Source organism: Nitratireductor alexandrii (genome assembly GCF_004000215.1).
In the GTDB taxonomy this organism is placed as follows: domain Bacteria; phylum Pseudomonadota; class Alphaproteobacteria; order Rhizobiales; family Rhizobiaceae; genus Mangrovimarina; species Mangrovimarina alexandrii.
Genome location: NZ_RBVY01000001.1, coordinates 512,180 through 621,932, shown reverse-complemented (window position 1 = coordinate 621,932; position 109,753 = coordinate 512,180). Strand labels below are relative to the sequence as shown.

The 109,753-nt window shown below is 66.5% G+C and carries 119 protein-coding genes (2 of these 119 cut by a window edge); 51 read left to right on the top strand and 68 right to left on the bottom strand.

What is annotated here, in order from left to right:
• Nucleotides 1–438, top strand: the 3' portion of a protein-coding gene (gene cobB, locus EP380_RS02980) for a Sir2 family NAD+-dependent deacetylase (protein WP_106571247.1). It extends 282 nt beyond the left edge of the window; only the last 438 of its 720 coding nucleotides appear in the window; its start codon lies beyond the left edge, outside the window; its stop codon occupies nt 436–438.
• A gap of 20 nt (nt 439–458) precedes the next feature.
• On the opposite strand, the gene EP380_RS02975 is transcribed toward cobB, so the two are convergent.
• The 11 genes from EP380_RS02975 to aroC form a co-directional block, all read right to left on the bottom strand.
• Complete coding sequence (locus EP380_RS02975) at nt 459–1,709, bottom strand: class I SAM-dependent RNA methyltransferase (protein WP_127596420.1); 1,251 nt, start codon at nt 1,707–1,709, stop codon at nt 459–461.
• Nucleotides 1,706–2,470: a TlyA family RNA methyltransferase gene (locus EP380_RS02970; RefSeq protein ID WP_127596417.1), complete on the bottom strand. Its 765-nt coding sequence runs from the start codon at nt 2,468–2,470 to the stop codon at nt 1,706–1,708. The genes EP380_RS02975 and EP380_RS02970 overlap by 4 nt, the downstream gene beginning before the upstream one ends.
• 59 nt (nt 2,471–2,529) lie before the next feature.
• The gene (locus tag EP380_RS02965) at nt 2,530–2,799 is read right to left on the bottom strand and encodes a hypothetical protein (RefSeq protein ID WP_106571250.1); all 270 of its coding nucleotides are present in this window, start codon (nt 2,797–2,799) and stop codon (nt 2,530–2,532) included.
• A 113-nt stretch (nt 2,800–2,912) separates the two neighbouring features.
• A complete protein-coding gene (dxs, locus tag EP380_RS02960; RefSeq protein WP_106571251.1) occupies nt 2,913–4,832 on the bottom strand; it encodes a 1-deoxy-D-xylulose-5-phosphate synthase in 1,920 nt (639 codons plus the stop codon).
• A gap of 78 nt (nt 4,833–4,910) precedes the next feature.
• Nucleotides 4,911–5,831, bottom strand: coding sequence for a pirin family protein (locus EP380_RS02955; protein WP_127596415.1), 921 nt, complete (start codon nt 5,829–5,831; stop codon nt 4,911–4,913).
• Complete coding sequence (locus EP380_RS02950; protein ID WP_127596412.1) at nt 5,828–6,412, bottom strand: NYN domain-containing protein; 585 nt, start codon at nt 6,410–6,412, stop codon at nt 5,828–5,830. The genes EP380_RS02955 and EP380_RS02950 overlap by 4 nt, the downstream gene beginning before the upstream one ends.
• A 123-nt stretch (nt 6,413–6,535) precedes the next feature.
• On the bottom strand, nt 6,536–6,787 hold the full coding sequence (locus EP380_RS02945; RefSeq protein ID WP_106571252.1) for an exodeoxyribonuclease VII small subunit: 252 nt from the start codon (nt 6,785–6,787) through the stop codon (nt 6,536–6,538).
• 2 nt (nt 6,788–6,789) lie between these two features.
• Complete coding sequence (locus EP380_RS02940; RefSeq protein ID WP_127596409.1) at nt 6,790–7,716, bottom strand: histone deacetylase family protein; 927 nt, start codon at nt 7,714–7,716, stop codon at nt 6,790–6,792.
• 75 nt (nt 7,717–7,791) lie between these two features.
• Nucleotides 7,792–8,772, bottom strand: a complete 981-nt coding sequence (locus tag EP380_RS02935) for a hypothetical protein (RefSeq protein ID WP_106571254.1) — start codon at nt 8,770–8,772, stop codon at nt 7,792–7,794.
• A gap of 95 nt (nt 8,773–8,867) precedes the next feature.
• Nucleotides 8,868–9,971 (bottom strand): 3,4-dihydroxy-2-butanone-4-phosphate synthase, encoded by a 1,104-nt coding sequence (ribB, locus tag EP380_RS02930; RefSeq protein ID WP_106571255.1) that lies wholly within the window; start codon nt 9,969–9,971, stop codon nt 8,868–8,870.
• Between the two features lie 22 nt (nt 9,972–9,993).
• Nucleotides 9,994–11,091: a chorismate synthase gene (aroC, locus tag EP380_RS02925; protein ID WP_127596406.1), complete on the bottom strand. Its 1,098-nt coding sequence runs from the start codon at nt 11,089–11,091 to the stop codon at nt 9,994–9,996.
• A 175-nt stretch (nt 11,092–11,266) separates the two neighbouring features.
• On the opposite strand from aroC, the gene EP380_RS02920 reads away from it, so the two are divergent.
• Nucleotides 11,267–11,524 carry a DUF1344 domain-containing protein gene (locus EP380_RS02920; protein WP_338036286.1) on the top strand — a complete coding sequence of 86 codons (258 nt, stop codon included), beginning with the start codon at nt 11,267–11,269 and terminating at the stop codon, nt 11,522–11,524.
• Between the two features lie 7 nt (nt 11,525–11,531).
• On the opposite strand, the gene EP380_RS02915 is transcribed toward EP380_RS02920, so the two are convergent.
• The 4 genes from EP380_RS02915 to EP380_RS02900 all read right to left on the bottom strand — a co-directional run bounded on the left by EP380_RS02915 (nt 11,532) and on the right by EP380_RS02900 (nt 14,530).
• Nucleotides 11,532–12,119, bottom strand: a complete 588-nt coding sequence (locus EP380_RS02915) for a histidine phosphatase family protein (RefSeq protein WP_127596403.1) — start codon at nt 12,117–12,119, stop codon at nt 11,532–11,534.
• A gap of 45 nt (nt 12,120–12,164) precedes the next feature.
• Nucleotides 12,165–12,977: an enoyl-ACP reductase FabI gene (gene fabI, locus EP380_RS02910; RefSeq protein WP_106571258.1), complete on the bottom strand. Its 813-nt coding sequence runs from the start codon at nt 12,975–12,977 to the stop codon at nt 12,165–12,167.
• 102 nt (nt 12,978–13,079) lie between these two features.
• Nucleotides 13,080–14,003: a DnaJ C-terminal domain-containing protein gene (locus tag EP380_RS02905; protein ID WP_127596400.1), complete on the bottom strand. Its 924-nt coding sequence runs from the start codon at nt 14,001–14,003 to the stop codon at nt 13,080–13,082.
• Nucleotides 14,004–14,125: 122 nt separating this feature from the next.
• Nucleotides 14,126–14,530, bottom strand: a complete 405-nt coding sequence (locus tag EP380_RS02900) for an RT0821/Lpp0805 family surface protein (protein ID WP_106571259.1) — start codon at nt 14,528–14,530, stop codon at nt 14,126–14,128.
• Nucleotides 14,531–14,644: 114 nt separating this feature from the next.
• Between EP380_RS02900 and pdxH the strand changes: the two genes are divergently transcribed.
• On the top strand, nt 14,645–15,262 hold the full coding sequence (gene pdxH, locus EP380_RS02895) for a pyridoxamine 5'-phosphate oxidase (RefSeq protein ID WP_106571260.1): 618 nt from the start codon (nt 14,645–14,647) through the stop codon (nt 15,260–15,262).
• 32 nt (nt 15,263–15,294) lie between these two features.
• Here the strand turns inward: pdxH and EP380_RS02890 are convergent, their stop codons facing one another.
• Together EP380_RS02890 and EP380_RS02885 are read right to left on the bottom strand one after the other, a co-directional pair.
• Nucleotides 15,295–16,050: a crotonase/enoyl-CoA hydratase family protein gene (locus EP380_RS02890; RefSeq protein ID WP_106571427.1), complete on the bottom strand. Its 756-nt coding sequence runs from the start codon at nt 16,048–16,050 to the stop codon at nt 15,295–15,297.
• Nucleotides 16,051–16,060: 10 nt separating this feature from the next.
• Complete coding sequence (locus EP380_RS02885) at nt 16,061–17,833, bottom strand: acyl-CoA dehydrogenase family protein (protein WP_127596397.1); 1,773 nt, start codon at nt 17,831–17,833, stop codon at nt 16,061–16,063.
• A gap of 141 nt (nt 17,834–17,974) precedes the next feature.
• On the opposite strand from EP380_RS02885, the gene EP380_RS02880 reads away from it, so the two are divergent.
• Complete coding sequence (locus EP380_RS02880) at nt 17,975–18,202, top strand: hypothetical protein (RefSeq protein WP_127596395.1); 228 nt, start codon at nt 17,975–17,977, stop codon at nt 18,200–18,202.
• 27 nt (nt 18,203–18,229) lie between these two features.
• Here the strand turns inward: EP380_RS02880 and purD are convergent, their stop codons facing one another.
• Nucleotides 18,230–19,510, bottom strand: a complete 1,281-nt coding sequence (gene purD, locus EP380_RS02875) for a phosphoribosylamine--glycine ligase (protein ID WP_127596392.1) — start codon at nt 19,508–19,510, stop codon at nt 18,230–18,232.
• Between the two features lie 141 nt (nt 19,511–19,651).
• Between purD and ubiA the strand changes: the two genes are divergently transcribed.
• Nucleotides 19,652–20,635 carry a 4-hydroxybenzoate octaprenyltransferase gene (gene ubiA, locus EP380_RS02870; RefSeq protein WP_106571264.1) on the top strand — a complete coding sequence of 328 codons (984 nt, stop codon included), beginning with the start codon at nt 19,652–19,654 and terminating at the stop codon, nt 20,633–20,635.
• A 13-nt stretch (nt 20,636–20,648) separates the two neighbouring features.
• On the opposite strand, the gene EP380_RS02865 is transcribed toward ubiA, so the two are convergent.
• Nucleotides 20,649–21,212 (bottom strand): DUF6101 family protein, encoded by a 564-nt coding sequence (locus EP380_RS02865; RefSeq protein ID WP_106571265.1) that lies wholly within the window; start codon nt 21,210–21,212, stop codon nt 20,649–20,651.
• Nucleotides 21,213–21,926: 714 nt separating this feature from the next.
• Between EP380_RS02865 and EP380_RS23920 the strand changes: the two genes are divergently transcribed.
• Nucleotides 21,927–22,373 (top strand): hypothetical protein, encoded by a 447-nt coding sequence (locus EP380_RS23920; RefSeq protein WP_164749730.1) that lies wholly within the window; start codon nt 21,927–21,929, stop codon nt 22,371–22,373.
• 247 nt (nt 22,374–22,620) lie between these two features.
• On the opposite strand, the gene EP380_RS02855 is transcribed toward EP380_RS23920, so the two are convergent.
• The 5 genes from EP380_RS02855 to EP380_RS02835 form a co-directional block, all read right to left on the bottom strand.
• On the bottom strand, nt 22,621–22,848 hold the full coding sequence (locus EP380_RS02855; RefSeq protein WP_127596389.1) for a hypothetical protein: 228 nt from the start codon (nt 22,846–22,848) through the stop codon (nt 22,621–22,623).
• 157 nt (nt 22,849–23,005) lie between these two features.
• The gene (locus EP380_RS02850; RefSeq protein ID WP_106571267.1) at nt 23,006–24,082 is read right to left on the bottom strand and encodes a SagB/ThcOx family dehydrogenase; all 1,077 of its coding nucleotides are present in this window, start codon (nt 24,080–24,082) and stop codon (nt 23,006–23,008) included.
• A gap of 426 nt (nt 24,083–24,508) precedes the next feature.
• Nucleotides 24,509–25,189, bottom strand: coding sequence for a helix-turn-helix domain-containing protein (locus tag EP380_RS02845; protein WP_127596386.1), 681 nt, complete (start codon nt 25,187–25,189; stop codon nt 24,509–24,511).
• 514 nt (nt 25,190–25,703) lie between these two features.
• Nucleotides 25,704–27,134, bottom strand: coding sequence for an FAD-binding oxidoreductase (locus tag EP380_RS02840; protein ID WP_127596383.1), 1,431 nt, complete (start codon nt 27,132–27,134; stop codon nt 25,704–25,706).
• 94 nt (nt 27,135–27,228) lie between these two features.
• Nucleotides 27,229–28,182, bottom strand: a complete 954-nt coding sequence (locus EP380_RS02835) for an L-threonylcarbamoyladenylate synthase (RefSeq protein WP_127596784.1) — start codon at nt 28,180–28,182, stop codon at nt 27,229–27,231.
• Nucleotides 28,183–28,365: 183 nt separating this feature from the next.
• On the opposite strand from EP380_RS02835, the gene EP380_RS02830 reads away from it, so the two are divergent.
• Entirely contained in the window at nt 28,366–29,010 is a 645-nt protein-coding gene (locus EP380_RS02830; RefSeq protein ID WP_127596380.1) for a hypothetical protein, read from the top strand.
• Between the two features lie 27 nt (nt 29,011–29,037).
• Here EP380_RS02830 and glyS read toward each other — a convergent pair whose 3' ends face one another.
• Nucleotides 29,038–31,215, bottom strand: a complete 2,178-nt coding sequence (gene glyS, locus EP380_RS02825; protein ID WP_127596377.1) for a glycine--tRNA ligase subunit beta — start codon at nt 31,213–31,215, stop codon at nt 29,038–29,040.
• 210 nt (nt 31,216–31,425) lie between these two features.
• Here glyS and EP380_RS02820 point away from each other — a divergent pair, with 210 nt between their 5' ends.
• The gene (locus EP380_RS02820; protein ID WP_106571273.1) at nt 31,426–31,608 is read left to right on the top strand and encodes a hypothetical protein; all 183 of its coding nucleotides are present in this window, start codon (nt 31,426–31,428) and stop codon (nt 31,606–31,608) included.
• Nucleotides 31,609–31,646: 38 nt separating this feature from the next.
• On the opposite strand, the gene EP380_RS02815 is transcribed toward EP380_RS02820, so the two are convergent.
• Entirely contained in the window at nt 31,647–31,919 is a 273-nt protein-coding gene (locus EP380_RS02815; protein ID WP_106571274.1) for a hypothetical protein, read from the bottom strand.
• Nucleotides 31,920–32,023: 104 nt separating this feature from the next.
• Nucleotides 32,024–32,938 (bottom strand): glycine--tRNA ligase subunit alpha, encoded by a 915-nt coding sequence (locus EP380_RS02810; protein WP_106571275.1) that lies wholly within the window; start codon nt 32,936–32,938, stop codon nt 32,024–32,026.
• A 205-nt stretch (nt 32,939–33,143) separates the two neighbouring features.
• Here EP380_RS02810 and EP380_RS02805 point away from each other — a divergent pair, with 205 nt between their 5' ends.
• Together EP380_RS02805 and EP380_RS02800 are read left to right on the top strand one after the other, a co-directional pair.
• A complete protein-coding gene (locus tag EP380_RS02805) occupies nt 33,144–33,458 on the top strand; it encodes a hypothetical protein (RefSeq protein ID WP_106571276.1) in 315 nt (104 codons plus the stop codon).
• Between the two features lie 150 nt (nt 33,459–33,608).
• Nucleotides 33,609–33,914 carry a hypothetical protein gene (locus EP380_RS02800; RefSeq protein WP_106571277.1) on the top strand — a complete coding sequence of 102 codons (306 nt, stop codon included), beginning with the start codon at nt 33,609–33,611 and terminating at the stop codon, nt 33,912–33,914.
• A 69-nt stretch (nt 33,915–33,983) separates the two neighbouring features.
• On the opposite strand, the gene EP380_RS02795 is transcribed toward EP380_RS02800, so the two are convergent.
• Together EP380_RS02795 and EP380_RS02790 are read right to left on the bottom strand one after the other, a co-directional pair.
• Nucleotides 33,984–35,978, bottom strand: coding sequence for a tetratricopeptide repeat protein (locus EP380_RS02795; protein WP_127596374.1), 1,995 nt, complete (start codon nt 35,976–35,978; stop codon nt 33,984–33,986).
• Between the two features lie 159 nt (nt 35,979–36,137).
• Complete coding sequence (locus tag EP380_RS02790) at nt 36,138–37,154, bottom strand: polyprenyl synthetase family protein (protein WP_106571279.1); 1,017 nt, start codon at nt 37,152–37,154, stop codon at nt 36,138–36,140.
• Nucleotides 37,155–37,314: 160 nt separating this feature from the next.
• Between EP380_RS02790 and EP380_RS02785 the strand changes: the two genes are divergently transcribed.
• From EP380_RS02785 to moaB, 6 genes are all read left to right on the top strand, one after another.
• Nucleotides 37,315–37,539, top strand: coding sequence for a putative signal transducing protein (locus EP380_RS02785; RefSeq protein WP_106571280.1), 225 nt, complete (start codon nt 37,315–37,317; stop codon nt 37,537–37,539).
• Nucleotides 37,540–37,543: 4 nt separating this feature from the next.
• Complete coding sequence (locus tag EP380_RS02780; RefSeq protein WP_127596371.1) at nt 37,544–38,317, top strand: tRNA1(Val) (adenine(37)-N6)-methyltransferase; 774 nt, start codon at nt 37,544–37,546, stop codon at nt 38,315–38,317.
• A 75-nt stretch (nt 38,318–38,392) separates the two neighbouring features.
• A complete protein-coding gene (locus EP380_RS02775; protein WP_238719687.1) occupies nt 38,393–39,265 on the top strand; it encodes a S49 family peptidase in 873 nt (290 codons plus the stop codon).
• Between the two features lie 70 nt (nt 39,266–39,335).
• Complete coding sequence (locus tag EP380_RS02770) at nt 39,336–39,521, top strand: hypothetical protein (RefSeq protein ID WP_106571283.1); 186 nt, start codon at nt 39,336–39,338, stop codon at nt 39,519–39,521.
• Between the two features lie 16 nt (nt 39,522–39,537).
• Nucleotides 39,538–40,416: a 4-(cytidine 5'-diphospho)-2-C-methyl-D-erythritol kinase gene (locus EP380_RS02765; protein WP_127596365.1), complete on the top strand. Its 879-nt coding sequence runs from the start codon at nt 39,538–39,540 to the stop codon at nt 40,414–40,416.
• A complete protein-coding gene (gene moaB, locus EP380_RS02760; protein ID WP_106571285.1) occupies nt 40,413–40,973 on the top strand; it encodes a molybdenum cofactor biosynthesis protein B in 561 nt (186 codons plus the stop codon). The genes EP380_RS02765 and moaB overlap by 4 nt, the downstream gene beginning before the upstream one ends.
• A 36-nt stretch (nt 40,974–41,009) precedes the next feature.
• Here moaB and EP380_RS02755 read toward each other — a convergent pair whose 3' ends face one another.
• Nucleotides 41,010–41,531, bottom strand: coding sequence for a glycosyltransferase family protein (locus tag EP380_RS02755; protein ID WP_238719686.1), 522 nt, complete (start codon nt 41,529–41,531; stop codon nt 41,010–41,012).
• Between the two features lie 116 nt (nt 41,532–41,647).
• Here EP380_RS02755 and EP380_RS02750 point away from each other — a divergent pair, with 116 nt between their 5' ends.
• Entirely contained in the window at nt 41,648–42,802 is a 1,155-nt protein-coding gene (locus tag EP380_RS02750) for a PA0069 family radical SAM protein (RefSeq protein ID WP_127596361.1), read from the top strand.
• A gap of 171 nt (nt 42,803–42,973) precedes the next feature.
• A complete protein-coding gene (locus tag EP380_RS02745) occupies nt 42,974–43,645 on the top strand; it encodes a ribonuclease HII (protein ID WP_127596358.1) in 672 nt (223 codons plus the stop codon).
• Nucleotides 43,646–43,977: 332 nt separating this feature from the next.
• Here the strand turns inward: EP380_RS02745 and EP380_RS02740 are convergent, their stop codons facing one another.
• The 9 genes from EP380_RS02740 to EP380_RS02700 all read right to left on the bottom strand — a co-directional run bounded on the left by EP380_RS02740 (nt 43,978) and on the right by EP380_RS02700 (nt 50,968).
• Entirely contained in the window at nt 43,978–44,457 is a 480-nt protein-coding gene (locus tag EP380_RS02740; protein WP_106571290.1) for a F0F1 ATP synthase subunit B, read from the bottom strand.
• Between the two features lie 9 nt (nt 44,458–44,466).
• Entirely contained in the window at nt 44,467–45,045 is a 579-nt protein-coding gene (locus EP380_RS02735) for a F0F1 ATP synthase subunit B (protein ID WP_106571291.1), read from the bottom strand.
• A gap of 69 nt (nt 45,046–45,114) precedes the next feature.
• Nucleotides 45,115–45,339 carry a F0F1 ATP synthase subunit C gene (locus EP380_RS02730; protein WP_106571292.1) on the bottom strand — a complete coding sequence of 75 codons (225 nt, stop codon included), beginning with the start codon at nt 45,337–45,339 and terminating at the stop codon, nt 45,115–45,117.
• A 75-nt stretch (nt 45,340–45,414) separates the two neighbouring features.
• On the bottom strand, nt 45,415–46,164 hold the full coding sequence (locus EP380_RS02725) for a F0F1 ATP synthase subunit A (protein WP_106571293.1): 750 nt from the start codon (nt 46,162–46,164) through the stop codon (nt 45,415–45,417).
• A gap of 39 nt (nt 46,165–46,203) precedes the next feature.
• Nucleotides 46,204–46,551: an AtpZ/AtpI family protein gene (locus tag EP380_RS02720; RefSeq protein ID WP_106571294.1), complete on the bottom strand. Its 348-nt coding sequence runs from the start codon at nt 46,549–46,551 to the stop codon at nt 46,204–46,206.
• A gap of 292 nt (nt 46,552–46,843) precedes the next feature.
• A complete protein-coding gene (locus EP380_RS02715; RefSeq protein ID WP_238719685.1) occupies nt 46,844–48,028 on the bottom strand; it encodes a cell wall hydrolase in 1,185 nt (394 codons plus the stop codon).
• Nucleotides 48,029–48,149: 121 nt separating this feature from the next.
• Entirely contained in the window at nt 48,150–49,583 is a 1,434-nt protein-coding gene (gene der / locus EP380_RS02710) for a ribosome biogenesis GTPase Der (protein WP_127596353.1), read from the bottom strand.
• Between the two features lie 8 nt (nt 49,584–49,591).
• Nucleotides 49,592–50,257: a tetratricopeptide repeat protein gene (locus EP380_RS02705; protein ID WP_127596350.1), complete on the bottom strand. Its 666-nt coding sequence runs from the start codon at nt 50,255–50,257 to the stop codon at nt 49,592–49,594.
• Nucleotides 50,258–50,392: 135 nt separating this feature from the next.
• The gene (locus tag EP380_RS02700; protein ID WP_106571297.1) at nt 50,393–50,968 is read right to left on the bottom strand and encodes an NnrU family protein; all 576 of its coding nucleotides are present in this window, start codon (nt 50,966–50,968) and stop codon (nt 50,393–50,395) included.
• A 164-nt stretch (nt 50,969–51,132) separates the two neighbouring features.
• On the opposite strand from EP380_RS02700, the gene EP380_RS02695 reads away from it, so the two are divergent.
• Entirely contained in the window at nt 51,133–52,122 is a 990-nt protein-coding gene (locus tag EP380_RS02695) for a polysaccharide deacetylase family protein (protein WP_127596347.1), read from the top strand.
• Between the two features lie 31 nt (nt 52,123–52,153).
• Here the strand turns inward: EP380_RS02695 and sbmA are convergent, their stop codons facing one another.
• The 3 genes from sbmA to EP380_RS02680 form a co-directional block, all read right to left on the bottom strand.
• Nucleotides 52,154–53,443 (bottom strand): peptide antibiotic transporter SbmA, encoded by a 1,290-nt coding sequence (sbmA, locus tag EP380_RS02690; RefSeq protein WP_127596344.1) that lies wholly within the window; start codon nt 53,441–53,443, stop codon nt 52,154–52,156.
• A gap of 211 nt (nt 53,444–53,654) precedes the next feature.
• On the bottom strand, nt 53,655–54,824 hold the full coding sequence (locus tag EP380_RS02685) for a YbfB/YjiJ family MFS transporter (RefSeq protein WP_106571299.1): 1,170 nt from the start codon (nt 54,822–54,824) through the stop codon (nt 53,655–53,657).
• 83 nt (nt 54,825–54,907) lie between these two features.
• Complete coding sequence (locus tag EP380_RS02680; RefSeq protein ID WP_106571300.1) at nt 54,908–56,521, bottom strand: BCCT family transporter; 1,614 nt, start codon at nt 56,519–56,521, stop codon at nt 54,908–54,910.
• A 296-nt stretch (nt 56,522–56,817) separates the two neighbouring features.
• Here EP380_RS02680 and EP380_RS02675 point away from each other — a divergent pair, with 296 nt between their 5' ends.
• The 3 genes from EP380_RS02675 to EP380_RS02665 are packed head-to-tail and all read left to right on the top strand — an operon-like array spanning nt 56,818 to nt 58,304.
• Nucleotides 56,818–57,153: an ArsR/SmtB family transcription factor gene (locus EP380_RS02675; protein ID WP_127596341.1), complete on the top strand. Its 336-nt coding sequence runs from the start codon at nt 56,818–56,820 to the stop codon at nt 57,151–57,153.
• The gene (locus EP380_RS02670; protein ID WP_106571302.1) at nt 57,137–57,580 is read left to right on the top strand and encodes an SRPBCC family protein; all 444 of its coding nucleotides are present in this window, start codon (nt 57,137–57,139) and stop codon (nt 57,578–57,580) included. The genes EP380_RS02675 and EP380_RS02670 overlap by 17 nt, the downstream gene beginning before the upstream one ends.
• 28 nt (nt 57,581–57,608) lie before the next feature.
• Nucleotides 57,609–58,304, top strand: coding sequence for a DUF899 domain-containing protein (locus tag EP380_RS02665; protein ID WP_127596338.1), 696 nt, complete (start codon nt 57,609–57,611; stop codon nt 58,302–58,304).
• A 33-nt stretch (nt 58,305–58,337) separates the two neighbouring features.
• Here EP380_RS02665 and EP380_RS23470 read toward each other — a convergent pair whose 3' ends face one another.
• Nucleotides 58,338–58,505 (bottom strand): hypothetical protein, encoded by a 168-nt coding sequence (locus EP380_RS23470; protein WP_164749729.1) that lies wholly within the window; start codon nt 58,503–58,505, stop codon nt 58,338–58,340.
• 92 nt (nt 58,506–58,597) lie between these two features.
• Here EP380_RS23470 and EP380_RS02660 point away from each other — a divergent pair, with 92 nt between their 5' ends.
• A complete protein-coding gene (locus tag EP380_RS02660) occupies nt 58,598–59,557 on the top strand; it encodes a LysR substrate-binding domain-containing protein (protein WP_127596335.1) in 960 nt (319 codons plus the stop codon).
• On the opposite strand, the gene EP380_RS02655 is transcribed toward EP380_RS02660, so the two are convergent.
• Nucleotides 59,530–59,883 carry an ArsC family reductase gene (locus tag EP380_RS02655; RefSeq protein ID WP_127596333.1) on the bottom strand — a complete coding sequence of 118 codons (354 nt, stop codon included), beginning with the start codon at nt 59,881–59,883 and terminating at the stop codon, nt 59,530–59,532. The two genes, EP380_RS02660 and EP380_RS02655, sit on opposite strands and share 28 nt — an antisense overlap.
• A gap of 174 nt (nt 59,884–60,057) precedes the next feature.
• Here EP380_RS02655 and EP380_RS02650 point away from each other — a divergent pair, with 174 nt between their 5' ends.
• Complete coding sequence (locus EP380_RS02650; protein WP_106571306.1) at nt 60,058–61,035, top strand: sugar-binding transcriptional regulator; 978 nt, start codon at nt 60,058–60,060, stop codon at nt 61,033–61,035.
• A gap of 56 nt (nt 61,036–61,091) precedes the next feature.
• Here EP380_RS02650 and EP380_RS02645 read toward each other — a convergent pair whose 3' ends face one another.
• Genes EP380_RS02645 through EP380_RS02635 form a run of 3 tightly spaced genes read right to left on the bottom strand, consistent with a single transcriptional unit; the run spans nt 61,092 to nt 64,764 of the window.
• Nucleotides 61,092–62,138: a substrate-binding domain-containing protein gene (locus EP380_RS02645; protein ID WP_127596330.1), complete on the bottom strand. Its 1,047-nt coding sequence runs from the start codon at nt 62,136–62,138 to the stop codon at nt 61,092–61,094.
• A 32-nt stretch (nt 62,139–62,170) separates the two neighbouring features.
• Nucleotides 62,171–63,229 (bottom strand): ABC transporter permease, encoded by a 1,059-nt coding sequence (locus EP380_RS02640; protein ID WP_238719684.1) that lies wholly within the window; start codon nt 63,227–63,229, stop codon nt 62,171–62,173.
• A 23-nt stretch (nt 63,230–63,252) separates the two neighbouring features.
• Nucleotides 63,253–64,764, bottom strand: a complete 1,512-nt coding sequence (locus EP380_RS02635) for a sugar ABC transporter ATP-binding protein (protein WP_127596328.1) — start codon at nt 64,762–64,764, stop codon at nt 63,253–63,255.
• 292 nt (nt 64,765–65,056) lie between these two features.
• Between EP380_RS02635 and mtnK the strand changes: the two genes are divergently transcribed.
• The gene (gene mtnK, locus EP380_RS02630) at nt 65,057–66,325 is read left to right on the top strand and encodes an S-methyl-5-thioribose kinase (protein WP_127596325.1); all 1,269 of its coding nucleotides are present in this window, start codon (nt 65,057–65,059) and stop codon (nt 66,323–66,325) included.
• Nucleotides 66,322–67,431, top strand: a complete 1,110-nt coding sequence (gene mtnA / locus EP380_RS02625; protein WP_127596322.1) for an S-methyl-5-thioribose-1-phosphate isomerase — start codon at nt 66,322–66,324, stop codon at nt 67,429–67,431. The genes mtnK and mtnA overlap by 4 nt, the downstream gene beginning before the upstream one ends.
• 3 nt (nt 67,432–67,434) lie before the next feature.
• Here mtnA and EP380_RS02620 read toward each other — a convergent pair whose 3' ends face one another.
• Complete coding sequence (locus EP380_RS02620) at nt 67,435–68,160, bottom strand: NAD(P)-dependent oxidoreductase (protein WP_127596319.1); 726 nt, start codon at nt 68,158–68,160, stop codon at nt 67,435–67,437.
• 179 nt (nt 68,161–68,339) lie between these two features.
• On the opposite strand from EP380_RS02620, the gene EP380_RS02615 reads away from it, so the two are divergent.
• Nucleotides 68,340–69,008 carry a TetR/AcrR family transcriptional regulator gene (locus EP380_RS02615; protein WP_127596316.1) on the top strand — a complete coding sequence of 223 codons (669 nt, stop codon included), beginning with the start codon at nt 68,340–68,342 and terminating at the stop codon, nt 69,006–69,008.
• A gap of 103 nt (nt 69,009–69,111) precedes the next feature.
• Here EP380_RS02615 and EP380_RS02610 read toward each other — a convergent pair whose 3' ends face one another.
• Both EP380_RS02610 and EP380_RS02605 read right to left on the bottom strand, forming a co-directional pair.
• Nucleotides 69,112–70,071 carry a tripartite tricarboxylate transporter substrate binding protein gene (locus EP380_RS02610; RefSeq protein ID WP_158264344.1) on the bottom strand — a complete coding sequence of 320 codons (960 nt, stop codon included), beginning with the start codon at nt 70,069–70,071 and terminating at the stop codon, nt 69,112–69,114.
• Nucleotide 70,072: 1 nt separating this feature from the next.
• On the bottom strand, nt 70,073–71,515 hold the full coding sequence (locus EP380_RS02605) for an FAD-dependent oxidoreductase (RefSeq protein ID WP_127596312.1): 1,443 nt from the start codon (nt 71,513–71,515) through the stop codon (nt 70,073–70,075).
• Between the two features lie 389 nt (nt 71,516–71,904).
• Between EP380_RS02605 and EP380_RS02600 the strand changes: the two genes are divergently transcribed.
• From EP380_RS02600 to EP380_RS02590, 3 genes are read left to right on the top strand one after another with little or no spacing between them, the layout of a single operon-like run.
• Nucleotides 71,905–72,675: an SDR family NAD(P)-dependent oxidoreductase gene (locus tag EP380_RS02600; protein ID WP_127596309.1), complete on the top strand. Its 771-nt coding sequence runs from the start codon at nt 71,905–71,907 to the stop codon at nt 72,673–72,675.
• On the top strand, nt 72,668–73,108 hold the full coding sequence (locus EP380_RS02595; RefSeq protein ID WP_106571315.1) for a tripartite tricarboxylate transporter TctB family protein: 441 nt from the start codon (nt 72,668–72,670) through the stop codon (nt 73,106–73,108). The genes EP380_RS02600 and EP380_RS02595 overlap by 8 nt, the downstream gene beginning before the upstream one ends.
• A 3-nt stretch (nt 73,109–73,111) precedes the next feature.
• The gene (locus EP380_RS02590; protein ID WP_106571316.1) at nt 73,112–74,647 is read left to right on the top strand and encodes a tripartite tricarboxylate transporter permease; all 1,536 of its coding nucleotides are present in this window, start codon (nt 73,112–73,114) and stop codon (nt 74,645–74,647) included.
• 190 nt (nt 74,648–74,837) lie between these two features.
• On the opposite strand, the gene EP380_RS02585 is transcribed toward EP380_RS02590, so the two are convergent.
• Together EP380_RS02585 and EP380_RS02580 are read right to left on the bottom strand one after the other, a co-directional pair.
• The gene (locus EP380_RS02585; RefSeq protein ID WP_106571317.1) at nt 74,838–75,785 is read right to left on the bottom strand and encodes an isocitrate lyase/PEP mutase family protein; all 948 of its coding nucleotides are present in this window, start codon (nt 75,783–75,785) and stop codon (nt 74,838–74,840) included.
• Nucleotides 75,782–76,453 carry a GntR family transcriptional regulator gene (locus EP380_RS02580; RefSeq protein WP_106571318.1) on the bottom strand — a complete coding sequence of 224 codons (672 nt, stop codon included), beginning with the start codon at nt 76,451–76,453 and terminating at the stop codon, nt 75,782–75,784. The genes EP380_RS02585 and EP380_RS02580 overlap by 4 nt, the downstream gene beginning before the upstream one ends.
• Before the next feature lie 147 nt (nt 76,454–76,600).
• Here EP380_RS02580 and acnA point away from each other — a divergent pair, with 147 nt between their 5' ends.
• The 5 genes from acnA to EP380_RS02560 are packed head-to-tail and all read left to right on the top strand — an operon-like array spanning nt 76,601 to nt 82,532.
• Entirely contained in the window at nt 76,601–79,318 is a 2,718-nt protein-coding gene (gene acnA / locus EP380_RS02575) for an aconitate hydratase AcnA (RefSeq protein ID WP_164749727.1), read from the top strand.
• On the top strand, nt 79,305–79,709 hold the full coding sequence (locus EP380_RS23710) for a nuclear transport factor 2 family protein (RefSeq protein ID WP_199190457.1): 405 nt from the start codon (nt 79,305–79,307) through the stop codon (nt 79,707–79,709). The genes acnA and EP380_RS23710 overlap by 14 nt, the downstream gene beginning before the upstream one ends.
• A complete protein-coding gene (locus EP380_RS02570; RefSeq protein WP_238719683.1) occupies nt 79,706–81,064 on the top strand; it encodes a dihydroorotase in 1,359 nt (452 codons plus the stop codon). The genes EP380_RS23710 and EP380_RS02570 overlap by 4 nt, the downstream gene beginning before the upstream one ends.
• Before the next feature lie 11 nt (nt 81,065–81,075).
• Nucleotides 81,076–81,798: an isochorismatase family protein gene (locus EP380_RS02565; protein WP_127596295.1), complete on the top strand. Its 723-nt coding sequence runs from the start codon at nt 81,076–81,078 to the stop codon at nt 81,796–81,798.
• 47 nt (nt 81,799–81,845) lie between these two features.
• On the top strand, nt 81,846–82,532 hold the full coding sequence (locus tag EP380_RS02560; protein ID WP_127596292.1) for a dienelactone hydrolase family protein: 687 nt from the start codon (nt 81,846–81,848) through the stop codon (nt 82,530–82,532).
• Here EP380_RS02560 and EP380_RS02555 read toward each other — a convergent pair.
• A complete protein-coding gene (locus EP380_RS02555; RefSeq protein ID WP_127596289.1) occupies nt 82,413–83,639 on the bottom strand; it encodes an NAD-dependent epimerase/dehydratase family protein in 1,227 nt (408 codons plus the stop codon). The two genes, EP380_RS02560 and EP380_RS02555, sit on opposite strands and share 120 nt — an antisense overlap.
• 260 nt (nt 83,640–83,899) lie before the next feature.
• Between EP380_RS02555 and ccoN the strand changes: the two genes are divergently transcribed.
• The 6 genes from ccoN to EP380_RS02525 are packed head-to-tail and all read left to right on the top strand — an operon-like array spanning nt 83,900 to nt 88,416.
• Complete coding sequence (gene ccoN, locus EP380_RS02550) at nt 83,900–85,558, top strand: cytochrome-c oxidase, cbb3-type subunit I (protein ID WP_127596286.1); 1,659 nt, start codon at nt 83,900–83,902, stop codon at nt 85,556–85,558.
• 4 nt (nt 85,559–85,562) lie between these two features.
• Nucleotides 85,563–86,300, top strand: coding sequence for a cytochrome-c oxidase, cbb3-type subunit II (ccoO, locus tag EP380_RS02545; RefSeq protein WP_127596283.1), 738 nt, complete (start codon nt 85,563–85,565; stop codon nt 86,298–86,300).
• Nucleotides 86,297–86,470 (top strand): cbb3-type cytochrome c oxidase subunit 3, encoded by a 174-nt coding sequence (locus EP380_RS02540; RefSeq protein WP_338036285.1) that lies wholly within the window; start codon nt 86,297–86,299, stop codon nt 86,468–86,470. Before ccoO ends, EP380_RS02540 begins: the two co-directional genes overlap by 4 nt.
• Nucleotides 86,461–87,336 (top strand): cytochrome-c oxidase, cbb3-type subunit III, encoded by an 876-nt coding sequence (gene ccoP, locus EP380_RS02535; RefSeq protein WP_127596280.1) that lies wholly within the window; start codon nt 86,461–86,463, stop codon nt 87,334–87,336. Before EP380_RS02540 ends, ccoP begins: the two co-directional genes overlap by 10 nt.
• Nucleotides 87,333–87,548, top strand: a complete 216-nt coding sequence (locus tag EP380_RS02530; RefSeq protein ID WP_127596276.1) for a hypothetical protein — start codon at nt 87,333–87,335, stop codon at nt 87,546–87,548. Before ccoP ends, EP380_RS02530 begins: the two co-directional genes overlap by 4 nt.
• A 34-nt stretch (nt 87,549–87,582) precedes the next feature.
• Complete coding sequence (locus EP380_RS02525; RefSeq protein WP_106571326.1) at nt 87,583–88,416, top strand: DUF2189 domain-containing protein; 834 nt, start codon at nt 87,583–87,585, stop codon at nt 88,414–88,416.
• 98 nt (nt 88,417–88,514) lie between these two features.
• Here EP380_RS02525 and fdxA read toward each other — a convergent pair whose 3' ends face one another.
• From fdxA to EP380_RS02470, 11 genes are all read right to left on the bottom strand, one after another.
• On the bottom strand, nt 88,515–88,853 hold the full coding sequence (fdxA, locus tag EP380_RS02520) for a ferredoxin FdxA (protein WP_127596273.1): 339 nt from the start codon (nt 88,851–88,853) through the stop codon (nt 88,515–88,517).
• Between the two features lie 171 nt (nt 88,854–89,024).
• A complete protein-coding gene (locus tag EP380_RS02515) occupies nt 89,025–89,501 on the bottom strand; it encodes an RrF2 family transcriptional regulator (protein WP_127596269.1) in 477 nt (158 codons plus the stop codon).
• A gap of 249 nt (nt 89,502–89,750) precedes the next feature.
• Entirely contained in the window at nt 89,751–90,584 is an 834-nt protein-coding gene (locus tag EP380_RS02510; protein WP_106571329.1) for a helix-turn-helix domain-containing protein, read from the bottom strand.
• A 141-nt stretch (nt 90,585–90,725) separates the two neighbouring features.
• Nucleotides 90,726–92,243: an amidase gene (locus EP380_RS02505; RefSeq protein WP_127596266.1), complete on the bottom strand. Its 1,518-nt coding sequence runs from the start codon at nt 92,241–92,243 to the stop codon at nt 90,726–90,728.
• 18 nt (nt 92,244–92,261) lie between these two features.
• The gene (locus EP380_RS02500; RefSeq protein WP_106571330.1) at nt 92,262–92,981 is read right to left on the bottom strand and encodes an ATP-binding cassette domain-containing protein; all 720 of its coding nucleotides are present in this window, start codon (nt 92,979–92,981) and stop codon (nt 92,262–92,264) included.
• Nucleotides 92,974–93,696, bottom strand: coding sequence for an ABC transporter ATP-binding protein (locus EP380_RS02495; RefSeq protein ID WP_127596263.1), 723 nt, complete (start codon nt 93,694–93,696; stop codon nt 92,974–92,976). The genes EP380_RS02500 and EP380_RS02495 overlap by 8 nt, the downstream gene beginning before the upstream one ends.
• Entirely contained in the window at nt 93,693–94,694 is a 1,002-nt protein-coding gene (locus EP380_RS02490; protein WP_127596260.1) for a branched-chain amino acid ABC transporter permease, read from the bottom strand. Before EP380_RS02490 ends, EP380_RS02495 begins: the two co-directional genes overlap by 4 nt.
• Nucleotides 94,691–95,557: a branched-chain amino acid ABC transporter permease gene (locus tag EP380_RS02485; protein WP_127596256.1), complete on the bottom strand. Its 867-nt coding sequence runs from the start codon at nt 95,555–95,557 to the stop codon at nt 94,691–94,693. The genes EP380_RS02490 and EP380_RS02485 overlap by 4 nt, the downstream gene beginning before the upstream one ends.
• Nucleotides 95,558–95,762: 205 nt before the next feature.
• Nucleotides 95,763–97,058, bottom strand: coding sequence for an ABC transporter substrate-binding protein (locus EP380_RS02480; RefSeq protein ID WP_238719682.1), 1,296 nt, complete (start codon nt 97,056–97,058; stop codon nt 95,763–95,765).
• 74 nt (nt 97,059–97,132) lie between these two features.
• Nucleotides 97,133–97,414 carry a hypothetical protein gene (locus EP380_RS02475; protein ID WP_238719681.1) on the bottom strand — a complete coding sequence of 94 codons (282 nt, stop codon included), beginning with the start codon at nt 97,412–97,414 and terminating at the stop codon, nt 97,133–97,135.
• 240 nt (nt 97,415–97,654) lie between these two features.
• Nucleotides 97,655–98,128: a hypothetical protein gene (locus EP380_RS02470; RefSeq protein WP_127596252.1), complete on the bottom strand. Its 474-nt coding sequence runs from the start codon at nt 98,126–98,128 to the stop codon at nt 97,655–97,657.
• A gap of 175 nt (nt 98,129–98,303) precedes the next feature.
• Here EP380_RS02470 and EP380_RS02465 point away from each other — a divergent pair, with 175 nt between their 5' ends.
• From EP380_RS02465 to EP380_RS02435, 8 genes are all read left to right on the top strand, one after another.
• Nucleotides 98,304–98,558: a DUF2249 domain-containing protein gene (locus EP380_RS02465; RefSeq protein ID WP_127596249.1), complete on the top strand. Its 255-nt coding sequence runs from the start codon at nt 98,304–98,306 to the stop codon at nt 98,556–98,558.
• Nucleotides 98,559–98,611: 53 nt separating this feature from the next.
• Complete coding sequence (locus tag EP380_RS02460; RefSeq protein ID WP_127596246.1) at nt 98,612–99,970, top strand: hypothetical protein; 1,359 nt, start codon at nt 98,612–98,614, stop codon at nt 99,968–99,970.
• A gap of 16 nt (nt 99,971–99,986) precedes the next feature.
• Entirely contained in the window at nt 99,987–100,532 is a 546-nt protein-coding gene (locus EP380_RS02455) for a DUF2249 domain-containing protein (RefSeq protein ID WP_127596243.1), read from the top strand.
• Nucleotides 100,533–100,559: 27 nt separating this feature from the next.
• The gene (locus EP380_RS02450) at nt 100,560–101,198 is read left to right on the top strand and encodes a NifU N-terminal domain-containing protein (protein ID WP_127596240.1); all 639 of its coding nucleotides are present in this window, start codon (nt 100,560–100,562) and stop codon (nt 101,196–101,198) included.
• A complete protein-coding gene (locus EP380_RS02445; protein ID WP_127596237.1) occupies nt 101,195–101,440 on the top strand; it encodes a hypothetical protein in 246 nt (81 codons plus the stop codon). Before EP380_RS02450 ends, EP380_RS02445 begins: the two co-directional genes overlap by 4 nt.
• Nucleotides 101,437–101,595: a hypothetical protein gene (locus EP380_RS23465; RefSeq protein WP_164749726.1), complete on the top strand. Its 159-nt coding sequence runs from the start codon at nt 101,437–101,439 to the stop codon at nt 101,593–101,595. The genes EP380_RS02445 and EP380_RS23465 overlap by 4 nt, the downstream gene beginning before the upstream one ends.
• Nucleotides 101,596–101,824: 229 nt before the next feature.
• Complete coding sequence (locus EP380_RS02440; RefSeq protein ID WP_127596234.1) at nt 101,825–104,353, top strand: heavy metal translocating P-type ATPase; 2,529 nt, start codon at nt 101,825–101,827, stop codon at nt 104,351–104,353.
• Nucleotides 104,354–104,409: 56 nt separating this feature from the next.
• Nucleotides 104,410–105,402 carry a cation diffusion facilitator family transporter gene (locus tag EP380_RS02435; protein WP_127596231.1) on the top strand — a complete coding sequence of 331 codons (993 nt, stop codon included), beginning with the start codon at nt 104,410–104,412 and terminating at the stop codon, nt 105,400–105,402.
• Here EP380_RS02435 and EP380_RS02430 read toward each other — a convergent pair.
• Together EP380_RS02430 and EP380_RS02425 are read right to left on the bottom strand one after the other, a co-directional pair.
• Nucleotides 105,329–105,814, bottom strand: coding sequence for a nucleoside deaminase (locus tag EP380_RS02430; protein ID WP_127596228.1), 486 nt, complete (start codon nt 105,812–105,814; stop codon nt 105,329–105,331). The two genes, EP380_RS02435 and EP380_RS02430, sit on opposite strands and share 74 nt — an antisense overlap.
• Nucleotides 105,811–106,422, bottom strand: coding sequence for an ankyrin repeat domain-containing protein (locus tag EP380_RS02425; protein ID WP_420845831.1), 612 nt, complete (start codon nt 106,420–106,422; stop codon nt 105,811–105,813). The genes EP380_RS02430 and EP380_RS02425 overlap by 4 nt, the downstream gene beginning before the upstream one ends.
• Nucleotides 106,423–106,743: 321 nt before the next feature.
• Between EP380_RS02425 and EP380_RS02420 the strand changes: the two genes are divergently transcribed.
• A complete protein-coding gene (locus EP380_RS02420) occupies nt 106,744–107,559 on the top strand; it encodes an IclR family transcriptional regulator (RefSeq protein WP_127596222.1) in 816 nt (271 codons plus the stop codon).
• Nucleotides 107,560–107,742: 183 nt separating this feature from the next.
• Nucleotides 107,743–108,543 carry an HpcH/HpaI aldolase family protein gene (locus EP380_RS02415; RefSeq protein WP_164749725.1) on the top strand — a complete coding sequence of 267 codons (801 nt, stop codon included), beginning with the start codon at nt 107,743–107,745 and terminating at the stop codon, nt 108,541–108,543.
• A gap of 113 nt (nt 108,544–108,656) precedes the next feature.
• On the opposite strand, the gene EP380_RS02410 is transcribed toward EP380_RS02415, so the two are convergent.
• Both EP380_RS02410 and EP380_RS02405 read right to left on the bottom strand, forming a co-directional pair.
• Complete coding sequence (locus tag EP380_RS02410; RefSeq protein WP_164749724.1) at nt 108,657–109,505, bottom strand: alpha/beta hydrolase; 849 nt, start codon at nt 109,503–109,505, stop codon at nt 108,657–108,659.
• A gap of 5 nt (nt 109,506–109,510) precedes the next feature.
• A protein-coding gene (locus EP380_RS02405) for an SMP-30/gluconolactonase/LRE family protein (protein WP_127596214.1) crosses the window boundary here: on the bottom strand, nt 109,511–109,753 show its 3' end. 627 nt of this gene lie beyond the right edge of the window; 243 of the gene's 870 nt are visible here — the last part of the coding sequence; its start codon lies beyond the right edge, outside the window — the gene reads right to left on this strand; its stop codon occupies nt 109,511–109,513.

The window sequence follows — 109,753 nt, the reverse complement described above, 5'->3', positions numbered from 1 at the left end:
CAGAATATCGACGACCTGCACGAACGGGCCGGCTCGCGCGCCCTGGTCCACATGCATGGCGAACTGGGCAGCGCGCTGTGCGCCAATTGCGGCCAGCGCCACCGATGGGGCGGGGACCTGTCGCGGACGACGCCCTGCCCGTCCTGCGCCACGGCCGGCTCTCTGCGGCCGGACGTGGTGTGGTTCGGCGAGATGCCCTACTGGATGGACCGGATCGAGACCGCGCTTGCGCGCTGCGACCTGTTTTTGTCGATCGGCACCAGCGGCAATGTCTATCCGGCGGCCGGTTTTGTCGACATCGCCCGCGAGGCCGGCGCGCATACGGTGGAACTCAATCTCGAACCGTCGCAGGGTGCCACGCAGTTCGCCGAAAGCCGGCACGGAAGGGCGACCGAAATCGTGCCCGACTATGTGCGCGGGCTGCTCGCCGGCCGCTGAAAGGCCGTCGCCGTCACGCGTCAGCGCCGCTTCTTCGCCGGTTTTTCCAAGAGCGCCACCGCCTCGACATGGGCCGACCACAAAAACTGGTCGAAAGGCGTCACCTCGACGAGACGGTAGCCGCCATCAACCAGAATGCGCAGATCGCGTGCCAGCGTCGCCGGATTGCACGACACCGCGGCAACACGCGGCACGTCGCTGATCGCGATCTGGCGCGCCTGCGCCTCCGCACCCGCCCGCGGTGGATCGAACACAAGAGCGTCGAACCGGTTCAGCTCCTTGGTCGTCAGCGGCCGGCGAAACAGGTCGCGCTTTTCCGTCGTAATGCGCTTGAGGCCGTCGGCGTGGCGAAAGCCACGGTCGAGGGCGGCGAGCGCGGCCGCGTCGTTCTCCACGGCCAGGATTTCGGCCCGTTCGGCCAGCCTGAGCGCGAAAGTGCCGACACCGCAAAAAAGATCGGCCGCGCGCCGTATTTTGTTGTGGCCCAGATGGGAAACGACGCTCGCCGCGATCACGGTTTCGATTGCGGCAACGGCCTGCAAGAACCCACCCACGGGCGGGCCGACCACGGCGCCACCGATGCTGATCTGCGGCGGGCGCGGCGCGATCAGCACCTCGCCGTCGAGCGCGAGCCGGGAAAACCCCTGGCGGATGGCGAAGTCGGCGGCGGCCCGGCGCGCCTTTTCGCCGGTCTTGCCGGCACCCGAAACCGCGATGTCGAGCCCGCTTTCGGTGTCGCTCACAGCGATGCGAAAGGTCTTGTCGGTGGCGCAGACGAGGGCCGCCAGCTCACGCAGCGCAGCGAAGGACGCGGGAATGCGCGGCACGAGGATCGGGCATTCCTCGATCGAGACGAGCCGGTGGGTGGCGGCGCGATTGTAGCCGAAGAGCAGCGCCTGCGCCGTCCTGCGCGCCGAAAAGACCGCCCGCCGGCGCGCGCCCGGTTCGCAGGCAACCGTCTCGCCGACCTCGACCTCGAGCCCCCTGCTGGCGAGTGCTGCGACCAGCTTGTCGCGCTTCCAGGCGAGATAGGCCGGGGGATCGAGATGCTGCAGCGCGCAGCCGCCGCACTCGCCGAAATGCCGGCATGCCGGTTCCACGCGCGCGGCCGAGGGCTCCACGACCGCGATCAACGTGCCGCGATCCGCCTCGACGGCCACCGTCGCCAATTCGCCCGGCAGCGCAAACGGCACATAGACCGCTCCGGCCTCGGTGTCCGCAACGCCGTCGCCCTGGGCACCGAGCCTGTCGATACGTAGCCTGGTCGTCATCGGTCCTTGATCCCCGCAAGCAGATATTCCCGGTTGCCATCCCCGCCTGCAATCGGCGAGGGCATTGTTCCAAGCCCGCGCCAGCCGGGCCGGCTTTCGAGCCATGCCGCCATGTCCTCAGCGATACGTTCGCCCAGGGCCGGATCGCGCAGGATGCCGCCCTTGCCGATCGCCGCGCGACCGGCCTCGAATTGCGGCTTGACCAGAAGCACGGCGCCGGCGCCGGCGTCGGCCAGGTCGAGTGCGGCCGGCAGCGCCAGTTTCAGCGAAATGAAAGAGACGTCGGATACGACAAGACCCACAGGGAGGTCCGCTACATGCGACGGGGCGAGATCGCGCGCGTTGAGGCCTTCGAGATTGGTGACGCGCGGATCCTCGGCAAGGCCGGCATCCAGTTGGCCATGGCCGACATCGACGGCGAAGACATGGCGCGCCCCGCGCTCGAGCAGCACCTGGGTGAAACCGCCGGTCGACGCGCCGATATCAAGCGCAACCGCACCGGCGGGATCGAGCCCGAACCGGTCGAAGGCGGCGACGAGTTTGAGTGCGGCGCGCGACACATAGGCTCGCGCCGGATCGTCGACCACGAGGCAGGCATCGCCGGCGATCCGGCTGCCCGGTTTGGTCTGCGGCCGGCCGTCGACCAGAACGGTTCCGCGCAAGACGGCATCGCGTGCCCGCGAACGGGACGCGAAAAAGCCCCGTGTCACGAGAAGATCGTCGAGGCGCAATTTGGGCGAACCGGCCTGGTTTTCCGTCATGAGCCTGTTTGACGAAAGCGGGCCGGCCACGCAAGCCGGCCCGCGCCGGCGGGCATGCGTCAGTTGGTATCGCCGGCGAGCGGCGCCACGTCGCGCGCCCGCGCCAGCCCGTCGTGCCAGAAACTGCCGGACGGCGCCGCCGAGGCGACCGTTTTGAGCTCGCCGACAAAGTCCGGCGTGTGGCCGGGCGCGAAGCTGCCGCGTATCTCGCCGATCCGTTCGGCCACGATCCGCGCCGCCGCCGCGTCGATGCTGCGGTCGACTTTCTGATCCGCCATGGCCGGCGCCGTCAGCGCCAGCCCCGCCAGCACGATCGTCAATCTCATCATTATCAAGCTCCCTGTCCCGGGAGCGTGATTAGCAGACGGAGCCTAAAATTCGGCCAAGGGACAGGGTAAGCAGGTTACGAAAAACCAGCGTAAACAGGGCGTTACGATCGGCTTCAGGCGCGGGCCGCACGGGCCTGCGCGCCGAGCGCGGCAAAGACCGTCGCCACGATCCCGGCTCGGTCGAGGCCGGCCCATTCATACATGCGCTCGGGCTTGGCCTGGTCGGTGAATTCGTCGGGCAGAACCAGCGGGCGCACCTTGAGACCGTTTTCCAGCAAGCCTTCATGGGCGAGGAAGTGCAGCACATGACTGCCGAAACCGCCGATCGCGCCTTCCTCGACCGTGACCAGAACCTCGTGCTCGCGGGCAAGGCGGGTGATCAACTCGCGGTCGAGCGGCTTGGCGAAACGGGCATCGGCGACCGTCGTCGATAGGCCGGCGGCATCGAGTTCCTCGGCGGCGGCAAGGCAATCCTGCAAGCGGGTCCCAAGCGACAACAGCGCCACCTTGGTGCCTTCGCGCAGCACCCGTCCCCTGCCGATGGCCAGAACCGAACCGCGCTCGGGCATGTCGACGCCAACGCCGTTGCCGCGCGGATAGCGGAAGGCGAGCGGCCCCTGGTCGTAGTCGACGGCGGTGCGCACCATATGGCGCAACTCGGCCTCGTCGGCGGCCGCCATCACCACGAAGCCGGGCAAGGTGGCGAGATAGGCGACGTCGAACGCGCCGCAATGGGTCGCGCCGTCGGCGCCGACATAACCCGCCCGGTCGATCGGAAAGCGCACCGGCAGGCCCTGGATGGCGATGTCGTGCACGACCTGATCGTAGGCGCGCTGCAGAAAGGTCGAATAGATCGCGGCGAACGGCTTGTAACCCTCGCTGGCAAGCCCGCCGGCGAAGGTGACGGCGTGCTGTTCGGCGATGCCGACGTCGAACATGCGCTCGGGAAACGCCTCGCCGAACAGGTCGAGCCCGGTGCCGCTCGGCATCGCCGCGGTGATGCCGACGACCCGCTCGTCCTCGCGCGCTTCCTGGATCAGGCTCTGAGCGAACACCTTGGTGTAGGACGGCGCATTGGCCGCCGGCTTGGCCTGGGCGCCGGTAATCACGTCGAACTTGTTGACGCCGTGATATTTGTCGCTCGCCGCCTCGGCCGGCGCGTAGCCCTTGCCCTTTTGGGTGACGACATGGATCAGCACCGGGCCGTCGCCGTGGTCGCGCACATTCTTCAGAACCGGGATCAGATGTTCGAGATTGTGCCCGTCGATCGGCCCGATGTGAAAAAAGCCCAGTTCCTCGAACAGTGTGCCGCCGGTGACGTAGCCGCGCGCATGCTCGACCGCGCGGGTGATCGCCTTGTCGGCGGTCTTGCCCAGATAGGAGGTGAGCTTCTTGCCGATATCGCGAATGCCCTGATAGGTGCGGCCGGAGGCCAGACGGGCCAGATAGGCGCTCATCGCGCCCGAGGGCGGGGCGATCGACATGTCGTTGTCGTTGAGGATGACGATCAGCCGGGCGTCGAGCGCGCCGGCATTGTTGAGCGCCTCGTAGGCCATGCCGGCCGACATGGCGCCGTCGCCGATCACCGCGATGACGTTGTTGTCGCCGCCCGACAGGTCGCGCGCGGCCGCCATGCCGAGCCCGGCCGAGATCGAGGTCGAGGAATGCGCGGCGCCGAACGGGTCGTATTCGCTTTCCGCGCGCTTGGTGAAACCGGACAGTCCGCCTTCCTGGCGCAGCGTGCGAATACGGTCGCGACGGCCGGTCAGGATCTTGTGCGGATAGGCCTGGTGGCCGACATCCCAGATCACCCGATCCCTGGGCGTGTCGAACACGTAGTGAATGGCGACCGTCAACTCGACCACGCCCAGCCCCGCGCCGAGATGGCCGCCGGTCTGCGAGACCGCATCGACCAGTTCGGCGCGCAGTTCCTCGGCGAGCTGCGGCAGCTTGCTTTCAGGCAGTTTTTTGAGATCGGCGGGCGTGTAGGCCTGATCCAGAAGGGGCGTTTGCGGAGGCGGGTTCGCGGCCATGGCTTTGTTTTCTTTTAAAGGCTTTACCGGACATAGGCGCTCGGGCCACGAAAGTAAACGTGCTGAAACAACGCGGGCTCATGTGCCAGGCAACGGAATGAACTCCTCCTCGTCGCCCGGCACGATGTCGAAACGGCCGCTGCGCCATTCTTCCTTGGCCTGCTCGATGCGCTCCTTGGAGGAGGAGACGAAGTTCCACCAGATATGGCGCGGCGTGCCGAGCGAGGCGCCGCCGAACAGCATGAAATGCGCGCCCGTTTCCGACGACACCACGATCTCGTCGCCAGGCCGCAGCACAAGCAGCCGGTCGGCGGCAAAGACGTCGCCGGCGATGACCACCTCGCCGTCAAGCACGTAGATCGCACGCTCCTCGACCTCGACGGGAATGCGCACGCGCGCGCCGGCGGCAAGCCGCAGATCGGCGTAGAGCGTGTCGGAGGCCGTGCGCACCGGCGACGACAGGCCGTCGAAGCCGCCGATGATGATACGGCCGGCGAGCCCGTCGGCGTCGATCACCGGCAGATCGGCCTTGGGGGTGTTTTCGAACAGCGGCGCGATCTCCTCGCGATCCTTCGGCAGGGCGAGCCAAGTCTGCAGGCCGGATATGGCGTTGTCGCGGCCGCGGGTTTCCTGCGGCGTGCGCTCGGAATGGACAATGCCGCGGCCGGCCGTCATCAAGTTCACGTCGCCGGGTTCGATCACCATCTCGGTACCGAGCGAATCGCGGTGGCGAATGGAGCCGTCGAACAGATAGGTCACCGTCGCCAGCCCGATATGGGGATGCGGCCTGACGTCGAGCGCCTGGCCGGCGCGCAGGATCGCCGGGCCCATGCGGTCGAAGAAGATGAACGGGCCGACCAGCCGCCGGCGCGCGGTCGGCAGGGCGCGGCGAACCTCGAAGCCGCCGATGTCGCGGGCGTTGGGAACGACCATCAGTTCGACCGCGTCGCAGGCGGACGCGTCGCCGGGTTTGGGGTCCTTTCCGGGGAAAAAGCTCATGAGGCCGGCCACGCCACGCGGCGTTCAAAATCCGAATGCCACAGCAGTTCCGGCGCGACCTTATGATTGGGCATCGTCGCCAAGACAATTTGCAACCCGCTGATACGCGCGTGTTTCATTGCCGGGAGGCAATCCGTGTCGCCGGACAGGAGTATGATCCGATCAACGGATCGCGTCGCAGCGTGGTTCGCGATATCCAGCCCTATTCGCATGTCCACACCTTTCTGCTCGAAGTCCGGACTAAAATCGGCGTCCGTCAATGTTGCGGCCGAAATGGGAATTTTCTTCGGTTTAAAGCCGCGAAACTTCAGCACACCGCGCCGAACCGCGAACAGGTCGCGCGCCGCCAGCTTACGAAGCCAGGCGTCGGAACCGTTGAATTCAAAGTCTTTTCCCGAAACAGGCAGCTTCGCCTTGCCGATATAGGGAGCGCAGTCGTAGTAAAATATCCGCACGAGCCGCTCATCCGGCGCAACGCACGCTTGGGCCACCTTGTCGATATAGTCGGGCTTATAAGCGTGGCCCGCTTGACGGGCCAATACACGCAAGTGGCCGCCATCAATCAAAACCGAGACACGCATAAATAACGAACCCCCGAACGTCGCCGCGCGGGGGTTCTGAATAAATGCCCGCCTACGGGCGTAGCGGATATGATGAAAACGTGGTGCAGTCTCGACAGAAAGTCAAGAGTTCACAATCGCCGCTCAAGCGCCGTCCAGCGGCTCGGTGCCTTCCGGCTTGCCCTCGCGCGACAGGCGGATCTTTTCAACCTTGGCTTCCGCGGCCTTGAGAAGCTGGTCGCAATGGCGCTTCAGCGCCTCGCCGCGCTCGTAGATCGTGATCGACTGTTCCAGCGGAACGTCGCCCTTTTCGAGGTCGTCGACAATCCGTTCGAGGGCCGCCAGCGCGTCCTCGAAGCTCATCGCCTTGATGTCCTCGTTCGGCTTGTCCGCCATCGTCATCCCTTCATCATGCGCCGGATATGGGTCGCGACCGACACGGCCAGTCCCTGAAGGTCGTAACCGCCTTCCAGAAGGCTGACAAGCCGATCGTCGCAGAACCGGCCGGCCCGCTCCATGAGTTCGCCGGTCGCCCAGTCGAAATCGTCTTCGGTCAGGTTGATCTCGGCCAGCGGATCGCGGTGATGGGCGTCGAAACCGGCCGAAATGACGATCAGGTCGGGCGCGAACTCGTCGAGCGATTTGAGAACCCGCGTGCGGAACGCCTCGCGGAAGGCGGCGCTGCCGTCGCCCGGCGAAAGCGGCGCGTTGACGATGGTGCCGGCACCGGTCTCGTGCTTGGCGCCGGTGCCGGGATAAAGCGGCATCTGGTGGGTCGAGCAATAAAGCACCGACGCGTCGTCCCAGAAAATGTCCTGGGTGCCGTTGCCGTGATGGACATCCCAGTCGATCACCGCGACACGCTCGGCGCCGTGCTTGCGCTGGGCATGGCGGGCGGCGATCGCGGCGTTGTTGAACAGGCAAAACCCCATCGCGCGGTCCTTCTCGGCGTGATGGCCGGGGGGACGGGCGGCGACGAAGACGTTGTCGGCGCGACCTTCGAAAACGTCGTCGACGGCGGCGTTGGCCGCGCCGAGCGCGGTCAGCGCGGCCTGCCAGCTCTTGGGGCTGACCGCCGTGTCGGCGTCCACCCGCGCGATCCCCTCTTCGGGAATGGCGGCATGGATCCTGTCCAGATGGGATTGCGGATGGGCATAGAGGATCGTGTCGGGATCGCCCTCGGGCGCCTCGACGCGCTCAAGCCCGGCGAAGACCTCGTGCTCGAGCGCCTTTTCGATGGCACGCAGCCGGTCCGGTCGCTCGGGATGGCCCTCCGGCGTCAGATGTTCGAGATAGATCGGGTGAGTGTAAAACCGCAGCGTCATGATTTGAGCCTAAATCACAACGCCGCGATCGGCCACCGCCAAAGACGGTTTTCCCAGCGGCCGGGCACAGCCATTTCAGGCCTGCCCGCCGTCGGCGGCCGGCGCGCCGCCGAACGCGCCCCTGGCCTTGTCGACGAGTTCGCGGAAATGACGCGACGCACCGGCCAGGCGCTGGTCCCACTCGGGATTGGGAACCTGTCCCTCGATGGTGCGGAAATAGACCGCCATCAGCGCCGCGATCGCGAAAGGCTCGATCAGCGCGGCCTTGAGCGCAAGCGCGAACACGATGGCGAGCACGAACGACCAGCCGGCAAGCTGGCCTGGCATGGCGTAGAGAATGGCGGCGGCCGGCGCCAGCATGACGAGGAAGACGGCGAAGGTCAGCAGCCACATGAACACGGCCAGCCAGACGGCGTTCTTGATCATCGTGGTGGCGTTCTGCGCGTAGAGCACGACGCCGTGGCGGGCGCTGTCGTAGGGATTGCGGCTTTCGACCCGGATATTGTAGCCGAGAATGATCTCGTCGACATAGGTCAGCGACAGGCGGACCACCGTGTTGACGAACCGGGCCAGCCCCTGCAGGCCGGGAATCGGCAGGAACGCCGCGATGCCGCCGATCAGACCGGTGACGACGCGGATCGCACCCTTGACGAGCTGGTCGAGCACGAAAAGCGCGTTCGCCTCGGCGAAACGCTCGGTGACGATCTCGCGGGCATAGGCGACCTGGCCCTTGCCGTCCGGCACCGGCTGGCCATCGATCAGCCGCACCATCACCGCGATATGACCGGCCTTGACGACGTAGAGAATATATTCGCGCAGCCAGTAGAGCACGACCGAAACCAGCGCGAAGCCCACCGCGCCGCCCCAGAACGCGACCGCGGCCGGCCCCTCGGCGCCGCCGAAGATGTGCCCGACGCCGAAGCCGATCCCGGCGCCGGTGCCGGTGGCCGCCACATAGGCGACCGTGATGCCGAAATAGACCAGCAGGCGCACCGCGATGAAAGGCCAGGTTCTGGCGAGGATCGCGAGTGTGCGCCCGATGTCAAAATCCCACATTTTCCGCTCCCGATTCGTTCGATCCGCGCGACGCTACACATTCGCGCAGGCTAATCAAACTATCGCGATACGGAGGACGTGCCGCCGACCGGGGCTCAGCGTTCCAATATGCTGGTGCGCGCGATGCGAATGCCGAACCCTTCGAGCCCGACATAGTGGCGCTCGCGCGAGGCGAGCAGATCGATGGAGGAAATGCCGAGATCGCGCAGGATCTGCGCGCCGAGGCCGATTTCGCGCCACTCGCTCTCGCGCAGGCGCGCCTCGGCATGGTCCTCGCCGGCCTCGCCCGGACGCATACGGGCCTGATGGGCGACGCCCACCGACCCCTCGCGCAGATAGACGACGACGCCGCGCTGCTTCTCGCTCATCATCGCCATGGCGCGCACCAGGCTGTCGCCGGTTCCGAACACGTCGGCAACCACGTCTTCGGAATGGAGCCGCACGGGCACTTCGTCCCCGTCGCGGATATCGCCGAAGACGATCGCCAGATGATGCATCGGCTCCCAAGGCAGCGCATAGACATGGGCCATCGCCCGCCCGGCCGGCGTCTCGACCTCGAAACAGTCGATGCGCTGAACCAGCGTTTCCTGCCTCTGGCGATAGGCGATCAGATCGGCGACCGAAACCTGCCTGAGCCCGTGCCGGTCGGCAAACGCCGAGACTTGCGGACCGCGCATCACCGACCCGTCGTCGTTGACCAGTTCGCAGATGACGCCGACCTGCGGCAGGCCGGCGAGCTTGCACAGATCGACCGCGGCCTCGGTGTGGCCCGAGCGCATCAAAACCCCGCCCTCGCGCGCGACCAGCGGAAAGATGTGGCCGGGCCGGACAAAATCGGCGGCGCCGGAATTGGGGTTGGCCAGATTGCGCACCGTGACCGTGCGGTCGTCGGCGGAAATGCCGGTGGTGGTGCCGTGCTTGTAGTCGACGGAGACCGTGAAGGCGGTGCTGTGCGGAGCGTCGTTGTCGGCGACCATCGGCGCCAGGTTCAACCGGCGCGCCTCGTCGCGGGTCATCGGCGCGCAGACGATGCCTGAGGTGTGGCGCACGATGAAGGCCATCTTTTCGGGCGTGCAATGGGTGGCGGCGACGATCAGGTCGCCTTCGTTCTCGCGCCCGTCATCGTCCATGACGACGACGATCTCGCCGCGTTCGAAGGCGCGCAGGGCCTCGACGGTCTTTTTCTGGTCGTAGGGCATGGGGCTCCGGCTTTCGATGTGCTCAGCCGCCGATCTGGCCGCGGTGGCGAAGATAATGATCGGCGATCACGCAGGCCAGCATCGCCTCGCCGATCGGCACGGCGCGAATGCCGACGCAGGGATCGTGACGCCCCTTGGTGACCACGTCGACGTCGCGGCCTTCAAGGTCCACCGAACGGCGCGGCGTCAGGATGGACGATGTCGGCTTGACGGCGAAGCGCGCCACAACCGGCTCACCGGTGGAAATGCCGCCCAGCACGCCGCCGGCGTTGTTGCTCAAGAAGCGCGGCCGGCCGTCATTGCCCATGCGCATCTCGTCGGCGTTTTCCTCGCCGGTCAGGCCGGCGGCCGCGAAACCGTTGCCGATCTCCACGCCCTTGACCGCGTTGATCGACATCATCGCCGAGGCGATGTCCTGATCGAGCTTGGCATAGACCGGCGCGCCGAGGCCGGCCGGCACGCCCTCGGCGACGATTTCGACCACGGCTCCGACAGAGGAGCCAGCCTTGCGCACGGCGTCGAGATAGTCGCTGAACACCGCCACGGAGGCCGGGTCGGGCGTGAAGAAGGGATTGTCCCGATGATCGACGAAGTCCCAGTCCCAGTTCGCCGGCTCGATGCGCTTTTCGCCCATCGCCACCAGCGCGCCGCGCACGACAAGGCCCGGAACCACCTTGCGGGCGATCGCGCCGGCGGCCACGCGCGCGGCGGTCTCGCGCGCGGACGAACGCCCGCCGCCGCGATGGTCGCGCAGCCCGTATTTGACGAAATAGCCGTAATCGGCATGGCCGGGGCGGAACTGGCGCGCGATCTCGCCATAATCCTTCGAGCGCTGATCGACGTTTTCGATCATCAGCGAGATCGGCGTGCCGGTGGTCGTCAGCGTCTCGCCATCGTCGGACGGCACGAAACCGGACAGCACCTTGACCTGGTCGGGCTCGCGCCGCTGGGTGACGAAACGCGACTTGCCCGGCCGACGACGGTCGAGCTCGCGCTGGATGTCGGCCGGCGTGAACGCGATGCCGGGCGGGCAGCCGTCGATCACGCAGCCGAGCGCGGGTCCGTGGCTTTCACCCCAGGTGGTGACGCGGAAAAGATGTCCAAAAGTGTTGTGCGACATTCACGAGGCCCATCGGCCGCCTGTGCGACCGTCGCTGCCTTCTATTTGCCTTTCCTGGATCGGTCAAACGGTCCGGGACGACGATTTAGTTTTGACACAATCGCGGTGTTTCTGCTCTTGTCTCGCCCATCCAATCACAAGACCCGCGCCGCAAGCGGGAGTCTGGCAAGAGGTCATGAGCATGCGCATCCTCGCATCGGCGCTGGTCGCCCTGTCGCTTTTCTCGGCGAGTCCAAGTCTGGCCGCCAGTGCCGAAGGCACGATCCAGTCGGTGGACCCCGACACCCTCACCATCGTGCTCGACGACGGCAAGACCTACAAGCTTCCCGGCGAAATCGACATGTCGGCGATCAGGGAAGGCATCGACATCGTCATCGCCTATGACGTGGTCAACGGCACCAACCTGATCACCGACATGGAAATCTACGAATAGCGGCGCCCTAAAGCCAATCGAGCTTGCCGTCCGCCAAGCGCAGGATGCGATCCTGCGGCACGGCCATGACGGCCGCGGCGTGGCGGTCGAGACCGCCGGCGATCAGGAAGACGGCGCGTATCACGCCGCCATGTGTCACGCATACGGCCGGGCCTTCGACCTCGGCCATCCAGCCGCGTACCCGCTCGGCGAGATCGGCATAGCTTTCCGCGTCCGGCCCCGGCGGCAGGAAATCCCATTTGGCGCGATCGCGCTGCGCGCCCATGCCGGGCCTGGCCGTTTCGATTTCCTCGATCGTAAACCCCTGCCAGTCGCCGAAATGGACCTCGACCAGGCGCGAATCGGTCCGGTAGTCCGCCGCCGGCAACCCCATTTCGGCGCGCACGATCTCCATCGTCTCGCGCGTGCGCCTGAGTGGGCTGGCGACGAAGTCGAAGCCGGAAGGATCGTCGATCAGGCGCGCGAGCACCTTGCCGTTGCGGCGCGCCTGCGCGCGCCCGGTATCGTTGATGTCGATCTCGACCTGGCCCTGGAAGCGCAGCTCGGCGTTCCAGTCGGTCTGGCCATGGCGCACGAAATAGACGAGCGGAGACATTGCAGGCACGCTTTCGCGATCATTTTCGGCAGGGCGGCGAACCGCTCAGACGGTGGAGATGTCCGGCGCGTCGACCGCCTTCATGCCCACGACATGATAACCCGAATCGACATGGTGGACCTCGCCGGTCACGCCGCGCGACAGATCGGACAGAAAATACAGGCCCGCGTCGCCGACTTCCTCGATGGTGACGGTGCGCTTCAAGGGGGCGTTGTACTCGTTCCATTTGAGGATGTAGCGGAAATCGCCGATGCCGGACGCGGCCAGCGTCTTGATCGGGCCGGCCGACAGCGCGTTGACGCGGATACCGTTGGCGCCCATGTCGACGGCCAGATAACGCACGCTGGCTTCCAGCGCCGCCTTGGCAACGCCCATCACATTATAATGCGGCATCACCTTCTCGGCGCCGTAATAGGTCAGCGTCAGGATCGATCCGCCGGCGCTCATCAGCGGCTCGGCATGCTTGGCGATCGTGGTCAGCGAATAGGCGGAGATGTCGAGAGTGCGGCGGAAATTCTCGCGCGAGGTGTCGATATAGCGGCCGTCGAGCTCGTCCTTGTCGGAAAAGGCGATCGCATGCACCAGGAAGTCGAGCCGGCCCCATTTCTGCCTGAGACCCTCGAACACCGCGGCGATGGTGTCGTCCTCGGTCACGTCGCAATGGCCGGCAACGTGGGCGCCGAGTTCGCTCGCCAGAGGATCGACCCGCTTCTTCAGCGCCTCGCCCTGATAGGTGAGCGCCAGTTCCGCGCCTTGGCCGGCGCAGGACTTGGCGATGCCCCAGGCGATCGAGCGGTTGTTGGCGACTCCCATGATGAGACCGCGTTTTCCCGCCAGCAGCCCGTTTTCACCCGCCATCGCCCTACCTTTCGTGCACCGATCAAGCTCCCGCAAGCCTATCGCACAGGCCGTATCGGTCGACAAGCCGCAACGACCGGCAAGACTTGGATGGGTGCCGCCTCATGCGCGCAAAAGCGCTTCCAGCGCGGCGCGCTTGTCCTCCGGCAGGAGGATGCGCACATGGACGAGGAGATCGCCCTCGCCGCCGGATTTTTGCGGCAAGCCGCGCCCCTTCAGGCGCAACACCTTGTCGGAGCCCGACCAGGGCGGAACCGTCACCGCGATCCTGCCCTTGACGGTCTCGACGGGAACCTTGGCGCCAAGCACGGCGTCGGCGAGGTCGACATAAAGATCGACATGCAGATTGCGGCCCTCGAGGCGATAGCGCGGATGCGGCTTGAAGCGCAGCGTGACAAGCGCGTCGCCGCCATGTTCGCCCTGCCCTTTCAGCCGAATCGTCTGACCGTCCTCGACAAAGCGCGGCAGCTTGATGGCGAGCTTGCGGCCGCCGGGCATCTGGGCGCTGACATGGGCGCCGCCGGCCGCCTCCTCCAGCGTGATGTCGAGCGTGGCGCGCAGATCGGCCGGCCGCGCCTGACCGGCGCCCGCGCCGGCGGCACCACCGGCACCGCGCCGGAAGGCCTGGCCGAACAATTCGCTGATAATGTCCTCGGCATCGCCGAAGCCGCCGGCACCCCCGGGACCGCCAGGGCCGCCGGTACGGAACTCGAAGCGCGCGCCGCCCGGGCCGGCGCCGCCGGCGCGACGGAACCCGGCGAACGGGTCGCCGTGCGCGCCACCCTCGAAGCCGTGAAAGCGCGGCTTGCCCTCGGCGTCGATCTCGCCGCGGTCGAAGGCGCCGCGCTTTTCGGCGTCGCCGACGACCTCATAGGCCTGATTGACCGCAGCGAAACGGTCCTTGGCCTTCGGGTCGTCCGGATTCTGGTCCGGGTGATATTTCTTGGCGAGCTTGCGAAACGCCGACTTGATGTCCTTGGCGCTCGCGGTCTTGGCCACGCCCAATACTTCGTACGGATCGCGCATCGTCATTGCCTGTCGAGGAAGTCAGTTGCTCGAAAACCTATATGCGAATTTCTAGGAAGAAATTCCAGTCCGGACACCGTTTTTCGCATGCAAAACGCGCTGTCGCGGCGCATGCGGCGCGCTCACACCGGTTCGAAACTGCGCGTCCACCAGCCCGCGCCCGGCGTCAGGCAGGTCTCGCCGTCGAACAGAGCGACGCCTTGGAAACTCTCCCGGGAAACCCGGAACCGGCGGCAGCGCACGCCGTCGCGCTCCAACTCGACGATGGTGGCAACCTCGCCGCGCGAGCCGGTTTCGGCATTGGCCCAGGACAATGTTCCCCCGCCCAGCGTTTCGAGATTGGCCGAGGTGACGGCGTTGCGGATCGTGGCCTCGTCGGAGCGGGTTTCGGTGTCGACGACCGCGGCGGGCGCAGGCTGAACCGCGCCGGTGACGAGCGACCTGTCGAGCCCGTCATCGCCGAGCCCGAAGCCGCTGGAGACGCACCCGCCCAATACGGCAAGCAGCGGCAAAAGCACCAGTTTCACGCCTGTGGCGCAACCGATTCCTGGCCGCAAAATTCCCCTGGACGCTTGCACCCGGCGCGACAATCCGCCATCTCCTCACGAGGCCGCAACATCATCTCCCGCGAATGGTCGACTATGAGCGAAACACCGTTAACGAAGGATGACTTCACCACCCGCGACGAGCCGGTCCGCCTGTTCGGCGACTGGCTGGCGGATGCACAAGAAAGCGAGCCCAACGATCCGACCGCCGTCGCGCTCGCCACCGTGGACCAGGACGGACTGCCCGACGTGCGCATGGTGCTGTTGAAGGGGTTCGACCGGGACGGCTTCGTTTTCTACACCAATTTCGAAAGCGCCAAGGGCGTGGAACTGCTCGGCTCGATGAAGGCGGCGATGTGCTTTCACTGGAAGTCGCTGCGCCGCCAGGTGCGCCTGCGCGGGCCGGTGGAGATCGTGTCCGACGCGGAGGCCGACGCCTATTTCGCCAGCCGCCCGCGCGGCAGCCGCATCGGCGCCTGGGCGTCGAAACAGTCGCGCCCGCTGGAAAGCCGCTTCGCGCTGGAAAAGTCGGTCGCCGAATATACCGCCCGCCACGCGGTGGGCACGATACCGAGGCCGCCGCACTGGTCCGGTTTTCGCCTGAAACCGCAGACGATCGAGTTCTGGCACGACCGGCCGTTCCGGCTCCACGACCGGGTGGTGTTCACCGCCGACGGCAAGGGCGGCTGGAATAAGACCCGGCTCTATCCCTGACGGGAGAGGACGGCCGCCGCCGTCCTCCGGCCTCAGCCAGCCTTCTTGCGGTTCATGAAGGCGACGAACGCCGCGCGCGCCTCGTCGGATTTGAGCCGGGCGCGGAAATGGGTCCCCTCCTGCTTGATACGGGCGACAACCTCCTCGCGCGGGCCGCGCATCAGGTCGCGGGCGATTTTCAGCGCCTCGGGCGGTTTGGCCGCGATCTCCTCGGCGGCGGTAAAGGCGACCGCCTCCAGCTCGTCCTCGCCGACCACGGCATAGATCAGCCCGGCCGCCCTGGCGCGCTCGGCCGAAAAGCCTTCGCCGAGCCCGAGCAGGGCAAAGGCCTGCTGGCGGCCGAGCACGGCCGGCGCGAGCAGGCTGGAGCCGGCTTCGGGCACCAGTCCCAGATCGACGAACGGCGTGCGGAACTCGGTGCGCGGCGTGGCGAAGGTCAGGTCGCAATGCAGATTGATCGTCGTGCCGATGCCCACGGCAACGCCGTCGACGGCCGAGACCAGCGGCTTCTGCGACTGGGCGAGCGCGACGAGAAAGTCGTAGACCTCCATGCCGCCGTCGCCGCCCATGGCGACGGCCATGAAGTCCTGCAGGTCGTTGCCGGAGGAAAACGCGCCCGGCACGCCGAGGATGAGATGGACGCGGACGGCCGGATCGGCATCGCCCTCGGTCAGCGCCTTGGCCATGACGGCATACATCGCCCGCGTGATGGCGTTCTTCTTGTCCGGGCGGTTCATCCGGATCGTCTGGACGGCGCCGCGACGTTCGATTTCGACATGTTCGCTCATCGGCCCGTCCTCAATTGAGCGCGGCGGCGGCGAGCGCCAGGCTTTCGGCACCGTCGCAGGCGCGCTCGCGCAGCGCGCCGGTCTCGCCGGCAAGGTTTTCGCAAAAGAAGCGGCACAACGCGACCCGCTCGGCAGACTGCGCCGCCACCGCGCCGCGGCCGAGACAGGCGGCGCCCGCCGCGAGCGCGAACAAGCGCAGATAGGGCGTCGCGCCGGCCAGGGCCTCGTCGGTCCGGCCGTCGGCGAGCGCGGCCTGCATGAAGCGGGTCGCCGCCTCGAGATCGTCGAGCGCGGCGGCGATCTTTTCGGCACTGCGGCCGAATGCGGGCAGGTTGGAGGCACGCACGGCCTCGACGTCTTCGCGCAGTTCGGCGATGTAGCCGAGCACGTGCTCGCCGCCCGACTGCGGCAGCTTGCGCATCACCAGATCGATCGCCTGGATGCCGTTGGTGCCCTCGTAAATCGGCGCGATGCGGGCGTCGCGGTAGAGCGCGGCGGCGCCGGTCTCCTCGACATACCCCATGCCGCCATGCACCTGGACGCCGAGCGAGGCGACGTCGACGCCGACATCGGTGGCAAACGCCTTGGCGATCGGGGTCAAAAGATTGGCACGCTCCTGCCAGTGGCGCGCCGCATCGCCCGATTTGGCCTCGGCCATGTCGGTGGCGTGGGCGCAGCAATAGGCGATCGCCCGTGCGGCCTGGGTAAGCGCCCCCATCGTCAGCAGGTTGCGCTGCACGTCGGGATGCAGGACGATCGGCGCCATGCCGTCGCCGTCATGGCCGGCGGCCTTGCCCTGACGGCGCTCCTGGGCATAGGCGCGCGCCTTTTGATAGGCGGCCTCGGCAACGGCCACGCCCTGCATGCCGACGGCCAAGCGCGCATTGTTCATCATCGTGAACATGCAGGCCAGCCCGCGGTTTTCCTCGCCGATCAGCCAGCCGACGGCGCCGGGCTCGCGATCCTCGGCGAAACCATCGCCATAGATCATCGTGCAGGTGGGCGAGGCGTGAATGCCGAGCTTGTGTTCGATCGAGGCACAAAAGACGTCGTTGCGCGCCCCCGGCACGCCATCGTCGTCGGGCAGGAATTTCGGCACCAGAAACAGCGAGATGCCGCGCGTGCCGGCCGGCGCGTCGGGCAGGCGCGCCAGAACAAGATGCACGATATTGTCGGTAAAATCGTGCTCGCCATAGGTGATGAAGATTTTTTGGCCGAAGATGCGATAGGTGCCGTCATCGGCCCGTTCGGCGCGCGCGCGCAACGCGTTCAGGTCGGAACCGGCCTGCGGCTCGGTCAGGTTCATCGTGCCCATCCATTCGCCGGAGATCAGCTTGGGCAGATAAAGCGCCTTCAACGCGTCGCTGGCGTGTTTTTCCAGCGCGTCGACGGCGCCCATGGTCAGGATCGGGCCGATGCCGAAAGCCATCGAGGCGGAGTTCCACATTTCCAGCGCCGCCACGCCGAGCATGCCGGGCAGACCCTGGCCGCCATGGTCCTGCGGCAGCGACAGCCCATTCCAGCCGCCGTCGACCCAGCGGCGATAGAGATCCTTCCAGCCCTCGGGCATCGTCACCGCCGCATCCTTCAGCACCGCGCCGGTTTCGTCTCCGACCTTGGCAAGCGGGGCGACCTCCTCGCCGGCAAAACGCCCGGCCTCGCCGAGGATCGCATCGACCAGATCGGGCGACAGATCGGGAAAAAGCCCTTCGTCGATGGCAGCGCGCAGACCCGCCACCTCGTTGAGGGCGAAGGCGATATCGTCGACGGGTGCTCGGTACATGGTCTTTCTCCCGGATTGTGAGCGCGGCGATCGTCGCGCCTCTGTTGCTGCGCATCCAAGGGCTAGATTTTTTTGACGTAAACGTCAATTGATCCCACGACATGCATTGCGATTCGGTCGCGAGCGGTCTAACCGGGCGGCATGCTGGAGCGGCCCGAAAAATTCAGATGCGTGGAATGCGGCCTGTCCTTCGGGGCGGCGGGCTTTCACCATCATCACGGCATGGTCGAAGACGGGCCGGCCTATTGGTGCGACCGGGGCGTCCTGTGCTCGCCGGCCTGCTCGCTTGCGCATCACCGCCGCCGCGCGGCCGAGGGCACGCTGCCGGACAAGCCGGCGCCGGACCCGTTCGACGATTTCTCGCACTGAGGTCCGGCGGCGGGTCGGGCGCCGGGTTCAGCCGTCGTGCGTTTCGCGCGCGATCGCCCGCCAGCCGATGTCGCGACGGCAAAACCCGCCCGGCCAGTCGATCCGGTCGACGGCTGCGTAGGCGCGTTCGCGCGCCTCGGCCACGGATGCGCCGAGCGCGGTGACGTTGAGCACCCGCCCGCCGGCGGCGACGAGCCCGCCGTCGACCTGCGCGGTGCCGGCATGGAATATCTCGACGCCCTCCCCCGCCGCCGCCTCCAGGCCGGCAATCGGCGAGCCCTTTTCGGGCGTGCCGGGATAGCCGCGCGCGGCCATCACCACGGTGAGCGCGGCTTCGTCGCGCCAGCGTGCCGACATGGGGGCGAGCTGACCGTCGGCGGCCGCCTTCAGCAGCACCAGCAGGTCGTCCTCGAGCCGCATCAGCAGCACCTGGCATTCGGGATCGCCGAAACGCACATTGTATTCGATCAGCTTGGGACCGTCGCGGGTCAGCATCAGCCCGGCATAAAGCACGCCGGAAAACGGCGTGCCCGCCTCGGCCAGCCCACGCATCGTCGGCTCGATGATCGTGCGCATCGTGGCCTCGACCAGGTCCGGCGTCATCACGGCGGCCGGCGAGTAGGCGCCCATGCCGCCGGTATTGGGACCGGTATCGCCCTCGCCGACGCGCTTGTGGTCCTGTGCGGTGCCGAAGGGCAGCGCGGTGGTGCCGTCGCACAGGCAGAAGAAGCTCGCCTCCTCGCCCTCCAGGAAATCCTCGATCACCAATTCGGCGCCGGCCGCGCCGAAGGCGCCCTCGAAACAGGCGTCGACCGCCTCGAGCGCCTCGGCCAGCGTCATCGCGACCGTCACCCCCTTGCCGGCGGCCAGCCCGTCGGCCTTGATGACGATCGGCGCGCCTTTTTCGCGCAGATAGGCCTTGGCCTTCGGCGCGTTGTTGAACCGACGATAGGCGGCGGTGGGGATGGCGTGACGATCGCACAGATCCTTGGTGAAGCCCTTGGAGCCCTCGAGCTGCGCGGCCGCGGCCGAGGGGCCGAAAACGGCGATACCGGCCGCGCGCAGCGTGTCGGCAAGCCCGGCGACAAGCGGTGCCTCGGGGCCGACGACGACGAGATCGATGCGCCTGTTGCGGCAGAAGGCGGCAACGGCATCGTGATCGTCTATATCGAGCGCCACCAGGTCGGCATGGGCGGCGATGCCGGGATTGCCGGGCGCGGCGTAGAGTTTTTTCAGCAGCGGCGAGGCGGCGAGTTTCCAGGCCAATGCGTGCTCGCGCCCGCCCGAGCCGATCAAAAATACGTTCATCACCTGCCTCGCCGATTCCTTCGCCTCCGCGTTCGGCTATTGGGGTCCGGGCACAAGGTCAAGGGCGACGGCCGGCCGGAACGGCGCGCCGGGCGCTTCGCGCGCTTGACGTTGCCGCCCGCCCCTGCCACTTCAGCCGGCATGGACAAGATACAATCCCTCGCGCAGCAGGGCCGCGTCGCCGACGCGCCGTCCGGCCACTGGGTCTATCGGGTGCTGCCGCGCGCGGTGTGGCCTTTTGCCCAGCTCGCACGCTGGGACCGCCCGATCGGCTGGAAATTGCTGATGTGGCCGTGCTGGTGGTCGGCGGCCCTGGCCGCGGCAGCCTATGCGCGGCCCGGCGACCCGCTCATGAGCCTGCTGCCCAATCCCTGGCATCTCGCGCTTTTTTTGATCGGAGCCGTCGCCATGCGCGGCGCGGGCTGTACCTATAACGACCTGGTCGACCAGAAGATCGACGCCATGGTCGAGCGCACGCGCTCACGGCCGCTGCCATCGGGCAAGGTATCGCGGCGCCAGGCCTGGGCCTTTCTGGTCGCGCAGGCGCTCGTCGGACTGGTCGTGCTTTTGCAGTTCAACACGTTCGCGATCCTGCTCGGCATCGCCTCGCTGGCGATCGTCGCCGCCTATCCGTTCATGAAACGCATCACCGACTGGCCGCAACTCGTCCTCGGCCTCGCCTTTTCCTGGGGCGCGCTGGTGGGCTGGGCGGCGGTGTTCGCCAGCCTCGACACGCCGGCCCTGCTGCTTTACGCGGGGTCGATCCTGTGGGTGATCGGCTACGACACGATCTATGCCCACCAGGACAAGGAGGACGACGCGATCGTCGGCGTGCGTTCCACCGCGCGCCTGTTCGGCGACAACACCAAAACCTGGCTGTCGGGCCTCTACGGCGGCGCGCTGCTGTTGATGGCGGCGGCCTGCGCCTCGGCCGAGGCGCCGCTGCCGGCACTTGCCGGGCTGGTCGCCGCGGCGATCCACATGACGCGTCAGATCCGCGTGCTCGACATCGACGACGGCGCGCAGTGCTTGCGCCTGTTCCATTCCAACGCCGTGGTCGGCTGGCTGATTTTCGCCGGCTTCGTCGGCTCGGGGCTGTGGGCGGCGCTCAAACCGATGGTTTGAACTCGAAGCCGGCCTATTCGCGCGCGACGATCTCGTCGCCCCCGACCACCAGCCGCACTCCGAGATCGCCGGTCTTGCGGCGGGCGAGGAAGCGAGGCCGGCGCACCGCGGATCCCCGACGCTTGCGGCGTTCCTTGGGCGCCGGCATCCGCGCCGAACTCAGCGATTCCTCGAGCGAACGCGCCACACCGTCCGATTCGATCAGCAGCATCGGCAGCCGGTACGCCTCGGCCCAGTTGCGCCAGTCGGCGGCGATGTCGTCGAGGTCGTGAGCGACCAGAAGCGGCACGCACAACATCGGATCGCCATGCAGCAATTCCAGCGTGACGGTGACGTTGCCGTCCTCGTCCTCAATGGCGCGGGCGGCCACGCCCTTGAAGGCGTTGGCCGGCAGCGCGACCGTGACCGGAAGCCGGCTGTGCGCCAAGGTGCGGTGCATCACGGCGCCGCGCTTATCGATCTTGACCGTGACCTCGCCATAATCGTCGCGGGCCGCATAGCTCGCGATCTGGGGAAGCCGGAACGGGTCGAGCCGCATATAGCGCCCGGCCCAAACTGGGTTCGACACCGTGTTCATCACTTACGCCTTCCTGCAACGCCTGAGAGCCGGTTTCCGGTTCTCGCGGGCCGGTTGTCCGGCCTCTTTGTGCTTGCAAGCTAGCGCGGCGACCTTACCGGCGCGCTTAAGAAGTTGGGTTAAATTTTGCTGATCTGGCAAATGGTTATCGGAATCCGACCGATAAACCGGACCGCAACCAAGATGGATGGGAGGTTAAGGCGTTGTAGCGCGCAACTGTAGCGCGCAACTTCGAATGGCACCAACTTATTTTTCCGTCGCTGGCACGTGAACACGTTCAAAGCCGGCTGACCGACACCTTGGTGTGCTGTCGATGGAGATGGGACACTGCCGCGCAAAAAAACCCGCCGGCACATGGCCGACGGGGCTTGGATGCGGATCAGGTCCGCCGCGATTTTGGGATAACGACCAGCCGCCCGCCGGTCTATGGCGGGATCGCGCTATGTCGCCTCACGATCGGTATCCGCGAAGTTAGCCTCTGTCTTTTTTCAATGGGCCCGCATTCCTAGCTTTTTGGTCACTAGCGTTTTTCACGATCACTTCGATCGAGCCAAGTGGTGCTTTACAGCCTGAACATGCGACCGTTTCCCAATCCGCCACCGTGCCGGCTAGAACAAGATCGTTCTTCCGTCCACATTTCGGACAAATGACCCCGACCTCATCCATCGGTCCCTCCCAGCGAGCTATCGTCGCATCGATGATGTTTCGAGATGCTTGACGTCTCGCTGTCAAGCGGCAGATGCGGGACGATACGAAGCCGCAATCGGCAAATCAACTGAGCTACGAAATGATCAGCTCGCGCGCGGGCGTGCCCTTGCCGCCGCCGATCGAATAGCGCAGCTCTACCTCCTCCTGAACGAACCCGGCAAAAATCGCTCGTGTCTCCGGCACGTCGTTGATCGACAGGATGAACCGTCCCTTCAGGCAAGCCAGGCGCGCGGCGATCGCCTCGAACTGCTCGCGGCCGAAAAGCGCGCGGCCGTAATCGCCTTCCGAGCCCCAGTATGGCGGGTCGAGGTAAAACAGCGTCTGCGGCCGGTCGTACCGGTCGATGAAGGCCAGCCAATCAAGTTGCTCGATGACGACGCCGGCAAGCCGCTCATGCAGGGCGACAAGCAGCGGCTCCAGCCGTGTGAGGTTGAAGGCAGCGGCCTGCTGTAACGCGCAAGTTCAGTTGGCAGACTTCCGGGATTGTGTGGGTAAAGGTAAAAAATCGCGCCGGTACGGCGTGTTGCGCGGCGAACGGCGCAAGACGGGGTCCCGCCCGCGGCGGGCACGCAAGTTCATTCGTCGGTGGCGGCACGAAACGCCGGCAAATCCGGCATGCGGAGATCGCCGCCTTGCCGCCGGCAAGGGGCAGGACGTGGACGGGGCAGACGTTACGGCCGGGGTCGGCGGTCCGGCGCGGCTACTCCGCGGCCAGTCGATGCGAAAGGTCGGCGCTCTGCTTGTCGGATTCGGCGAAAATCCGCTCTTCGCGAATGGTGTCGCTGAGCTCGAGATAGGCCATCTCGACGAAATAGGCTGTCAGTTGCAGCCCCGCCGAGGCGGCGATTTCGCGCATTTCACGCAGTTGCCCGTTCAAATAGGCAATCTGCTCCCGACGTGTCACCGATCCCTTGGTGCGAGTGTCCATGATCCTGTCCTGTTGTCTTGGATGGTCCTAAACTCATGGGATACTCTTACGCACGAATACTGATCTTGTTCGGGCAGCGCCTCGGCTTCACCGAGTCACCGCCCGCTTGATACGATTACAAACGACATCCTCGCGCGGAAGCAGCAGCGCGGGGAACTCAATGTGCACTCATCTTGGCGGTGCGCTCGAATTCGGCGCGGTCCGGCCTGGCCAGCGTCAACGCATAGATCGGTGCGACGGCGACCGAATCGAATTTCAGCAACTGCGAAATGCGGGCATGGGACAAAGCCGCCGTCGGACAGGCCGTGAGGCCGTGATGCGTCGCGGCGAGCATGACGTTCTGGCCGATATGCCCGGCTTCGATCAGCACGACCCGATAGGCGTTCGGGTCCTCGTATTTCCACATCGTGCGGCGCAGGTCCGCCGCCAACACGATCAGGCAGGCCATCTCGTCCGCCCATTCCTGGGTGCCCGTCAGTTCGGACAATTTGGGCAGGCAGGCGGCCTCGATCCTGCCCAGGTCGTGGTCGAGCGCCGAATAATGATAGATGCCGGGCGCCAGCCCCTCGACGGAGCGGGCGAAGACATAGGCCTCGTAAGGATTGCGCGCGCCGCCGGACGGCGTCATGGACAAAGGCAGCGAGCCCGTCACGCCCTGCGTATTGCCGGTGATGCCGAGCCCGGCGAACAGGCAGTCGCTGAGTTGCTTCAAGGTGATGGTGTCGGCGCCTGCCTTGCGGACGGTCCGGCGGCGGGCCATCAGTTGAAACAGATCGTTGCCCTCCAGAGCGTCCGGCAGTCGGATCGCCTGGTCTGGCGCATTGCGCAGCCACAGCACCGGCGATGTCGAGCCTGCGGCCTTGTCGACCTGCCGCTGCGCGGCCTCTTCGGCGGTCAGATAGTCAGGGTTTTGCACGCAAAAATGCATCAGGGCGGTCGGAATGCCCCATGACCAGTCGCGCTCGAAGCTTGCTTCGCGGTCGGCCAGTTCCGAGCCTTCCACAACCAGCGCCGACAGGTCGACGAGCTGGCGCGAAAGGTCCTCCGCCTCTTCCTGGCTCAGCCCTTCCACCAGGCCGGCCAACGCGCCCGGCGGCTGCCATTGCGACCAGGTGTTGAGCACGGCGACCAGATCGGGACTGCAGGCAAAAGTCTGGCGCGACAGGAAATTGCAGCCGATCAGGGTGTGATCGTCGTGGGTAAAAACCAGGGTGCGCGATGGCCGAACCAGCATTGTCTCCGTCCCGTCTTCATAGCCGGCGTCGTCGATCCGGAACGGATCGACGACGCCGTTGATATTGCTCAGCGGGAGAAGTGCCAGCCCGGGCCGACGAAAACCTTGGTCGACACAGCCGAAACCACAAGATTCTTCTTCGAAGTCTTCATGATCATTTCCCTCTCATTTGCTCCGCGATTTTGCGGTAACGACAGAACGCTAGCGAGGGAACTCCTAACGAATGGTATATTTTGACTTCTTAACTACGTATAAATAAATAAATTACCTCTAATTAATTTATGTTGCTCTAATTATGATGATATTTACTCTTATAAAGAAGAAAGTTCATCATAAATACAGCAATAAAAAAGCAGGCTCGAAAGCCTGCAACAGCGCCCGGCACCGCGTCGCGGCACCGGCTGATTCTCACATGAGGAAGACGGATCAGGCCGCCCGCAAACCACCGAGCAGATCGACCACCACGGGATCCAGGGACGGATCGGTGATCTTGTAGACGCCGACGGCGGCAATGGCTTCACGGGCTCGGTAGCTGACCGATGCAGGTCGGATGATAGCAGTGCCGGTTTCCGGCCCGGATTCGGTCAACACGATTGTGGTTCCGACCAATGTCGGCTCCGCATAACCCGCCCATCCGGCGGCGATCAGGCTCGGCTCGCCGACATGACGCCGGTTGAAGGCGGTGAAGTAGATCCAGTTCAGGCTGGAGGTCACCAGACCGTAATGGTTGCCCTGCGAGCGCGACCAGGCCCCGCCCGGTCCGCCGCGCCGTCCGGTCACCCGGCGGAACGCCATGACCCGATCGCGCTTGAAGATGAAGGTGGCCGAGCGCATGACGAGATTGGGACGCGAGGGCACGTTGAAATAGGTGAAATAGATCCCCTCGGGCAAAGGCGGCAGGGGCCGGTCCGAGAGCAGATCGAGCATGGCCGCCGGCATGCCGGCGGCCGGAACCCCCCCGGCCTCCGGATTCGGCGGGGTAAAAAGCTGCTTTTCGGAGATGTCGAAATATGCGCACAGCTTGCGCGTGTTTTCCGTGCCCGGCAGCGCCTTGCCGTCCAGATATCTGTCGAACTGGGCGCGACTTATGCCGGTTTCGCGACACACTTTCGCGACCGACCCCGCCCGCCGACAGAGCGCCTTAAGCCGTCCCGAAAAAGCCGCATGTAGCCACATTGCTTGGCTTATCTAGAGTTGTTTTCCAACATCTCCACAGCAAGGCGCGATCGCAACGGTAAAAACTTCAACCCTGACTGCATCGTCCTTACCCCTTTTCGGCCGACCGAACGCCCCGTCACGTACCGCCGGAATGCCCCACCACCGCCGGTACACTTACAAACCCGGGGCGGGCTCTAGCACGAACGTTCCTCCTCGTGATCACCATTATTCAGGATGTCCACCAGGTGGATGACATCGAAAAGAGTTCTTGTCGCCGGTTTTCAATCGCGTCGAACGAGCTTCATCGCCCCTACGGCGGCTACGATCACTAAAATATTACAATAAAAAACAATAAAAAATCACATAAAATTGGAAGAAATCGAAGAAATATCTACGAAAACGAGGCTTAAAATATATGATCGCACATATTTTCGACTGAAACCTGACAGTTTTCTACGAATTTTCAAACCATCTTGCCGGGATTCATGATGCCGGCCGGATCGAAGGCGTCGCGGACGCGGCGCATCAAATCGGTCGCCACCGGCGGCGCCGAGGCCACCAGCTCGTCGCGCTTCATCTGGCCGATGCCGTGCTCGGCGGAAATCGAGCCGTTGAAGGCGCGCACGATCTCATGCACGTGGTCGTTGACCTCGCGGTAGCGCGCCTTGAAGGCCGTGCTCGATGCACCCTGGGGTTGCGAGACATTGTAGTGCAGATTGCCGTCGCCCATATGGCCGAAGGTCACCAGCCGGGCCCCGGGCTCAAGCGCATGCACGGCACGACCGGCCTCCTCGATGAAGTCGGGGATCGCCGCCACCGGCACGGAGATGTCGTGCTTGATCGACACCCCCTCCGCGCGCTGGGCTTCCGACATCGCCTCGCGCAGGCGCCAGAAGGCATCGGCCTGGGCCAGGCTTTCGGCAATGACGGCATCGACGGCCAGGCCCTTGTCGAGACCGGCAGATAAAATGTCCTCGATCAGCGCACGCGCATCGTCGGGCGAGCGCCCCGACGATATCTCGACAAGCACGTACCAGTCATGCGCGTCCCGCAGCGGGCGGACGGTGCCGGGCACGTGGCGCACGGCGAAATCGACGGCGAGCCGCGCGCAAAGCTCGAAGCCGGTCAGCCCGGTGCCGGCCCGTTCGAGCGCATCGGAAAACAAGGCCAGCGCCTGACGCGGCGAAGAAAGACCGACCCATGCCACCTCGCGCCCCTTCGGCCTGGGAAAAAGCTTCAAGACGGCGGCGGTGATGACACCGAGCGTGCCCTCGGCGCCGACGAACAGGTTTTTCAGATCGTACCCGGTATTGTCCTTCCTGAGCTTGCGCAGATCGTCGAACACCTCGCCCGTGGGCAGCACGACCTCCACACCCAGGCACAATTCGCGCGCATTGCCGTAGGCAAGCACCCCGGTGCCGCCCGCGTTGGACGACAGATTGCCGCCGATCTGGCACGAGCCCTGGGAGGCAAGCGACAGCGGGAACAGCCGGTCGGCCGCGTCCGCGGCCTGCTGCGCGGCCTCAAGCACCACGCCCGCCTCGGCAATCATGGTGTTGGAGGCAACGTCGATCTCGCGAATCCGATTGAGACGGGACAGCGACAACACCACCTGGCGCCCGCTCTGGTCCGGCATTTGGCCGCCGACCAGCCCGGTATTGCCGCCCTGCGGCACGATCGGCGTGCCGGTCTCGCTGGCGAGCGCGAGCACCTGCGAGACCTCGTCGACCGAGCCGGGGCGCAGCACGAGCCGGCTGCGGCCGGGAAACAGGCCGCGCGGCTCGGTGAGATAGGGGGACATGTCCTGCGCGGCGCGCAGCGCGTGGCGCTCGCCGACGATCGCGGCAAAGCGCGCGATCAGATGCGGGGGAAGCGGGGCGTCGTCGTCGCTCATCTGTCGGTCCTGTCCGGTCGGGCGGCGGGATCGGGCCGGCCGGCGCGGCCGCGGCGGTGTCGTCCCGGGACGCTATCGGGCGCAGGCCGCCTTGTCACCGGGGGGCGGCCGCGCGCCGCAGCCTGTCATTGATCGCCTCGCCGAGACCGGTCGCGGGAACGGGCTCAGCCGCGATCACCGACGCGCCCGATCGGTCGAGCGCCTGCAAATGGGAAAACAGATTGGCCGCCGCCTCGCGCAGATCGCCGGACGGCGAGAGGTTCAAGACGAGGACGGCCTTGTCGGCGCCCGCGATGCGTTCTGGCCCGAAGGCAAGCAAGACCTCGCCGGGCGCGACCCTGTCTGCATCGAGCCGCAGGCCGGCTCGCGGCGCGTAATGCGACCGCATCATGCCCGGCGCCTCGATGCCGCCGGCGTCACCGCGCAGCAGCGGGACGCCCAGAACCGCTTCGATCTCCTCCGCGGCGATGCCGCCCGGGCGCAACAGGCGCACGCCGTCGGGCTCAACCTTGACGATGGTCGATTCCAACCCGACGGGGGTCGGCCCGCCATCAACGACCAGCGCGATCCTGTCCCCCAGATCGGCCGCGACGGCGGCGGCGGTGGTGGCGCTGATTCGGCCGGATGAATTGGCGCTGGGCGCCGCCAGCGGCCGGCCGGCGGCCGCGATCAATTTTGCCGCAAAACCGCGCGGCATACGCAATCCGACGCTCGCAAGCCCGGCCGTCACCAGCGGATGGATTTGTGCGTCGGGCGCAAGCGGCACGACGAGGGTGAGCGGTCCCGGCCAGAAGGCATCGGCCAGTTTGCGCGACAGGGCGTCGAAGCGACCGATCCGCTCCGCCATCGCCCTGTCGGCGACATGCACGATCAGCGGATTGAAACGCGGCCGGCCCTTGGCCTCGAAGATGCGCGCCACCGCCGCGCCGTTGGTGGCGTCGGCGGCGAGGCCGTAGACGGTCTCGGTCGGCAGCGCTACCGGCTGGCCGGCATGGACCAGGGCGATTGCGCGCTCGAGCGCGGTTTCCTCACTGACGATATCGGCCATCACGCGTCCAGACTGTGCACGCGGCATTGCCTATCCCGCACGCGCGCGCGCGGCAAGTAACCCTGCGTCATCATTTCGTTAATCGGTCGAATGGTACGGTTTCCGCCAACGGGATCGTAGGGCGCACGCCGTAGGGTTTAAGCAGCGTCATAGGGTTCACGCCGCGTAGCTGGCGGGAGAGTGATGAAGGTTCTGGCAACGGCAACGATCGCATTGGTTCTTGCGACGGCGGGGGAGGCATTTGCCTCGTCCTTCGTGACGCTTGAAGCCCTGCCTGCGGGGCCGTCTGCCTCGATCATCGTCATGGGCGAGCCGGCCGTTGGAGACCCGCCAGTGGTGCTTGCCGCGCCGGACGCGACCATCAAGACGGCCGCCTTGTCGGAAACCCGCCCCGGCTCCCCGGCCGAGGCTGCCAGGGCCCTGTTCGGCCATCCGCCCGATGACGGGAGCGAGGCCGGGTCCGACCGCGTCGCCCCGCTGGTGCCGCGCCTCAGCCGCTCGATGATCCTGCTCGGCGAACCGGCACCGCGCGCGGCACGCACAAAACGGGCGACATCGCTTGCCGGGCGCCAGCCGGCCATGCCGATGGTGATCCGCGGCGGGCTCGTCGGCAAGGCGTTTCCGGCCGCCGCCACGAGCGCGCCGGTTCCCGTGGAGATCGTCGCCGAACCGCCGCCCAGTCCCGACATCCCCGTCGCAACCGAACGCCGCACGGTTTCCAGCGACAGGCCGGCGCCGCCCGCTCCCGGTCGCAGGAAAACGCCCGAGCCGCCGGCCCTGCCGCCCGCGCCGCCGCCGCCACCGCCGCCGTCGCGCGCACTGGAATAGGGCGCCGGACGGCCGGAAAGACGCGTTCTAACCGGCGATGCGCGAGAAATCGGCGACCTGGCCGGTCGCGGCAGGAATACGGGCCAGAAGGGCGAGCCGGTTGGCGCGCACGGCCTCGTCGTCGGCATTGACCAGCACTTTTTCGAAAAACGCGTCGACCGGGCCGCGCAGGCCGGCAAGCGCCCGCATGGCGGCCTGATAATCCTGCTCGGCGAGCGCGGCCGCAGCCTCGGCTTCGGCCGCCACCACCGCGTCGAACAACGTCCGTTCCTCGCTTTCGGCAAACAGCGCGGGATCGACGCTGCCGGCAACCGGCGTGCCCTTCTTTTCCTCGGCGGCGAGAATATTGGCGGCGCGCTTGGTACCGGCGAGCAGGTTCTGCCCGTCCTCGCTGTCAAGCAGCGCGCCCAGCGCCTCGACCCGGCGGACGATCAAAAGCAGGTCGTCCGCTTCTGGCGTGATGACCGCGTCGATCAGATCGTGCCGCGCGCCCTTATCGCGCAGATAGACTTTCAGCCGGTCGTGGAAAAAGGCGAGCAGGTCGGCATCGACGCTTCGGTCATCGCCGGACGGCGAACGCGTTTCGTCCCGGCGGATCCGGTTCGCGCTCCCGAAAAGCTCGATGAGGCTCAACCGCACCCCGTTTTCCACCACGATGCGGATCACGCCGAGCGCGGCGCGGCGCAGCGCGTAGGGATCCTTGGAGCCGGTCGGCTTTTCGTCGATCGCCCAGAAGCCGGTCAGCATGTCGAGCTTGTCGGCCAGCGCGACCGCGATCGAGACCGGCTCGGCCGGCACCACGTCGGAGGGGCCGAGCGGGCGGTAATGCGCCTCGATGGCGGCGGCGACCGCCGGCTCCTCGCCCTGGAGCTCGGCATATTTGCGGCCCATGGCGCCCTGCAGTTCGGGAAACTCGCCGACCACCTCGGTCTGCAGGTCGGCCTTGGCGAGCACGGCGGCGCGGCGGGCAAGCCCGGCATCGGCGCCGACCGCCGGCGCCAGTTCCTCCGCCAGCCCGGCAATGCACGCGACGCGCTCTCCCTGCGTGCCGAGTTCGGCGTGAAAGGTGACGCCCAGATGATCGAGCCGGGCCATGCGCTGGTCGAGCGGTTTTTTAAGGTCGAGGCCGAATTTTTGCGCCGAGGTTTCCAGTCCGGCGAGATCGGGCAGGTCGGCCTGGTCGGTCTTCCAGAAATGAACGGCGTCGGACAGGCGCGCGCGCACCACCTTGGCATTGCCGTGCGCGATTTCCGCACCGCCGTCCCTGGCCTCGATATTGGCGACCAGCACGAAGCGGTTGGAGAGGTTTTCGGCCTCGCCCTGCGGGCGGGTGACGAAACATTTCTGGTTGGCGCGGATCGTCAGCCGCACGATTTCCGGCGGGATGTCGAGAAAATCCTGCTCGAACTCGCCCATCAGCACCACCGGCCATTCGACCAGGCCCGACACCTCGTCGAGCAGCCCGTCGTCGGCGACGAGATCGAGCCCGGCGGCGAAGGCGAGATTGGCGGCGTCGGCCTCGATGATCTTCTTGCGGCGCTCGGCATCGAGCACGACCCTGGCCGCCTCCAGAGCCGCGACATAGTCGTCGAAGCGGCGCACGGTGATGGGGTCCGGCGCGTGGAAGCGGTGGCCATAAGTGACGTTGGAGGCGCGGAGCCCGTCGACCTCGAAGTCGACCACTACCGGTTCCTCCGTCTCCGGGCCGAAGGTGCACAGGATCGACTGTAGCGGCCGCACCCAGCGCAGCGCGCCGGGCCTAGCCGAGGCCGGACCCCAGCGCATCGATTTCGGCCAGGGGAAATTGCGGATCACGCCGGGCATCAGCTCGGCCACGATCGCGTCGGCGGCGCGGCCGGGCTTCTCGATCACGGCGACGTAAAAGGTGCCCTTTTTCGGATCGGTCCTGGTTTCGGCCTCGTCGACCGAGGCCAGGCCGGCGGCGCGCAAGAACCCTTCGATCGCCTTTTCTGGCGCGTCGGTGCGCGGGCCCTTGCGTTCCTCGCGCACATCCTTCGAGCGCGCCGTGACACCGCGCACGTCGAGCGCCAGACGGCGCGGCGTCCAGTATTCGCGCGCCGCCTCGTAGGTCAGGCCGGCCTCGACCAGACCGTCGGTGACCAGCTTCTTCAGGTCGCCGGCCGCCTTGCGCTGCATGCGCGCCGGGATTTCCTCGCAACGAAGTTCAAGAAGCAGGTCAGGCATGGGTGCGGCTCGCGGGTGAGGTCCTAAGGCGTGCCGCATAGCAACTCCACCCGGCCCTGTCACCTGCGGCCGTGGCCATGAACCGCGCCTGAACGCGCCGGCCACGCACGGTTCAGTCCGGTCGTGAAAAAATTCTCCTCACAGATGAACCTTTGGCAGCGCCGCGGCGACGAAAGGCAAGACACACCGCGAGCGCGAAGGGACAAACCGATGAAAGCCGCTTCCTCGATCCTCCAGGTCCTCGCGCTGAGCGCCTGTTTCGCGGCCAACATGCAGACCGGCACGGACTTCAAGATGGCGGGGGTGCGCCGCGCCATCCAGACGATCGCGGCAAGCGTCGAGATGCCGGCCGGCGCGCAGGCCGACATCCTGACCGTCGCCGATCAGGGCTGATGCCGGGGTCGGTGCCGGCTGCCGCGCCGGGGGCGCGTTCAGCGAACGGCGATCAAAAGACAGCGCCGGCCGTCGACCTCGCACCCTTCGCGCGCCTCGCGATTGGCCTGAATCTGGCTGGCGCTGCCCCAGACCGCATGGCACTCGCGTCCGTTTTCCGACACCGCGAAGGCCTTGAATTGCGGCTTTTTCGATATGTTCGCAAGCAGCGCCTTGCAGTGATCGCTGGTCACGGGCGTGGCCTCCGGCGTGGCCGCATAGGCGCTCCCGGCAACCACCAGAACCAAACCAGCAAGCAAAAAACGTCGCATAATCACCCCATGGCCGTTCGCGGATCGGAGCGCACCCTTGACCCGGAAGCAGGCGAAAATGAGGGGCGACGCCCGCTGAAGTCAGGCGTGGAGCGAAGCGCTGGTCAGGCCGCCGCGCCGCCGGCCTCGGTGCGCAGAAAAGCCTCGCCGCAGGCCTTGGCCAGATCGCGCACCCGCAAGATATAGCTCTGACGCTCGGTGACGGATATCACGCCGCGCGCGTCGAGGAGATTGAAGACGTGCGAGGCCTTGATGCACTGATCGTAGGCCGGCAGCACGCATCGATGCAGAGCGCCCTCGCCCCGCGGCGCGCCGGCGGCCAAAAGCGCTCCGCACTCCTTCTCCGCGTCGTCGAAATGGCGAAACAGCATGGCGGTGTCGGCATATTCGAAATTGTAACGCGAATATTCCTGCTCGGCCTGCAGGAAGACATCGCCGTAGGTGACCTTTTCGGCCCCCTCGCGGCCGTTGAAATTCAGGTCGTAGACATTGTCGACGCCCTGCACATACATCGCCAGCCGCTCCAGCCCGTAGGTCAGCTCGCCCGAGACGGGCGCGCATTCGATGCCGCAGACCTGCTGGAAATAGGTGAACTGGGAGACCTCCATGCCATCGCACCAGCACTCCCAGCCCAAACCCCAGGCACCGAGCGTCGGGCTTTCCCAATCGTCCTCGACGAAGCGGATGTCGTGCAGCAAGGGATCGATGCCGATCGCCTCCAGCGAGGCGAGGTAAAGCTCCTGCAGGTTGGACGGGTTCGGCTTCAGGATGACCTGATACTGGTAATAATGCTGCAGCCGGTTCGGGTTTTCGCCGTAACGGCCGTCCTTGGGCCGCCGCGAGGGCTGGACATAGGCCGCGTTCCACGGCTTCGGCCCGAGCGAACGCAGGGTCGTGGCGGGATGGAAGGTTCCCGCGCCGACTTCCATGTCGTAGGGCTGCAGGACCACACACCCCTTGTCCGCCCAGAATCCGTGCAGAGCGAGGATCAGCCCCTGGAAGGAGCGCGTGGGATGCATATGCGGCTGGCTGGCGGTCACGGAGAACCTCTGTCGGCAGGAAAGGCGCCTCACCTCCTATTGACGCGTCCAGGCAAGGTCAAGCAGCCGGCGGCGATGGAAAAGCGATGGGCCGCGGCACCGGCAAACCGCCGGGACCAAGATGCGGCGGCTTGGATTCGCCGCCAAATGCGATATCTGTAGGGACAGAACGAGGAACCGGCCCATGTTTCGATCCGACCGACGGCCCACGCGCCTGCCAACCATCGCCAGCCTGGCGCTTGCCGCCCTTTTGGCCACCGGCGCGACCGCCGGCGCCAATGGCGCCTGGCCCGACCGCAACAGCAACACGCGCGACGACGTGACCGGCTATCTGTGCGTGACGCCCGACTGCAGCGTGGTGCGGCTGCCGCAAACGACATGTCTGTGCCAGAAGGAAAACCCGGCCGAGCGCTCGCTGCAGAAGCTTCGGCTGACCTGTTCGACCTCGGAAGGCGGACGCTGGAAAGCCTGTCCGGTGAGCCCGCCCTTCGGCAATTGACGCCGAACCGGCGCGGCGGCCACGGCGACGAGCCGGGTGTCGCGCTCGCGAGGTTGTGATCGTTTTGTGCAGATCCCGGCGGGCCCGGCAGGCGTAGATTGTTGCGCAGCCGTGCCGCGTTCGCGGCGCCCGACCGCCAGGGAGACGACCATGCCTGCCATCCATCCGCTGTCGCGCAGCGCCATGCGCGCTACCGTCGCGGCCTTTGCCGCGCTGATCATCAACACCGTTCCGGCCTCGGCCCAGTCGGGTTTCGTCGGCAATGTCAACGACCCGGTGACCGGCTGGCGGTGCGTGACGCCGTTCTGCGACACGATCCGCATGCCGCGCACCGATTGCCTGTGCCAGAAACTCAACCCGACGGAAAAATCGCTGTCGCGCCTGCGGCTGCAATGCGTGCCGCCGCGCCGCGACCCGCAAAACGCCTGCGCACTGCCGCGCGGTTTCGGCGGCTGATATTCTTTGCACGTAAATCTACGAAACGCATTCCCGGCGGGGAACCGCCCGCCCGGCGGCTGATCGCGCTCAGCTACCCGGCAAGATCAGTTCCTGGCCGGGAACGATGTTGGAGGGATTGCCGCGAAGCTGCGGATTGAGGTCGAGGATCTCGATATAACGTCCGCCGTCGCCGAGCTTTTCAGCCGCGATCGACCACAAGGACTGCCCCGGCCCGACGACATGGCTGGCCGGCCGCGCCTCGGCATCGCCGGGCTTGGCGGCACCCTGGCCGTCGTGCGCGGGCGTCTTGCCGCCGGCCTTTTCGGGCGCCGACTCGGGCAGGACGATCGGCGGGATTTCGGCCTTTTGCTCTTCGAGCGGCGGCAGGCCCTCGACCAGCTTGCGCTCGACCTCGACCAGAACGTCGGGGTCGGGTTTCATGTCGCGCGCATGCGCCCACTGGAAGGTCGCTTCCAGGCGGCGACCGGCACGCCAATAGGCATCGCCCAGATGGTCGTTGAGGATAGGATCGTCGGGCTTGAGCGAGACGGCCCGCTCCAATTCGGTGACCGCTTCCTCGAAACGGCCGAGGCGGTAATAGGCCCAACCGAGCGAATCGACGATGTAGCCGTCATTGGGCCGGCTGGCGACTGCGCGCCGGATAAGGTCGAGCCCTTCCTCCAGGTTCATGTTCATGTCGACCCAGGAATAGCCGAGATAGTTCAGCACCTGGGGCTGATCGGGATAGAGCTCGAGCGCCTTGCGGAAATTCGGCTCCGCCTTCGGCCATTGCTTCAGCCGCTCATAGGCGATGCCGCGCTGGTAAAAAATGTTCCAGTCGCCGCGCTCAGGCTCGTCGATGCGCTCGACCGCGTCGTCGTAAAGCACAGCCGCCTCGGCATATTCCTCCTTGGAGGCAAGGACGCCCCCAAGCGCGAGATAGGCGCGCATGTCGTCGGGATCGTCGCGCAGAAGCTGGCGCAGATGCGCCTTGGCCGCGTCGTGCCGGTCGAGATCGGCAAGGTTGAGGCCAAGCTGCAAGCCGGCAATGCGGCTTAACGGCGAATCAACGGGCACTTTTTCATAAAAGGAGATCGCCTCCTCGGCATCGCCCTGCTGCTCGGCCACCTGTCCGAGCTGGACCAGGGCAGCGTCGAAATCCGGCTTCAGCGCCAGCGCGAGCTGCAGATAGATGCGCACGAAGGCTTCGCCGCCGCCACGGTTGAGGGCGGTGCCCAGATCGAGCAGGATTTCGGCCGCGCCATCTGCCGGCGCGGCAACGCGCGGCGGCGTGCCGGCGCCGGTTTCGACGTCGAGCCGCAAGGCCACGATCGCGGGACGGTTTGCGGCGAAAGCCTCGGCCCGATCGAGTTCGGCCAGCGCGTCCTGCGCGCGCCCCTGGCGCGCGAGCAGTCGCGCATAGGATTCCAGCGCGCGCAGATAGGTGTCGGGGGCGGCCCCGCCCGCCGTCGTGTTCTCGGCAAGGCGGCCATAGGCTTCGAGCGCCTCGTCGACCTTGTCCGCGGCCTCGGCGATCAGCGCCTCGTGATAGGATTTGAAGACGACGAACCATTCCGGACCGTCGAGGCCGCGCACATGCGCAAGCCCGTCATCGGCCTCGCCCGCACCGAGCAATGCCCAGCCGGTCATGACGCCGGTGATCAGCCGGTCGAGATCGGATTCCAGCGCCAGTTTCAGATAGTTCTCGGCCGCGGCATAGTCCTGCTTGCCAAAGGCGTCGATCGCCAGCGCCACGCGCGAAAACCGCTCGACCTGCGGCACGGATTTCAGCTTCTCGGCCAATGGCAGCGCCGCCTCGAAATCCCCGCGCGAGATCAGCGCCAGAAGAAGGCTTTGCTGAAGCGTCTGGTTGTCGCGGTCGAAGGACAGGGCGCGCCGATAATATTTGATCGTGGAGTCGAGATCGTTGTCGATCTCCGCGATGCGGGCGGCAAGAAAGGCGCCCGACAGCGATCCGATGCGCACGGGCTCGTCGTTCGCCGCCAGAAGCGGTGCCGGCGCCGAGGCGCACAGCAGCGCCAGCGCCGCAACGCCCCATCGTCTCAAGCCGCTCGACTGCATGGCTCTCCTTCCCGCTCGCTGCCCCGCTCGCCGGCGGATTCCGACCGCATCTTCACCCCGACCATGGCATTTTTGAGAGCGGTCGTTCAACAGGCTCCCGCCGCCGGCAACGACTGCCCTGCCCCGCAGGACGGCAACGCCACGGCACGTTCACGCCGATCAGCTTACCCGGTCGATACAGAAATCGATCACTTCGAGAAGCGCGCTCTTTTGCGGCGTCTCCTTCAGCGGCGCAAGCGCGTCGCGGGCAATCCCGCCGAAATGCCGCGCCCGCGCTATCGTATCACCGATCGCGCCATAGCGCGACATCAGCGCGCGCGCCTCCTCGAGCGCCGCGTCGTCGCTGACTCCGTCCTCGATGCTCTTTTTCCAGAACCGGCGCTCCTCGGCCGTGCCGCGGCGGTAGCACAGGATGACCGGCAGCGTCACCTTGCCCTCGCGGAAATCGTCGCCGACATTTTTGCCCAGGTCGCTGGCATTGCCGCCATAGTCGAGCGCATCGTCGATCAACTGGAACGCCAGGCCGAGATTGGTGCCGTAGGAGCGCAGCGCAGCGCGTTCGGAACGCGTCGCCGAGGCGATCACCGGGCCGACTTCGGCGGCGGCGGAAAAAAGCGCCGCCGTCTTGGCGCGGATCACGGCCAGATATTCGTCCTCGGTGGTCTCGAGGTTCTTGGCGGCGACCAGCTGCATCACCTCGCCTTCGGCGATGACCGAGGCCGCGGTCGACAAGATATCGAGCGCGTCGATCGAGCCGACCTCGACCATCATGCGGAAGGCCTGGCCGAGCAGGAAATCGCCGACCAGAACGCTCGCCTGATTGCCCCAGATGGTGCGCGCGGTCTTCTTGCCGCGCCTGAGGCCACTCTCGTCGACGACGTCGTCGTGCAGCAGGGTCGCGGTGTGCATGAACTCGACGCTGGTGGCCAGCCTGACATGGCCGTCGCCGGCATAGTCGAACATGCGCGCCGCCGCCAAAGTGAGCATCGGCCGCAGCCGCTTGCCGCCCGACGAGATCAGGTGATTGGCGACCTCGGGGATCATTTCCACATCCGAGCCGGCCTTCGACAGGATGAGCTGGTTGACGCGCGACATGTCGTGCGCGGTGAGTTCGATCAGAGGTTTGATCGAGGCCTGGCCCCGCTTGCCCTCATCCAATGATACGACGACGCCCACGAAAACTCCCCGGAATCCATTTCGGGCACTCTTGGCCCACCACCCAATCTAGGGCGCGGCATGTTCGGCCTGCAAGGGGCGAATTGGCGCGGCCGGCCGCGCCGGATGGTCAGGGCGCGCTTTTGCGGCTACAAAACGCCGGTCAATTTGCAGGCACCCCATGATCGAACTCGTGCGTACCAACGACCCCGTCGTGATCTCCTTCATCGAAGCCCTGCTTCGCGACGCGGGGATCGAGTTTTTCGTCGCCGATCAGAATATGAGCGTGGTCGAAGGCTCGCTCGGCGTGTTGCCACGCCGGGTTCTGGTCAGTTCCGATATGGTGGAGCGCGCCAGGCGGCTGCTTGCCGATGCCGGCATCGCCGACGAGATCCGCAACGGCTAGCGCCATGCACCCCGCCTCCTGCACGACGGACGCCTTCCATCGCGGCCGGTTCTTTGTCGTCCAGCCGGCCGGCAGCGGCCACCGGGCCGGCATGGACGCGATGATGCTTGCGGCGGCCGTGCCGTGCGGCTTTGCCGGCCGGCTCGCCGATCTCGGCGCCGGCGCCGGCGCCGCCGCCCTGGCCGTGCTGTCGCGCTGCGGACAGGCGCGGGCCGTGCTGGTCGAACGCGAGCCGGACATGGCGGCGTTTGCCGAAAAAAGCCTGGCGCTGGCACAGAACGCGGCCCTTTCGGCACGGGCCGAGGTGCTGGTGGCCGACGTCACGCTGGCCGGGCGCGCGCGCCAGGCGGCCGGGCTCGGCGACAATAGCTTCGATTTCGCGATCATGAACCCGCCCTTCAATCGCGGCCGCGACCGGGCCACCCCGCACGCGCTGAAGCGCGCGGCGCACGTCATGCAGGACGACACGATCGAGCGCTGGCTGCGCACGGCGACGGCCATCGTGCGCCCGCGCGGCGGGCTGGCGATGATCGCGCGGCCGGAGTCCATCGGCGCGATCCTGGCCGCGCTCGAGGGCCGTTTCGGCGCCGCCGAGATCCGGCCGATCCATCCGCGGGCGGACGCCATGGCGATCCGGGTGGTGGTGCGCGCGGTGCGCGGCGCGCGCAAGATGCCGGCGATCGCCCCGCCGCTCTTCCTGCACGAAACCGACGGCGGCGGCTTCAGCCCACAAGCCGACGCCATCAACAATGGCCAAGGCGCGCTGTTCGGCGATTGAAGGGGTGCCGGTTGCGCGGACCATTGCGCAATCGTTTCGGCTCCCTACATGCGATTGAAATTCTGGAGAGCTTTGTTGAAACAGTTTTTGCAACCCTTCCTGCCGACCTCGATGCGCGCCGACGGCGTTGTCATCCCGGTGGTGCGGCTGAGCGGCGCGATCATGCCGGCCGGCAACGCGCTGCGCCAGACGATGTCGCTGGCCAGCACGGCCGGCATGCTGGAAAAGGCCTTCGCGTTCAAGAAGGCGCCGGCGGTCGCGATCACGATCAATTCGCCCGGCGGCTCGCCGGTGCAGTCGCGGCTGATCTTCCGCCGGATTCGCGACCTGGCCGAGGAAAAAAACAAGAAGGTCTACGTGTTCGTGGAGGATCTGGCCGCCTCCGGCGGCTACATGATCGCGGTCGCCGGCGACGAGATCATCGCCGACCCGTCCTCGATCGTCGGATCGATCGGCGTGGTGTCGGCCAGTTTCGGCTTCCAGGAGATGATCAAGAAGATCGGCGTGGAACGCAGGCTCTACACCGCCGGCAAGAACAAGGCGCTGCTCGATCCGTTCTCGCCGGAAAAGAAGGAAGACGTGGCGCGGCTGAAGGCGCTGCAGCTCGACATCCACCAAACCTTCATCGATCTGGTCAAGGCGCGGCGCGGCAGCAAGCTCGCCGACGATGACGATTTGTTTACCGGCATGTTCTGGAGCGGCAGGCAGGGGCTCGAACTGGGGCTCGTCGACCAGCTCGGCGACATGCGCTCCTTTCTCAAGGCACGCTATGGCGACAAGACGCGCCTGCGGCTGGTGAGCGCGCCGCGCGGGCTGTTCGGACGGCGCCTGAACCTGTTCGGGGTCGATCTGGAGCGCGGCGACGGCGAGAAAATCGCCGGGGCGCTGGCGAACGGGGTGGTGGATGCGCTGGAGGCGCGCGCGCTGTGGAACCGTTTCGGCCTTTGAAGCGCCCAATAGCGGCGCTATGCTTGCCGGTGGAATAAATCAGGCGGGCTTCGAGGGAGGCTGACCGGACATGCCACAGCTGATCTTTTTCGCACTTGCCGGCGCCGTGGCCTATATCGGCTACCGTGCCTTCCTGCGCGAGGCCGAACGGGTTTCGGCCCGGGTGCGCCGGGCCGAGCGCGAGGCGGAAACGCGCGCGTCGGGCACGCTGGTCAAGGACCCGGAAACGGGCGAATACAGACCGGCACGCGACTGAGCGGACGCGGGTTTTCATGCGCAGTCCCTCACTCACGGTCCACGCGCCGGCCAAGATCAACCTCGCTCTGCACGTGACCGGCCGGCGCGCCGACGGCTATCACCTGATCGAAACGCTGGCGGTGTTTTCGCAACTCGGCGACGTCGTGGAGCTCGCGCCGGCCGCCGTCGACACGTTCGCCATTGCCGGACCGTTCGCCGCCGCCCTGCCCGACGACGACGACAATTTGATCATACGCGCCCGCGATCGGCTGCGCCGCGCCTTCACGCAAGTTCGCGACCGGCACAGCGCGATCCGGCTGACGAAGAACCTGCCGGTGGCCGCCGGTATCGGCGGCGGGTCCAGCGACGCGGCGGCGGTGCTGCGCGGGCTGGCGGCGCTGTGGGAGATCGATGTCGACGAAGCCGGGCTGGCGCGTCTCGGCGCCGAGCTCGGCGCCGATCTGCCGATGTGTCTGGCCGGCCGGCCGCTGATCGCGCGCGGCATCGGCGAAAAGATCGCGCCTCTCGTCGACTGGCCGGCGCTGCCGCTTCTCCTGGTCAATCCCGGCGTGGCGGTGCCGACGCAGACGGTGTTTACCGGGCTCGAACGCCGCGACAACGCCCCCCTGCCGGCCTTGCCGCCGCAGCGCGACGCGCAATCGGTTTTGGACTGGCTGCGGCAATGCCGCAACGATCTGCAGGCGGCCGCGCTCGGCCTTGCTCCCGAAATCATGGAGGCGCTCGACCGGCTGTCGGCGAGCGGCGCGCGGCTGGCGCGCATGTCGGGATCGGGCGCGACCTGTTTCGGGCTCTACGACACGATCGAGGCGGCGCGGCGCGCCGAGGCCACGATCAAACAGGAACGGCCGGGCTGGTTTGCGGCCGCCGGCGCAACGCGGGGATCAAACGCATGAGTACCGGCCGGCTCGACGAAAACCGCCCCTTCATCGCCGTGGGCATCGCGGTCCTGACCGTGTCGGACACGCGCGCCGCGGCCGACGACAAGTCCGGCCGGACATTGGCCGAGCTGATCGCAGCGGCCGGCCACAGGCTCGTCGAGCGCGCGATCGTGCGCGACGAGATCGAGGCCATCCGCGCCAAGATCCTCGCCTGGTCGCAGGACAGCCGGGTCGACGCGATCATCACCACCGGCGGCACCGGCTTTACCGGCCGCGACGTCACGCCCGAGGCGATAGAACCGCTGTTCGAAAAGCGCATGGACGGGTTTTCGGAGGTCTTTCACCGGATCTCCTACGACAAGATCGGCACCTCGACGATCCAGTCGCGCGCCACAGGCGGGCTGGTCAACCAGACCTTCGTGTTCGTGCTGCCGGGCTCGCCCGGTGCCTGCCGCGACGCCTGGGAAGGCATCTTGAAGGGGCAGCTCGACTATCGGCACATGCCGTGCAATTTCGTGGAGATCATGCCGCGCCTGGACGAGCACCTGCAGCGCGGCGGCGAGATCGTGTGAACGGGCGGAAGCGGCGATCGCCCCGCGCGAAGATCGTCAACGCGGGGCGGGCCTGATCGCGGCCGCCAGCCGGCGGCGTCGGAGCCCCCGCGCCACCGTTTCCAAGCCGCCCTGCGGCCGGTAGCGCGACAGCGCCTCGGCCTTTGAAACCAGAACCCCGTCGGCCAACGGACCGGCGCGGCCGAAAAGGCGCCTCAGCACCTGCACGGCGCGCGACCGCGCGGGCGAAAACCGCGCCGGCCGGCACTGGGTGCCGACATGGTTTGCGACCGCCTCCATCCAGCCTTCGCCAGGCAGCGCGCCGGGCTCCAGCAGCAACAGCCACGTGCCACGGGCCGCCGTCAGCCCGCCGCCGAGACCACCCGGCCCGACCAGCGTGCACCCGGCCTGGTCGCCAACCGCCACGGTGGCATCCGACGAACCGCGATCATGCACGATCACCTCGCACACCAGCCCCTCCACGGCCGCCGGCACAAGCGCGGCCAGCGTGGCGGCCAGCGCCTCCTCGTCGTTCAGGGTCTCGATCACCACGGTCAGCATCCATCCTCGATACCGCATTGCAGCAACCAACGCCACGTCGGCACGCGATCGAAAAAGTTCTTGCTTTGTTCCATTTTGACCGATAGGAATAGATTCATCGAAAACGACTCGCCTTCGACGAGCGGAGACAGATCATGGAGCAGTTCGACCGCGCAGATACGGCCGCCTTTGCCGGTGGCGGCGCCGCAATGGCGAATGCGCTGATCGAGGAAAGCGGCCTGCGCGTCGGCGAAGCGCGCCGGCGCGGGCGCGCGGCGGGCATCAACCCGTCGGGCCGGTTCGAGACGCTGCGTCGCGAAGTGTTCGACGACGGCTGGGAAACGCTGGAAGAGCTGCCGCCCTTCAAGACCGAGGTGCAGGTGGAAAAGCCGCGCTCGGTGATTACCCGCAACACGTCGCCCGATATCGCCTTCGACCGCTCGATCAACCCCTATCGCGGCTGCGAGCATGGCTGCGTCTATTGTTACGCCCGCCCGACCCATGCCTTCATGGGACTTTCGGCCGGGCTCGAATTCGAGGCGCGGCTGTTTGCCAAGCCGGATGCGGCCAAGCTGCTGGAGCGTGAACTGGCCAGGGAAGGCTACGAGCCGAAGACCATCGCCATCGGCACCAACACCGACCCCTACCAGCCAGTCGAAAGACAATGGCGCATCATGCGCGAGATTCTGGAAGTGCTGGAAGCCCACAATCACCCGGTCGGCATCGTGACAAAATCGGCGCTGGTGATGCGCGACAGCGACATTCTCGCGCGCATGGCCGCCCGCGGCCTGGCCAAGGTCGCCTTTTCGGTGACGACGCTCGACCGGCGCCTGGCGCGCACGATGGAACCGCGCGCGGCGACGCCGACGCGGCGGCTGGAGGCGATGAAGGCCTTGTCGCAGGCCGGCATTCCGGTCTCGGTGATGGCCGCGCCGCTGATCCCCGGCCTGAGCGATCACGAGGTCGAGCGCATCCTGGAATCGGCCCACGCCGCCGGGGCGCGCGAGGCCGGCTACATCATCCTGCGCCTGCCGCTGGAGGTGAGCCCGATCTTCAAGGACTGGCTGCTGCGCCACTATCCGGACCGCTACCGCCACGTGATGGCGCTGATCCGCTCGATGCGCGACGGCAAGGATTACGATTCGAGCTGGGGCAAACGGATGCGCGGCACCGGACCCTATGCCTGGCAGATCGGCCGCCGTTTCGAGATCGCCGCGCGCCGGATCGGATTGAACCGGGCCAAGCTCGCCCTGCGCACCGATCTTTTCAAGCCGCCGCCGCGTGCCGGCGAACAGTTGCGCCTGCTCTAGAGCCGTTCCGCGCGCGGCCCGGCTTGTCGCGCCGGCGGGTTTCCCAACCCGCGTCCCGTTTCCCGTCCGGCTACGTCCCCCGCTCTAGCCGACGGCCCCTTCCCGGCCTGCCGCCCCTTCGGACCGGGAAGGACTTGCGGAGAATCGGGGCGGATGCGAGTTTCGCCGCAAATGGCTCGCTCCCCCGATTCTCCGCTGCTTTTCGCGCTCGCCGACGCTCCCGACTTTGCCCACGAGGCGCGGGCGATGTCGCGCGGCCTGTCGCCCGTGTGCGGCGTCGACGAGGCCGGCCGCGGGCCGCTTGCCGGGCCGGTGGTGGCCGCCGCCGTCATTCTCGACCCGAACGCCGTTCCCGCCGGGCTGGACGATTCCAAGCGGCTGTCGGCGACCGCGCGCGCAGCGCTCTACGCAGCCATACTCGAGCGCGCCCGCGCGGTCGGCGTGGCGAGCCTTTCGGCGTCGGCGATCGACAGGTCCAACATTTTGCGCGCGAGCCTGGAGGCGATGCGCAGGGCAGTGGCGGCGCTTTCGCTCGCGCCGGGCTTCGCGCTGATCGACGGGCGCGACGTCCCGCCGGCTCTGGCCTGTCCGGCCGAGGCGCTGATCAAGGGCGACCGGCGCGCACAGTCGATCGCGGCGGCCTCGATCGTGGCCAAGGTCACGCGCGACCGGATGATGGCGGCGTGCGGGCAGCGTCACGCGGGATACGGGTTCGATCGCCATATGGGCTACGGCACACGGATCCACCGCGAGGCCATCGGGCGCGACGGCGCGGTCGCGCGCATCCACCGCCTGTCCTTCGCACCGCTGCGCAAAACGGCCGACACGCCAAGCGAGGCCTAGAGCCGTTCTGCTTTTCGCGGAAGCGCAGACCGGCTCCACCTTATTGTTTTGACGCGTTTTTGAATGGCGAACCGGCTTCCACTTCGCCTGGAAACGCTCTAGGAGCAGGCGCCGCGACAAGCGGCATGGGCGCGTGTGCCGCACACGGGCGCCGACCTTCCGGCGCACGGCCGCCACGCCGCGCCGGTCGCCCAATTCCAGCATTTTTCCGAAGAAAATTGGTCCGCCGCCGGCATCGCGGCCCCGCACGGCATCGCGGCTCCACAAAGAAAAATGCCGCCCGGAGGCGGCATCGATCGGTTCGTTCGGGCACCGCGCAACGCGGCGCAAACTCAGTTGAGCTTTGCCTTGACGTCGGCGAGCGAGCTCTTGAACAGGTCGCCCGACAATTTGGCGTCGACCTTGGATTCCAGTATCCGGCGCGCCGCCTCGACCGCGATGTCGGCGGCCTGCGCGCGCACCTCGTTGACGGCGTCACGCTCGGCCTGAGCGATCTTCTGCTCGGCCAGCGCGGTGCGCCGCGCAACGTAGTCCTCGGTCTTCTGCTTGGCTTCCTCGACCATCAAGGCCGCCTCGTGTTCGGCCGAGGCGACGATGTCGTCGGCTTCCTTCTCGGCTTCCTTGCGGCGGCGCTGATACTCGGCCAGCACCTCCTGGGCCTCCTCGCGCAGCTTGCGCGCCTGGTCCAGTTCGTTGCGGATGCGCTCGGCCCGATCGTCGAGCGACTTCGCCACCATCCCGGGCACCTTCAGATAGAAGACGACCGCGAAGAAGATGAACAGGGCAACGGTGGCCCAGAATGTTGCGTCCATCATCGCCTCCTAGCGCGCTGCCTTGACCGCGGCCGCGACTTCGGCCTTGGTGACCGAACCGCCGCCCAGCGTCTGCACGATCGATCCGGCCGTGTCTTGCGCGATCGTGCCGACATCGGCGAGAGCCGACGCCTTGATCTCGGCAATCCGCGTCTCGGCACCCGTCAGCTTTTCTTCCAGCTGCGCCTCGACGGCGCGCCTGGTCTCGTCGGCCTGGGCCTTGGCCGCGTCACGCGCCTTCTGGCCGATCTCGTTGGCCTTCTGGCGCGCCTCGGCCAGCGCCTGCTCGTACGCGGCGATCGCCTCGTCCGATTCCTGCTTCAGCCGGGCCGCCTGGTCGAGATCCTGGGCGATGCGGTCGCGCCGCACCTCCATGATGCCGGCCAGCCTCGGCAGCGCCACCCGCTTCAGGAACAGGTAGAACAGGCCAAACGTGATCGCCAGCCACAGGATCTGCGACGGATAGGTCGCCGTCTCGAAGGGCGGGAAGCCCGCCTCGGCGGCGCCATGACCCGCCTCGGTCGCGGAATGAGTCTCGCCGTTTTCCGCCGGTTGATCCGACGCGGCGAATGCCGGTGCCACAAACATGGGCCTGTCCTGTCACTTTCCAGCCGGCCGCCCGAGGCGGCCGGTCACCCTACGCGTTGGTTTCGGCTCTTAGGTGAAGAGCAGAAGCAGAGCGATGAGCAGCGAGAAGATGCCGAGCGCCTCGGTCACGGCGAAGCCGAAGATCAGGCGGCCGAACTGGCCGTCGGCGGCAGAGGGATTGCGCAGCGCGCCGGCCAGGAAGTTGCCGAACATGTTGCCGAGGCCGATGCCGACGCCGCCCATGCCGAGACAAGCAATGCCCGCGCCGATTGCCTTAGCTGCATCTACTTCCATTGGGGTACTCCTTCTTTAAAGCTTGGGATCAGGTTGATGTCGAGGAGGGACGCCGCAGCGGACGTCCAGGTGTCTTTAATGCCCGGGATGAATCGCATCGTTGAGATACATGCAAGTCAGGACCGCGAACACATAGGCCTGCAGGAACGCGACCAGAAATTCGAGGCCGGTCAGCGCGACCGTCATGCCGAGGGGCAGGATCGCACCGCCGATACCGACGACGCCGAACGCGCTCAGCGAGGTGACGAAACCGGCAAACACTTTGAGCGTGATGTGTCCGGCCAGCATGTTGGCGAACAGACGCACCGAAAGGCTGATCGGACGCGACAGGAACGAGATGATCTCGATCGCGATCACCAGCGGCAGGAGCACGCCCGGCACGCCGCTGGGCACGAACAGGTTGAGGAAACCGAGACCGTGTTTCCAGAAGCCGTAGACGATGACGGTGCCGATCACCAGGATGGCGAGCGCGAAGGTCACGATGATATGGCTCGTGATCGTGAAGAAATAGGGGAACATGCCCAGCAGATTCGCGACCAGCACGAACACGAACAGGGAAAACACGAACGGGAAGAACTTCATGCCCTGCGACCCGGCCGCGTCGCGCAACATATTGGCGACGAACTCGTAGGTCATTTCCGCGATCGACTGCATGCGGCTGGGCACCAGGCCGCGGCTGGCCGTGCTCACAAACAGGAAGGCGCCGGCGGCCACAACCGTGGCGACCATGAAGGCGGAGGAGTTGGTGAAGGAAAAATCGAGGCCGCCGATCTCGATCGGGACCAGCTTGCTGATATTGAACTGGTGGATGGGATCGCTTGCCACCTGCCTACCCCGCCTTGCTGTTCGCGCCCATGGCGCCGTTCAGTTCCTGTCGTCCCCGTCGCCATCCTTGCCGGATGAGCGGGAACCAAATTCCGCGATCTGCCCCGTCGCGCGCAACGCGTTGAGAACGCCTGCGCAAAAGCCGAGCAGAAGGAAAATCACCAGGCCGAAGGGCGACGTGCCCGCCAGCCGGTCGATCATCCACCCCACACCGGCCCCGACCACGATACCGGCAATGAATTCGCTGGATAGTTTCAGCGCATTGCCGGCCCCGACCAGGCCGCCCGACTTGGCGGATTTCCCCTCATCGGCGGTCTCCGGTCGCCGCGCCGAAAGGGCAGCTTCCAGTTCCCGTCGTCTGCGATCAAGATCGTCCTCGCGTGCCATCTTCACCTGGATCCCGCACGGGCCGCTTCACACAGGTCACACCGGAACCATCTTCCGGCGCGTGACCCTTGCCCGCGCAATCCCGGCCGGATTGCCCGCTCCAAAGTCGGGCGCACCATAGTGAGGGCGCTACCGGCAGTCAAGCCGCAGTTCCGGCTCCGGCAATCGCTAAATATGTCAATTATTTCAGATATTTAATTCGGTGCGACACTACGTCCGCAATCGCGCCGGCCCGTGGAGGGGCGAATCCACAGCGCACGGGCGCGCCCAAGCGGAGAATCTCCTGCCGGATTCAGTTCCAGCCGCCGCCATAGGTGCGGTAGAAAACATGCAGACCGATCTTTTTCATCTTCTTCATCGCGCGGGCCCAACGCGGCGCCACATAGGTGGCGTGATAATGAGTCGAGGAGCCCACCTCGGAGATGAAGATCTTGCCGGCGGTGACGGCCATGGCGATGTCCTGGGCGATGCGCCAATGGTTCGGGCTGCTGATGCGATCGCGAATGCCGTCGCAGGCGAACGAGAACTGGCAGCGATTGCGCCAATTGTCGTTCTGGTAGACGACGCCGCAGACCGAATTGGGATAGGTGGGATTGCGCACCCGGTTCAAAATCACCTGCGCGACGGCGGCCTGGCCTTTCAGGCTTTCGCCGCGTGCCTCGAAATAGATGCCGACGGCGAGGCATTTCTGCTCCGCCTTGGAAAACACGGACGCCGGCAGCGGCCGGCGCATCCACGGATGGTCCCCCTTGGCGACCGGTGGGATGAAGCGGCCGCCCTTGTCGTCCTCCTCCTCGCCGAGCAGGCTGGCGAAGGGCGATTTCTTGGCGTAGTCGGGTTCGGACGGGGCGTAGGCGGTCGCCAGAATGTCGGCGCGGTCGTTGGTGACCAGGCTGGCCAGCATGGCCGGCACACCGGGGATCGATTTTTCGGCCACGCTGGGGTGGAAGGCGGCGGCAATCGCGATTTCCTTGCCCTTGATGGCGGGCTCGTCGAAGGCCATGGCAAGTTCCGGCTCGGCCGGGGGAACCGCAATCATGCTCGTGCGGTCCAAGACCGACCCGGCGTTGAAGGCCTTCGGCGGGGCAACGGGAGCGACATTGATGATGCGACCGCGCTTCTCGCTGCGATTGACACGCTCCTCGTCGGGCACTTCGTTGGCGACGCCGCTCTTGTCGCGGAAGGCGACGGAACCGATCGCGTCGGTCTTCATGCCGCCGCCCGAAATCGTGCCGGTCACGGTGTCGTCGACGAAGGGCATCTCGGCCTTGTGCACGGACCCGGCGACCGAGCGCTCGATGGCCGCGCCCCAGCGCACCTCGCGCGCACCGATGCCGGCGACGTAACTCGCCATGTCCTGATAGGCGGTTTGTGTGGGAAAACCGATGAACAGGCCCGCGGCAACGACGAGGGATGACAACAAGGTGGGCCCGCGAAATACAGCGGCGGGCAGCCGCGAAACCGACTTTCGAAGCACCGAAACTCTCCAGAACGCCACTCGAACGAATCTGTAAGAGTTTGCGTTTTTATCGTTGATGGAGCGTTAACGGCAGAAATCTGGCCGAATTAGAGCGGACCGGGCGGCCGGGCGCCGCGGTTCATTTCTTCTTGCGCGCGCGGCCGGCATAGGGATTGTCGGGCGCGCGCAGCATGACGCGAATCGGCACGCCGGGCATGTCGAAACCGTCGCGCAATCCGTTGATCAGATAACGCACATAGGATTGCGGCATGGCGTCGGGCCGCGAGCACGACACGACGAATCCCGGCGGACGCGTCTTAACCTGGGTCAGGTATTTGATCTTCAGCCGACGCCCGGCGACGGCGGGCGGCGGGTGGTGGGCAAGCACGCCCTCGAGCCAGCGATTGAGCCGACCGGTGGAGATGCGCCGGTTCCAGACCTCGTGCGTTTCGGCGACCGCCTGCATCAGCTTGTCGAGCCCGCGGCCGGTCTCGGCCGACACCGGCACGGCGCGCAGGCCGCGCACCTGAGGCAGGAGCCGTGCGGTCTTTTCGCGCAACTCCGCCAACAATTCCTGCGGATTCTCGACCAGGTCCCATTTGTTGAAGGCAAGCACCGGCGCCCTTCCCTCGCGCACGATCAGGTCGGCGATCTGGAGGTCCTGTTTTTCGAACGGGATCGTTGCGTCGAACACCACGATCACCACCTCGGCGAAGCGGATCGCGCGCAGCCCGTCGGCGACCGAAAGCTTTTCCAGCTTTTCGTGAACGCGCGACTTGCGACGCATGCCGGCCGTGTCGAACAGTCGCATCTTGCGGCCGCGCCATTGCCAGTCGACCGAAATCGAATCGCGGGTGATGCCGGCCTCCGGCCCTGTCAGCAGGCGCTCCTCGCCGATCAGCGCGTTGATCAGCGTCGACTTGCCGGCATTGGGCCGGCCGACGATGGCGATACGCATCGGCTTGCTGGCGTCGTAGGCGGGAAGCTCGTCCTCGTCGGTGTCGAAGACGTCCTCGCCGACGAGCGCGAGTTGGGCGTCGTCGGGGGCCTCGTCCTCCTCCGGACCGAAGACCCTGTCCTCGCCGAGCGCGGCGATGATCGCCTCGCGCAGATCCGGTAGGCCCTGGCCATGCTCGGCCGAGATCGGCACCGGCTCGCCGAGGCCCAGGCCCCAGGCCTCGTGCAGACCGGTTTCGGCGCCGCGCGCCTCGGCCTTGTTGGCGACCAGCACGATCGGCTTGCCGAGCCGCCGCGCCACCCGGGCGAAAGCGTCGTCATTGGGGGTGATGCCGGACTTGGCGTCGATCATGAACAACACCAGATCGCAATCGGCGATCGCGCGCTCGGTCTGCTGGCGCATGCGACCCTCGAGCGATTCGTCGCTGACATCCTCGAAACCGGCCGTATCGATGACCTGGAAACGCAGATCGTAAAGCCTGGCCTCGTGCACGCGCCGGTCGCGCGTCACACCCGGCGTGTCGTCGACAAGGGCGAGCTTGCGCCCGACCAACCGGTTGAAAAGCGTCGATTTGCCGACATTGGGCCTGCCGACCAGGGCGATGGTGAACGACATCGCGGCGGTCAGGAGGCGTCGCCCGACCCGCGGATCAGCTCGGCCATCAGCTTGGCGCGCTCCTGCGCGTTGCGCGGTGCGGCGCTGTCTTCGGCGATCTGGTCGAACAGGGTCAACGCGTCGGTCGGCTTGCCCTCCTTCCAGGCGGCCAGGCCAAGCGCCTCGCGCGCGGAATGGCGCAGCGCGTTGGTTTCGGCCGTCAGCGGCTCCACGCGCGCCGACACCTCGTCATAACCGCCATGATCGACCAGAAGCAGCGCCGCGCGCAGCCGGGCCATGTCGCGGATAGAACCGGGAATCGAGCTGTCGCCGGCGACCGCGTCGAACGCCGCGACGGCGCCGTCATAGTCGCCCGTTTCGGCCAGGACCGTGGCCGCGCGCAGCCGGGCCAGCACCGGATAGGCGCCGTAGCCGTCCTGCTCGAGCTTTTCGAGCGCGGCCAGGGCCTGGTCGTTCTCGCCCTCGGAGGCGAAAGCCAGCGCTTCGGAAAACGCATCGCCCGAGCGACTGGCCTGAGCCTGGGTCCAATAGTTCCAGCCGACGATGCCGGCCGTAGCCAGCACCACCAGCACGGCCAAGCCCAGGATGAGGGGACCGTAGCGGTCCCACAGCGCCTTGGCCTGATCCTGGCGCAACTCCTCGGAGACCTCGCGGATGAAACTGTCGTCCGACATCACATTTTACCGTTGTTCGGCCCGCCACGCGCGACGAGCGATTGCGCACGCCTTTTAGCGAAAATTCCGGCTTATGGAAGGCATGTGGCGAAATTTGCCACCCCGCCGCGTGCCAAACCGGCGCCCGACACCCGCTCAGGCGGTGGCGATCGGCGCCGCGCCGAACAGCCACAGATGCAGCTTCCACACGAAGAGCACGTAAAGCACGAGGCCCGCCGCGACCGCGATCGCATCGTTGAGCACGGAACCCGGCGCCGGCGGCGCCTCGCCGCGACGCTTGACGGAAATACGGTCGAGAACCGCCCAGGCCAGGAACGACCCGAACAGCAAAAGCGAGGCCAGGTCGCCATTGGCGAGCAGGTGCGCCACCGCCCACAGCTTGACCGCAACCAGCATGGGGTGTTTGAGGACCGGCTTCAGCCGCCCCGCCGGCAGCGCGAAAACCATGAGCGAAACGAAGGCGAACAGCATCAAAAGGGCGGCCAGATGCTTGAGCCAGACCGGCGGCTCGTAGAGCACCGGCGCCCCGGCCCAGGCCAGGCCATACCCCCACACGATCAACACGAAACCGATCAAGGAAACCAGCGAATAGGCGCCGCGCCACGATGCATGGCCGATCGCGTCGCGTTTCCGATCGCGCCAGGACGGGGCAAAGACACGCACCGAATGCACCCCCAGGAAAAGGACGAGGCCGAGGACAAGGACGAGCATCAAAAAACTCCGAAAGCGCCGCAGGCCGGCGGTGAACGGCCGGACCCTAACGCGCGACGCCGTTCTTGCAAACCGATTTGACCGACGCGACCCCAGAGCTGCCACATTCGCCGGCCACCCGTGCCGGCTTCGCCGTCCTGCCTTTTTTCGAGAAGAAGACTTTCATGCCCGTGCTTTTTCGTTCGCTCGCCGTTTTTCTGTCGCTCGGCCTTGCCGCGCCGTCGGCGCTTGCCGGCGAAAACGAGCGCGAGCCGCAGATCGTGACGATTTCCTTCGACGGCGCCCACGACGTGGCGCAATGGAAACGCAGCCGCGCGCTGGCGCGGGAGACCGGCGCGCGCTTTACCTATTTCCTGTCCTGCGTGTTCCTGCTGTCCAAGGAGACGCGCGCCACCTACGCGGGACCCGGCAAGAAGCCCGGCCAGTCGAATGTCGGCTTTGCCGAGACGAAGGCGGAGGTCGCCGAACGGCTCGAGCAGATCTGGCAGGCCCGCCACGAGGGCCACGAGATCGCCAGCCACGGCTGCGGCCATTTCGACGGCAAGGACTGGAGCGCGGCCGATTGGGGCAAGGAGTTCACCCAGTTCCGCACCATTTTGACCGACACCTACAAGATCAACGACATCGCAGGCGAGCCGCTTGGCTGGCGTGATTTCGCCGAAACCGGGATTTCGGGTTTCCGCGCGCCCTATCTGTCGGTCAATGCGGGCCTGGCGGAGGCGCTTGTCGCCGACGGGATCAAATACGATGCCAGTTCGGTATCGCGCGGGCCGGCGGCGCCGCGCCGCAAGGGCGGCCTTTGGTATTTCGCGCTGCCGCTGATTCCGGAAGGACCGGAAGGCCGACGCGTCATCGCCATGGACTACAACTGGTTCGTGCGCCACTCCGACGCCGTCGAGCAGCCCGACACGGACGGCCGCTTCGAGGCGCGCAGCTACCGCGCCCTGATGGACGCGTTCGAGGCCGAATATGACGGCGCGCGCACACCGCTGCAGGTGGGACTTCACTTCACCTTGATGAACGGCGGCGCCTATTGGCGCGCGCTCGAACGGTTCGCAAGGGAGGTCTGCGGCAAGGACGAGGTGCGCTGCATCGGCTATGACGAGCTCGTCAAGACGCTCGAGGCGAAAACCGGCGAACCGGTCGGCGGCTGAACGCCGCGCGAAGTCCGCTCGCCTGATCGCCTCATTCGCCCGCCCCCTCGCGCGCCAGATATTCCCGGTCGATCTCCGGCAGCGCCTCGCCCCTGAGCGTCGCCTCGAACGCCTTCAGGCGCTTGTGGACCGAAAGCAGTTCGACGATCGTCGACCAGGAATTGACCAGATATTGGAACGAGGTCTCGACCCGGCTGAAGGCGCGGATGATCTGCTGCATGACGCCGAGCGTGATCGCGCCGCTGACGATGGTCGGCCCGAGCGCGATATAGGGCACCAGATTGCCGATCTGCAGATAGAAGATGCGGACCAGGTTGAAATAGAGATAGTTGAAATAGAGCCGGAAATAATTGCGCCGGACATCGGCGAACAGCGCGCGCACGGTCGGCGGCTGGGCCCGGTCGGCATGGTCCTCGCCATAGACCAGTTCCTTGCGATAGGCCGCCTCGACACGCTGGTTGCGGAACTCCAGCCCCGGCAGCCGGATGCCGGCCACCGCCACCAGCGCGGTGCCGATGACGGACCACAAGATCACCACGAAGACCAGGCCCTGGCTGACCTCGCCGACGAGCGGCAGTTCCTTGACGTGCGCCGACAGACCCCACAGCAGCGGCAGGAAGGCGATCAGCGTCATGATCGAGTCCACCAGGCTCACGCCGAGCCCCTCGGCGATGGTGGCAAAGCGCATCGTGTCTTCCTGGACACGCTGAGCCGCGCCCTCGATGTGGCGCAGCCGGGGCCAGTTCTGCATGTAGTAGTCGTTCATGGCGGTGCGCCAGCGGAAGATGAAATGGCTGACGAAAAAGCGGAACAGCGACCCGACGAAGACGTAGACCAGCGCGATCTGCAGGAAGGTGGCGATTTGCCAGTAATAATCCGCGGCCTCGACCGTCCCCGGATTGCCGAGCGCCTGCTGGATCATATCGTAGAAGGTGCCGAACCATTCGTTGATCATCACGTCGAGCTGGACCAGGAACCAGTTGACGAACAGGATCAGCGCCGAGCCGGCGAGCGACCAGCGCTGCCAGGGATGGGGCGAATAGACCATCCAGAAGCCGACAAAGGCGGCGATCAGGACGATGAAATACTGATAGAACCAGAATTCGAGCGCCGGCGAACGCGCCGCCTCGAAGGCGGCTTTGGCGGCATCGTCGGCGCCATCGGGCAGCGCCGGCGGGAAGCCGTAGCCGAACACCCCGCCCAGGCTGAGCGCCCCGCCCCAGCCCCTGGCCACGACATACCAGAACAACACGCCGAACAGCGTCCACAGCGCGGCCGAGACAAAAAGCTGCTTCGGCTTGGGAAAAAAGGATACGAACACGGAAAGACGTCTCCCTGACACGGATCGGCACGAGACGGAGGCCTTGGAGCCGGCCCGTCCGAGCGAATCGATGCTACGAACCAATGCGGCCGGCAACAAGCATGTTGGCGCACCACCCGCTCACACAGCCATCACGATGACGCGTATCGCGCCGAGCAAGCCCTGCGCGCCGGAGCCCCGAAAGCCAACGATCGTTTTTTCGAAACGGCTCTTATCGCGGGCCGAGCCCCCGATCCCTCGCCGCCCAGCCAATGGCGGCGCAGACGAGCAGGATCAAGGCCGCGCCGAGCGACGGGGCCAGGAAGCTGCCGCTCCAGTCTGCCGCGTAGCCGGCCGCGATCGGTCCGAGAATCTGGCCGGTGCCGAAGGCCGCCGTCATCAGCGCCAGCGCGCGGCGCGGCGCGGCGGCCGCCAGTTGACGGCCGATCTGAAGGCCGAGCGCGGTGACGGCGATGAAGGTGCCGCCGAGCAGCACCCCACCCACAAGCGGGCCGAGCGGGCTCGGCAGCGCCACGCTGGCGGCGATCCCCACCGCCTCGACCATGCAACCCAGAGCGAACGCCGCCGCCATGGAAATGCGTCGCGCAATCCGGCTCCACAGCCAGACCGAAGGGATGCCGGCGACACCGGTGGCCAGCCAGACGGCGGATTCGGACAATGGGCCACCGGCCTGCTGGCGCACGATCGCCACCAGAAAGGTGGCGGTGACGATGTAGCCGGCACCGAACAGGCCGTAGGCGACGATGATGCGGGTAAGCGCGGCGCTTTTCGGCAGGGCCGGCTCGCGCCCGGCGCCGGCGGCGACCGCCGGTCCGCCACGCGCCATCGGCCACACCGCGAAAAAGGCAAGCGCCGACAAGAGCGCAGCCGCGATCCAGGCCGCCTTCCAGCCATAGCCGGCGACGAAGACCCAGCCGGTGAGGATGGCGGACGCGGAGATGCCGACGCCGACGCCGCCGAAATGCAACGCCTGCAACCCGTCGCGCCCGGCCGCCGCCAGCCGGCTGAAGACGATGGCGCTCAGGAACACCATCAAAAACGCACTCGCCACGCCGGCGAGGAAGCGGATCGCGAGAAAGACCGGCAGCGCGTGTGTCAGCGCCATCGCGCCAAGCAGCACCGCGTTCGAGCCCAGCCCGACGAGCATGGCAACCCGCTCGCGGCCATGCGCCCAGCCGCCGGCCGCAAGCAGCGCGCCGACGAGATAGCCGAGATAGTTGGCCGAGGCGATCAGGCCGGCCTGGCCCGCATCAAGCCCGAGACCCTCCATCATGCCGGGCAGGATGGGGGTAAAGACGAAACGTCCGATGCCCATGGCCGCTGCCATGGCGATCAGGCCGGCGATCGCCAAACGCAGCGGCTGGACGGTCTCACGCTTCATCACGCCAAACTACAGCGCGAAAGCGCGGTTGCAACGGGGTGGCGAGGCGGGGCCGCGTCGCCGCGCGGCCCCGCCCCATCATGTCAGGCGGCGGCCGGTGTGCGTCCGCGCGGCTCGGCACGCAGCGACAGCCAGGTGGCGTAGATCATCAGCAGCAGCAGAAGCGCGAACGGGAAGCCGGTCGCGATGGCACCGGCCTGCAAGGCCGCCAGCCCTCCGCCGAGCAGGAGCACGATCGCCACCAGCCCCTCGAAGATCGCCCAGAAGACACGCTGGGCGACCGGCGCGTCGATCTTGCCGCCGGCGGTGATGGTATCGATCACCAGAGAGCCCGAATCCGACGAGGTGACGAAGAAAACGATCACCAGAACGATGCCGATCAGCGAGGTGATCGAGGCCAGCGGCAACTCCGCCAGCATGCGGAACAGCGACAGTTCGGGCACGTAGTCGACCACCGTCTGCTGGACGCCATTATAGCCCTCCGACATCAACTGGTAGAGCGCGGTGCCGCCGAACGTGGTCATCCACAGGATCGACACCAGCGTGGGGATGATCAGCACGCAGATGACGAATTCGCGGACCGTGCGACCACGCGACACGCGGGCGATGAACATGCCGACGAAGGGCGACCAGGATATCCACCAGGCCCAATAGAAGGTCGTCCAGCCATGCATGAAGGCGTCATCCTCGCGCCCGATCCAATTGGACAGCACCGGCAGGCTCTTCACGTAAAGCCAGCTGTTGGAGAAAAATCCCGAGACGATGGCCAGTGTCGGTCCAAGCGCGATGACGAACGCCAAGAGCAGCACGGCAAGCAGCATGTTGATCTCCGACAGCCGTTTCACGCCGGCATCGAGACCGGCGACGACCGAAACCAGCGCGGCGCCGGTGATCAGCATGATCAGCACCACCTTGGCGGTGTCGGTGTTGGGCACGCCGTAGAGCTCGTTCAAGCCGGCCAAGGCCTGCGAGGCACCGAAACCCAGCGACGTCGCCAGACCGAACAGCGTGGCAAAAACGGCCATGGTGTCGATGACGTGGCCGACCCAGCCGCGCACCCGCTCGCCGAAGATCGGGTAGAAGGCGGAGCGCATGGAAAGCGGCAGGCCCTTGTTGTAGGCGGCAAGCGCCAGCGACAGCGCGACCACGGCGTAGATCGCCCAGGGGTGCAGACCCCAGTGGAAGATGGTCGCGGCCATGCCGGCCTGACGCGCGGCTTCGACATTTTCGGCCACGAACTCGCCATTGACCATCGGCGGAGCGATGCCGAGCGGCGGATTGTTGAAATGATACATCGGCTCGAGCACGCCGAAGAACATCAGCCCGATGCCCATGCCGGCGGCGAACAGCATCGCGAACCAGCCCGAATAGGAATAGTCGGGCACCGCATCGACGCCGCCGATGCGCACCGACCCGACAGGGCTGACGATCAAGAGCAGGCAAAACAGCACGAAGATGTTGGCCGAGAACATGAACAGCCAGTCAAAAGTGGTGGTCAGCCATGTCCGCAGGCCGCCGAGCACGGCGCCGGCGGATTCCTTGAAAATAAGGGTTATGATGACGAAGGCCACGATGGTGACGGCGGAAACGAAAAACACCGGATTGTGGACGTCGAGCCCGAGAATGAGGACGTTGTCCTGTCCCGGTTCAAGTCCATGATCCTCGGTGGCGGCGTTGGCCGTGTCGGTATCGGACATTGATTCCTCCCTCTTGTCCGTCCCGCATCGCCGCTTGGCGGGCACGGGATCTTTTGTTTGCGGACCGCCGGCATTCCCGACTTGGGTCGCGTCGAGGGACGCAGCCGGCCCGACAAGGGCGAAACTCCACCATAGCCGGAGAACGCGCGATGTTTCAAAGGCGTCACGAACTTGTCCAAAGCCTATCCAGCGCCCGCAGCCGCATCTGGGCGCGTTTGCGGCTCATTTGCCGTGCGAGCGGCGGGGATTGACGTCGACTTTATTTCATGTTTTTGTTAAATAAAGAAGGAGCACCGATGGGTATTCATGCCGTGTTCGGGGCGCTGGCAGACCCGACCCGCCTCGCCATCGTGGAGCGATTGCTTCGGACCGGCGATCTGACGGCCGGAGAAATCGCCGCGCCGTTCGAGATTTCCAAGCCGGCCATCTCGCGCCATTTGAAGGTGCTGGAAGAGGCCGGGGTCGTCGAGCGGCGCGTCGAGCGGCAATTCCGGGTGTTCCGGGCGCGACCGGAAGGGTTCGCACAGATGGAGGACTGGCTGGAAAAGAGCCGCGAATTCTGGAACGGCTCGTTCGACCGGCTGGAAAGGATTCTTGCGCAGGAGGAGCGGCGCGATGCGAAAGACGAGTGACGCGCGCGTGCTCGAGATCGAACGCCTGATCGCCGCCGCGCCGGACGCGGTGTTCGACGCCTGGGTCGATCCGGCGGTCCTGGTCTCCTGGTGGGGCCCCGAAGGGGTCACGACCCCGCAGGTCGCGCTCGACGTGCAGGAGGGCGGCCATTGGTCGACGACGATGCGCACGCCCGGCGGCGACCGGGTCGTCTCGGGCATCTACCGGACGATAGAGCGCCCGCGCCTGCTGGTCTTCACCTGGGCCTGGACCCGGGACGACGGTACGCGCGGAGACGAGACGGTGGTGGAGGTAAGCTTCGACCCCGCGCCGCAGGGAACGCGGATGCGGCTTACCCAGCGGCGTTTTGCGACCACGGACGACCGCGACAACCACCGGATGGGCTGGAACTCGAGCTTCAACGACCTGGAACGGTTGTTTGGCTGAGCCCGACACCAAGCCAGGGGAGAGTGCGATGGACCACCCGATCGCAAGCCGCGCGGAATGGCTTTCCGCCCGCAAGACGCTTCTCGAACGCGAAAAGGCGCTGACGCGGGAACGCGATGCGCTTTGCCGGCAACGGCGCGCCCTGCCCTGGGTCCGCATCGACAAGGAGTATCGTTTCGAGACCGAGGACGGTGCCAGAACCCTGGTGGAGCTGTTCGACGGCTGCGCGCAATTGCTGGTCTACCATTTCATGTTCGCGCCCGACTGGGAGGTCGGCTGCAAGAGCTGCTCGTTCTGGGCCGACAGTTTTCATGGCAGCGCGGCGCATCTCAGGCAGCGCGACACACGTTTCACGGCCGTGTCACGCGCACCGCTTGCCACCCTGCTCGGCTTTCGCCGGCGTATGGGCTGGTCGTTTCCCTGGGCGTCCTCGCAGGGATCGGACTTCAATTTCGATTTCGGGGTCTCGTTCCGCCCCGACGACGCGGGCGGCACCTATAATTACGCGCCGAAACGCTTCGCGGCGCCGGAACTGCCCGGCCTGAGCGCCTTCATCCGCGACGGCGAAACGGTCTATCACACCTATTCGACCTACGGACGCGGAATAGAACCGTTCAACGCGACCTACGCGCTGCTCGACCTGACGCCGCTCGGCCGCCAGGAAGACGGGGCGGGCGACACGATGGCCTGGGTGAAACTGCACGACCTCTACGCCACGGGCTGATGGCCCGACGGCAACCGCGCGGAGCGATTTCGGCTACCGCCAGGGAAAGGGCAGATCGCCCAGTTCGCGCTGCGACAGACAGCGCAGCGAGGGGTGCGAGAGCGGATCGCGCCGCCAGCGCTCGCGATCCCGCTCGGGCGTTTCGCCGGCGAAACGGCCGGGAGGCCAGAACCGGCTGGATATTAAGCTGATCTTCAACATGACTTGCATCCTCGATCGAACGGGCGCGATAATACGCCGTCCCACGGGACCAATCGATCAAGAACACAACGACAAGCATTTAGAAAAACTTCATGCGAGCGCTGAACAGTATCCACCTCAGCGGACTGCGCGCGGTCGAGGCGGTGGCGCGCACCGGCAGCCTGCAGGCCGCGGCCCAGGAACTCGGCGTGTCGGCAAGCGCCGTCAGCCAGCAGGTCAACCGCACCGAAAAGCAACTCGGCAAGACCTTGTTTGCGCGCACCGGCCGCGGGATGGAGCCGAACGGGCAGGCCGACGCCTTCTTCGAACGGCTGGGCGCGGGGTTTTCCGAGCTGACAGGCGCGGTCGAATGGCTGCGCCGGCAGGACCAATGCACGCTGCTGGTCTCGGTGGCGCCGGTGTTCGCCTCGAAATGGCTGATCCCGAGGCTCGGCCGGATGTTTGCCCGCCATCCCGACATTCTGGTGCGCATCGACACCTCGACAAGGCTCGCCGACCTCGCCAACTCCGATGTCGACGTCGCGATCAGGCTGGGCGGCGGCGACTGGCCCGGCACCCGCGCCGCATTGCTGTTTACACAGGAGATTTTCCCCGTTTGCGCGCCGGCGCTCGCCAAGCGGCTGACGACGATCGCCGACCTCGCCGAGGCGACCAAGATCACCGACGAGGCGGCCCTTTTCGGCTGGAACGACTGGTTCGCCGCCGCCGGCGTCGCCCCGGTCGCGCTGAAGCCGGGCGTGCATTTCCGCGATCCGCTGCTTTGTCTCGACGGCGCCATCTGCGGCCACGGCGTGATGCTGGCCTGGCAATTGCTGGCCGGGGAGGCGGTCGCGGACGGACGGCTGGTGGCCCCGTTCGACACGCGCGCACCGAGCGGGCTGGGCTATTGGCTGTGCACCGAGGCCACACAGACCGAAGCGCCCAAGGTGCGGGCGTTCAAGCGCTGGATCCTGGAAGAAATCGCGCGCGACGGCGAGGACGGGCAAAACGCTGCCGGACGGACTGGCCGACCGGCGGCATCGCCTCACGCGGAAGCGAAAACCTCCTCGTAGATCGCCGGCTTGAAGCCGACCACCAGCCTGCCGTCGACATCGAGCACCGGCCGCTTGATCATGGTCGGCTCGGCGCGCATCAACGCCTCGGCGCCGGCTTGGTCAAGGTCGGCCTTGTCGGCGTCGGGAAGGGCGCGAAAGGTCGCGCTCGCCTTGTTCAAAAGCGCCTGCCAGCCCAGCTGGTCGATCCAGCCGCGCAGGGCGGCCGCTTCCAAGCCATCGACGCGGTAATCGTGAAAGCGGTGTTCCAGCCCGCGCCCGTCGAGCCAGGCGCGCGCCTTCTTCATCGTGTCGCAGGTCTTGATGCCGTAAATCGTGATCGCCAAGGAACCGGTTCCGTCGTTTCGAGAATCAATACCGACCATCCTGTCGGGCCGGCAGGCGCCGTCAAGCCGCTCCCCGGCGCAGCCATCGTCCGGCGCAGGACAACCGACCGGCGTGACCGGGCATGATTGACAATTGTCAATCATGATGACTATTGTCGAAATTAAGGAGCTTGCATGGCCGTCCGCGCGACCGACCAGATCATACACAAGGCCGCCTGGCTCTACTACACCCATGGGCTGCGCCAGGACGAGGTCGCCCGCCGGCTCGAGATTTCGCGCGCCTCGGTCGCGCTATATCTGCGCAAGGCGCGCGAGAACGGGATCGTCAACATCTCGACATCGACCCATCTGTTCCGCCAGGACGTGACGGCGCGACGCATCGAGGACGCGTTCGGGCTCGAAGCGGTGTGGATCGTCGGCCGCGAGGGGCTGACGGCCGACCCGGCCGGCGAAGTGCCCACACTGGCCGCGAACGTGTTTTTGGAGATGATCGGCAATGGCGAGCGGGTCGGCGTGGCCTGGGGCCGCACGGTCTACGCCATGGCCGACGCCATGTCGTATGCCGACTTCGAGGGCGTGACGGTGGTGCAGCTTTGCGGCAATCTCGGCGCGCCCTATTCCTATCGGCCCGACCAGTGCACGATGGAGATCGCCCGGCGCGTCAATGCCAAGGGGCTCAATTTCTACGCGCCGCTGGTGCTGAGTTCGGATCGCCTGGCCCGCGAACTGCGCGCCGAACCGGTAATCCGCGAACAGCTCGACAGTATCGACGCCTGCGACCTGGCGCTGTTTTCCGTCGGCTCGCTCGACGCCGACAGCCATGTCATCAAATGCGGCGCCCTCACACTCGACGAGTTGAGCGCGCTCAAGCGCAACGGCGCGCGCGGCGTGATCGCCGGCCAGATGATCGCCGCCGACGGCGCGCTGCTCTCCTGCGACTACAACCGCCGGGTGATCTCGGCCGACCTCGCCTCGATCCGAGCCATTCCCAAACGGCTGGTGGTCGCGCAGGAGGAAGCCAAGGTCGCGCCCTTGCTGGCCGCCTTCGCCGGCGGGTTCTGCACCCATCTGGTGGCGAGTGCGGCGATCGGCGAACGCCTGCTGGAGCATATCGAGGCGGGTACCGGCGGGCCGGCAGCGGCCAAACCCTGATGCAGTAAAGGGCGGCCGCGCCGGCCGCCCCCTGCTCCGCCGCGCGTCCGCCGCCCTCAGGGCAGCGGCATCCAGGCCGGCACCGCCACGTCGGCATGGGCGAATTGCGGCAGTTTTTGCGACAATTCCTCCATGTTCTTGATGTCGGCGTCGTTGAGTTGCTTCTGGGTGATCAGCGTCGGCGGCACGATGACGCTGCGGCCGGGATCCTCGCCGGCCAGGAGCATCGCGAGCGCCCGCACCGAAACCTGACCGACAACGGCGGGGTTGGTGGCGGCAGTGGCCGCCCAGGCGCTGCCCGGCTCGCGCATGGCGGCGATGTCGGCGGTGGAGATGTCGGCCGAGTAGATCTTGACGTTTTCGGCCATGCCGGCCTCGTCGACGGCGATCTTCACCCCCTTGGCGAATTCGTCATAGGGCGCGAACACGACCTGGACGTCGGGATTGGCCGACAGGACGGAGCGGGCCTGGTTGGCGACCGAATTGGCGATCGGATTGTCGAGCGTGCCGAACTGGGCGAGTTCCTCGATGCCGGGATATTTTTCCTTGAACTGGACCCAGGTCTCGTCGCGGCGGTCGAGCGGCGCGATGCCGGGCACGTAGACATAGGTCGCCTTCCAGCTCTCGCCATTGTCGCTGATCGCCTGCTCCAAAGCCAGCCGCGCCAGGTCGCGGTCGGACTGCTCGATCTGCGGGATCGCCTCGTTCTCGACATTGACGTCGAAGGCGACCACCTTGATGCCGGCATCGACGGCGCGCTGGGCGGCCTCCTTCATCGATTCGGTCAGGCCGTGCTGGATGACGATGCCGTCGACGCCGAGCGCGATCGCCTGATCGACCATGTCGGCCTGCAGGGCGGCGTCCTGGCGGCTGTCGAAGACGCGCAGCTCCACGCCGAGCGCCTTGGCCTGGGCCTCCACGCCGGAGAGATAGGCCTGGAAGAAGTCGCCGGTCGACAAATAGCGCACCAGCGCGATCTGCACCTCGCCGGGATTGTCGAACGGGGCGGGCTTGTCCTGGGCGAAGGCCGGCGCCGGCGCGAGCAGGGCCGCGCCGACGAGGCCACCGGCAAACCGGGCGAATGATCTTCGGGTCATTTTCATGGTCTTTCCTCCACTGACATTTTTCTGATCGGCTAGCGAGCCGCCCGGCCCGACAGCGCGAATGTGAACATCAGCGCAATGACAAGCACCGCGCCCTTGATGAAATCCTGGGTGTAATAAGGCACGTTCATCATCGTCAGGCCCTGCAGCAGCACGCCGACGAACAGCGCGCCGATCGCCGTGCCGAAAGCGTTGGGCTTGGCAGCCCCCAGCACCGCGAAGCCGATCAGGGCGGCGGCGACCGAATCGAGCAGGAGATTGTTGCCCGACGCGATATCGCCGCGGCCGAGCCGCGCGGCCAGCAAAATGCCGCCGATCGAGGCGAAGACGCCGGAGATCACATAGGCCCAGATCTTGTAGGCCTTGACCGGCGCGCCGGCGAACTCGGCCGCGCGGGCGTTCGAGCCGACGGCATACATCATGCGGCCGAAGCGGGTGTATTCGAGGAAAAACCAGATCAGCACCGCCAGCACGACCAGCACCACGACCGAGGACGGCACCAGGTTGGGGATGACAAGGTCGAAGCGGTGCCGGCCGAGCGCGAGAAAGGCCTGACTGAACTGGCCGCCGGCGGTCGAGCCATCGGGCAGGGTCATGCCGGCGGCGATCGAACGGCCTTCGGTGGGGATGCGCTGGAGACCGATCAAAAGGAACATCATGCCGAGCGTGGCGAGCAGATCGGGCACGCGCATATAGCAGATGATCAGGCCGTTGACGAAGCCGACCAGGGCGCCGATGGCGAGACAGGCAAGTACGGCCGTCATGGCGTCCTGTTCCAGCACCACCATCACATAGGCCGCCGCCATCATCGAACTGGTGGCGATCGAGCCGATCGACAGGTCGAAGCCGCCGACCACCAGGGTCGCGGTCACGCCGAGCGCCAGAATGCCGGTGATAGAGACCGATTGCAGGATGAAGACGGCCGCCTGCGGCGAGGCGAAACCGCGGGTGAAGGCGGAAAAGAAAACCACCAGCCCGACAAGCAGCGCGATGAAACCGTAGCGGATCGCGATCTCACGGGCGCTCGCGCGCCGGCGCGGCGGCTCGGGCGCCGCCTCGGCACGATGGGTTTCGGGCGCTCTTGCATCCATCGCCGTGCGTTCTCCCGGATCCGTCATGCCGCGCCGCGCACGTCGCGGCCCGCGACCTCGGCCAGCAACCGGTCCAGATCGATGTCCTGGTTGCGGTGCTCGCCGATCAGCGTGTGCTCGGACATCACCAGGATACGGTCGGCCGTCTCCATCGCCTCGTCCAGCTCGGTCAGGAACAGCAGGGTGGCGCGGCCATCCGCCCCGGCGCGCAGCTTCGCGGCAATGTCGCGCCGCGCGGCGATGTCGACGCCCTGGAACGGCTCGTCGAGGATCAATATCCGGCAGGGCTGGGAGAGCCAGCGCCCGACCGTCACCTTCTGCTGATTGCCGCCCGAAAGGGTCGCGATGTCGTCGCGCTCGGAGCGGCACACGATGCCGAGCTCGGCAATCTGCGCGCGCGCCGCATGGCGCTCGCCCCGCCGGCGGGACACGCCGAGCCGCGACAGGCGTTGCAGGAAGGGCAGGCTGATGTTTTCGTAGATGTTGAAATCCGGCACCAGGCCGCTCGAAGAGCGATCCTTGGCGACCAGGAAGACACCGGCGTCGATGGCGCGGCCGGGATTGGCGGGCGCGTAGACACGCCCGCCCAGATACATGGCGCCGCCCAGCGGTTTGCGGATCGCAAACAGAGTTTCCGCCAGCGCGGTCTTGCCGACGCCGACCAGGCCGGTGATCGCGACGACCTCGCCGGCGCCGAGCGAGAAGGAGAACGGTCGCGCGCCCGGCGCGATACGCAGCCCCTCGGCCGAAAACACCGTTTCCGTCGCCGGCCGCGCGACGACGGCTCGTGTGTCGACAGTCTGGCCGAGCATGGCGTTGACCGCGCCTTCATAGTCGAGGGGGCTTCGATCGAACGTGCCGACGATGACGCCGTCGCGCAGGCTCAAGATACGGTCGGCGACCCGGCGAATGTCGGACATGCGGTGGGAGATGTAGAGGATTGCCACGCCGCGGGCGCGCAGGCGGTCGATCAGCGCAAACAGCCGCGCGGCCTCGCTGTTCGACAGCGAGGCGGTGGGCTCGTCGAGGATCATCACCTGCGGCTCGTGCGACATGGCGCGCGCGATCGCCACCATCTGCCGGTCGGCCAGGCTCAGCCCGGCAATATCGGCGGAAAGGTCGAGCGACAGGCCCATGCGCTCGGCGATCGCCTGCGCCTCGCGCCGCACCCTGCGGCGGCTGAACAAGAGCGGCGCGGCGGCGCCGCTCAGCCGGTCCAGCGTCAGATTGGTGGCCACGTCGAGCGCGGCGACGACGCCGTCATTGATATTTTGGTGCACCGTCACCACGCCGGCGCGCATCGCCTCGGCCGGCGTGGCGGGCTCGTAGGGCACGCCGGCAAGCGTCATCGCGCCGCCGTCGCGGCGGTAAACGCCGCTCAGGATCTTGACCAGGGTGGACTTGCCCGCGCCGTTGGCGCCCATCAGCACGGTGACCTCGCCGGCGCGCAAGGCGAGGTCGATACCGCCGAGCACCAGGTTGGGACCGAACGATTTCGTCACGCCCGCAATGCGGAATACGGCGTCTTCGGCCATCACGTCCTCCCGACGATGACGCTACGGAGCACATCGTCAAATGTCAATACGGTTGACATTTGACAGGACGCTGCCTAGCCTCGTTGTCGAGATGGGAGGATCGGGACCAGCGGACGGCCGGGATCGAAGGCGCCGGACGAGGCGAAATCAAAGGTTTGCGGCGCCGAACGCACGAAAATGACTCGTCCTTTTCGATGCCGCCGGACGCCGACGCCGCTGAATTCGGCGTTTGGTGCGCAGCACCCCACCAGCGCAAGGCCGACTGGCCCCACGGATCGAGGAGGCTGGCTTAATGCAGGACCGTCCGTTCGAGGCGTTGAGCGTGGACACGCTGGCGGTACGGCTCGCCGACGTGGCGGCGATGCGCGATACGCTCGGCGAGGACCCGACGGCATGGCGCGCGCGCGAAGTCGGCGACGGCAATCTCAACCTGGTCTTTATCGTGGAGGGACCGCGCGGCACCGTCGTCGTCAAGCAGGCCCTGCCCTATGTGCGCCTGGTCGGCGATTCCTGGCCGCTGCCGCTCAAACGCTCCTTCTTCGAATATCACGCGCTGACGCGGCAAGCCGCACGCGCGCCGGGGCGGGTTCCCGAGATCTTCCATTTCGACGAGGCGCAGGCGCTGATCGTGATGGAGTTTCTGTCGCCGCACATCATCCTGCGCAAAGCGCTGATCGAGGGCCGGCAGCCGCCGCGCATGGCCCGCGACCTCGGCCTGTTCATGGCAAGGACGCTTTTCCGCGGCTCCGACCTTTGCATGCCGGCCGGCGCGCGCAAGGCCGATCTGGCGCTGTTTTCCGACAATGTCGAACTGTGCGACATCACCGAAAACCTGGTGTTTTCCGACCCCTATTTCGACGCGCCGATGAACCGCCACACCAGCCCGCAGCTCGACCCGCTGGTGGCCGAACTGCGCGCCGACCGCGACCTGAAGGTGGAAGCGCAACGGCTGAAGCACCGCTTCGCCGCCGGCGCGGAAACGCTGGTGCACGGCGACCTGCATACCGGATCGGTGATGGTGAGCGAGGGCGACACGCGTGTGATCGACCCCGAATTCGCCTTTTACGGCCCGATGGGTTTCGACGTGGGCATGCTCCTGGCCAATTTCTGGATGGCCTATTTCTCGCAACGCGGCCACGAATCCGCCGGCGCCCGCGACACGATGCGCGCGTTTCTTCTTGCCGCCATCGAGACCTGCTGGGAGGCCTTTCGCGCCGAATTTACGCTTTTGTGGCGGACCGAACGCACCGGGATGCTTTATCAGCACAGCCTGTTCGAGGATCAGGGCGACGCGCTCGGCGCCCAGCAGGCACTGCATCATTTCATGCACGATGTGTGGACCGACATGCTCGGCTTCGGCGGTATCGAGATCCACCGCCGCATTCTCGGCCTGGCGCACAATGCCGAGTTCGAGGAGATCGAGGACCTCGATATGAGGGCCGCCTGCGAGGCGCGGGCGCTGAAATTCGGCCGTCATCTGGCCGTCAACCGGCGCGCTATCCAGTCGCTGGCCGAGATCGGCGCCCTGGCCGAAATGCTGGACCAAGGAGAAGTTTCGTGAATGTCGGCGAACGCCACTTCCGTACCATCTGGCTGAACGAGGACGGCCGTTCGGTCGACATTATCGACCAGCGCTGGCTGCCGCACGAATTCCGCGTCGAGACGCTGAAATCGGCCGAGGAAGCGGCCACCGCCATCCGCGACATGTGGGTGCGCGGCGCGCCGCTGATCGGCGTTACCGCCGCCTACGGCGTGGCGCTTGAGATGCGCAACGACCCGTCCGACGCCGCGCTCGACGCGGTCTGGGACAGGCTCCACGCCACCCGGCCAACGGCGATCAACTTGAAATGGGCGCTCGACGGGATGCGCGCGCTGCTGCGGCCCCTGCCCGAAACCGAGCGCGCGGCGGCCGCCTACCGGCGCGCCGGCGAACTCGCCGACGAGGATGTCGAGCTCAATCGCGGCATCGGTCGCAACGGGCTCGCCATCATCCGCGCGATCGCGGCGCGCAAGACGCCCGGCGAGCCGGTCAACATCCTGACCCATTGCAATGCCGGCTGGCTGGCGACCGTCGATTACGGCACCGCGACCGCGCCGATCTATCTGGCCATGGAGGAAGGCATCGCCGTCCACGTCTATGTCGACGAAACGCGGCCACGCAATCAGGGCGCCCAGCTCACCGCCTGGGAAATGGCCGGCCACGGCGTGCCGCACACGCTGATCGTCGACAATGCCGGCGGGCACCTGATGCAACGCGGCGCGATCGACATGGTGATCGTCGGCACCGACCGCACCACCGCCAGCGGCGACGTGTGCAACAAGATCGGTACCTATCTGAAGGCGCTCGCCGCCCATGACAATCACGTGCCGTTCTACGTCGCCCTGCCCTCGCCGACCATCGACTGGACGATTGCCGACGGGCTGCGCGAGGTTCCGATCGAGGAGCGCAACGGAGACGAAGTGTCGATGGTGTGGGGCCGCGCGCCCGACGGCACGCTGTGCCAGGTGCGAATATCGCCGGATGCCACGGCGGCGGCCAATCCGGCCTTCGACGTCACGCCGGCCCGGCTGGTGAGCGGGTTGATCACCGAGCGCGGCGTCGCCGAGGCCTCGGCAGCGGGGCTGAAGGCGTTGTTTCCGGAAAAAGCGAAGGCCTCGGCGGCCTGAGCGTCATTGCGGCTGCGCCGGCACCGCCGCGCCAGCGGGCGGCAGCGGTCCTTGTTCGGCCGCGTGGGCGCGCGCCGACGGCGTACGGCACCCGACGATCGCCGGCGCCTCGCGCACCAGGGCGTCGTCGTCGATCGCGGCGACCATGAACAAGGCGAAGTCGACGCGGCGCGTGCGGTTGCTGGCCAGGACCGGGTCGCCGACGTGCCGGCTCCATACCGGCAGGCCCTGGCTTTCGCCTTCCTCCAGATCGCTGCCGCGCACCACGGTCCAAAGCCGGTCGCTGGCGAAGATGCGCCGGCACGCCTCGACCTGATCGTCGATATCGACAAGGCGAGCGCGCCTGGCCAGCCAGCCGACCAGCTTTATCAATGCCCGGAATTGCCAGGTATAAACGTCGCGACCGTCGCGGCTGATGTGCCAGCCGCAGGAAAAGACCAGCCGCGCATCGGGCGCGGCGAAGTCGAGCACGGCCTGGGCGGTGCCGCTGGAATAATTGCGCACGCCCCAGGGCACGAGCACGACGAGGACGGCATCGCAGCCGGCGACCGCGCGCCGGACGACATCGCGGTCGTCGGTGCGGCCGGGCACGATGGTGATGCGGTCCCTGAAGGCTTCGAGCTTGTCCACGCTTTGCGGCCGGCAGACGCCGACCACCTCGTATCCGCGCTCAAGCGCGTGCTGGACCATATAGCGCCCGAGCTTGCCCGACGCGCCGACGATGCACATCTTTTTCCGCGACACCGCGCCGGGTTGCGCGTTTGCTGTCCCTGTCGTTCCTGCCGTCACGTCCCGTCTTCCTTTGTTGTTCACAACCGCCCGACGGAGCCTTGCGCGACCGGCTTCCTCATTTCCTTACGCTGTAAGTATATATACGGTGTAAGGTTGTCAAGAACGGGATTTTGGCGATGGCTGCACCGAGCGCGAAAACCGATCGAAAAAAGGGGCGGCTGACGCGCGAGCGGGTGGTGCGGGAAGCGGTCGCGCTGGCCGACGCGCACGGCATCGCGGCGCTGTCGATGCGCAAACTGGCCGACCGGCTGGGGGTCGAGGCGATGTCGCTCTACCACCATGTCGCCAACAAGGACGCGATCATGGACGCCATGGTCGATTTCGCTTTCGGCGAGATCAGCCTGCCGCGCGCGGACGAGAACTGGAAGGCCGCCATGCGGACGCGGGCGATCGCGGCCAGGACCATGCTACGCAGCCACCCCTGGGCGCTTGGTCTGCTGGATTCGCGCCGCAATCCGGGCCCGGCGACCTTGCGCCACCACGACGCGGTGATCGGCTGCCTGCGCGCGAACGGGTTTTCGGTCGCCCGGACCGCGCATGCCTATTCCGTACTCGACAGCTATATTTACGGCTTCGTGCTGCAGGAATTGAACCTGCCCTTCGATACGCCCGACGACCTGGCGGCACTGGCCGAGACCATGCTGCAGCATTTGCCGGCCGACACCTATCCGCACCTCGCCGAAATGACCCGCGACCACGTCTTGCAGCCGGGCTACGCCTATGGCGACGAATTCGCGGTCGGCCTCGACCTGATACTGGACGGCCTGGAGCGGCACGGCGCGTGACCGTGCGTGCCGGTATCCGGCGCACTGGGCCGGACAGGTGCCTGAACGAAAACGGGGCCTCCCGAAGGAGGCCCCGCCCGAAACGTCAGCCCTTATGCCGGAATTACTGCTGCGAAAAGTCGATCGTCGGCAGCAATTCGGCGAAGAAGGCGTCTTCCTTTTTCAAAACGGCACCGAAATCGGCCGGGCCGGCATAGTCGATCTCGACCAGTGCGTTCTTGGCGAAGTTCTGGAAGGTCTCGCCTCCAGCCGCCTTCTCGACGGCGTCCGCCAGCGCGGCAACGACGTCGTCGGGCGTTTCGGCCGGCGCCCACAGGCCGATATTCGGCGGCAGGGCCAGATCGACCCCCGCATCCATCAGGGTCGGCAGGTCCGGCGCCAGCGAGGCGCGCTTTTCGGAGAGCTGGGCCAGCGGCACGAGCTGGCCCGATTCACCGCGCGGCAGGATCGCCGAGGCGAAACCGAGCACCACGTCGACGTCGCCGGCGATGGTGGCGGCGATCGCCGGCGTCACGCCGCCGAAGGGAATGTGAAACAGCTTGATGTCGGCAGCCCGGGCGATCGCCTCGGCCGCGATATGGGTGGCGCCGCCGGTGCCGGCGCTGCCGTAGCTGACCTTGCCGGGATTATCGCGCGCATAGGCGATGAACTCCTCGATCGTCTTGAACGGCGCGCCGGAACGCGCGGCGATCACATTGGGACCGACGGCGACGCGGGCCACCGGCTTCAGATCGTCGAACCCATAGGGCAGTTCGCGCTGGTGCGGCGCCACCGTCTGGACCGAGCTCACCGCCATCAACAGCGTGTAGCCGTCGGGATCGGCCTTGACCACCTCCGAGGCGCCAACCGTGCCGCCGGCGCCGGGCCGGGTCTCAACCACCACCGGCTGGCCGAGCGCTTGCGACATGTCCTCGGCCAAGGTGCGGGCCATGGTGTCGGTCGAGCCAGGCGAATAGGGCACGACGATGGTCACGGCGCGCTCGGGAAAATTCTGGGCGCTCGCCGCGCCCAGGCCGAGGGCAAGTGCGGCCCCGGCCAATAGCGTCTTGAATATCGTCTTCATATCATCCTCCGTTGTGAATGGGTTGGTTGGAGACATCATCGCGGCCGGCCAGGCCCGGCAGGCCGGACACCGACACCAGGCGGGCGGCGGCCGCGCGCCCGGCGATGAAACCGAGGCCGAGCGCCGACAGGAGGCCGTTGCCCGACATGTAGCCGGCACCGCCCCGGCGCCCGCTGATCCCGACCGCGGCGCCGCCGCCGGCATAAAGGCCGGGGATGGCGGTTCCGTCGCTGCGGACCACTTCGGCCTGGCCGTTGACCATCAGGCCGCCCTGGGTGTGGAAACAGGCCGGCTGGATCGCGCTGTAGCGCAGGGCCGCACCCAGCGGCCCCAAACCCCACGCCAAGCGCCCGAACGCGTCGGCCACCTCGCCGCGCGCGGCCGCACGCGCGGCTGCGAGCGTTTTCGCCAGCGCGCCGGCGGGCAGTCCCGCCGCGGTCTCGATCTCGCCTGGCGAACCGGCTTGCCGGGCAACCCCCATGGCGCAGGCTTCGGCAAAGTCGGGCTGGCCGGCCGCCACGTCCTCGGCGATACCGGCATCGTAGACCAGGAAAAACGGGCCGGTGCCGGCGAGCTCGAGATCGGCGAAGGCCGAGTAGCCGAGGGTTTCGTCGCCGAACCGGCGGCCGCGGCCGTCGACGATGATCGCGCCGCGCTCGACCAGCGTCCAGGTCATCAAGGCGCCGGTGTCGACGCTGATGGCGGCGTGGCCCTGATAGGCGCCGAGATTGCCGGTCCCGGCAGCGAGCGCGCGCCCCCATTCGAGCGCCTCGCCGGTGCTGTGCGGCGAGCCGGCATAAACGGCGCCGGTCGCCGCGGGACAGTGGCGGGCGAGAAGATCGGTGTGGGCGGCAAACCCGTTACAGGCGAGAATGACGGCCCCGGCCCCGATACGCGACGGCGCATCGGCCTGGCCGACGACGGCACCCCTGATCCGCGCCCCGTCGCCGATCAACGCCGTCGCCGGCTGCGAGAAGGCCAGCGGAATGCCGCGCCGCGCGACCGCGCGTTCAAGGCCGGCGATCAGATCGGCGCCGCGGCGCGACGGCGGCGCGTGCAGGCGATGGGTGCTGTGCCCGACATGTTTGTATCCGGTGACGAGTTCCAGTTCGAGGCCCGCCTCGTCGATGAGGAAATCGATCAGGTCGGCGGAGGTCGAAGCGAGGGTGGCGACCAGATGGGCGGCATCATGCTGTCCGGCGACCGCCATCAGGTCCCGGACGAAGGTTTCCGCCGTGTCCTCCACGCCGGCCGCAAGCTGAAGCCTGGTCCCGGCAGCCGGGATGGAGCCGCTCGACAGCGCGGTATTGCCCTGGCAGGTGGGCGCCTTTTCCACGATGGCGACGCTGGCGCCGAGACGTTCGGCCGCGAGCGCGGCCATGAGCCCGCACCCCCCGGCACCGATCACCAACACATCCACACTGGCGTCGACGTCGGTCGCCATTGCTCTCCCTTCGCAAACCCGGCAGGCGCCGGCCGTTGCCGGTCCATCGCGCCCCGGTCGTCACGACGGCCGTTTCGCGCCTTAAGCCTCGGCGTCCCACCACAAAAGTGTCGACACTATCGAGCGTGACCCTGGTTATGTCAACAGTTTTGCCGGCTCTAATGACCTGGATCGAAATTTTGATCTGTCCAAAAATCCATTTCATGACATGGCTTTCTCATAAAAAAACATATCATAAACAAATAGATAAATTAAAACACAACATTGAAAAAGGGTTCAGGTCGGGATTCCATTGATCGGCAGGACTGTTGACAGTACAAGTGCGGCGCGCAAATTTGTCGCCGCCGCGGGCGAGCGAACACGGCAACCACCTGGAAAATGTGGCGATCATGCCCGACAGTGACACGTCAAGGACCTCGCGAAACGACCGCATTCTCGTCACCGGCGCGGCCTCGGGGATCGGTCGCGCGGTCGCGCTACGACTGCTCGAGCAAGGCCGGTTCGTCGACGGCATAGATATCGCGCCCGCAGACAGGGGCCTTTCGCATCCCCGATACCACGCGCTGCGGGCCGACCTTGCCACGGCGGCCGGCATCGAGGCGGCGCTGCGCGGGCTCGTCGATCGACCTTATGGAGGGCTGGTGCACGCGGCCGGCATACTCAGAGCGGACGACGACCCGGATACGCGCGAAGATATGGGCGCACGACTGTGGCGGCTCCACGTGGCCGCCCCGCAACGCCTGGCCGAAACGCTGCTGCCCGGCATGCCCGACCGGCGCGGTCGGATCGTGCTGGTGTCGAGCCGCGCGTCTCAGGGGCGCGGCGGCCGCGGGCTCTATTCTGCTTCCAAGGCGGGAAGCGAGGGGCTGGTGCGCGCGCTGGCGCTCGATTGCCTGACCCGCGGCATCACCGTCAATGCGGTGGCGCCGGGCCCGACCGACACGCCGCAGCTCACCGACCGTGCGCGCGCCGCAGCGCCGATCGCCCTGCCTCCGCTCGGGAGATTGATCAAGCCCGATGAAATCGCGGCCACGATCTGCTTTCTTCTGTCGCATGAGGCGGGCGCGATCACCGGACAAACCCTTTATCATTGCGGCGGCCTGTCGCTTGCCGGCCTGACCGCCCCCGCCGCGCCCACTGGAGACCGGCCGCATGTCTGATTTCAACCGCAACGAACTGCTGGCCGCCCTGGTCGTCGTCGGGCTCGGCGCCGGCTACCTGATCATCGCCATCGGCTACCCGATGGGCACCGTCGTGCGCATGGGCGCCGGCTTCTTCCCCGTGGCGCTGGGCGTCCTGCTGATCGGGCTCGGCGCGGTGCTGGCCTGGCAAAGCCGCAGAGCCGAAAAGACCGCGGTGGAGTTGCGGCTCAGGCCTTTCGTCATGATCCTGGGGGGCATTCTGGCCTGGGCGCTGCTGATCGACCGGATCGGCTTCCTGCCGGCCACCGCGATCCTGGTTCTTTCGTGCGCGCTGGTCGAGCGGGAAACGACCTGGCGCTCCGCCCTTCTGCTCACGGCGGGGCTGTGCGCCTTCGGCTGGCTGATCTTCATCGTCGGCCTCAAGATCCCGATGTCGGCGCTGGGAGGCTGAACCATGGACCTGATTTCCGGACTGGCGCTCGGCATCGAAACGGCGATAACCGCCGAGGCGCTGCTGTTTTGCTTCCTCGGCGTGACCGTCGGCATGTTTATCGGCGTGCTGCCCGGCATCGGGCCGCTCGCGGCGGTGGCGATGCTGCTGCCGGTCACCTACCACCTCGAACCGATGGCCGCCCTGATCATGCTGGCAGGCATTTTCTACGGCGCGCAATATGGCGGCTCGACGGCCTCGATCCTGCTCAACCTGCCCGGCACCTCGACGACGGCGGTGACGGCGATCGACGGGTATCCGATGGCCAAGCAGGGACGCGCGGGCGTGGCGCTGTTCATCACCACGCTGACCTCTTTCTTCGGCGGCTGCTTCGCGATCGTGCTCTTGATGAGCTTCGCACCGGCGCTCGGCGCCATGGCGCTCAAATTCTCCTCGGCCGAATATTTCTCCATCATGCTGCTGGGCCTGATCGCGGCGGCGACGATGTCGCTCGGCAATCCCGTCAAGGGCGTTGTCTCGGTGGTGGCCGGCCTGATGCTGGCCATGGTGGGCATGGATACCACGTCCGGGCAGCTTCGCTACACGTTCGGCATCCTGGAACTGCAGGACGGGCTCAATCTCGTGGCGATGGCGATGGGGCTGTTCGGCGTGGCCGAGATCCTCAAAAACGCGGGAACGCCGGAGCGTGACGCCTCGCAATTGCAGAAGGTTCGCATGCGCGACCTGGTGCCGACACGCAAGGATCTCAGCCAATGCTGGAAGCCGACCATCCGCGGCGCCGGCATCGGCTCCTTCATCGGCACGCTGCCGGGCGCCGGCCCGACGCTTGCGGCCTTCCTGGCTTACGCGCTGGAAAAGCGGGTGGCGCGAGACCCGAGCCGGTTCGGTCGCGGCGCGATCGAGGGCATCTCCGCGCCCGAGGCCGCCAACAACGCCTCGACCCAGGCCGCGTTCATTCCCACGCTGGCGCTGGGCATCCCGGGCGACGCGGCGATGGCGGTTCTGCTTGGCGCAATGATGATCCACGGCATTCAGCCGCGGCCGGAATTCTTCACCGAGCACGCCGACCTGTTCTGGGGCCTGGTGATCAGCTTCTGGGTTGGCAACGTGATGCTTCTGGTGCTCAACATCCCGCTGATCGGGGTGTGGGTGCGCATCCTGACGATCCCCAAGCGCATCCTGTTCCCGGCCGTCACCTTCTTCATCTGCGTGGGCGTCTACAGCGTCAACAACAACCCGTTCGACGTGCTGATGGTGATCGTTTTCGGGCTGATCGGCTATCTGATGAACGCCTTTCAATACCCGACCGCGCCGCTCTTGATGGGGTTCATCCTGGGGCCGATGATCGAGCAGCATTTCCGACGCGCGCTGCTGTTCTCGCGCGGCGACCTGACCACGTTCATCGACCGGCCGATCAGTGCGGCCTTCCTCGCGGCCGCCCTAATCCTGTTTGTGGCGACCCTGGTACCCTCACTGAAGGCACGCTTCGCCAAAACCGCTGCCGCCAAGAAAACCCGGGAAGGCGCCGGCGCCGAATAGAGCCGGCGCCGGATATCGTCCGGAAAAAGGCAGGCCAAGCACGACCGGATACCATCGAGTTCGGTAAACCGGGCGACATGCGCGCGTTCGGCACGCCCGAAACGACAATGGCGCCCCCAAGGGGCGCCATTCGCAAAACCAAGTTGGTCATCACCCGGACCGGCTGCAATGCGAGCCCGGCAGAGGCCGCTCAGGAGGCGGCGCGCTCCTCCGGCACCACCACGCCGCTCAGGTCATTATAGTAGTTTTCCATCTGTTTGATGCGCGGCTGCTCCATCAGGTCCCAGATGTCGTCGATGCCGACCAGCAGGTCGGGACGGTCGACCACCTCGCCGGTGGGGATCGAATCCTTCAAGATGGCGAGCGCGTTCTCCATCGCCATCAGCGCCGCCGCCGGCAGCATGCGCGGCAGGGTCACGCGCTTGACGCCGAGTTCGGCCAGTCGGCGGATCGGGATCAACGGCGTCGTCGGGCGGTTGCGAATGCCGAACCCCATATTGACGGAGACCGGGATCGGCACGGCCTCGACGAGGCGCTTGATCTGCTCCTCGCCGGCGATGGCGTCGGCAAAGACCATGTCCGCGCCCGCCTTGGCATAGAGCCTGGCGCGACGGATCGCGCCATCGATGCCCTCGACGGCGATCGCGTCGGTCCTGGCCAGAACCACGAAATCGTCGTCCCTGCGCGCATCGCAGGCCGCCTCGATCTTGCGCGCCATCTCGCGCATGTCGATCACGTCCTTGCCGGTCATGTGGCCGCAGCGTTTCGGGCTGACCTGGTCCTCGATATTGACGCCGGCAACACCGGCCTCCTCGAAGCGCTGGACGGTGTGGTAGACGGTGACCGGATTGCCGTAACCAGTGTCGGCGTCGGCCATGACGGGAATGGAGACGCTGCGCGCCATCATCCGGCAGGCCTCGACATTGTCGGTCAGCCCCATGATGCCGACATCGGGCACGCCGAGCCGTGAATTCGACAGGCCGGCGCCGGTGGTGCAGGCGGTCTTGAAACCCATCTTCTCGACCACGCGTACGCTGTAGCCGTCGAACACGCCGGGCGACACGATGATCTCGTCCGCCGCGATCAGGTCGCGCATCCGGCGCGCGCGGGTTGCCTGCTGCTTTGGCTCAGAGCTCATCCGGTTTTCCTCTCTTCGGTGCCGCCAAGCGGCGGCGCTTCGGTTTCGAGCAGCGCCTGGAGCGACTGCGTGGCGCGGCCGATATGGGTACGCATCAGCGATTCGGCGAGATCGGCGTCGCGCGCCTTCATCGCCCGCAATATCTGCCAGTGCTCGGCAAAGGCGTCCTCGCGCCGGCCCGGCGCCTTGCCCGAGCGGGCGCGGTAGAGACGCAGCAGATAATAAAGCTCGTCGCACAACAGCGCGCGGACGCGGGCGTTGCCGCTGCCCTCGGCGATGCGCACATGCACGTCGAGCGCAACACCGTCGCCCCTTTGCTTGGCGTCGGAGAACGCGGCGAGCAGATCGTCGAGTTCGGCATCGCTCATGCGTTGGGTGGCAAGCCGCACGGACATGCCCTCGACCGCCTCGCGAAGCTGAAAAATCTCCACCATGTCGGGTACGGTCAATGCGACCGCGCGCGCCTTGAGATACGGCTCCTTGACGACCAGGCCACGGCCCTGGAGCTGCTTGACCGCCTCACGCACAGGCCCACGGCTGACCGACAAGAGCTCGGCCAGCGCAGCCTCGTTGACCGGCCCACCGAGCGGTATCTCGCCCGACAGCAGCATTTCGAAAATCTTGCTTGTGACCCGATCGACCAGGGTAGACTGTTCGCGCTCCGGCAAGACGCTTCCTCCTGTCGACACTTTTGGTTCAAAATCGAGCCTGACCCAAGGGATAGCCAAGCTTCAGGAATTCTTCAAGAGGTTTCCGGCAAAAGTGTTGACACTTTTTCGACCGCCCCATATTTCTTGATCGAGGAAGGTCGGATCGTGACAGCGCCCCAGATACCACTTGCAAGCTATCAAGGCCCGAACGGCGAGGCCGCGCAATGCGTGGCGCTCGACGCGTTGGCCGGAAAACGGATACGACGCCTGCCGGCAAGCCTGAGAATAGTTCTGGAAAACGTCGCGCGCCAGGCGCTGGGGGGCGCGGATGTCGCGGCCGCGCTGGACGCGCTTGCGGCCTGGGCGCCGGACGCGGCCGAACTGACCGTCCCGCTGAGCGTGTCGCGCGTGATCCTGCCCGATTCCAGCGGACTGCCTGTCCTGATGGATTTGGCCGCGGCGCGCGATGCGGTTGCCGAGACCGGCGGCGACCCCGCCGCCATCGAGCCGCTGGTTCCCGTCACGCTGGTGGTCGACCATTCGCTGATCGTCGACGTGGCCGGCCGGCCCGACGCCGAGGCCCGCAACATCGAACGGGAATATCAGCGCAATCGCGAACGCTACGCGTTCTTCAAATGGGCGCAGCAGGCCTTCCAGCGCCTGCGCGTCGTGCCGCCCGGCGCCGGCATCATCCATCAGGTGCACCTGGAAAAACTCGCCCGCGTGGTGGAGGAACAGGACGTGCCCGGCGTCGGCCGCATCACCGGGCCGGAATTCGTGCTCGGTTGCGACAGCCACACGCCGATGGTCAACGGGCTCGGCCTGCTCGCCTGGGGCGTGGGCGGCATCGACGGCGAGGCGGCAGCGCTCGGCCAGGCCTATGTGGTGCGCATTCCGCGTGTCGTCGGCGTCAGGCTGACGGGGCGCCTGCCAGCGGGAGCGACAACGACCGACCTGGTCTTGACCGTCACCGAACGGCTGCGCAAGGTCGGCGTGGTCGGTGCGTTCGTGGAGTTCTTCGGCCCCGGCGTCGCCACGCTGACCGTGCCCGAGCGCGCCACCCTGGCCAACATGGCGCCCGAATACGGCGCGACCGTCGGCTTCTTCCCGATCGACGCCATGACGATCGACTATCTCGCGCGTTCCGGCCGCGAGCCCGACCATGTCCGGCGCGTCGAAGCCTATGCGCGCGCATCCGGGCTGTTCGTGGAGGATCACGACCAGGCGATCGACTTCAGCGAGACCGTTAGGATCGATCTCGGCCAGATCGCGCCGAGCGTGGCGGGACCGAAACGGCCGCAGGACCGGGTGCCGCTGACCGAAGTCAAATCCGCCTTCCGCGACGTCCTCGCCAAGCCGGTCGACGCGGGCGGGTTCGGCCTCGCGCCGGACCGGCTCGACGACGCTGTCACGATCGACGGGCTCAACGCGCCGCTGCGCCACGGCACGATCACCATCGCCGCGATCACCTCGTGCACCAACACCTCCAACCCCTCGGTGATGATCGGCGCCGGGCTTCTGGCCCGCAACGCGGTCGCACACGGCCTGCAGGTGCCCGACTGGGTCAAGACCTCGCTCGCGCCCGGCTCGCGGCTGGTGCGCGACTATCTCGCCGAAGCCGGGCTGATGGAGCCGCTCGAAACGCTGGGCTTCCACATTGTCGGCTATGGCTGCACGACCTGTTCGGGCAAATCCGGACCGATCCGCGCCGACATCGCCGAGGCGGTGCTGGGCAACGACCTGGTGGCGGCGGCGGTGCTGTCGGGCAATCGCAATTTCGAGGGCCGGATCCACAAGACCTGCCGGGCGAGCTATCTCGCCTCGCCGCCGCTGGTTGTGGCCTTTGCGCTCGCCGGCCGCGTCGACGTCGATTTCGAGACAGAGCCGCTCGGCACCGGCAAGGACGGCGCGCCGGTCTATCTGCGCGACATCTGGCCCGACGGCGAGGAACTTGCGCGTCTGGTCGCGACCAGCCAGCAGCCGGACCGGTTCCGCGACAGCTACGCCACGCTGTTCGACGGGGCCGCGCTTTGGCACGAACTCGATACGGCAAGCGGGCCGCGCTTCGCCTGGGACCCGGCCTCGACCTATATCCGGCGCCCGCCCTTCTTCGACGGGCCGCACGAGCCCCTGCCGGAGCGGATCGAAGGCGCGCGCGTTCTGGTGCGGGCCGGCGATTCTCTGACCACCGACCACATCACGCCGAGCGGCGAGATCCTGGCCGACAGCCCGGCCGGACGCTTCCTGATCGCCGCCGGGGTCGAGCCGGAGAATTTCAACGCCGTCACCCAACGGCGCGGCAATCACGACTTCATGGCCCGCATCACCTTCGCCAACCAACGCATGAAAAACCTGCTCGCGCCCGGTCGCGAGGGCGGAATGACACGCACGGCGCCGGACGCCGAGCCGGTGACCATTTTCGAGGCGGCCGAAAGCTGGCGCCGGCAGAACGTGCCGCTGATCGTGCTCGCCGGGGCCGATTACGGCATGGGATCGAGCCGCGACTGGGCGGCAAAGGGGCCGAAACTGCTCGGGGTGCGGGCGGTCTTGGCGGAAAGTTTCGAACGTATCCACCGCGCCAACCTGATCGGCATGGGCATCCTGCCCATGACCTTCGCCGACGGCGAAAGCGCGTCCTCGCTCGGCCTGTCGGGTTTCGAAGCCTACGATTTCGACGGTCTGCGGGCCGCGGTCGAGACGGATCGCCCGGTCACCGTGACGGCCCGGACGGCCGGCGGCGAAAAAAGGTTTTCGGCCCGGGTGGACGTGGCGAGCAGCCACGAGCGCACGCTGTTGCAAAATGGCGGTCTGTTCGCCTCACTGCTGGCACGACTGGAATCGCGACGCATCGCGTCGGACCAAGGAGGACATGATGACACCTGAAGACGGCCGCAGGCTCGCCCTTGCCTATCTTGCCGCGATGGAAGAACGCGATCTCGACACCGCGCGCGGCCTCGTCGCCCAAAACGGCGCGCAGTTGGTGTTTCCGGGCGACCGCCGGTTCGGCTCGATCGACGAGATCGTCGCCAATTCGGGCAGCCGTTATCGCGTGGTGCGCAAAACGATCGGCGAAAGCTGCGCCTGGGAACAGGACGGCTCCATCCAGGCACTGGTAACCGGCACACTCTACGGCGAATGGCTCGACGGAAGCGCCTTCAAGGACATCCGCTTCATCGACCGTTTCGAAATCCGCGACGGAAAGATCGTGCGCCAGGAGGTGTGGAACGATGCCGGGGAGCGGATCTTGTCGATGCAGAAAGAGGCCGTATCTTGACATTCGACCTGGTTTTGAAGGGCGGTGAGATCGTCTTTCCGGGCGAAGGCGTCCGCACCGGCAGCATCGGCGTACGCGACGGGCGGATCTGCGCCATCCTCGACGCCGCGGAAAAGGCCCAAGGCCGGCGGGTGATCGATTGCAAAGGTCGCTGGATCCTGCCCGGCGTCATCGATCCGCACACCCATATCGGCTTCGGCGACAAGGAAAACGACTGGGCCAGCGAAAGCCGAACGGCCGCGCTCGGCGGGGTCACGGGGCTGCTGAGCTTCTGGAGGCACGACGATCTGGGCAGTTCGACCGGGCCGTGGCGGGCTGCCGCCGAGGCGCGCTCGGCGATCGATTTCGGGCTGCATTTCGGCGTCACCTCGCGCCGCCACGTGGCCGAGCTGCCGGCACTCGCCAAGCGCTTCGGCGTCACCTCGGTCAAAGTCTATCTGATGTACAAGGGTGCCACGGGAGCGGCCAAGGGGTTCACCGAGGTCGACGACGCGCTGCTTTATTCGGCGCTGCAGGCGGGCGCACGCATCAAAGGCGGCGTCGTCGGCGTCCATTGCGAGAACACCGAGGTGATCCCGTTGTTCCGCGAACCGCTGAAGGCGGCCGGACGCGACGACCTGGCGGCATGGGACGAGCAGTCGCCGGGATTCCTGGAGGCCGAAAACGTCTTTCGCGTCGCCTTTTTCGGCGAGAAGGCCGGCTGCCCGGTCAACATCGTCCACATGTCGTCGGCCGAGAGCCTGGAGATCGTGCGCCGGTTGCGCCGTCCTGGGCGGCCGCCGATCCATGTCGAGACCTGCATCCACTATCTGTCGCTGACGCGCGACAGCCCGCTTGGCCCCATCGGCAAGGTCAATCCGCCGCTGCGCCCGCAGGCCGACGTCGACGGCTTGTGGGAAGGCGTGCGCACCGGCGAGATCGCGACCATCGGTTCCGACCACGTTCCGCGCAAGCGCGCCACAAAGGGGCCCGACATCTGGTCGGCGAGCGCTGGCTTTCCCGGTCTGGCGCAGATCCTGCCGGTGCTGATCGAGGAAGGCCACCACAAACGCGGCATTGCGATCGAGCACCTGGCGGCGGCGGTTTCGCGCAATGTGGCTACGCTTTATTCGCTGCCCGGCAAGGGGATGATCGCACCGGGTTATGACGCGGACTTCGCCATCGTCGACCCCGACGCGGCCGTTACGGTGCGCGCGGCCGACTATCCGTCCCATTCCGACTATTCGCCCTATGAGGGCATGCGCTTTCGCGGCCGGGTGACCCACACCATCCGGCGCGGCGACCTTCTCGTGGAGGACGGCGTTCTTGCCGGCGCGCAGGGCGCGGCCGGGCGCTACCTCCACCGCGAGCCCTGAGAGGACCCACCATGGCAGAACGTATCTGGGATCGGTTTCTGACCGAGCACGACAAGGCAATCTACCAGCTCGCCGGCTACGGCAAGCGCGGCGGCTTCGGCAAGCGGCCGGCGCTGTTCATCATCGACGTGCAGTATAATTTCTGCGGCGACGCACCGGGCGAAAGCCACGCCGACGGCGTGAAGAAATACCGCACCCATTGCGGCGAGGCCGGCTGGAAAACCGTGCCGCATACGGAGCGGCTGATGCATCTGGCGCGCGCCAAGAACATCCCGATCTTCTATACGCAGTCGGAGCGCCGCCCGGACATGGTCGACAGCGGCGTCCAGGTCGGCAAGAACCATCGCGGCACGGAAAAGACCTCGACGGAAGGCACGCACGCCACCCAGACGGTGGCGCCGCTGGCGCCGCGTCCGCAGGATATTTTGATCGGCAAGCGCAAGCCCTCGGCCTTTTTCGGCACGATGTTCATGAGCCATCTGAATTTTCTCGACGTCGACACGCTGATCTTGACCGGCTGCACCTCCTCGGGCTGCCTGCGCGCGACCGCCGTCGACGCCTATTCGTTCAACTTCAAGACGATCATCCCGGAAGAAACCGCCTTCGACCGGTTCGAGGCAAGTCACGCGATGAGCCTGTTCGATCTCAACTGCAAATATGCCGACGTCATCCCGGTCGACGAGGTGGCGGCCTATCTTGAAGGCCTGACGCCGCGTAAGACGGAGACCGACTGAGCAGCGCCACGCGGGCGCCGGACGAGCGAAAAGAGGAGACCGCCACGATGAAACCGCCGCGCGGCACCGACATCGCACTCGACGCGCCACACGGCAGCTTCGGATGCTACCTCAGCCGGCCCGAGGGCGAGGCAAGCGCCGGCATCGTGCTCCTGCAGGAGATTTTCGGCACCAACCTGCATATCCGCGAGCTCGCCGACCAGTGGGCCGACGCGGGTTTCGTCGTTATCGTGCCCGACCTGTTCTGGCGCAGCGCGCCGGGCCTGCAGCTCGGCTACGACGGCGCCGACCTCGACCGCGCGCGCGCCATGCTGGCCGCATTCGATCTGGAGGCCGCGATCGACGACACGCTCGCCTGCGCGGACTATTTGCGCGCACACGGCACAAGGCGCGTCTTCACGGTCGGTTATTGCCTCGGCGGCAAGCTCTCCGTGGCGGCGGCGACCCGGCCCGGCCTCGACGGCGCGGTCGGTTATTACGGTGTCGGGATCGAAAAGCTCGGCATCGCCGGCAACGTCAAATGCCCGGTGATGCTACATTTCGGCGCCGACGATCCGGCAACGCCGGCAGAGGCGCTCGCCGCGCTCGGCCGGCAACTGCCGGCCGGCGCCGCGCTATTTCGCTACCAGGGCGCCGGGCACGGTTTCAACAACTGGCGGCGCCCCTCGCACGACGCGCCGGCCGCTCAGCTGGCCTTCGCGCGCAGCCTCGCCTTCCTGGGCGGCATCGGCTGAGGCAGGCGCCAAGCCGGGCCCGCCCGGCCCCGTGCCAGGCGGAACCAGGCCAGCCGCGACCATCTGCTCGAACATTGCCACCAGAGCCGGGGCCAGCGGCCGGTAATCCAGACCGAGCGCGCGTCTCGACTTGGAATTGTCGGCGCGCCATGAATAGCCCATGTTGCGGGCAACCATGGCGCGGTCGAGCATCGGGTTGACGACCGGCCCGAGCAGCCAGACCAGCCATTTCGGCAGGACGCGGCGGGGAAACGGCCATGCGTCGCCGAAATGCCGGCGCAGGATGCAGCTCATCGCAATCAGGCTCAGCACCTCGGCATAGACGATGTGCCGGCCCTCCGCCCGTTGCAGGAAGCCGGCGCGCAGATGCGCCTCGGCCACGTCGCGGACGTCGACCATGCCGATCTCGTAGCGCGGAACGCCCGCCTTCACCGAACCGTCGCCGAGCTGGCGCACGATGTTGAAGGATTCGGAGGTCGGCGCGCTGGACAGGGCCGGACCGATCACCAGGCCTGGATTGACCGCCACCAGCCGCCAGCGCGTCTGAGTTCCGACGATCCGCCAGGCCTCGCGCTCGGCCAGCGTCTTGGAATAGTTGTAGGGCTGATGGTCGAGGTTGGAAGACGTGTTCCAGACCTCTTCGGTCAGGATGCCGTCCGGCGCCAGCGCGATATCGGCCACATCGCCGAAGATCGCCGCGCACGAACTCGTCAGCACCACACGCTCGACCGTCTCCGTCCGCTCGACCGAGGCCAGGACATTGCGGGTGCCGTTCAGCGCCGGGTCGACCAGATCGCGCTGCGGGTCGTTGACCACCGAGGCGAAAGGCGAGGCGGTGTGGAAGACGACCCGGCAGGTTTGCATGGCCTCGGTGTAGCTGCCGTCCTTGAGCAGGTCGGCCCGGAAAAATTTCAGCCTGCCGGGCAAGTCGCGCTCGAGCCTGCGCAAATGAGCGAGCTTTTCGGCGTTGTCCGGGTCGCGCACGGCGGCGTGAACGGTGAAACCCTCGGCAAGCAGCCGCCTGATCAACCAGCCGGCGACGTAACCCGTGGCCCCGGTCACCAGAACCGGGGCCGCCGTGTCGTAGCGAAAAGCCTTTCCAGACATTGGCGGTCCTTTCGTCCTGCCCGGCACCGGGCAGCGTCCGGTCCCATATAGGGCGCAACGCGCAGTTTTGCGCGCCGCGGCTTGCGCGACGCGGTGTCTCAGCACGCCGCTATGGCAGCGACAAAACGTACCCTTCCGTCGCCGCCACTCATAAGATATACGAGAAATACATATTATAGAAAGACGATCGGAAAGGCGCCGCACGCGCCTTGAGGTCGTCACCCGATCCCGCAACGGCGAGCGCGAGCGAACAGAACGGCATGGTTTCGACATTGACCACAACCGAGCGCCAGGTCGCGCTCCTGCTCTCGGCGCTGGTCGCGCTTGCCGGCCTGGCGCTGGCGGCGGCCGGGCGGCACGACCCGCTCGGCGCGCACGGTTTTATGATCCTCGTCTACGGTCTGGTCTGCGCGGGTGCGGTCGCGCGCGGCTATTACGGTCCCGAGCCCAACGCAGAGCGGCTTGCGCGCTATTATGACGAGCCGATCAAGGCGGGCCTTGTGATCGCCATGGCCTGGGCGGTGGTCGGCATGTTCGTCGGCGTGTGGGTGGCGACGCTGCTCGCCTATCCCGAGGCGACGTTCGACCAGGCCTGGGCGAGTTTCGGGCGGCTGCGGCCGGTGCACACCACCGGGGTCATCTTCGGCTTCGGCGGCAATGCGCTGATCGCCACCTCCTTTCATGTCATGCAGCGCACGTCGCGGGCGCGCATGCCCGACCAGCTTTCGCCCTGGTTCGTGCTTGTCGGCTACAACCTGTTTTGCCTGCTGGCGGTCAGCGGCTACCTGATCGGCATCACCCAGTCGAAGGAATATGCCGAGCCGGAATGGTATGCCGATATCTGGCTGGTGATCGTGTGGGTGACCTATCTGGTGCTTTACCTGCGCACGCTGGCGCGGCGCCAGGAGCCGCATATCTATGTCGCCAACTGGTATTACCTGGCCTTCATCCTGGTCGTGGCGGTGCTGCACATCGTCAACAATCTCGCCGTCCCGGCCTCGCTCGGCGGCGCCAAGAGCTTTCCGGTGTTTTCAGGCGTCCAGGACGCGATGACGCAATGGTGGTACGGCCACAACGCCGTCGCCTTCTTCCTGACCGCCGGTTTCCTGGGCATGATGTATTATTACCTGCCGACGCGGGCCGGCCGGCCGATCTTTTCCTACCGGCTGTCGATCATCAGCTTCTGGGGCATCACCTTCTTCTACATGTGGGCGGGGTCTCATCACCTGCACTACACCGCCCTGCCCCATTGGGTGCAGACACTGGGCATGACCTTTTCCGTCATGCTGCTGGTGCCGTCGTGGTCGTCGGCGGGCAACGCGCTTTTGACCCTCAACGGCGCCTGGCACAAGGTGCGCGACGACGCCACGCTGCGCTTCATGATGGTGGCGGCGGTGTTTTACGGCCTGTCGACCTTCGAGGGATCGTTTCTGGCGATCCGTCCCGTCAACGCCTTGTCGCACTACACAGACTGGACCGTCGGCCACGTCCATGCCGGCGCGCTCGGCTGGGTGGCGTTGATCACCTTCGGCGCGATCTATTCCCTGGTGCCGCTGCTTTGGAAGCGCGAGCGGATGTATTCACCCGGCCTGGTGGAGCTTCACTTCTGGCTCGCGCTGGCCGGCACCGTCATCTACGTGTTCGCGATGTGGAACTCGGGCATCATCCAGGGCCTGATGTGGCGCACCTACAATGACAGCGGGACGCTCGCCTACTCCTTCATCGATTCGCTGGTGGCCATGCATCCCTATTACGTCGCCCGCGCCTTTGGCGGACTGTTGTTCCTGATCGGAGCGGTGGTGGGGTCCTACAATATCTGGATGACGATCCGGTCTTCAGCCAGCGCGCCGCGCGAACGGTTCGGCGACCGGCCCGTCGCCGGACCGGCCGGCGCATCGGCAGCCGAACCGGCGGAGTAGAACCATGTTCAAGACCCACTACCGGCTCGAGCGCCACAGCATCGGCTTCGCCCTGGCGATCATCGCGGTGGCGAGCATTGGCGGGCTGGTCGAGATCGCACCTTTGTTCACCATCGACGAAACGGTCGAGGCGGCGCCCGACATGCGCGTCTACACGCCGCTCGAGCTCGCCGGCCGCAACATCTATATCCGCGAGGGCTGTTATGCCTGCCACTCGCAGATGATCCGCACCCTGCAGGACGAGGTCGACCGTTACGGTCCATACTCGCTGGCTGCCGAGTCCCAGTACGACCATCCCATGCTCTGGGGTTCGAAACGCACCGGGCCCGACCTGGCGCGCATCGGGGGCAAATATTCCGACCAGTGGCACGTCGCGCATCTCGACGACCCGCGCGCGGTGGTGCCCGAATCGGTGATGCCGGCCTATACGTGGCTGCTCGATACCGAACTCAGGACCGACGACCTTGGCGACCAGTTGCGGGCGCTGCGGCGCGTCGGCGTGCCCTATACCGATGCGATGATCGACAACGCCGCCGCCGACGCCCTCAACCAGGCCGATCCCGACGGCGCGGGCGCCGCGGCGGTGGGCGAGCGCTACGGCGAGGCCACCACCATCCGCGCGTTCGACGGCGATCGCGGCCGGCTTACCGAAATGGACGCGCTGGTCGCCTATCTGCAGATCCTCGGCAGGCTGACCGACGCCGCCACGACACAATCGTCCGCCACGGAGACCAAGCCATGATCGACATCAGCCACGACACGCTGGTCGGCATCTCCAAATCCTACGGCCTGTTCTACCTGATCGCGCTGTCGATCGGCGCCGGCGCCTACGCCTTGTGGCCGGCCAACGGCAAGAAGTTCGAACGCGCCGCCAAAAGCGTCCTGAAGGACGAGGAGGGACCGTGGCGGTAGAAGAACGCGACGCCCATACGGGCTACCTGACCACCGGTCACGAATGGAACGGCATCACCGAGCTCAATCGCCCGGTGCCGAAGATAATCTGGCTGTTTCTCCTGTCGACCTTCCTGTTCGCGCTTGTGTGGTGGGTGCTGATGCCCGCCTGGCCGCTGGGCGCGACCTATACGCGCGGCCTGCTCGGCGTCGACCAGCGGGCGCGCCTGGCCGACGATATGGCCAGCGCGGCGGCGGCGCGTGCCGACTGGATGGCCGAAATCGAGTCCAAACCCGTCGAGGCAATCCGTGCCGACCCGGACTTGATGCGGCTTGCGCGCGAGAGCGGACGGACGCTGTTTGCCGACAATTGCGGCGTGTGTCATGGCGTCACGGGCGCCGGCGGGCCGGGTTATCCCAGTCTCGTCGACACGGCATGGCTGTGGGGCGGCGACGCGCAGTCGGTCGCGGAGACGATCCGTGTCGGCATCAATACCGGCCATCCCGAAAGCCGCCTCAGCCAGATGCTCGCCTTCGGCCGCGACGGCATTCTGGAGCGTCAGGCGTTGTCGGACGTGGTCAGTTACGTACGCTCGTTGTCGAATGCGCCGCTTGCGCCGGCCGAACAGGCCGGGGTCGCCGCCGGCGCCACGATCTTCGCCGACAATTGCACGGCCTGCCACGGCGAGGACGGACGCGGTAGCCAGGATGTCGGCGCGCCGGACCTGACCGACGGGTTCTGGATCTATGGCGGCGACCGGCGCTCGATCCTGGCCAGCGTCGATCGCGGCCGCCAGGGCGAGATGCCGTCCTGGGAAACCCGGCTCAGCCCCGTGCAGCGCAAGCTGCTCACGCTTTACGTTCTCGATCTGGGAGCGCCGCAATGACGATAGCGGCAAACGGGTTGCGCACGACGCGGCGAGGCCCCGGCCGGCGTCTTTGGATCGGTATGGCGGTCGCGGCCGGACTGGCGGGGCTGGCGCTCGCCAATATTCACCTCGTCTACGTGGCGGTGCGCTCGCAGCCGGCCTGCGTCGACCACGTCAAATCCCCCGACGCGACGCCCGGCGTCTATCGCGCCGCGAAATCGGCCTGCTGATAGCCGGACAACGCGACAGGAAAGGCAAACGGCCATGATCACACTGCCACCGACCGCACCGCCGCTGCGCCGCGATTTCGGCTGGAGCCGCAACCTGCCGGTGACGGTCGCGTTTAAATGGCTTGCCGCCGGCTGGGCGGATTTCCGCAATCGACCCGGCCTCAGCCTCGCCTACGGACTGGCGGTGTTTGTCGTCTCGATCGCAATCGTGGCCGGCCTGTTCCGGCTCGGCCTCGACTATGTGCTGTTTCCGGCGCTCGCCGGCTTCATGCTCACCGGACCGGTGATCGCGCTCGGGCTTTACGAAAAGAGCCGACGGCTGCAGCGCGGCGAACCGGTCGGGCTGGCGGCGATGCTGTTCGTCAGGCCGCGTTCGGGCGGGCAGGTGATTTTTACCGGCGTGCTCCTGATGCTGTTGATGCTGCTATGGATGCGCGCGGCCGTCATCCTTTACGCGCTGTTTTTCGGGCTGTTGCCGTTTTCGGGCTTCGCCGACATCCTGCCGGTGCTCGTGTTCACGCCCGCCGGCTGGGCGCTGCTGTTCGTGGGGACACTGGTCGGCGGGCTGTTCGCCGCGTTTTCGTTCGCGATCAGCGTGTTCTCACTGCCGATGCTGCTCGACGAAAGCACGGATTCATTCACCGCGATGGGGACCAGCATGGCGCTTGTGTGGAACAACCTCGCCGTGATGGTGGTGTGGGGCGGCATCGTCATGATGCTGGTGACGCTCAGCTTGGCGAGCGGCCTTGTGGGCCTGATCGTCGTTTTCCCGGTGCTCGGCCACGCGACCTGGCACGCCTTCCGCACGATGCGCCAGGATCCGGCGGCCGACATCGCCATCGAACGCCTCGACGGCGCGGACTCCTAGAGCCGCCTTGCTTTTCACGGGTTCGCAGACCGGCTCCAACTTCTTGCTTTAACGCGCTTGCGAACGGCGAACCGGCTTCCACTTCGCCTGGAAACGCTCTAATCGCCCTCGCCGGGCTTGACACTGAAATCGGCCAGCTTGCCGGGTACGCCGTTGAGCGCATCGGCATCGGGCATCGGCGCCTTGCTGCGGGTGATGTTGGGCCATTGGTCGGCATAGTCGTGGTTAAGCCGCAGCCATTGCGGCTCGGCTGCCGGGTCGCTGTCGGGAAAGATCGCCTCGGCCGGACATTCGGGCACGCAGACGCCGCAATCGATGCATTCGTCGGGATGGATGACGAGCATGTTCTCGCCTTCGTAGAAGCAGTCGACCGGGCAGACCTCCACGCAGTCGGTGAATTTGCACTTGATGCAATTGTCGGTCACCACATGCGTCATGCCAAAACTCCGTCCGAATTTTTCCGATAAAAGATATATACAAAATATATCTTTTATCTCAAGCCCTCTGGACGAAAGTTGCGTTCCGTTTGGATCGTGCGGTCGGATGGCGGATAAGACGACGCGGCGACAGCCCGGTGCACAGCCGGCGACCCCTGCGGCGCGGCGCGATCAGCCGCCCGGCCCGGCCGCGGCGAAATCCGGCCCCCGGGTCTCGTCGGCCGGCGGCGGCGGCACGCTGAAGTCGCGCTCCTCAAGCATAATGTCGGCGAGCGTGTAGCGATCGAGCGTCTTGACGAAGGAGGTCAGCGCCTCGTTCAGGACATTGGGCAGGCGGCAGCACCCCGTGATGACGCACTGATTGCCGGTGGCAAAACACTCCACTAGGGCGAAATCGGGCTCGGTCGCCCGCACAACCGCACCCAGATTGATGTCGGCCGGCGGCAGCGCCAACGTGAACCCGCCGGACCGCCCGCGCACCCCCCTCAGATAACCGGTCTTGGTGAGAATATTGACCACCTTCATCAAATGCGCCCGCGAGATGTTGTAGACGCGCGACGTCTCCTCGATGGTGATCAACCGGCCCTCGGCCGCGCCCGCATACATCAGCACGCGAAGCGCATAATCGGAAAATGTCGTCAACCGCATGGTTTTCTACCTGGCTCCGGCGCAGCGCCGCCGCGCGCTCCGCGCGCGCCGCCACGAGATGGCAATGTCCGGGCCTGTTGTCGCCCCATCGAGAAATCCTTGCAAGCCGACACAGGCGGCACGGCGAACGATAGCGAACAACATCGGATCTTCCCAACACCGGATTTATGATAGATCGTAAATGAATCTTATAGCGAAGTCCAACACGATGCCCTCGCCGGCCTGGCGCAGGCGCTTGCCGGAACCGGTTCAGCCCAGGCGCTTGGCGCGGAACTTGACCGGACTCTGTCCCGTTCGCTCGCTAAAGAACCGGCTGAATGCGGAGGGTTCGGTGAAGCCGAGCGCATAAGCGATCTCCGACACCGTCATGTCCGAGTAAAGCAGCAATCGCTGCGCCTCCAGAACCAGACGCTGCTGCACCAGCTTGGAGGGGCTGACGCCCGAAACGGCCTTGCAGGCCCGGTACAGGCTCTGCTCGGTCACGACCAGCCTGGCGGCATAGTCGGCAATGGTCTGACGGCTGGCATAGCTCGCCTCCACCAGATCGCGAAAACGCAAATAGAGGCCGACATGGCCGGCCTTCTCTTCCGGCAGGTGCGCATGCGACAACTGGTCGGACAGGATCGAGATGATGGCGACCAGATTGGCGGCCAGAAGCGCGTTGCGTGTCCGTGACCTCGCGACGTTCTGATGGGCTTCGGCATTGTCGAAAGACGAACGCAGCGCCGGCCATTCGACGCCTTGCGGGTCGAAGGCGACAATGTCGGGATGAACAAAGCAGGCTTCGGCCGCTGCCTCCACGACCTGCCTCACATTGAACTGAAAATAGTCGGCATCGACGGTCATCAGATCGATGTCGGCATTTGCCGACAGTTCGAAATTGTGCATGACGCCGTTAGGCAGCAGCACCGCCATGTGTGGCCGCAACGTCCGGCTTTCGATGTCGAAATTCACCCGACCGGTTCCCGAATGCACGATGGCGATCTGGAACAGGTCGGAATGGCGGTGCGGGAAAAGCTCCCAGTTGTATTTTCTAATACGCGTGGAAATCCGCTCGACCTGCAGATATTGCAGTCGATCCAAAACCTCACGGCTCGGTCGAAGCGGATTAATGCACGCACCCCCTTTGCTGCGCCGGCGGCGGCCTACGCGAACGCCGACGCCCGACTCAGGCCGGAAGACCGCCCTGTGCGGGCGGTTCGAGGCACGAGACGCAAAACCCGGTCACGCCGCTTCCTTCTGCCAGTCGACGGCCGCCTCGAACGCGGCCGCGGCGCGATAGATCGTCGGCTCGTTCCAGTGAGCGGCGATCAGCATCATCCCGATCGGACGCCCCTCCGACAGCCCGCACGGCACGCTCATGGCCGGATGGCCCGACACGTTGAAGGCAGATGTGTTGCGGATCATCTCCCACGACCTGTCGGTGACCTCCACCGGGTCGGACAGCGTTTCCGGCAGCGGGGTCGCGGTCACCGGAAGGGTCGGCATGACGAGCAGGTCGCAGCTTTGCAGGGCCTCGTCATAGGCCGCTTTCAGGCGCCGGCGCACGCGCTGGGCCTTGGCGTAATAGTGGCCCAGATAACGTTCGGTCGAATAGGCGCCGAAAAGCGCCATGATCTTGAGCGGATCGGACATGTCGTCGCCCGCGCGCCGCCATTGCGACCCGAAGCGGGGCAGATCGGTCGCCACGGGGGCCTGCAAGCCGACCCCCATGCCGTTGGTTTCCATCATCATCCAGTAGCCCCCGTCATGCGCGAGCGCTGCCCAGATGCCGAAGGCATGCGTGTGCATGGGAATGCTGATCTGCGAGACTTCCGCTCCCAGCGCGGCCAGCGTCTGGGCGGCCGCGCGCACGGACGCATCGACATCGGCCTGCGAATTCGGGTGCCCGAACCCCTCTTGCACGACGCCGATGCGCAGGCCGGAAAGGTCCTTGCCGATCTCGCGCGCATAGTCCTGGACCTTGACCGCGCGCTGGCGCGCGTCCAGGCCATCGTCACCGGCGATCGCCTGCAGCAACAAGGCGTTGTCGCGGACATTGCCGGTGATCGGGCCGGCGTGGTCGATGGTCTGTTCCAGCGACATCATGCCCGTATAGGGCACCAGGCCGAAGGTCGGTTTCATGCCGTAGGTGCCGCAATAGGCAGAAGGGATACGGATCGAACCGGCCTGATCGCCGCCGATCGCCATGTCGACCTCGCCGGCCGCCACCAGCGCCGCGCTGCCGGATGACGAGCCGCCGGCCGAATGGCCGGGACAGCGCGGGTTGATGACGGGGCCGGTCGAGCTGGTATGGCTGCCGCCGGAGACGCAATAGTTCTCGCATACCGCCTTGCCGGCGATCACGCCGCCGGCGTCGAGAATTCGGGTCACGACGGTGGCGTCCATATCCGGCACGAAGCCCTCGAATAGGCTCGAACCGTGCATCATCGGCACGCCGGCGACATAGATGCTGTCCTTGATGGCAACGCGCCGACCGGCCAGCGGGCCTTCGGCGGCGCCGGCAATGTCGGTCTTGACGTACCAGGCGCCGAACGGATTGTCCTCGGCGGCGGGCCGCTCGCCGCCGCGCCGGGGATAGGCGACAGCGGGCAGGAAATCGGGCAACAGGTCGAGATCGGCATATCCGGCCGACAGCGCCTCGACGATCGTGCTCACCTTGTCGAGATATCCGGCCTTGGGCGACAGGCCGAGCCGTTCGGCCGCGTCCTCAAGTGCGGAAATGTCGGGATTTTCAAACATCGATGCCACCATCACTTGTCAGGAATTGGTTTGCGAAACGGGCGCGAAAATATCGGTTTCGGCCAGTTCGGCCACCGGCACCTCGCGCACGATCCGCCCCTTCTGCATCTGCAGAATCCGGTCGGACACGGTCGCCAGGAAATCGACGTCCTGTTCGACCACGACCACAGCCAGGCTGCGCTCGCGCGCCAGCTTGATGAGCTGGCGCTCGATGTCCTCGACGATCGCGGGCGCCACGCCTTCGGTCGGCTCGTCGAGCAAAAGCACCCTGGGATCGCCGGCGAGCGCGCGGGCGAGCGCCAGGATCTGCTGCTCGCCGCCGCTCAGCGCACCGCCCTTTCGGTCCAAAAGCCGCTCCAGGACTGGGAAATCCGCCACCGCCCGGTCGATCACCGCCCGGCGGGCGCGGCCGAAGGAGGCCGCACCGAAGGCGATGTTTTCGCGCACCGTCAACCCGGCGAAGATCTCGCGCCCCTGGGGGACGTAACCAATGCCGAGCCGGGCGCGCTCGTGGGCCGGCTTGGCGCGGAGCTCTACACCGTCGAACAGTATCGATCCGCCGCTCAACGGCAGGACGCCGATCAGGGTTTTCAAAAGCGTGGTCTTGCCCATTCCGTTCGGGCCAAGCAGTCCGACGATCTCAGCCTGGCGGGCCGAAAACGTGACGCCGTCCAGAACCGGGACCCTTCCGTAACCGGCGCGCAGCTCAGAGACGGCGAACAGCGATTGCTCAATCATGATCCTTGCCGAATTTCTGGCCGAGATAGGCGTTGCGCACCTCGGCGTTGCTCGTCACCGCTTCCATCGTGTCCTCGACAAGGATGCGGCCGCGGTGAAACACGGTGACCCGTTCGGCGATGTTGCGAACGAAATGCATGTCGTGCTCGACGATGATGAAGGCGCGGTCCTTGCGCATGCGCTGCAGCAGCATCGCGGTGCGCTCGACCTCGGCCTGGGTCATGCCCGCCGCCGGCTCGTCCAGCAGGACCAGTTTCGGCTCCGACACGAGCACCATGCCGAGTTCGACCCATTGGCGCTGGCCGTGCGACAGCTCCCGCACGGGCACGCCGGCGCGATCGGCAAGCTCGATATCGTCCAGCATCGCCTCGGCGGCCAGGCGCGCCGCCTTGCCGGCATAGGTCCGCCGCGCGGCGAGATGAAGATTTTCGCGTACGCTGAGGCCCTCGAACAGGTTGGGAACCTGGGTCTTGATGCCGACGCCGAGGCGCGAAATCTCGAAGGGCTGACTGGTCGTCGTTTGCCGTCCGAGGATGGAAATGTGGCCCTTGGACGGCCGCAACTGGCCGGTCAGCAATTTGAAGAACGTGCTCTTTCCGGCGCCATTGGAGCCGATCAGACAGCGCAATTCACCCGGTTCGAGCCTGAAATTGACACCGGCGACAGCCGCAACGCCGCCGAATGTCCGCCACAGATCGCTGGTTTCGACAATCATGTGTCAGCCCTTTCCTTCACGATCCGCAGCCGTTCCAGAACCCTGCGCAAGGCCGGGACCATGCCGTTGGGAACCAGCAGCACCGATATGATGAACAACAGGCCGAGCGCGATATTGGGATCGAGCAGCCGCACCTCGCCGAGCCAGGTCGTGAACCAGGACACCGACAACGCCCCCACCACCGGTCCGATCAAGGTGCCGAGACCGCCGAACAGGACCCAGATGATGGCCTGGGCGGCGAAGGAGACGGAGAAGGTGTCGGGGCCGATGAAGGCGCCCCAGGCCGCGAAAAACGCGCCGGCCAGGCCCGACATCGCCGCGCCGATCGCAAACACGACCAGCCGGTGGTAGCGGGGATCGTAGCCGAGCAGCTCCGCGCGCAGGTCGTTTTCGCGCACGGCGACGATGACGCGCCCGAACGGGGCGCGCACGAACAGGCGCACGCCGAGATAGAACACCAGCGCCGTCAGCGCGCACAGCATGTACATGGCTTCGAAGCCGAGCGGCTGGGCCGCCCAAGGCGCCTGGATCGGCGGCACCGAGGGAATGCCGTTATAACCGCCGAGCCGGGCGGCGCCGATCGTATAGAAAGCGTCGGAGGTGCTGTTGACGAAATTGTAGAGGATCAACGAAATCGTCAGCGACACGACACCGAAATAGACGTCGCTGATCCGACCGTAGAATGCCACGTAACCCACGATCAGCGCGAACAGGCACGGCACGGCGATCGCGGCCAGAAGGCCCCAGCCGCTGCCGAGATTTATCGCCGTGATCGCATAGGCGTAACCGCCCAGGCCGAAGAACAGCGCCTGACCGAGGCTGAGAATCCCGCCGATACCCCAGACGAAATTGAGGCTGATGGCCAGCATCGCCATGATGGCAAAGACGGTGAAGTTGAACAGGTCGTAGGTTTCCAGAAACAGCGGAGCCGCGAAGACGATCGCGCCACCGATCACGAGCGCGGCGATGAAGGCCGGGCTGGTCAGTTCGGTTTTCACAGGCCACCTCTGAAGAATCTGCCGGTGATGCCGGCCGGAAGCAGGCGCAGGAGCAGAATGGCAGCGGCCAGAAGGGCGATCTCGCCCAGAACGGGCGTCGATATCGCGGTGACCGCCGCGTTGATGAAACCGAGCAGCAGCGAGGCCGTGGAGGTGCCGATCAGCGGCAGCGGCCCGCCGGCGATCACGGTGATGAAGGCCTTGCCGATATAGGTCAGCCCGGAGACCGGCGTGACGCCGGCGATCGGCGCGAAAGCCGCGCCGGCCAGGCCGGAGATGGCCGCACCCAGGCCGAACGTCGCCGAATAGACATAACCGACATTGACCCCCAGCGTCGCGGCGGTGCTGGCGCTCTGCATGGTGCCGCGCGCCTTCAGGCCGAAGGACGACCAGCGCAGGATCGCGTAGAGGAAGGCGAGGACGGCAAATGCCAGCCCGATGATGAAGAAGGTGTAGCCGCCGACGCGGTAGTCGCCGATCTCCACGCTGCCGAGCGGCGCGCTCACGCCAAGCTGCTGATAGCCCAGCGTCACCGAGGTCACGCCGATCAGCAGCAGGCTTACGCCCCAGGTCGCCAGGATCGTCTCGACCGTTCGCCCGTAGAGATGGCGCACGATCAGCCGCTCCATCACCATGCCGATCACCATGACGACAAGCGGCGCGACGACGAACATGCTGATCCAGATGTTGATGCCCGCATTCACCGACAGCACGAACGCGAAGCCGCCGAGCATCAGGAATTCGCCGTGTGCCAGATTGATGACGCCCATCATTCCGAAAATGATCGACAAGCCGGCCGCCAGCAAAAACAGGCTGGCGACCGCATAGACGATGTTGATGCCGGATAGTGCAATGATTTCCATGAGAAAAATTCCCAGATGAGGCGTCCGGCCGGCACGCCGACCGCCATGCCGGCGAGAGCGGCAGGGCAAAGCCCTTCCGCGCCCCGCGGCTCATCGTTCGTCGAACCGGAATCGGTGCGCGTATCCAGGTCCGTATCGCACCACCGGCGCCGCCGGTAAACGGACCCGATGCCGCGGCCCGACCGCCCGAATGACCGGTTCGGCCCTACCCTGCGGTCAGGTCGCAGCTGTCGTCGTTCTCGACCGGCCGCTGGGCGGCCCAATGCTCCTGGATGGCGAAGCGTCCGTCCTGGACCTCAGCGAGGTAGACATCGAGAATACAGTGATGGGTCGCCGGGTCGACCGTCACGGCGCCGCTCGGCCCGTCGATGGAAATTCCCGTTTCCAGCGCCTCGACGACCGTCTCGCGCGCAATGTCGCCCGCCTTTTCGACGCCGGCGGCCCACAGCATCATGCCCTGATAGTCGCTGGGTCCGAGCGTGCCGATGACCGCCTCGTCCGGGAAGCGCTCCTTGTACCTGGCGCGGAACGCGATATTGGCCGGCGTGTCGATCTCGTCGAGATAGTTCTTGGCAACGGTGATGCCCTCGACGACGTTGGCCGGAAGGCGTCGCACCTCGCCGGAATCGCCGAAAGCGTGACCGGCAAGGCCGATTTTCCCCGACAGGCCGGCCGCGGCCCACTGTCCGTAAAACGCCTCCTGCGGCGGGCTGATGAAGATGTTGAAGACGCTGTCCGCCTTGGCCTGCTGAACACGGCCGATCGTGGCGGAAAAGTCGTTGGCATCGAGCGGAAAGAACTCCTCGCCGACGATCTCGCCGCCATGCTGCGCGGCGATCCTGGCCGCCCAGGCGGCGGAATCGTGCCCGAAATTATAGTCGGCCGCGACGGTGTAGATCTTCGGGCCGAACTTTTCGATCATGTAGGGAATGAGCTTGGCCAGAAGCTGCTGCGGGGTCGGGCCGGTGACAAAGGTGTTGCGGTCGCACAGGCCGCCCTCATAGATCATGTTGTAGAAATAAAGCGTCTGCGCCCGGCTGAGGATCGGACGGACGATCTCGCGCGCGGCGCTGGTGATGCCGCCATGCACCACCGCGACGCGGTCGCGCAGGGCCGATTGCTGGGCATATTGCGCGTAAAGCTGGTTGTCGGACTGGGTGTCGTAGATCTTCAACTCCACCTCGCGCCCGAGCACGCCGCCAGCCGCGTTCAGCGTTTCGGCGGCGAGCTGGATGCAGTTGACCTTGGGACGGCCCAGCACCTCCAACGGGCCGGACAGATCGAGCAGAACGCCGACGCGGATCGGATCGGAGCCGAGCGCGGCGGTTCTCATCAGGAAAGGCGCCGACAGAAGCGTCGTCGCACCGATTGCATTTTTCAGGATAGTTCTGCGGTTTACGACCATTGCGATCATCTCCTTCCCGTAAACGGCGGGAAAAGAGACGAAGCCGCCACGCCGGGCCATGGCGAAATTCGACAATTGCATGACAATTTCTGACATTGGCAGCGGTTTGGCTCCGCAACAGGCAGCCAATGCGTGGAACGCAGGCGATCGCCGGCTCCCTTGCCGGGCCGTTAGGGTTCCGGCGAATGCGCGGGGTCGTTGACTTCGGCGCGCCGGCATTGCCGAATCCTGGCCGCCGCAACGTCCATCCAATCGCGTAACAGCCCCTGATCCTCCTTGGAAAACCGTGCGCGCCGTTTCAGGTCGTCGAAGGAATCATGCGGGTGCGCGCGTTCGTAGTCGTCGCGGACCAGGCTTTCGTACCGGGCGCGCAGCACCGGATCATCCGGCCCCAGCGCCTGCTTGATCCCGTTCGCCGACATGAAAAGCCGGCCGTCAACCGCTTCCGTCATCGCCTCCTCCGGCTCAATCCCTTGTCCGATAGAGGTCCGCCGCCGCGATCAGCGGCGCGAGATCGCCCCACTGGCCGACATTGGCCAAGACATGAAGCCGCTCGCAGCGGCCGGGCGGACATTCGCAGCGCCGCGGCCGGCGCCCGGCACACGGGCCGCACGCGGCAAAACCGGCCATGATCGCCCCGCCACACCGCGTCAGCGCGGACTTGACGCGATGCCGCCTGCCCTTCGCGCCGCTCATCTGCCGCAGCGCCCGACCGGGCCGGTGCGCGCGCCCGCTTCCACCGAAAGGCAGGCGAGGTGAGCGCATAGGGTCGCGGCCGCGGCCGCCGGCAGAAGCCGCGCCATCAGTGTTTCGAAATAGGGTTTCACGATGCGACCGGTGACGCCGGCATCGGCGCTAAGCAGCTCGACGATGTTTTCGGCCAAGGGCGTGAGGTCCGCCCGGCCAGCGCGCGGATCCAGGATCAGCCGCAGAGCGTCCTCGACATGGTCCCAGCGTCCGCCGGAAATATGGGTCATCACGTTGCAGATATGCCCGTGAGCGCGGAAAGCACTGGTGGCGATGCCCGCCATGGTGGCCGGGTCGAGCCTACCGGCCTCGGACGCCGCCTTACCGCTCGGCAGGGCCAGCCTGCCCTCCGTCACGACCTGCCGGGCGCGCGGCCGGCCCGGGTCGACGGGCGCGATCTCGGCAAAAACCATCGTCATCGACCTCTCCTCGCGCTGGTTTTGCGGCAAGCCGGACAAGGCGCGGCATCGCCGTTGGGCGGATCGTGTCTAATCGATAAAAGATATATTGACAATATATCTTTTTAGATCGACACTCGTTGCGTGGCCGGCATGGCCGCCTCGCCCCAACCCGTTCAAGCCAAGGAGAACGCCAATGAGCGATACAGCCCAGAGCGCGGATGTCGTCGACGTACGCAGCCTCGTGCCCGCCGACCGGCATGCCAAAATCTTCCAGCTCGTCGACGCGCTGAAGCCGGGAACGTCGTTCGTGCTCGTCAACGATCACGATCCAAAGCCGCTCTATTACCAGCTCGAGGCCGAGTATCCCGGCCAGTTCTCGTGGGACTATGTCGAACAGGGCCCGCAGGTCTGGCGCGTGGAGATCGGCAAACACGCCGAGGCCGCCTGACCGGCCTCGCCGCGGCGCCGGCACGGCCGGCGTCACGGCCCAGGGAAACGACCATGCTCGGTGTCACGCTGTCACGCTGGACGATGTCCTATTTCGCCGCCGCGCTCGCTGCGCTGCTGGTGGGCCAGGGGCTGATGACAGCCGGATACGGCTTCCCCTCCGCGCCGCTACGCGCCCCCGAAACGCTGGTCGTGGTGCATGTGGTCGCGATCGGCTGGCTCAGCCTTTTGCTGTGCGGCGCGCTGTTCCAGTTCGTTCCGGTGCTGATTGCGCGCCCGCTGCACAGCAACACCCTGCCGTTGCCGGCGCTGGTGCTGCTTCTGGCGGGCCTCGGCGCGCTGCTTGCCGGCTTTCTACAACTCGCCGGAACGCTCGATCCCGCGCCGCCGCTCCTGCCCGTGGCCGCGACGTTGCTGGCGGGCGGGTTCGCGCTCGCGCTCTATGACCTCGCTCGCACGCTGTGGCCGGCACGGCCTCTGCCGCTGCCGGCGCGGTTCGTTGCGGTCGCGCTTTTCTTCCTCGCCACCACCGTCACGCTCGGCACGCTGTTCAGCTTCGCCCTGACGACGGGCCTGGGCTCGCAGCCGCTGCTTGCGATCGCCGGTGCGGGACTGCCGCTGCATGTCGTGGCCGGGCTCGCCGGCTGGCTGACCCTGGCCGCGATCGGTGTCAGCTATCGTCTTCTGGCAATGTTCATGCTGGCGCCCGAACTCGAGGGGACCCGCTCCCGGGCGGTATTCTGGACCGGCACCGCCGGCTTGGCGCTCGCCGTACTGGGCGGGCTTGCCGCGCTTGCTTTCGACGCCGCGCTCGCGCCGGCGCTTGTCGGCGGCGGGATCCTCGGTCTCGTCGCGCTGGTGCTCTACGGTGCCGACATCGTCCATCTCTACCGCGCCCGCAAGCGCCGCATCATCGAGCTGAACAGCCAGATGGCCGTCTTCGCCTTCGCCGCGCTCGCTGTCGCGGCCGCGCTGGCGGTGACGCTGATCGTCCTCGGCCGGTTGAGCGAGCAGGTCGGCGCGCTGGTTTTCCTTGTCGCCTTCGGATGGCTCACCGGGCTCGGCCTCGCCAAGCTCTACAAGATCGTCGCCTTCCTGACCTGGCTCGAATGTTACGGTCCGGCCCTCGGCAGGGCGGCGACCCCGCGCGTGCAGGATCTGGTCGTGGAAGCGCGCGCGCGCACCTGGTTCCTGCTTTATTATCTGGCGGTCGCAAGCGCGACGGTGGCGCTGCTGGCGGCCCACGTGCTCGCTTTCCGGCTGGCGGCCGGCGCCATGACCCTGGCAACGCTGGCCATCGCCGCAGAACTGATACGCGCGCGCCGGCTGGCCGACGTATCCGCCGAAATCCGGCTGCCCGCCGGTGCCCAGCGCCCACATCTGCTCATGTCCATACCCCACCCAAGCCGATGAGAAGGGAGACATTGCGATGACACAGGACTATCTCGACCTTGACGTTCGCCCGATCCTTCGCGACGGCGGCGAGCCGTTCGAAAAGATCATGGAGGCCGTCGCCGCGCTGGCGCCCGACCAGGGTCTGCGCCTTTACGCCACCTTCAAGCCGGTTCCTCTGTTCCAGGTGCTGGGCCGGCAAGGTTTCGGTTACGCGGCACGGGAAATCGGCGGCGGCGACTGGGAGGTGCTTTTCAGCCGGACGGACATTCCGGCGGAGGCGGCACCCGCAGCCAACCCGGCGCCCGCCAACCCGTCCGCCGCTGGCGCCTCCGACTGGCCTGCTCCCGTCCAGGAAATGGACAATCGCGAACTGGAACCGCCCGAGCCGATGGTGCGCATCCTCGCCGCCATCGAAAAAATGCGTCCCGGCGAGGTCCTGTCGGCGCTGCTTTGCCGCGAGCCGATGTTCCTGCTGCCCGAACTCGAAAAACGCGGCCATGCCTGGCGCGGCGGCTTCGAGCCCGACGGCGAAACCTACAAGATCACCGTGCGTGTCGGACAAGCGGGCGGCGATGCCTGACACGCACGCCATAAGGAGGCAGCGACGATGTTCATCCAGACGGAAGCCACATCCGATCCCGCACGCCTGACCTTTCTGCCAGGTCGCGCGGTTCTGCCGCACGGGACCTTGACGATCAACGACCGCGCCGCGGCCGCGCGCTCGCCGCTGGCCGCCCGGCTGTTCGACGTGCGCGGCGTCGCCGCGCTTGCGCTCGGGCCCGACTACATCACCATCACCAAGGAAAGCGGCGACTGGCAGCACCTCAAGCCCGCCCTGCTGGGCGCCATGATGGAGCATTTTTTGTCGGGCGCGCCGGTGCTGTCGGAACCGGCGCACGCCGCCGCCGCGCCCGTCTCCGAGGCGACCGGGAAACTGGTCGAAGAAATCACCCAGGCGCTGCGGCATGTGATCGACCCGGAACTCGGCTACAATATCGTCGATCTCGGCCTGATCTACCATGTCGATGTCGACACTGACGGGCTCGCCACGGTCACGATGACCACGACCTCGCCCGGCTGTCCGGCGACCGGCTATCTGAGCGACGGGGCACGCGAGCGCGCCGCGTCGGTTGCAGGTATTTCGCGCGCCGAGGTCAAGCTCACCTACGAGCCGCGCTGGTCCACGGAACTGATGAGCGACGGCGCCAAGGCCCATTTCGGGATCGGCACCGGCGGGCGGCGATGATCTCCAAACCCGACCCGAACGCGCAGCTTTGCGACATCCTTCTGGCCAGCCTGGTACGCCTGGCCGAGACCGGCGAGACGGAGGCGGCCTGCCGGCTGGCGGGACGCGCCTATGCGGCCCTGCGGCTGGACACCCCCGACGCGGCCCGGCGCTTCGACGTGTTCTTGCACCGACTTACGCCCTCGCTCACCTGGACCGCGCCGCCGGACCGGCGCCAAGCCGTCCCGCCCGCACCGACATGAGCGGCACCGGCCATCGCCGACCGGACGCAACCGGGCGCCAGGCGCGACCCGCAGCCAGAAGCGTAAGACGCGCCCGCTTCACGCGCATCCTGCCGCCGATCGTCGCCGGCTTTGCCTTCGTCTTCGTCGTGGCCGCCATTGTCGGCCTGCTGTGACCACATCACGCCGCCGAGACGATTTTCGCCCCGGGGGCGACGCCCGGCGCCACGCATCGTTTGCACCGCTCCATTCCGATGCGGCCTGACGAAACGGCGTTCCGGACGCATCGCCTCGGCAGTGCGGCGCTCATCCGACGGCGCAGGCAAAAACGCCCGGCCGGCCCTTGACCTTCCCAATACTGGAAGCTCCATCTTCGGCGCCGACAGTGATTTCGAGGGAAGCTTGATGAACGCCCCAGTCAAACCCGATATGCGCGAGACCGTGACCCTGGCGATCGAAGGCATGGGCTGCGCCTCCTGCATCGGCCGGGTCGAGAAGGCGCTTACCGCCGTGCCCGGCGTCGCCGGAGCGAGCGTCAATCTTGCCACGGAAAAGGCCGACATCACGCTTTCGAGCCCGGTCGAGCACCGGTCGCTGGTCGAAGCGATCGAAAAGGCCGGCTATTCGGTGCCGTCCGCCTCGACCACGCTGGCGATCACCGGCATGAGTTGCGCGTCGTGCGTCGGCCGCGTCGAGAAGGCACTTGCCGCCGTGCCCGGCGTAACCGAGGCCAGCGTCAATCTGGCCACGGAAAAGGCGCGCGTGAAAGGCATGGCCGATACCGATGCGCTGGTCGCGGCGATCGCGGCGGCCGGCTACCAGGCGCGGCCGGTGGATACGAGCGCGGAGGCACGCCAGGACAGCGCCGCGCGCAAGGATGCCGAGGAAGCGGAACTGCGGCGCAACCTGATACTGGCGGCACTGGCGACAGTGCCGGTCTTCGTGCTCGAAATGGGCGCCAAGATCGTCCCGGGCATGCATGGCTGGATCGAAGCGACGATTGGCACGCAGACCAACTGGTTGATCCAGTTCGCGTTGACCGCCTTCGTGCTTTTCGTGCCGGGCCGGCGTTTCTACACGCACGGCATTCCCGCGCTGGCGCGCGGCGCGCCGGACATGAACTCGCTGGTCGCGGTCGGCACCGCTGCCGCCTTCCTCTATTCGCTGGTCGCCACTTTCGCTCCCGCTCTGCTGCCGGCGGGCACGGTCAACGTCTATTACGAGGCGGCGGCGGTGATCGTCACGCTGATCCTGCTCGGCCGCTGGCTGGAAGCGCGCGCCAAGGGCCGCACCTCCGAAGCGATCAAACGCCTGGTCAGCCTGCAGGCCAAGACGGCCCGCGTACGCCGCGACGACACGACCGCCGACATCGCCGTTTCCCAGGTCAGGCCCGGCGACATCGTCGAGGTGCGCCCCGGCGAGCGCCTGCCGGTCGACGGCACGGTGATCGAGGGCGACAGCTATGTCGACGAATCGATGATCACCGGCGAGCCGATGCCGATCGCCAAGTCCGCGGGCGCGACCGTCGTCGGCGGCACCGTCAACCAGACCGGGGCGCTGGCCTTCACCGCGACGGCCGTCGGCGCCGATACCATGCTTGCCCAGATCATTCGCATGGTGGAAGAGGCGCAGGGCTCGAAGCTGCCGATCCAAGCGCTGGTCGACAGGGTGACGCTATGGTTCGTCCCCGCCGTGATGGCGGCGGCGGCGCTGACCTTCCTGGTGTGGATGGTGTTTGGGCCCGAGCCGGCGCTGACCTTCGGCCTGGTCAATGCGGTCGCGGTACTGATCATCGCCTGCCCCTGCGCCATGGGTCTGGCGACCCCGACCTCGATCATGGTCGGTACCGGCCGCGGTGCGGAAATGGGTGTGCTTTTTCGCAAGGGCGAGGCGCTGCAACTGCTCAAGCAGGCCAGCATCGTCGCCTTCGACAAGACCGGCACGCTGACCGAGGGCCGGCCGACCCTAACCGACTTCGACCTGGCCGAGGGGTTCGCGCGGGACGAGACGCTGGCCAGGATCGCGGCCGTGGAAACCCGTTCCGAACATCCGATCGCGCGCGCCATCGTCGAGGCGGCGGAAGCCGACGGCCTCGCCTTGCCGGAGGCGAGCGGGTTCCAGTCGGTCACCGGCTTCGGTGTCGCCGCCGAAGTCGCCGGGACGCGCGTGGAAATCGGCGCCGACCGCTACATGAAACGCCTCGGCCACGATGCCGATCGCTTCGCGGCGACGGCGCAACGACTGGCCGACGAGGGCAAGACGCCGCTCTACGCCGCGATCGGCGGCAAGCTCGCCGCCATCATCGCGGTCGCCGACCCGATCAAAAAGACGACGCCCGAGGCGATCGCGGCCCTGCACGAGCTCGGCCTCAAGGTGGCGATGATCACCGGCGACAACCGCCGCACGGCCGAAGCCATCGCCGGAAAGCTCGGCATCGACGAGGTGGTCGCCGAGGTGCTGCCGGACGGCAAGGTCGACGCAGTGCGCCGGCTGAAGGCCGAGCACGGCACGCTCGCCTTTGTCGGCGACGGCATTAACGACGCGCCGGCGCTGGCGGAAGCCGATGTCGGCCTGGCGATCGGAACCGGGACCGACGTGGCGATCGAGGCCGCCGACGTGGTGTTGATGGCCGGCAACCTGCGCGGCGTGCCCAACGCCATCGCGCTGTCGCAGGCAACACTGGGCAATATCAGGCAGAACCTATTCTGGGCTTTCGCCTACAATACGGCGCTGATCCCGGTCGCCGCCGGCGTGCTTTACCCGGCCTTCGGCCTGTTGCTGTCGCCGATGCTGGCGGCGGCCGCCATGGCGCTGTCGAGCGTGTTCGTGCTCGGCAACGCGCTGCGCCTGCGCCGCTTCGCCGCGCCGCTGGCGGCGGGCGGGACGGCTGCGGCCGGCCCCGCGCCGACGCAGCGGCCGGTGTCGGCAAGCTAACCGCAGGCCCCGCCGGGATCCCCCGCCGACGGCACCGCCTATCCGGAGACGCCAGCATGGCGCGCAAAGACGCTCCGCACCCGGCCGGTCACGGCGGCCATCTGCCGTCCAGCGGGCGGGCGCTGACGATCTCGGCGTGGCTGACGGGGCTCTATTTCGTCGCCGAGCTGATCGCCGGCCTGTGGACGGGCTCGATCGCGGTCATTTCCGATGCCTTCCACACCTTCTCGGCCGTCGGCGGCGTGCTCGTCGCCATCGTCGCGGCGCGGATCGCCCGCCGGCCGGCCGACCTGAACCGTACCTTCGGCTGGTACCGCGCCGAGATCGTCGGCGCCCTCGTCAACGGCGCCTTCTTGCTGGCGATGGCGATCCTGGTGATCGTGATGGGCGTGATGCGCCTCGGCGCACCGATCGACCTGCCGACCACGCCGATGCTGATCATCGCCGCCGGCGGCATCGTGACGGAGGTGATCTCGCTCTTCCTGCTCTACCGCCAGCAGGGCGAGGACCTGAACGTGCGGGGCGCCTATTGGCACATCATCCAGACCTTCGTCGGCAGCCTGATCATCATCGTGGCGGCTTTGGTGATCCATTTCACCGGCTTTCTCGCCATCGACCCGCTGCTCGGCATCGGCTTCGGCTTCGTGCTTCTGTGGGCAAGCTGGGGCATCCTGCGCGACGCGGTTCATCTGCTGATGGACGGGACGCCGCCCGACATCGCGCTCGACGCGGTCATCGACGCACTCAACGCTCTCGACGGGGTGGCCGATGTGCACCATGTGCACGGCTGGGCGCTGACCAGCGGACGCTACGTGTTTTCCGCACATTTGCGACTGGAGCCCGAATGGAGCGGCGACGCCGCCGGCGTGCTGCGGCAGGCGCACGCGCTGTTGTCCGCCCGCTACGGGTTCTTTTTCGTCACGCTGCAGATCGAAACCGAGTGCCTGGACGAGGCCAACGCGCGCGCCATCGACGTCACCGGGCCTGCCGCCGTTTCCAGTCCGCGTAAAGATCGGGACGCGCCTCGAGACGAACCGGAACGTGGCTGATCGCCATCGACTGCTCGGCAAAGGGCCTGGCGAGCTCGTCATAGATCGCGGCCGTCGACAGGCCGAAAGGCACGCCGTCGTCGTTGGAATAGGCGTAAACGACGGCATCGATGCCGGCCAGGCGCATCGCGGCCATGCACATCGGACACGGATGGCCGCTTGCATAGACGGTACAGCCGGCCAGATCCGGCGCGCCCAGCTTCCGGGAGGCGGCGCGCAATGCAGTCAGTTCCGCATGCGCGGTCGGGTCGTTGGTGGCCACGATCTCGTTGACGCCGGTAGCGACGACAGCACCATCCTTGACGACGACGGCGCCGAACGGGCGGCCGCCTTTTTCGACATTGGCGTGGGCGAGCTCTATCGCTTCGCGCAGGAAACGCTGTTCGTCACCGGGAGGGATTGCGGCGTTCATGGGCTTGTTCCTCCGCGTGCGCCGGCTTCAACAAGGACCTGCGCGATCTCTTCGTACCCACGGCCAAGGGCATGGGCGAGCGGGGTTACGCCATCACGATCGGCCAGATCGACATCGGCGCCCGCCTCCACCAGAAGCGCGACGATCCTTCGATGCGCGGGGCCGCCATTGCCGAGAATGACCGCCTCGAGCAGAGCCGTCCAGCCGAGATTGTTGACGTGGTCGACCTCGACGCCCGCCGCGATCAGCGTGCGCACCGTCTCGACATGGCCGCGCTCGGCCGCCGGGATCAACGCGGTTCCGCCATAGCGGTTGGTGCTTTGAAGGTCCGCGCCATAGGCAAGCGTCATTTTCAAGATCTCGAGATGGCCGCGCGCGCCGGCATAAAGATAAGGGCTGTCGTCGATATCGTCCTTCGCGTTGACGTTGGCACCCGCCTCAATCAGCGCGGCGGCGGCCTCGACCTCGTTGCCATGCGTGGCCACCAGCAGCGCGGTACGGCCCTTCCGGTCCCGGGCGTCGATATCGGCGCCGGCGGACAGAAGCGCACGGATGGCGGTAACGTCATTGCTGGCCGCCGCCTCGTGCAGCCCGGATAGTTCGGTCATCGACTGCCCCGACAGGGTTGGCGTGTGGACAAGAACCGCAAACAGCGCGGCAACGCACAGTATGAGGATTTTGGGCATCGGCTATCGTTCCCGTACCAAGACGGCCGGCTTGCCAGCGCCTTTGACGCGCCGTGTGCCGGTGTGTCCACGGACACAAATATAGGCCATGGGGGAGAAGGCTGCGCAAGAGCGCGCCCGGCAAGCGCGCCAACAGGTCGCGCAGAGCATTGTTGCGCTTCCAGCCGCAACAGGAGCGGGGATTTTGCTTGGCCCCGCCTTGTGATAGGTGCACGACAGGTATCAGCATCGGAGTTCCGTCCGTTGACGCAGTCCGCCGAGAAGCAAAGCGGGAGCGAGCTTTATTCGTCCATTCAGGTCGTGCACCGGTCCCTGCGCGTGCTCGAGACGCTTGCCGGAGCGGAAACGCCGCTGTCGCTGACGACGGTGGCCGAGCGGGTCTCGCTTCACCGCAGCACGACGCTGCGCATCCTGCGCACGCTCGCCGAGGACGGCTATGCCGCATTCCAGGCCAAGACGAAAAGCTGGACCGTCGGCCCGGCCGTGCTGCGGCTTCAGGCCGGCGCGCGCGCCAGCACCGATCTGCGCCAGGTCGCCCGGCCGGTGATGCAAGCGCTTTCCCAGGCGGTCGGCGAAACCGTCCAGCTCGCCACGATGGTCGACGCGGAAGTCTGCTATCTCGACAAGGTGGAACCGCCCGATCAGGAAATCCGCGTGCTGTCGGAGGTCGGTAGCCGACGTCCGCTCTATTGCACCGCACTCGGCAAGGCGCTGTTGACCGGCCTCGACGAACAGGCGCTGGCGCAAACGGTCGCCGGCCTGCGCTTCGAACGTCACACCGATCAGACGATCACAGATCCCGAAACGCTGATCCGCGAGGTCGCCGAGGCGCGGCAGCGCGGCTACAGTCTCGACCGGCGCGAGTATAATCGTGCCATCCAGTGTTCCGCCGCGCCGATCCGCGACGCCGGCGGCAACATCGTCGCCGCGATCAGCGTGTCGACGATCGGTCTCGATATCGCCGGTGAGACGTTCGCCGACATCATCGCCCGCAACCTGGCCGCCGCCGACGAAATCTCGCGCGCGATGGGCTGGCACGCCCCCCTCCCGTCGGCCTGACGCCGCTTCGGGCAGCAATCTTCCTAATTCCCGGCCGAGTTCTCGGGCGATCCCGTCGCCCGGCCCGCGAGCATGGGTAATTTTTATGTTTTTACTACGTGAAACAAAATTCCGTAATGTGAAACAATATTGCCTCGAAAGCGGCCAGAGACTATGGTGGCTCGATCACAGGAAGAGGTCGCAATGTCTGAGAACCGCCCCCACGCCCGTTCCCGCAATCCGTTTCGTCGGGCGCTGTCGCAAGACCGACCGCTGCTCGGCATCTGGTCGATGCTGAACTCGTCGAACGCGGTCGAGGGGCTGAGCGAGTGCGGCTTCGACTGGGTGCTGATCGACGGTGAGCACTCGCCCGTCACCTTGCCCGACGCGATCGCCCATATGCGGGCCGCGAAGGGCGCCGACATCGTTCCGATCATCCGTATTCCCTGGAACGAGCCGGTGCTCATCAAGCAATATCTGGACGCCGGCGCAACGACGCTGATGCTGCCTTATGTTCAGTCGGCCGCCGAAGCCGAGGCCGCGGTCGCCGCGATGCACTATCCGCCGCGCGGCACGCGCGGCGTTGCCGCCATGCACCGCGCCAGCCGCTACGGAACCGACAAGACCTATCTTGCCGAGGCCGGGGACGCGGTGGCGCTGATCGTTCAGATCGAGACGCAGCAGGCGCTCGACAATCTCGAGGCGATCGCCGGCGTCGACGGCGTCGACGCAGTATTCTTCGGCCCGGGCGACCTCGCCGCCACGATGGGCTATCTGGGCAGGCCGGCCGAACCGGCGGTGGTCGATGCCATCCTGGACGGTCATGCGCGCCTCAAGGACAAGCCGGTCAAGGTCGGCGTCCTCGCTCCCAATCCCGAACTGGCCGAGCGCTTCGTGCGCCACGGTTTCGACTTCGTGTCGGTGGCCAACGACGCCGCCGTTCTGTTTACGGGCGCGAGCGCGCTCGCCTCGCGCTTCCAGGCCGTACGAGCCGAAGGACATTGATCTGAGGGCAACGCTGCGGCCTCACTGACCAAGCACGATCCCGAAACCGGAGACCAGGTTTCGGGGTTTTCTTCGCGCCGCTGCCGGCGCGCACCGCCGGCCGTCGCCGCCCTTCAAAGGGCAGAGACCGACTGCACCGCCCGCGCGATCGGGCTGGCGGGCTCCAGATACTGATCCATGATGTTGAAGTGGTGATAGCCCGGCAGCACCTGCACGTCGGGGTCGTAGCCATGCCGGCGCAGATGCGCCGAATAACGGAAACTCTGGTCGATCCACGCCCAGGGCTCCAGCCCGCCTGCGAAAATGAAACAGCGGCAATCGACCCGCGGCGGCAGCGCTTCGGTATTGTTGCGAGCGATGATGTCGTCGCGCAGCTTCAGTTCCGAACGGACGCTGATCAGGCTTGCGGGGAACGGATCGAAGATCCCGCTGATCATCACCGCGCCCTTGACGATATCCGCCGGCAGGCCGCGCGCCGGCCAGTCGGTGGCGACCGCCATCGAGCATAGATGCGCCCCGGCCGAGTTGCCGGAAATGCTGATGCGCTCGGGATCGCCGCCATAGGACGCGATGTTTCGGTAGCACCAGGCAATCGCCTCGAGCGCCGATCCCGACACCCGGTCGAGGCTGACGGTCGGACACAGATCGTAGTTCACGATCACCAGCGTAACGCCGCGCTGGACGAGGTCGCGCGCAATGAAGGCGAAATTCGCCTTGTCCTGCGTGCGCCAGTAGCCGCCGTGGAAGAACATGTGCACCGGCGCGTTGTCGCCGGCCGGGAAGATGTCGACGCCGTTGAGCGCGCCGTCGCCATAGGCGATGTCGAGATGGGCCGTCATCACCTGGCGGCACACCTTGCTGATCGCCGAGCGGTGAACCTGGAAGCGCGAGAAGTCGGCAACGGATTTCTGCGGATTGAACTGATGTTCCAGTTCGGCGGCGTCGAGGGCTCTCCAGTCCATGGCGCTCATCCCGCGAATGTCGGTTCGGCGATACCCTTGGCGCCGAGCCCGGTGATCGCGAACAGATTGCCGGCCAGCGGCTGCTCGGCCTCCTCGCCGGGCTTCAGGAAACGGCGAGCGGTAACGACATAAAGCGTGTCGAGATCGGCGCCGCCGAAGGAACACATCGTGGGATGCTTGACCGGCAATTCGATGCGCCGGTCAAGCTTGCCGGCGGGCGAGTAGCGGCACACCGAGCCGTCATGGAT

What these genes read in the sequence shown, in the direction of transcription:
- EP380_RS02975 (WP_127596420.1), bottom strand. Translation starts at nt 1,709, where the DNA reads ATGACGACCAGGCTACGTATCGACAGGCTCGGTGCCCAGGGCGACGGC.
- EP380_RS02970 (WP_127596417.1), bottom strand. Translation starts at nt 2,470, where the DNA reads ATGACGGAAAACCAGGCCGGTTCGCCCAAATTGCGCCTCGACGATCTT.
- EP380_RS02965 (WP_106571250.1), bottom strand. Translation starts at nt 2,799, where the DNA reads ATGATGAGATTGACGATCGTGCTGGCGGGGCTGGCGCTGACGGCGCCG.
- dxs (WP_106571251.1), bottom strand. Translation starts at nt 4,832, where the DNA reads ATGGCCGCGAACCCGCCTCCGCAAACGCCCCTTCTGGATCAGGCCTAC.
- EP380_RS02955 (WP_127596415.1), bottom strand. Translation starts at nt 5,831, where the DNA reads ATGAGCTTTTTCCCCGGAAAGGACCCCAAACCCGGCGACGCGTCCGCC.
- EP380_RS02950 (WP_127596412.1), bottom strand. Translation starts at nt 6,412, where the DNA reads ATGCGTGTCTCGGTTTTGATTGATGGCGGCCACTTGCGTGTATTGGCC.
- EP380_RS02945 (WP_106571252.1), bottom strand. Translation starts at nt 6,787, where the DNA reads ATGGCGGACAAGCCGAACGAGGACATCAAGGCGATGAGCTTCGAGGAC.
- EP380_RS02940 (WP_127596409.1), bottom strand. Translation starts at nt 7,716, where the DNA reads ATGACGCTGCGGTTTTACACTCACCCGATCTATCTCGAACATCTGACG.
- EP380_RS02935 (WP_106571254.1), bottom strand. Translation starts at nt 8,772, where the DNA reads ATGTGGGATTTTGACATCGGGCGCACACTCGCGATCCTCGCCAGAACC.
- ribB (WP_106571255.1), bottom strand. Translation starts at nt 9,971, where the DNA reads ATGCCCTACGACCAGAAAAAGACCGTCGAGGCCCTGCGCGCCTTCGAA.
- aroC (WP_127596406.1), bottom strand. Translation starts at nt 11,091, where the DNA reads ATGTCGCACAACACTTTTGGACATCTTTTCCGCGTCACCACCTGGGGT.
- EP380_RS02920 (WP_338036286.1), top strand. Translation starts at nt 11,267, where the DNA reads ATGAGCATGCGCATCCTCGCATCGGCGCTGGTCGCCCTGTCGCTTTTC.
- EP380_RS02915 (WP_127596403.1), bottom strand. Translation starts at nt 12,119, where the DNA reads ATGTCTCCGCTCGTCTATTTCGTGCGCCATGGCCAGACCGACTGGAAC.
- fabI (WP_106571258.1), bottom strand. Translation starts at nt 12,977, where the DNA reads ATGGCGGGTGAAAACGGGCTGCTGGCGGGAAAACGCGGTCTCATCATG.
- EP380_RS02905 (WP_127596400.1), bottom strand. Translation starts at nt 14,003, where the DNA reads ATGCGCGATCCGTACGAAGTATTGGGCGTGGCCAAGACCGCGAGCGCC.
- pdxH (WP_106571260.1), top strand. Translation starts at nt 14,645, where the DNA reads ATGAGCGAAACACCGTTAACGAAGGATGACTTCACCACCCGCGACGAG.
- EP380_RS02890 (WP_106571427.1), bottom strand. Translation starts at nt 16,050, where the DNA reads ATGAGCGAACATGTCGAAATCGAACGTCGCGGCGCCGTCCAGACGATC.
- EP380_RS02885 (WP_127596397.1), bottom strand. Translation starts at nt 17,833, where the DNA reads ATGTACCGAGCACCCGTCGACGATATCGCCTTCGCCCTCAACGAGGTG.
- EP380_RS02880 (WP_127596395.1), top strand. Translation starts at nt 17,975, where the DNA reads ATGCTGGAGCGGCCCGAAAAATTCAGATGCGTGGAATGCGGCCTGTCC.
- purD (WP_127596392.1), bottom strand. Translation starts at nt 19,510, where the DNA reads ATGAACGTATTTTTGATCGGCTCGGGCGGGCGCGAGCACGCATTGGCC.
- ubiA (WP_106571264.1), top strand. Translation starts at nt 19,652, where the DNA reads ATGGACAAGATACAATCCCTCGCGCAGCAGGGCCGCGTCGCCGACGCG.
- EP380_RS02865 (WP_106571265.1), bottom strand. Translation starts at nt 21,212, where the DNA reads ATGAACACGGTGTCGAACCCAGTTTGGGCCGGGCGCTATATGCGGCTC.
- EP380_RS02855 (WP_127596389.1), bottom strand. Translation starts at nt 22,848, where the DNA reads ATGGACACTCGCACCAAGGGATCGGTGACACGTCGGGAGCAGATTGCC.
- EP380_RS02850 (WP_106571267.1), bottom strand. Translation starts at nt 24,082, where the DNA reads ATGCTGGTTCGGCCATCGCGCACCCTGGTTTTTACCCACGACGATCAC.
- EP380_RS02840 (WP_127596383.1), bottom strand. Translation starts at nt 27,134, where the DNA reads ATGAGCGACGACGACGCCCCGCTTCCCCCGCATCTGATCGCGCGCTTT.
- EP380_RS02835 (WP_127596784.1), bottom strand. Translation starts at nt 28,182, where the DNA reads ATGGCCGATATCGTCAGTGAGGAAACCGCGCTCGAGCGCGCAATCGCC.
- EP380_RS02830 (WP_127596380.1), top strand. Translation starts at nt 28,366, where the DNA reads ATGAAGGTTCTGGCAACGGCAACGATCGCATTGGTTCTTGCGACGGCG.
- glyS (WP_127596377.1), bottom strand. Translation starts at nt 31,215, where the DNA reads ATGCCTGACCTGCTTCTTGAACTTCGTTGCGAGGAAATCCCGGCGCGC.
- EP380_RS02820 (WP_106571273.1), top strand. Translation starts at nt 31,426, where the DNA reads ATGAAAGCCGCTTCCTCGATCCTCCAGGTCCTCGCGCTGAGCGCCTGT.
- EP380_RS02815 (WP_106571274.1), bottom strand. Translation starts at nt 31,919, where the DNA reads ATGCGACGTTTTTTGCTTGCTGGTTTGGTTCTGGTGGTTGCCGGGAGC.
- EP380_RS02810 (WP_106571275.1), bottom strand. Translation starts at nt 32,938, where the DNA reads ATGCATCCCACGCGCTCCTTCCAGGGGCTGATCCTCGCTCTGCACGGA.
- EP380_RS02805 (WP_106571276.1), top strand. Translation starts at nt 33,144, where the DNA reads ATGTTTCGATCCGACCGACGGCCCACGCGCCTGCCAACCATCGCCAGC.
- EP380_RS02800 (WP_106571277.1), top strand. Translation starts at nt 33,609, where the DNA reads ATGCCTGCCATCCATCCGCTGTCGCGCAGCGCCATGCGCGCTACCGTC.
- EP380_RS02795 (WP_127596374.1), bottom strand. Translation starts at nt 35,978, where the DNA reads ATGCAGTCGAGCGGCTTGAGACGATGGGGCGTTGCGGCGCTGGCGCTG.
- EP380_RS02785 (WP_106571280.1), top strand. Translation starts at nt 37,315, where the DNA reads ATGATCGAACTCGTGCGTACCAACGACCCCGTCGTGATCTCCTTCATC.
- EP380_RS02780 (WP_127596371.1), top strand. Translation starts at nt 37,544, where the DNA reads ATGCACCCCGCCTCCTGCACGACGGACGCCTTCCATCGCGGCCGGTTC.
- EP380_RS02770 (WP_106571283.1), top strand. Translation starts at nt 39,336, where the DNA reads ATGCCACAGCTGATCTTTTTCGCACTTGCCGGCGCCGTGGCCTATATC.
- EP380_RS02765 (WP_127596365.1), top strand. Translation starts at nt 39,538, where the DNA reads ATGCGCAGTCCCTCACTCACGGTCCACGCGCCGGCCAAGATCAACCTC.
- moaB (WP_106571285.1), top strand. Translation starts at nt 40,413, where the DNA reads ATGAGTACCGGCCGGCTCGACGAAAACCGCCCCTTCATCGCCGTGGGC.
- EP380_RS02755 (WP_238719686.1), bottom strand. Translation starts at nt 41,531, where the DNA reads ATGCGGTATCGAGGATGGATGCTGACCGTGGTGATCGAGACCCTGAAC.
- EP380_RS02750 (WP_127596361.1), top strand. Translation starts at nt 41,648, where the DNA reads ATGGAGCAGTTCGACCGCGCAGATACGGCCGCCTTTGCCGGTGGCGGC.
- EP380_RS02745 (WP_127596358.1), top strand. Translation starts at nt 42,974, where the DNA reads ATGGCTCGCTCCCCCGATTCTCCGCTGCTTTTCGCGCTCGCCGACGCT.
- EP380_RS02740 (WP_106571290.1), bottom strand. Translation starts at nt 44,457, where the DNA reads ATGGACGCAACATTCTGGGCCACCGTTGCCCTGTTCATCTTCTTCGCG.
- EP380_RS02735 (WP_106571291.1), bottom strand. Translation starts at nt 45,045, where the DNA reads ATGTTTGTGGCACCGGCATTCGCCGCGTCGGATCAACCGGCGGAAAAC.
- EP380_RS02730 (WP_106571292.1), bottom strand. Translation starts at nt 45,339, where the DNA reads ATGGAAGTAGATGCAGCTAAGGCAATCGGCGCGGGCATTGCTTGTCTC.
- EP380_RS02720 (WP_106571294.1), bottom strand. Translation starts at nt 46,551, where the DNA reads ATGGCACGCGAGGACGATCTTGATCGCAGACGACGGGAACTGGAAGCT.
- der (WP_127596353.1), bottom strand. Translation starts at nt 49,583, where the DNA reads ATGTCGTTCACCATCGCCCTGGTCGGCAGGCCCAATGTCGGCAAATCG.
- EP380_RS02705 (WP_127596350.1), bottom strand. Translation starts at nt 50,257, where the DNA reads ATGTCGGACGACAGTTTCATCCGCGAGGTCTCCGAGGAGTTGCGCCAG.
- EP380_RS02700 (WP_106571297.1), bottom strand. Translation starts at nt 50,968, where the DNA reads ATGCTCGTCCTTGTCCTCGGCCTCGTCCTTTTCCTGGGGGTGCATTCG.
- EP380_RS02695 (WP_127596347.1), top strand. Translation starts at nt 51,133, where the DNA reads ATGCCCGTGCTTTTTCGTTCGCTCGCCGTTTTTCTGTCGCTCGGCCTT.
- EP380_RS02685 (WP_106571299.1), bottom strand. Translation starts at nt 54,824, where the DNA reads ATGAAGCGTGAGACCGTCCAGCCGCTGCGTTTGGCGATCGCCGGCCTG.
- EP380_RS02680 (WP_106571300.1), bottom strand. Translation starts at nt 56,521, where the DNA reads ATGTCCGATACCGACACGGCCAACGCCGCCACCGAGGATCATGGACTT.
- EP380_RS02675 (WP_127596341.1), top strand. Translation starts at nt 56,818, where the DNA reads ATGGGTATTCATGCCGTGTTCGGGGCGCTGGCAGACCCGACCCGCCTC.
- EP380_RS02670 (WP_106571302.1), top strand. Translation starts at nt 57,137, where the DNA reads ATGCGAAAGACGAGTGACGCGCGCGTGCTCGAGATCGAACGCCTGATC.
- EP380_RS02665 (WP_127596338.1), top strand. Translation starts at nt 57,609, where the DNA reads ATGGACCACCCGATCGCAAGCCGCGCGGAATGGCTTTCCGCCCGCAAG.
- EP380_RS23470 (WP_164749729.1), bottom strand. Translation starts at nt 58,505, where the DNA reads ATGTTGAAGATCAGCTTAATATCCAGCCGGTTCTGGCCTCCCGGCCGT.
- EP380_RS02660 (WP_127596335.1), top strand. Translation starts at nt 58,598, where the DNA reads ATGCGAGCGCTGAACAGTATCCACCTCAGCGGACTGCGCGCGGTCGAG.
- EP380_RS02650 (WP_106571306.1), top strand. Translation starts at nt 60,058, where the DNA reads ATGGCCGTCCGCGCGACCGACCAGATCATACACAAGGCCGCCTGGCTC.
- EP380_RS02645 (WP_127596330.1), bottom strand. Translation starts at nt 62,138, where the DNA reads ATGAAAATGACCCGAAGATCATTCGCCCGGTTTGCCGGTGGCCTCGTC.
- EP380_RS02640 (WP_238719684.1), bottom strand. Translation starts at nt 63,229, where the DNA reads ATGGATGCAAGAGCGCCCGAAACCCATCGTGCCGAGGCGGCGCCCGAG.
- EP380_RS02635 (WP_127596328.1), bottom strand. Translation starts at nt 64,764, where the DNA reads ATGGCCGAAGACGCCGTATTCCGCATTGCGGGCGTGACGAAATCGTTC.
- mtnK (WP_127596325.1), top strand. Translation starts at nt 65,057, where the DNA reads ATGCAGGACCGTCCGTTCGAGGCGTTGAGCGTGGACACGCTGGCGGTA.
- EP380_RS02620 (WP_127596319.1), bottom strand. Translation starts at nt 68,160, where the DNA reads ATGTGCATCGTCGGCGCGTCGGGCAAGCTCGGGCGCTATATGGTCCAG.
- EP380_RS02615 (WP_127596316.1), top strand. Translation starts at nt 68,340, where the DNA reads ATGGCTGCACCGAGCGCGAAAACCGATCGAAAAAAGGGGCGGCTGACG.
- EP380_RS02610 (WP_158264344.1), bottom strand. Translation starts at nt 70,071, where the DNA reads ATGAAGACGATATTCAAGACGCTATTGGCCGGGGCCGCACTTGCCCTC.
- EP380_RS02605 (WP_127596312.1), bottom strand. Translation starts at nt 71,515, where the DNA reads ATGGCGACCGACGTCGACGCCAGTGTGGATGTGTTGGTGATCGGTGCC.
- EP380_RS02600 (WP_127596309.1), top strand. Translation starts at nt 71,905, where the DNA reads ATGCCCGACAGTGACACGTCAAGGACCTCGCGAAACGACCGCATTCTC.
- EP380_RS02595 (WP_106571315.1), top strand. Translation starts at nt 72,668, where the DNA reads ATGTCTGATTTCAACCGCAACGAACTGCTGGCCGCCCTGGTCGTCGTC.
- EP380_RS02590 (WP_106571316.1), top strand. Translation starts at nt 73,112, where the DNA reads ATGGACCTGATTTCCGGACTGGCGCTCGGCATCGAAACGGCGATAACC.
- EP380_RS02585 (WP_106571317.1), bottom strand. Translation starts at nt 75,785, where the DNA reads ATGAGCTCTGAGCCAAAGCAGCAGGCAACCCGCGCGCGCCGGATGCGC.
- EP380_RS23710 (WP_199190457.1), top strand. Translation starts at nt 79,305, where the DNA reads ATGATGACACCTGAAGACGGCCGCAGGCTCGCCCTTGCCTATCTTGCC.
- EP380_RS02565 (WP_127596295.1), top strand. Translation starts at nt 81,076, where the DNA reads ATGGCAGAACGTATCTGGGATCGGTTTCTGACCGAGCACGACAAGGCA.
- EP380_RS02560 (WP_127596292.1), top strand. Translation starts at nt 81,846, where the DNA reads ATGAAACCGCCGCGCGGCACCGACATCGCACTCGACGCGCCACACGGC.
- EP380_RS02555 (WP_127596289.1), bottom strand. Translation starts at nt 83,639, where the DNA reads ATGTCTGGAAAGGCTTTTCGCTACGACACGGCGGCCCCGGTTCTGGTG.
- ccoN (WP_127596286.1), top strand. Translation starts at nt 83,900, where the DNA reads ATGGTTTCGACATTGACCACAACCGAGCGCCAGGTCGCGCTCCTGCTC.
- ccoO (WP_127596283.1), top strand. Translation starts at nt 85,563, where the DNA reads ATGTTCAAGACCCACTACCGGCTCGAGCGCCACAGCATCGGCTTCGCC.
- EP380_RS02540 (WP_338036285.1), top strand. Translation starts at nt 86,297, where the DNA reads ATGATCGACATCAGCCACGACACGCTGGTCGGCATCTCCAAATCCTAC.
- EP380_RS02530 (WP_127596276.1), top strand. Translation starts at nt 87,333, where the DNA reads ATGACGATAGCGGCAAACGGGTTGCGCACGACGCGGCGAGGCCCCGGC.
- EP380_RS02525 (WP_106571326.1), top strand. Translation starts at nt 87,583, where the DNA reads ATGATCACACTGCCACCGACCGCACCGCCGCTGCGCCGCGATTTCGGC.
- fdxA (WP_127596273.1), bottom strand. Translation starts at nt 88,853, where the DNA reads ATGACGCATGTGGTGACCGACAATTGCATCAAGTGCAAATTCACCGAC.
- EP380_RS02515 (WP_127596269.1), bottom strand. Translation starts at nt 89,501, where the DNA reads ATGCGGTTGACGACATTTTCCGATTATGCGCTTCGCGTGCTGATGTAT.
- EP380_RS02505 (WP_127596266.1), bottom strand. Translation starts at nt 92,243, where the DNA reads ATGTTTGAAAATCCCGACATTTCCGCACTTGAGGACGCGGCCGAACGG.
- EP380_RS02500 (WP_106571330.1), bottom strand. Translation starts at nt 92,981, where the DNA reads ATGATTGAGCAATCGCTGTTCGCCGTCTCTGAGCTGCGCGCCGGTTAC.
- EP380_RS02495 (WP_127596263.1), bottom strand. Translation starts at nt 93,696, where the DNA reads ATGATTGTCGAAACCAGCGATCTGTGGCGGACATTCGGCGGCGTTGCG.
- EP380_RS02485 (WP_127596256.1), bottom strand. Translation starts at nt 95,557, where the DNA reads ATGGAAATCATTGCACTATCCGGCATCAACATCGTCTATGCGGTCGCC.
- EP380_RS02480 (WP_238719682.1), bottom strand. Translation starts at nt 97,058, where the DNA reads ATGTCAGAAATTGTCATGCAATTGTCGAATTTCGCCATGGCCCGGCGT.
- EP380_RS02475 (WP_238719681.1), bottom strand. Translation starts at nt 97,414, where the DNA reads ATGACGGAAGCGGTTGACGGCCGGCTTTTCATGTCGGCGAACGGGATC.
- EP380_RS02470 (WP_127596252.1), bottom strand. Translation starts at nt 98,128, where the DNA reads ATGACGATGGTTTTTGCCGAGATCGCGCCCGTCGACCCGGGCCGGCCG.
- EP380_RS02465 (WP_127596249.1), top strand. Translation starts at nt 98,304, where the DNA reads ATGAGCGATACAGCCCAGAGCGCGGATGTCGTCGACGTACGCAGCCTC.
- EP380_RS02460 (WP_127596246.1), top strand. Translation starts at nt 98,612, where the DNA reads ATGCTCGGTGTCACGCTGTCACGCTGGACGATGTCCTATTTCGCCGCC.
- EP380_RS02455 (WP_127596243.1), top strand. Translation starts at nt 99,987, where the DNA reads ATGACACAGGACTATCTCGACCTTGACGTTCGCCCGATCCTTCGCGAC.
- EP380_RS02450 (WP_127596240.1), top strand. Translation starts at nt 100,560, where the DNA reads ATGTTCATCCAGACGGAAGCCACATCCGATCCCGCACGCCTGACCTTT.
- EP380_RS02445 (WP_127596237.1), top strand. Translation starts at nt 101,195, where the DNA reads ATGATCTCCAAACCCGACCCGAACGCGCAGCTTTGCGACATCCTTCTG.
- EP380_RS23465 (WP_164749726.1), top strand. Translation starts at nt 101,437, where the DNA reads ATGAGCGGCACCGGCCATCGCCGACCGGACGCAACCGGGCGCCAGGCG.
- EP380_RS02440 (WP_127596234.1), top strand. Translation starts at nt 101,825, where the DNA reads ATGAACGCCCCAGTCAAACCCGATATGCGCGAGACCGTGACCCTGGCG.
- EP380_RS02435 (WP_127596231.1), top strand. Translation starts at nt 104,410, where the DNA reads ATGGCGCGCAAAGACGCTCCGCACCCGGCCGGTCACGGCGGCCATCTG.
- EP380_RS02430 (WP_127596228.1), bottom strand. Translation starts at nt 105,814, where the DNA reads ATGAACGCCGCAATCCCTCCCGGTGACGAACAGCGTTTCCTGCGCGAA.
- EP380_RS02425 (WP_420845831.1), bottom strand. Translation starts at nt 106,422, where the DNA reads ATGACCGAACTATCCGGGCTGCACGAGGCGGCGGCCAGCAATGACGTT.
- EP380_RS02415 (WP_164749725.1), top strand. Translation starts at nt 107,743, where the DNA reads ATGTCTGAGAACCGCCCCCACGCCCGTTCCCGCAATCCGTTTCGTCGG.
- EP380_RS02410 (WP_164749724.1), bottom strand. Translation starts at nt 109,505, where the DNA reads ATGGACTGGAGAGCCCTCGACGCCGCCGAACTGGAACATCAGTTCAAT.